We start from the raw sequence: 115,343 nt of genomic DNA, 5'->3' as shown, positions 1-115,343 counted from the left end.
GAACGACGCATCGCCGGCGAGCGCGTCCTCGACCGAGAGGGTGCCGACGACGCGGTCGCGGGTCGCACCCAACGGAAGCGTGACGACCGGGGTCGGACGGGTTTCGACCGTCATCTCGTCGGTATCGCGCTCTCGGCAATCGTCGCACTGCGGCCCCGATTCGTCGGGCGAACAGCGAAATCGGCAGTCGGCCACGACCCGCTGTTCCGGGAGGTGTTCCGCGAGCGTCCGCACGGCGGTCGACTTCGCGGTTCCCTTCTCGCCGGCGATTAGCGCCCCGTCGAGGTCGTCGTTGACCACGACGGCGAGCAACACGCGTTTGAGCGTCTCCTGCCCGACGATCCCCGGAACGGCGAGCGACGATAGTTTTTTACCCACGGAATTTGCAACCATACTTGCGCTAATACAATAGAGATTTAAAAACACGATGACACGGATCGGCATCTACACTGCGACGGAGAACGAGCTCGGATCGATCGGGCGGGCGGCCAAGCGCCTCGACGACATCGAACTGGTCGTTCGCTCGGAGAGCGACTTAGACGACGAGACCGCGATCGAGGAGTTCGTCGAGGAACTGACCGACGCCGCGGCGGCAATTTTCTGGCTGCACGGCGCTGCAGACAGCATGCCCGGCTACGAGTACGCGACGGCTGAACTCGAGGCGGCGAACGTCCCGCTGATCGTCAAATCGACCGGCGACGCGTTCGCGTTCGAGGACACGACGGTTGACGCGGACCGCCGCGACCGGGTCTACGAGTACCTCGAGCGAGGCGGAACGGTCAACGTGGCAAACGTGTGCCGGTTCCTCGACGCCGAGTTCGCCGACGCGGACGACCGCGAGCGCGAGTTCGACGAGCCCACCGCGCTTCCCACGGAGGGGGTCTACCATCCCGATCACCCGGGGATCGAATACGAAGAGCTACTCGAGACGCACGATCCCGAGCGGCCGACGGTCGCGGTCTGGTTCTACGAGTCCCACTGGACCCACGAGAACACCAGGTACGTTGACGCCCAGGTTCGGGCGCTTGAGGCGCAGGGCGCGAACGCCCTGCCCGTTTTCTGTAACCCGGCCACGGATACGGAAGCGCAGGAAGACGCCGAGTGGGTGACGGACACCTGGCTGCTCGATGAGTCGGGCGAGTCGGTCGTCGACGCCGTGCTTTCCTCGTTCATGTTCTCCCTCTCGATGGACGAGCGCGGCCGTAGCGCCAGCGATGAAGGGTCGAGCGCCGAAGACGTCTTCCTCGACCGCCTGGGCGTTCCCGTCCTCCAGACTGTCACCACGATGCGCTCGCGCTCGCGCTACGACTCGAGCGATACGGGCGTGATGGGCTTCGAACTCGCGCTCTCGGTCGCGCTTCCCGAGTTCGACGGCAACGTCATCACTCACCCCATCTCGGGGAAAGAACGCACCGACGACGAGGCCGGCATCGGCTCCGCGCCGAAACACCACTTCCCGATCGAGGACCGGGTCGATCACGCGACTCGACTGGCCGTCAACTGGGCCGACCTCCAGCACACGCCGAACGAAGACAAGCAAATCGCCGTCGTCCTGCACAACTACCCGCCGAGCGACGACGGAATCGGCACCGCATTCGGCCTCGACTCGCCCGAATCGACCGTCAATCTCCTCGCCGAACTCGACGCTCGGGATTACGACCTCGGTGGAGAACTGCCCGACAGCGGGCAGTCGCTCGTCGAAAAGCTGACCGCCCAGCTTACCCTTGACGACCGCTGGGTCGCTCCCGAGGACGTGCGCGACCTGTCGGTCGATGTCGTCTCGCCGGAGACCTACGCGGCGTGGTTCGACTCGGCCGACGAAGGCTTTCAGGAGAACGTGCTCGAAGAGTGGGGCGATGTCCCCGACCGCCCGTTCGCGATTCCCGGCGTCGAGTTCGGAAACGTCCTCGTCACCGTTCAGCCCCCGCGCGGGTTCGGCATGGATCCCTCGAAGGTCTACCACGATTCAAACCTTCAGCCGCCCCACGACTACTACGCCTTCTACGGCTGGCTCCGGACCGCATTCGACGCCGACGCGGTCGTCCACCTCGGCACGCACGGCAGCCTCGAGTGGCTGCCCGGCAAGACCGTCGGTCTCGACGGCGCGAGCGCGCCCGACCAACTGGTCGACGATATTCCGAACGTCTATCCCTACATCATCAACAACCCCGGCGAGGGAACGCAGGCCAAGCGCCGGTCCTACGCCGCCATCGTCGACTACCTGACGCCCGTGATGCGAAATGCGGGCACGTACGACGACCTAGCCGAACTCGAAGAACTCGCGAACCAGTACCGCGAGGCCGGCATGGAGGATGCGCGCGCCGACGACGGCGAGCACCTCGAGACGCTCATCCGCGAAACCGTTGACGAACTCGACCTCGCAGTTGAACTCGGCGTTTCGGGTACGATCGACGAGCGCGCCGACGTGCGCGGCCCGGACGAAGCCGGCTCGACGCTCGCCGAAGGAACCGTCGACGGCGACGCCCTCGATATCGACGACCTCGTTGAGCGCATCCACGAGTACCTCACCGACGTCAAGACGACCCAGATCCGACTGGGGCTGCACACGATGTCCGAACCGCCCGCGGGAGAGCGCCTCGTCGAGTATCTTGTCGCGTTGACCCGACTCGAGAACCCCGGCGCGCCGAGCCTGCGCGAGAGCGTCGCCGGCGTGCTCGGCGTCGATTACGAGACCATGCTCGATTCCCCCGGCGAGTACGACGACGCGCTCGGCATGACCTACGCCGAGGCAGCCGACGCGGTCCACGAGACGAGCGTCGACCTCATCGAAACGCTCGCCGCACACGAGTTCGACGTTCCTGAATCGGAGCGCACCGCGGGCGCGGAAGACGAGGTGAACATGAACCTGCTGGTCGTCGATATCGACACCCTCGGCAACGCGCGGGCGAACTCGGGTGCACACGACGACCTGCGTAAGGTTCTCGCGTACATCTGCGACGAAGCCAAGCCGCGTGTACAGGGGGCCGAAGACGAGATTCCGCGGACGGCCGACGCGCTCTCGGGCGAGTACGTCCCGCCCGGCGGCTCCGGCGCGCCCACGCGGGGCGGCGTCGATCTGCTCCCCACGGCGCGGAACTTCTACACGCTCGATCCGCGAAAGGTGCCGGCGAAGCCGGCCTGGCAGGTCGGGAGCGAGGTCGCCGAAGGTGTGCTCGAGCGCCACTACGACGAAGAGGGCGGGTACCCCGAGGAGATCGGCGTCGTCGCCTGGGGGACCCCAACCGTGCGCACCCGCGGCGAGACGATCGCCCAGGTACTCGCACTGATGGGCGTCGAACCGCAGTGGACCGACGCCGGCCGGATCGACGACGTGGAACCGATTGCGCTGGACGAACTCGACCGGCCTCGGATTGACGTGACGACGCGCGTCTCCGGGCTGTTCCGCGACGCCTTCCCGGCCGCAGCGGGCGTCATCCACGACGCCGTGGACGCCGTCGTCGACCTCGATGAACCCCACGATATGAACTACGTGAAAAAGCACGTCGAGGCAGAGCAAGCTGAACTCGAGGCCGACGGACTCGACGAATCCGACGCCCGAAACGCGGCCAAACACCGCGTCTTCACCACGACGCCCGGCGGCTACGGTGCCGGGACGAACAAGGCCGTCGACGAGGGCAACTGGGACGATCGCGCCGACCTCGCGGACGTTTACGTCCAGTGGGGCGGCTACGCGATGGGCTCGCGCGGCCGCGTCTCGGAGGCACACGACGCCTTCGAGCGGCGACTGTCGAATGTGGATGCAACCGTCAAACTCGAGGACACGATGGAGCAAGACGAGTTCGACTCCTCGGACTGGTACGCCTTCCACGGCGGATTCATCTCCGCAGTCACCGAGATTTCCGGCGCAGAGCCCGCCTCGTACGTCGGCGACTCCTCCGATCCAGACAACGTGGATGTCTACACGAACGAGGAGAAGGTCCGCAAGGCGATGCGCGCTCGCGTCCTGAACCCGGACTGGCTCGAGTCCATGGAAGAACACGGTTACAAGGGAGCTGGCGACCTCTCGACGACAGTCGACGTGACCCTCGGCTGGGACGCGACGGCCGGCGTCGTGAGCGATACGCTCTGGGCGGAGGTCGCCGAGAAGTTTGCCTTCGACGCCGACAGACAGGCGTGGATGCGCGAGGTCAACCCGTGGGCGCTCGAATCCATCACCGACACTCTGCTTGAGGCGATCGACCGCGACCTCTGGGACGCCGACGCGGAGACCGAAGACCGCTTGCGCGATCTGAACCTCTCGGTCGAGGGCGACTTAGAGGAGCGGACGACGAACGAGGCCGTCAGTGCGGAGGTGTCGACCGATGACTGAGACTGACGACCCAGACCAGGCTGACACTGCGGTGGAGACCCGGGAGGGCGAGGAGTACGCCGATCTCGGTGCGACGACCCAGAACGCGATGGACATCGCCGAGACGAGCATGGACATCGTCCGGCAATTCGTCCCCGACGAGACGCTTGCGGATCGCATCAGACAGAAGTCGGTCCACTCGATGGGCGACATCGAGTTCCAGCACCTGCTTCGATTTACCGGCGAGGACGAACGGGGAGACGACGAGGACGCCCCCGTTCGCGCCGGTGCGCAGGCCGTCCTCGCGGAGGCCGACATCGTCACGGACATCACCATGCCGATGGCGGGCATCACGGGCCGCGGCCACGACTGCAAGAAGAGAAAGGCGATCGGCCACGGGGCCGAGTTAGCGGAGCGAACCGGCATGACCCGCACCGCCGCCTCGGTACTCGAACTCGACAACCAGGGCGTCTACGACGACTCGATCGCCGTCGTCGGCAACGCCCCGACGGCCGCGTTCGCACTTGCCGACTGCATCGAGAACGGTACTCGTCCCGCCGCCGTCGTCGCGACACCGGTCGGTTTCGTCAAAGCTGAGGAGAGCCGCCAACGCGTACGCGAGGTCAGCGACGCCGTTGGCGTCCCGGCGATCACGAACGTCGGCCGCCGCGGCGGCAGCGGTCTCGCCGCCGCGCTGACTAACGAACTGATCCACGTCGCAGCCGACGTTCGCGCGGGTGAACTTGAACTCGAGTTCAACAGCTCGGGAGCCGGCGATGAGTGACTACGACCTCGATGCCGGCCCCGATCCGGCCACGTTCGCCGCTGCTGACCCGGAGGCCGACCGCGACGCATCGGCCGCTGATCCGGTCCACATCGTCGGCGTCGGACCCGGAAACCCCGAGTTCATCACTCCTCGCGGTGAACGGGCCGTTCGGGAAGCCGATGTCGTCGTCGGATTCACGACGGTCGTCGAGTTCGTCGCGGATCTGGCGGACGCGGAGACGGAGCTCCTGACCTGCGGGTACGAGGACGAGGCGGCCGCGCTGTCGGCGTTCGGCGAGCGCGTTGCATCTGGCGAGACGGGCGTCGCCGTCGCGATGGGCGACCCCAACCACTCGGGCTACCAGTTCGTCGGAAAGGTACAGGACGCCGTCCACCGCGCCGATTCCGATCGCCCGATCCGAGTCGTTCCGGGAATCTCCTCGCTTCAGGCGGCCGCGAGTCGCGCCCGCACGCCGATGGAGGACACCGAGTTCGTCACGCTGCACAAAAGCGGCGACCTGACCGCCGACATGGACCGCCTCGCCGCGAGCGTCGGCGAGCGACACCTGCTTGTGCTGCCGCGTCCGTTCGATCGGATGCCCGGTGATATCGCTCAATTCCTGCTCGAGAACGGGGCCGAGCCCGAGCTTCAAGCGCTGGTACTCGAACGGCTCACCCACGAAGACGAGCAGTGCCACCGGTTTTCGCTCGCCGAACTCGCTGAACTCGCGGGCGGAACAGGGCGGGACGATACGCCGTTTTCCGACTTGGTCGTGCTCGCGGTTCGACGGCCGGTGTGAGCGGCCGGCCGCAATTCGGTTGCGGTTTGGCGTTTCGTCGGCGGATTTCCGTTTTCCGCTACTCCCGGTCGTCGAAATACAGTTCCGGTATGTAGGATACGGAACGGATTGAAGCTCCCGATTCGGTACGTGTGCGAACCGAACGCGAACCGATGAGAGGTTGATTCCGCCACGGGCGCGTGCTGAGATGTGTTTTTATGAACGCGGCCATGGTAGTGATTGTATGGCTGATACGAAAGTCGCGGTAGTGACAGCGGCAGGAAGCGGTATCGGAGAAGCCTGCGCTCGGCGACTCAACGAGGAGGGATACACGCCGGTTCTGTTGTCGCGGTCGGGGAGTGCCGTTGACGTTGCAAACGACCTCGGCGGCGATGGGTTTGAGGGATCGGTGACTGATCCTGATGATTTGGCGGCCCTCGTCGAGACGACCGACGAGCGGTACGGTCGTATCGACGCGGTCGTGAACAACACGGGTCACCCGGCGTCCGGCGACCTCCTCGAAATCTCCGACGAGGAGTGGCACGAGGGGCTCGATCTCGTTCTCTTGAACACCGTTCGGATGGCGCGACTCGTCACACCGATCATGGAAGAGCAGGGTCACGGGTCGATCGTGAACATTTCCACGTTCTCGGCGTTCGAACCGTCGAGCGAGTTCCCCGTATCATCCGTGCTTCGGGCCGGACTCGGGAGTTTCACCAAACTCTACGCCGACCGATACGCAGCGAGCGGAATCCGGATGAACACGGTCCAGCCCGGATTCGTCGATAGTTACGACGTAGATGAGGAAACGAGAGAGCGAATCCCGATGGGACGACCGGCACAAACTGCAGAGATTGCGGACGCGGTCGCGTACCTGCTCTCACCCGCTTCGAGCTACATCACCGGCCAGAACATCCGCGTCGATGGGGGGCTTACGGCGTCCGTCTAGACGCCGCCAACTCTTCCAAGACCTCGCTTTGTCGTCCTCGTCCGCCGCGTTGACGGTGGCCTCTCTCGGCACGGTTGTCTCGAACGGTAGCTGTGAACTCGATTGCAGAACCGTCTCCTACGTGGTCTGTACTTGCCGAGAGTTCACGAGTCGTTCTGACTAAAAACGAGTTCAGTGCTACTGGTACTGCTGTTACGGCCGGACGTACGCGTAGCCGTCCGATTGCAACCGCGTCACTTCGACGGCACCTTCCGGGACGGTTTCGATTCCCTCGACGAGGTCGGATTCGTTGAGGTCCATCATGTCGAGCGTGTTGCGACACGCCTTCATTGAAACCCCGCTGTCGAGCAGTTCGCGTACTTGCTCTTCGTTATCCTCCCCGGCTTTGACCGCGTTTATCCCCGCCGCCTGGACGACGATCGCAACGTCGTCGATACTGCCCGTCTCGTCGTTGAGCAGGTTCTGTGCGATCGCGAGTGACGTCTCTTGCTCGGAGGTGTCTCCGGAAAGGAGGTGTACGACGGTTTGCATACACGATAGCTGACACCCGGGACGATTGAAGCCTTGCTGCTTGCAAACAGCGTACGGGTGAGTTCTGTCGATAGCGTTCAGGTCATGGTGTGACCGACCGCGGACATATAACTCTCAATTGGCGAGTGATACCATCGGAAACGATTATAATGGATTGAACCGTATACTTGTTCATGAACCGAAAAGCTGTTCGCACGGGAACAGATGGAACACACGTCCATCTTCCAGTCCCTGTTACCGATCCCGATATATTCCGTCACGATGCAACCGCTTCGATTCTCCATTTGTTAACGGATAATCCAGATCGGGCGTTCAGTAATCGGCAACTCCATCGGTTAACTGGCAAGGGGATGGGAAACGTAAACGGTGCTGTAAACTCCTTGGAGAATGTCGGACTAGTTACAATAAATCGCGAAGGCCGATCGAACCAGATCGAAATTAACGCCACAAAGCTATACAAGCCGGACGATCTCATTACGCTGGTTCCACAGACGGAGTTTCAGCAGCCGATTCGAGAGGTCGTCACTCGACTCGTCGAAAACGTTGGGACTGATATCGGGGTGGTTTTGTTCGGGAGCGTCGCTCGAGGTGATGCTGACCGGGCTAGCGATGTCGATCTATTCGTTGTGGTACCGGAGAATCGAATGGAGGCTCAGCGAAAGGCACACACAATTGAGAAAGAGATTGCATCTGACCGCTTCGGCGGTGATCGATACGAGTTCCATATCGTCGTTGAAGCGCAAGAGTCTGCCCCGAAGCACGACCGGATTTCGGACGTTCTTACTGAGGGGATTACGCTGCGCGCATCTGCTGCGCTGGACGCTGTGAAACAGGAGGTGTTTGAGAATGGGGCTTGAGGATGTTGTTGACGCTGTTGATCACGTAGAGGGACTGCTGGCAGACGGCGAGACTGGCCCTGTTCAGGACTCGCTGTCGTGGCAACGGGAGGATGCTGATATTCAGCTGGGGAAAGCGTGCGCGATGTTGGGAACGTGCCGTCAGCTCCGCGAGGGAACGAACAACAACGTGAGCATCGTGGAACTCTCATTCAATGCTATTGAACGGTCGTTCCAGTTCTATCTTGTTGAGATGACTGCTTCTGAATCGTCGGATTACCACGAACATGGGGCTGTCTATCGTGATATTGCGAACAGGGGCGTGTTTTCCGATGAAAATATCGCTGGCCGCGTCGATAGCTTTCGAGCCGAACACCGATCACGAATTTACTACGATATTGACAGACCTGGTCGGGACCTTGCGCTTGGAATGCACGATCTTGCAGAGGAAGTCCACTCGTATATTGTTGCGTTCGCTGACGCCCAGTCGCGATGTAGTTGTGGATAGAATTGACATCCACCTCCGCCGGGCAGTATGCGATCCTATTTTCCCTCTAACTCATTAAAAATAAGACGAGAAATCACTGATGGGTATTTGATGACACGATTTTCGGATCGTGTCTCGGCGCCGCCGCGTCACAGTCGGTCGATACGAACTCACTCTATCTCCGGTTCAGAAACGGATGGGGGCCTGAAGATGCTGTTCTGCCGCCAGTACTTGCTCCATAAAGGATACAAATTAGAGGCGTCTAAATTAGCGTATGCGTGGTACCGTCGATGACCGAGTTCTCTCTTCCGGGCCGTTCCACGGATGACCGGCTGGATCGAAATCTTCATCAGCGCGTTTGTCCTCCAGCTGTCGGTGCTCCCCGGCGAGAAGGGGCAATTCATCATTGCGGGCCTGGCAACCCGCTATAGCCCCTGGGTCGTCGTCGCCGCCGCCGGGAGCGCCTTCGCCGGATGGACGGTGCTCGAAATCCTTCTCGGTGCGACGCTACAGGGGATCCTCGCGCCCGTCTATCTCAACGTCATTACGGCGGCGCTGTTCCTGTTCTTTGCCGTCCTGCTCGTTCGGTCGGCACCCGAACCGAACGCAACAGCCATCACGCCCGACGGTGGTACGACCGAGACCGATGATATCGACATCTCCGTTTTCGGCCACGAGGTTCCCCCGTACCTCCGCGGATTCGTCCCGATTTTCGTCCTGATGGCCGCGGGCGAGTTCGGTGACAAGACCCAGCTCGTCACGATCGGGCTTGCAGTACAGTACGGGGCCCACCCCGCAATCTGGGCCGGAGAGATGCTCGCAATTATCCCCGTGAGCGCCGTGAACGCGCTTCTCTTCCATCGCTTCTCCCACCGGTTCGACGCGCGGCGAGCCCACTTCGCCGGCGCGGCACTCTTCCTCTTTTTCGGTCTCGATACGATTCTCGAACTCGTTACGTCCGTCTCCGTCTGGGAAACGATCATCGAGACGATCACGTCGCTGTTCCTCTCGCTCGTCTGAGCCCAGCGTCGGTCGTCCGTTACTGAACTCGCAATTCCTCCTCCCTTCGGTCGGCGTTGCTGCTTGCTGGCAAGCGTCTGCACTACGCTTTTAGACATCTCTGTGAACCGGATGGGTATGCGCGAACAGCGGGGTGCAATCGGCCAGTCGCCGACCGTTCGAATCAGTAGCGCTGCAACGCCCGCGCCGGAAGCAGTACTCGACGTTGCGCGCGAGACGGCAACGGACACGCACGTCGTCGAAGTCGGCCCTGTCGGCGTCCCGCGGTTCGACCCGCTTGCGGTGACGACCGCCGACGGGACGACCGCGTTCCACACCGCCGTCTCGCCCAGCGACGTCCGGCTGCTCGTCGACACGCTCGAGGAAGGTGAGTCACCGACCGACGGCGCTCACGCGGTCGTCTCGCACGATCCCGAACCGGCGACGCTCCCCCGTCCCGACTCCGGCCCGCTCGCGGTCGGCGAGCGCGTCGCACTCGCCCGATGTGGCTGGGTCGCGCCGGCAAGCGTCACCGATTACGAGTACGAGTTCAGCACTGAACTCGTCTCTCCCATCGGATCGAACGAGGCGTTCGACCGACTCGCCGAGATCGGGCTTCGCGGCCGCGGCCGCGGCGATGGAAGCACGGACGATCCGGTTTCGGAGACGTGGACGACGGTTCGGGAGGCTCCCGGTGATCCGGTAGTCGTCGTTAACGGAAACGAGGCGGATGAGAACGCGCGGATGGACTCGCTGTTGCTTGAGAGCGTCCCGATCGATGTACTGGACGGAGCCAGTGTCGTCGCGTCGGCCCTCGAGACGCCCGATATCGTCGTCTACCTCGATGAATCGGACACGCTAGCGCGCGAGCGAGTCGAGCAGGCTGCAGGGGCGCTCGATCGGGATGTCGACGGTGTCGAGTTGAACGTACAGGTCGCAAGCGGTCCCGACACGTACCGGGCGGGAGAGATGACGATGGCGCTCGAATCGCTTGAGGGAAACGATCGGCTCGAAGCGCGCCGCCGTCCGCCGGGACCCGCGGAGTACGGGCTCTTCGGCCGGCCGACAGCGATTCACACGCCTCGCACGCTCGCCCAGGTTCGGGCAGCCCTCGCGTCACCCGAGGCGATGGAGACCGACGAGACGGATCCCGGGACACGGCTCCTTTCCGTCGCCGGCGACGTGGAATCACCGGCGACAGTCGAACTCCCTACCGACGGCTCGCTGAAAACGGCGTTCGACGCCGTCGTCGGCGACGGGCAGTTCAAAGCCGCCTGCGTCGGCGGCGTCTTCGGCGGGATCACCCGCGATATCCGCGTTTCGCCGAGCGCGGGGGCGCTTCGCTCGTCGAACCTGGGAACCAACGGCATCGTCGAACGACTCAACGACGACCGGTGTATGGTCGCGTTCGCCGGGAAGCGCGCGAAGTTCGCCCGCGAGGGCAATTGCGGGCGCTGCGTTCCCGGCCGTGAGGGAACCAAACAGCTCCTCGAACTCCTCCGCGAGATCTACGACGGCGACTACAACCGCGGCATGATCGAGGAACTCGCCCGCGTGATGCGTCGCTCGTCGATCTGTGACTTCGGACAGACCGCCTCGCGTCCGACGACGACGGCCATGTCGAACTTCGATAGCGAGTTCACCGCCCACACCGAGGGGTACTGTCCGGCCGGCTTTTGCGAGGAACAGGCAGCGACCGAGCGCCGAACCGAACCGCGACGACCCGGCTCTACCGCTCATGAGTAGCTACAACGACCCGCATCCGCACGTACCGAATATCGACGATCCCCAGCCCGAGACGCCGTTGACCGAGGATTTCAACAAGGGGACGGCGAACGATCCGAACGTCGACGTGACAACGACCACGACCGAGATCACTGTCGACGGCGAGCGACTCACGATGCGCCCGGGATCGACCGTCCTCGACGCCATCGAGGGAACCGACGCCCACCAAGACGTGCCCGCGCTCTGTCACTACGAACGCGGGGACGAGGGCGATTCGGGCGATCACGGCCGGTACGAGATCGGGCCGCGGAGCGAGTGCCGGACGTGCATGGTCGAGACGGACGCGTACGGCCTGGTTCCGTCGTGTAGTTTCCCGGCCGAAGACGGCCTGACAGTCGAGACGGACACGGCCGACGCGATGGAGGCTCGCGACGTCAACCTGGATCTCCTCCTCTCGAATCACAATCTCCGGTGTACTACGTGTTCGAAAAACGGCTGGTGCGAACTGCAGGAGGCGTCGATCCAGCAGGGCGTCGAGCACCCGCGCTACGGCGTGTTCGACGACCGCGACGAGTACGAACCGATCGACTCCACGTCGTCGTTCATCCAGATCGACCGGAACAAGTGCATTCTCTGTAATCGCTGCGTCGAGGCCTGTAGCGACGTCCAGGTTGCGGGCGTGCTCCGAATGGAGGGCAACGGACCCGATACCCGCATCGGCTTCCAGAGCGAGGCCGAGACGATGGCCGACTCGAACTGCATCTCCTGTGGCCACTGCGCGACGGTCTGTCCGACCGGGTCGATCGTCGAAGAAGGACTCACCGATATGACGACGCTGCCGTTGCCCGGTTTCGATCAGGAGAACTCGGTCGGCCGGGTGATCCACGGCGAGCGGGCCGAGACGAGCGAGACGAGTTCAGCGCCGAACCGTGCGGTTTCCGGCCGATCGCCGACGGACGTAAACGTCGCCAGAAAGTCCGGCGTCGCGAAGATGATGTCTCGAGCGAAACAACAGGCCGGACGGACGCGAAAACTGGCCAGCGAGAAGGCCCGCGAAACGGCAGAGATGGTACTCGAGGGGACCGAACACACGGCCGAGTTCGTCGCGGCGAACTCGCTCCCCGAGGGCATGCTGTTCGACATCGGCCACGCGGTGGGCGACCAGCGACTCAAGCGGGTGACCAAAGCCGAGACTACCTGCGGGTTCTGTGCGGTCGGCTGTCGATTCGATCTGTACGGCAAGGACGGCGAGGTTCTCGGAACGCGGCCGGCCGATCCGGACGCCACGCCGGCGAACGGTTACTCGACCTGCGTCAAGGGTAAGTTCGGCTACGACTTCGCCAACAGCGACGAGCGCCTCGAGACGCCGTTGATCCGCCGGAAGGACGCCCCCGACGGCCCCGCCGGACCCGACGGGTTCCGCGAGGCATCGTGGGACGAGGCGCTTTCGCGGGTCGTCGAGGAGTTGAGCGAGACGCGCGAGACCTACGGACAGGACTCGCTCGCGGTGTTTTCCTCGTCGAAGGCGACCAACGAGGAGAACTTCCTGATGCAGAAGTTCGCCCGCCAGGTGCTCGGCACGAAGAACATCGACAACTGCACGCGACTCTGTCACTCCTCGACCGTCGCGGCGTTGAAACAGACGATGGGTTATGGCGCGATGTCGAACCGGATCAAGGACGTGGGCAACGCCGACTGCTATCTCATCACCGGATCGAACACGACCGAGAGCCACCCTGTGCTGGCGACGAAGCTCAAGCAGAACGTGCGAGACGGGGCGGACCTGTTCGTCTTCGAGCCGCGGCGGATCGAACTCGCCGAGCACGCGGACCAGTTCACGCGCACGGCGGGCGGCCACGACATCGCGTGGATCAACGGGATGATCCGTCACATAATTGAGAACGATCTGCACGACGAGGCGTTCATCGAGGAGCGCACGAAGGGATTCGAGGACGTACGGGAGAAAGTCCAATCGTTCACCCCCGAGAAGGTCGAGGAACTCGCCGATGTTTCGCCCGAGGAACTGGCGAACGCAGCGGAAACGATCGCCGAAGCCGACTCGTGCGTGTTCGGTTGGGCGATGGGAATCTCCCAGCACACGTACGGCACCCAGACGGTCCTCGCACTCGCGGACCTCGCGCTCGTGACCGGGAACGTCGGCAAGCCGAACGCCGGCGTGTCGCCGTTCCGCGGACAGAACAACGTCCAGGGCGGCGGCGGTGACATGGGGACCATCCCCGACAACCTGCCGGGGTATCAGGACGTTAGCGACGACGACGTACTCGACCAGTTCGAGGAGGAGTGGGGCGTCCGCCCGCCGGACGAACCGGGCCTTCGCGTCACGGAAGTATTCGACGAGGTCGACGAGGGCAACGTCCGCGGGATGTACATCATCGGGGAAAACCCCGCAATCTCGGAACCCGACGTGACGAACGCCCGAGAGAGTCTGGCTGAACTCGACTTCCTCGTCGTCCAGGACATCTTCATGACGGAGACCGCAGAGTACGCCGACGTCATCCTCCCGGCGGCGACGTTCACCGAGAAGTACGGCACCGTCACGAACACCGAGCGGCGCGTGCAACTGGTCCGTCCGGCGGTCGACCCGCCGGGATCGGCGCGTGCGGACTGGAAGATCCTGCAAGAACTCGCCCGGCGAATGGACTTCGATTGGCAGTACGACTCGCCGACCGACATCATGGACGAGGTCAACGAGTTGACGCCGATCTACGGCGGCATCACCCACGAGCGCTTAGAGGAGAAGGGCGACGGGTTGCAGTGGCCCTGTCCGGACGAGGACCACCCCGGAACCCCGTACCTCTACGAGGACGAGTTCAACTTCGAGGATGGAAAGGCGCGGTTCATCCCCGCCGATCTGGGCGATCCCACGGAATTGCCCAACGAGGAGTTCCCCATCGCGCTCACGTCGGGACGCGTGTTGTACCACTGGCACACCGGCCAACTCACCCGGCGCAGCGAGGGGCTGATGGGCCACGTCGGCGAGAGTTATGCAGAGATCCACCCGCAGACGGCGGGTCAGATCGGCGTCGCGGACGGCGAGTACGTCGAGGTCGAATCCAAGCGCGGCTCCATCGTCGTCCGTGCGAAGGTGACTGAGCGCACCGCCCCCGGAAAGATCTTCATCCCGATGCACTTCGCCCAGGGTGCGGTCAACGAACTCACGCAGGAAGAACTCGATCCGGTGAGCCGGATTCCGGACTACAAACTGGCGAGCGTCCGGGTCAGTTCGATGGGCCCCGATCCCGATACCGAACCGATCGGGACGCCGGGACCATACTCGGACGACGACTGACGGGTGAACAGGACGCTGCGGGCCATCGCAGGCAGTAGCTCTATTCGCCCGGCCGATCCGGTTGCGAACGCTATGGACCACGAACTAACGGACGATCTGGTGGGTAGATCCGTCACCACGGACGAGGGTCAGCAGATCGGGACGGTCGCTAAGGTGGACCAGGGGCACGTCTACGTCGATTTGATGGGGGGCGGTGAAACCGAACACAGCGAGGATATCGACGCGGAGACGATCACGGAGATCACCGACGACGAAGTGATCCTCCACGAACCCGAGCGGACGTAGCGCCCGGCGAGGCGAACTCGTCGGCGAATCGCCGGCTAGAGTATAAGGCCGTCGTCGTGGACGATAGTGTATGACGAGAACGAGTTCACAGGCGGCCAGCAGCGAACCCGATACCAGTTCCATCTCATCACCGCGGCTCTGTCGCTGTGCGCTCATCGGATCGGGTCTCGTCGCGGCGGTTGTCGTCGCGAGAGCCGTTCGATCCAGGTCGCGCAACCGAACTCGATTCACTGCACCGTTTTAGAGGGAAGACTGCGCTCGATGACGAAGTATTGATATGTTCCCGACGGAACCTCTCCGTGTGAGACGACCAGCGCACCGCCGAGACGAGTCCGCCCGAGTTCCGTTCACCGCTCGTCAGGGCGTCGGCGGCGGTATCGCGATGGCAGTGACCGCGATTCTGGCTGCGTTCCTGTGGTTTGGCGGCACCTTTCTGCTCGTTGCCACTCGAACTGTTTCTCACACGGTCGGATTCGTCTTCATCTCGGCCCTGTTTTACGTTCCGTTCGCAATTCCCTCCGCGTTCGTCGGTGGTACGCTCTGCTGGCGGTACGCGTACTCGGACGCAAATCCCGCTCGCTCCGGCGCATTCCTCGGCGCGATAACGTCGATCTTCGGTCTCCTCGGGGGCACACTCGGCGCTGCGCTGTTCAATCCGATTTTGACCCTCGCTCAGGGCGAGATGGGGCTCCTGGAGGCAGCAATCGCCGTGATAGTGCGCATCCCCCGGGGCTTCGGTATGGCACTGGTGGCCGCCGGATGGCTGGTGATCCCGCTCGGACTGTTCGGCGGTTGGTATTACGAACGGACAAAACGGACGGCGTAGCGATCGCGCTTTTCTATTCCAATTGATCGGCCGCTTCAAGGCCGATCTCCCGTCCGTCTGCCGTCTCGAGACTGTGTACTGCGCTTTGCCGCTGGTCGATGCTACTACTACCATCTGAACCGAATAGCTGAAATGACCGTTTGTCCTTCCCCAACGGTTTTCCCGGTTTCTTTCCTCTGAATCGGTATGCAACGACGCGACCTCCTCGCCCTGAGTACGCTCGGCGTCATCGGCAGCGCCGGGTGTCTCGCTGAACTCGGGTGGGATCGTGCGTCAGCGCCGAACGAGGACGGAACCGATACTGATATCGATATCGACATCACCGGAGCCGACACTGTCGACGTGCGTTTCACCGGCGTCTACGCGGCTGACCGAGACCGCGAGTTCATCGACGGCGAGTATTTCGTTCTCAGGAACGACGCCGACGACGCCGTCGACGTGTCCGGATACGTTGTCGCCTACTCCGACGATCGGACATACCGGATCGCCGATCTCGTCCTCGAACCGGGCGCACAGTTCGTGCTCGCGAGCCGAGACGGAACCGACGCGACGCTTCTGACCAGCCCTCCGGTGTACCTCCGCTATGCCGGTTTTGACGACGAGTTACCGGTGCTTGGCGACGACGGAACGGTCCGCGTGAGAAACGCGGCGGGCGCTCGCGTTTCAGCTGCGCACTACGAAAACGGTGGTTGCGACGGTGGATCCGTTACCGACGACGCTGGGGACTCGATCGAGTGTCTACACGGACGGCCGTGAAATCAAACGAACTTTTCCTACTCCAAACAAAATTGTTTTAGTACGGGCGACTGTTGCCACAGGTGATGCCATCCATCGCGCTCCCGCACGACGCGAAGGCCGGACCGACCAAATCGGAGGTCCGCGCCGTCGTCCAGTCGAAACTCGAACTCGAGCCGGACGACCACTTCGTCGAGGTCGGCTCCTGTACGGGTGCCGTCACCATCGAGGCCGCCCGCCGAGCCGGCAGCGTCACCGCGCTCGAACGGAAAGCCGAGCGACTCGAGACGACCGAGAAGAACCTCGCGGCAAACGACGCGGCGATACGCGCCGACGTCGAACTTCGGAACGCGGAAGCGCCCGACGGGTTGCCGGCCGACGCCGACGCGCTCTTTCTCGGCGGCAGTCGCAACTTCGAGGCCGTCCTCGATCACGCCGCCGAGACGGGCGTCGACCGTATCGTGATGAACGTCTCCCGACTCGAAGTCGCCGGCCGAGCGGCCGCTGCCTTCCGCGAACGCGACTTGCTCGAGGAAGTCGTCCAGTTCCAGGTGAGCCACGGCTACGAACTCGCCGGGGCGACGAGTTTCAACTCGGACAACCCAGTCTACATGCTGGTCGGAAGTGCGACCCCGTCTTCGGACGAGACCGATACCGAAGCCCGCTCCGGAGGGACGACCCGATGACTCTCTATGGCGTCGGACTCGGCCCCGGTGAAGCCGACCTCGTCACGGTTCGCGGGAAGGAGATTCTGGAGACCGCCGATGTCGTCTACTCTCCGGGTCGCCTCTCTCGGACCGTCGCGCTCGAGCACGTCCCCGAGGAGCGAATCGGCGACCTGGACTTCCCGATGACGAAAGACGAGGAGAAACTCCGCACCGCTTGGAAGGAGGCCGCCGCGGAAGTCGCCCCGAAGGCGACCACGGGCGACGTCGCGTTCGTGACGCTTGGCGACCCGAACGTCTACTCGACGTTCGGCCATCTGCGCCGCACGATCGACGCCTTCCACCCCGATGTCGATCTCGAAATCGTTCCCGGCGTCAGCGCCGTCACTGCCTTCGCGACCGCACTCGGCGTCGAAATCGAAGCCGGTGCCGGCCTCTCGCTCCGCGAGGCCGCTGCCGGCCATAGTCCGACCGGTCCGGACCGCATGATCCTGTTCAAAGTCACCGACGCGCCGGCCACCCACGAGGGCCTCGTCGCGGCCGGCTACGACGTGACCTACGGCCGCCGCCTGTTCATGGAACAGGGCGAGACCGCCATCACGGACGATCCCACCGAACTCGCCGAGCGCGACTACTATACGCTCGCCTACGCCGAGAAGGAATCCCTCGACGTCGAATCGGCGACGGCAGCATTCGATACCAGCGCCGTCTCCGGCGAGACGACCGACGCCGATACACCCAGCGGATCCGATACCGCCGACACGAACGTCCGCTCCGACGGCGGCCGCGAGTTCACGGCCGCGGAACTAGCCGAACTCGCGGCACTCGAACGGGCCGAGGGCTGTGCGGGCGGTGACTGTGATGCCGATCACGGAGACGCCGACCACGGAACCACGGGGGTCGCCGATGAGCGATAACACGGCATCGTCGACCGCGACCGACCCACAGACCGCAATCGACTCGCAGAGCGACCGCCGCCGCGACGACCTCGATGACCGCATCTTCGCACACAGCGCCGGCGACGACCAGGACGGGGTCCCCTTCGTCGGCGCTGGCCCCGGCAACCCGCGACTCTTGACCGTCGCCGGGAAGGAACTGCTCGAGGCGGCCGACCTCGTCGTCCACGCCGGCTCGCTGGTCAACAGCGACCTCCTCGACGCCTACTGCGGCCACGCCGACCTCGTCAATTCGGTCGGGAAGGACCTCGAAGAACTCGTGCCGCTGATGCGGGACGCCTACGAGGAGGGCCGGCAGGTCGTCCGTCTCCACAGCGGCGACCCCGCGATCTACGGGGCCGCACTCGAGCAGATGGACGCGCTGGAGCACGAGGGCGTCCCGACGTACATCGTCCCCGGCGTCACGTCGGCGTTCGCCGCGAGCGCCACGATGCGAACGCAGTTGACGCTCAACGAGGTTTCGAATCACGTCGCGTTCACCCGGCCGCAGGGTAAGACCCTGAGCGAAGACGAGGATCACATCTCCGAGTTCATCTCGATGGGCGACGTCACGACCTGTCTCTACCTCGGCACTCACGCCGTCCGGGACACGATGGATCGCCTGCTCGCGGACGGCCACGATCCCGAGACGCCCGTCGCGGTGATCTACCACGCCTCCTGGCCCGACGAGGACGTGCTTATCGGTTCGATCGACGACATCGCGGACCGGGTTGAGGAGGCCGGCTATCGCGCCTCTGCACTCGTCGTCATCGGCGACGCCGTTACGGGTGCCGGCTACGAACGGTCGTATCTGTACGGCGACTGGGCGAACCGCGGCGCGAACTCGACGGATTGAGGCGGAGGCCGGCGACGACGGTCAGTTTCGGTTCCGGGCAGCTGGTCCGCACCTTCAAAACAGATGCCGCAATAGCCTGGGCTATGATCGCTATTGCCGGCTCGAAAGGCGGCTGTGGAAAGTCCACGATAACGCTCGGTCTCGCCGAGGCGTTCGCCAGAGCCGATACCCCGGTGCTTGCCATCGACGCGGATCGCCAACTGCCGAATCTGCACGTGATGACCGAGACGGACCGCGAGCCGACGCTCGCCACGCTCGTCGATCGTGCCTCCGAGTCCGAAACCACGACCGTTCGCGACGGTGCGCAGCAACACCCTCGTTCGTCCGGTGTCGGTATCGTTCCCGCACCGACGCCCGACCAGACGTTCGAGTTCGATTCGCTCGAGGAACACCTCGATACTGAGAGCGTACAGGTGTTCCTCGACTGTCCGTCCGGAGCCGGCCCGAGCGTCGTTGACCCGCTGCGGCAGGCCGACGGCGTCATCGTCGTCGCCACGGATTCCGAACGGAGTCTCACGGCCGCAGCGACGACGATCGAGATGGCTCGCCGACTCGGCGTCCCCATCTACGGCGCTCTTTTGAACCGGTGTTCGGCGGTGCCGGAACCGGCGACCCGCTGGGAGGGTGTCCCGTTGCTCGGCTGCGTTCCCGACCGCCCGTCACCGCTCGCCAACGATGCGGTCGCGGCGGCGTTCGACGACGCCGTCGCTCGACTGGTGTCACAGTCACCGGCCGACCGCGCACTGCCGACGTACGCCGACGACCGACTCCCGCTCGGCACGGACGCGATCGACCAGCACTTGGGCGGCGGCCTGGAACCCGGTTCGCTCGTCGCGTTCGTCAGCCCGCCCGCCAGCCAGGGCGAACGGCTCCTCCACCGGGCGACCGCCGTCCGCGGAACGTTGTACCTCTCGACGGATCGCTCACGAACGACCGTCCGTCACGAACTCGAGTCGACCCCCGTCGGAACCGGCACCCCGACGATCAGACTCGTCACCGGTACTGATTCCCTCGACGAGGCCACGTCCTTGATCGAAAAACTTCCGAACGCGGCCACGCTGATCATCGATCCGATCGACGAACTCGAACGCCGGGACCGATCGGCCTACGTCACCTTCCTCGATACGCTCACAGACCGACTGGCCGAGACCGACAGCATCGCCATCCTCCACTGTCTCGGCGGGGCGAGCGACGATCGAGCAACCCGGTCCGCGACGTTTCGACTGGCCGATGCCGTGTTCGAACTCGAGTGCAGCGGTTCCGGCTCCGATTCCGACGTCGAGCCCGCCGATTCGTCCGGGACTCTCGCCGCGACCGGCACCGCCAGTACGCACTCCCTCCGAATTCCGAAGTACCGTCCCGACGCCTCCGTCGTCGGCGCGATCGAACTCGAGTTCAGCGATGGGGCTGGGGTTGCACCGATCGAGTCGCCGCCGCGCGCCGAGCAGGCGTCACCGGACGATCCAGCGCAGTCGCCGCAGTCGGATCGTCCACAGCCGGACACACCGCAGGCGGAGACGGAGCAGGGGTGAGCCACGATGGTCGACCTTCCATACGAATCACTGCTTGGCGTCTCGTACGGCCTTCTGGCGGGCACCGCTTCCGCCGTCCTGTTCGGCCTGATTGCAGCAGGCGTCGGTCTCGCTCGAGACCGATCGGTACCCGCCGCGACCGGACTCCTCGCGGCCCCGATCGCGGCTGCGATCGTCGTCTTCGGTGGGGTTCACGGCTCCGGTCCCGTCCTCGCACAGGCGATTCGACTCGCGTTTGTCGGCGTCATCGCCGGCGTGCTCGGCGTCTTTGCGACGAGCCAGGGCGCGCAGATCGCAACTGCACTCCCGCAGGACCGCACGTTTCCCATCGTCCGCGGGCAGGCGCTGTCCGCCGACGCGATCGACGCCGTCGACGCGATGGGGCAAGTCACAATTCGGCCGACTGGCGCGATCCGCGAGTTCGACGGCTATCCACCGCTTTCACCCGCTCTCCGGACCGCCCTCGAAAACGGTGCCTGGCGATTCCCCGCCGACCTTCAACTCGCCGAACTCGAGGACCGTCTCGAGCGCCGCCTCCGAACGGACCACGGACTCGCCACCGTTCGCGTCGCCATCGATGGCCGCGGGCGAGCGACGATCGCTGCCGCCCCACCATCCAAAGGCGTCGCGACGACCCTCGACGACGGTTTCCGGGCGGTAACGGTAACCGGGCTGCTGCCGACCGGTCTCGAACCGGGTGATCGCGTTCTCATTAGCGGCGACGAAACGACAGTCGAGGGAACGGCCCTCGCTATCGACGACGAAACCCAGGACGCGACCGATCACGAGTTCGTCGCGCCTGCCGCCGACACGCAGCGAGCGGCCATCGGTACCGACGGCGGCGACCGCCGGCTGACCGTCGCCGTCGAGACGGCCGCCGCCGACGCGCTCCTCGAGTCGACCCGCCATCGGATCGCGGTGCAGCCGAGCGACGACGCCACACACAATCACGCACTCGAGGCCGCAACGATCCTCGACGACGCCGGGCAGCCGATCACCGTCCGCGAGACCGCGCTCGCTGAACTCGATCCGGCGACGACGATCGGCGTGCGAACGGCTGGAGACTGGCACTGGCAACACAGCGCCGATGATCCGGTTCCCCAGGGTGCAGACCGGGCGTTTGTGGCAGGCTCGCCCCGGTCCGATTGTGAGGAGAGACCGTCACGATCGCAGTCCAACTCACAACCACAGCGACAGTCCACATCACAATCACAACCACAGCCACAACCCAAGGTGACCCGATGATCGACCCCGAACTCGTCGTCTCCCTCGCACGGGAGGCAGCGGTCGGATTCGTCGGAACGGCGTTGCTCGCGGCGACCGCCGGGCTGCTCGTGGCGGGGGGCTACCGCTGGCTGTCGACACGATCGCCGCCGTCCGGTATTCCGGCGCTCCTCGGCCTCACGGCGGTTGCTGGCGTTCTCTCTAGCGGTGCTCTCGCATCCGGTGCGTTTCTCGGAGCCGTTCCGTTCGACCATCGTCTCAGCGCCGGCTACCTGCTCGGAACGATGCTTCTGGGGGGTATCGCTGCGACGGCCGGCGGTCGCCTCGGCGACAGAATTGCCTGTCAGGTCGCCGACCTCGAGCGGATCGATGCGAACGGCGAAGCCGCGGCTGCCGTCCGCTCCGCTCGGCTCGCCGTCGAAATCACGCTGCCGGAACCGATCGCAACGGCAACCGGATACCAGGCAGTCGACCCGGCCGTCCACAGAGCGCTTTCAGGCGCGACGATCAGGCTCCCACACGGACTGACACCGACAGCACGCCGTGAACGCCTCGAACGACACATCGAACGCGATTACGACGTCGGCTATGCGGCCGTGACGCTCGCCGACGACGGTACCGTTGACCGCGTTCTCGTCGGCCGGCAGTCCACCGGACTCGGATCGATGGTCCCCCGCGGAGCCGTCGCCATCGCGATTCGAGCCGATCCCTCTCCGGATGCCAGCCTCGGCGATCCCGTCGCAATCTGGTCGACGGACGGCCACACTGAACCCGAACTCGTCGCGACCGGCACGCTTCGAACGATGACTCGCTCTATCGCGACCGTCATCGTCGACGCGGCCCTCGCCGCCGAACTTCCAGCCGACGACCACTACCGGCTGCTTACCTACCCGGACGAACCGACCGACGGCTACGAGTTCGCCTCGACGCTACGAACCGTCGAGGAAACCGTCACGACGCTCTCGATCGACTCCGACGGCCCGCTCGTCGGCGAGTTCGCCGGCTGGCTTCCCGGACGCGTTCTCGTCATCGAGCGCGGCAACGACCGCTTGCCGCTCCCGGCGGACAACGAGACGCTCGAATCCGAAGATGAACTCTGGGTGCTTGCCTCACCGTCGGACCTGACTGCGTTTGATCCAACACCAACTGACGACTGTCCCCCTCCACGGTCGAGCATTTAAATCGGAACGCGAAATAGCATCGCCATGGTTACGGTCGACGCGAGAGCCGACAGAACGAACGGGGTGACGACAGTCCGAGTCGTCCTCACGAACACGCATTCGACACCACAGACAGTCAGACTCGAACACCGCCTCGACGGACCGATCTGGCCGCCCCGGCCCAACGGCGTCGCCGACCCTCGGTGGACTGGCGACTGCTGGGAAACGACGATCCGGCCCGACCGAAGCGAGGGACTCGGCTTTGCGAGTCCAGCCACCCCAACCGACCCCCTCGTAACCGTCGTCTCGAGTACCCGCTCCACGGACGACCGCATCCGGTCACCCGAAACAGTACTCGCAGGTCTCGATACATGGTGTCCGCCGAGCGATATTCTCGAACGCACTCCCAACACCAATCCCAATCCTACTCCAGACCCATGATCGTCGCCGTCGCCGGCGGCAAAGGTGGCGTCGGCAAATCCACGACCGCACTGAATCTCGCCCGCGAACTCGATGCCGTCGTCGTCGACGCCGATCTCACGACTGCCGACCTCCCGCCAGGGACCGGTCCCGACCTCCACGATGTCCTCGCCGGTCGCGTCGACCCAACCGCGGCCATCGAGACGATCGGACCAGTGACGATCCTCCCCTGTGGGCGCACCCTCGCCGGGGCTCGCGCCGCCGCGCGTGAACTCGAGAATCTGGATGCGATCCTCGAACGCATCGAACGGAAGTGGGGAACGGTCGTTGTCGACTGTCCGGCCGGCCTCGCTCGCGATGTCGGGATCGAACTTCGGAGTGCCGATCTGACGATCCTCGTTACGACACCGTCCAAATCAGCACTGGTCGACGCGTTTCGAACGGCGTCCCTCGCCGATTCCCTCCAGACACCGATTGCTACACTCGTCCTCAACAAGGCCGATCGGGATGCTCACAGCGAAATCGCCGACAGAATCAGCCGAACGCTCGGTGTCGAGGTCACAATTATTGCCACCCAACAGGCGGTCGCCGACGCACAGGTGCGCTGGCTCCCGGTCCGCGATCACGCCGCCGACGCACAGGCCGTCGACGCCTATCACTCGGTTGCCGACCGACTCGAACGGACTGCAGACCGACTCTCCGACCGAGCCACAACCGTCTGAAAAACTGCTTGTTTCTTCTCAGTGCCGCCGCATCACGACCACCGCAAGGACGATCGCAGCCAGCGCGACAACCCCGCCAAAGCCAGGCGAGCCGTCGTCGGATGCCGCCGCCGTACTCTCAACCACCGTCTCGAGTTCGTCGTCGGCCGATGCGATCGTGACTGTGACCTCTCCCTGCTGGTCGAACGCTGGCGTGAACTCGAGCGTCTCCGAACCGCCGCTGTCGAGTGTCACCGACTGCGTGTCGACGAGTTCACCATCGACGAGCAAGTCGAGATCTTGCGTGTCCGGTGCCCCGCCGGTATTCGTTACCGTCACGGATACCGAACCGTTCTCTCCGTTCGTCACCGTCTCGGGCGCATCGAGTTCGTCGAGTGTGAACTCGGCGGGTGCGATGATGGCTACCGTGCCCGTCGCATCGTCGCTGTGGTGGTCGACGACGTGAGTCGCGGTCCCCTGCTCGTCGTGGGCGTACGTGATCGTCTCCGTTGATTCACCTGCACCGATTTCGACCGTTTTCGTCGTTCCGACAGCTCCGTTCACGCGGAGTTCGACCGTGTCCACAACCGGGTGCGACGCCGTGTTGTTGAACTCGAGTTCGATATCGTAGTCGCTGCCCTGTGCTGTTTCATCTGGAAGGGAAATCGACTCGAGCGTTATTGCTTCGGGAGCGACGATGGAGAGGTCTCCGACTGGTTCACCATCGACCGCAACCGTTCCGTTTCGCTGTGCCGTCCACTGGATCGATTCGGTCGTCTCACTATCGGCATCGACGTGAACTGTCTCTGTGGCGACTGTTTCGCCGTCGACCGTGACCGTCGCCGTTTCTGAACCAGGTCCGCCAGTGTTCTCGTAGGTGACAGTTGCATCGACGGTGGTTCCCTCGACGGCCGCTTCCGTGTCGAATTCAGCGTCACTGAACTCGATGTTCGGCGGTTCGAGGACTTCTACTGTCACCGTATCACTTTCGCCAGCGACGGTTGCAGTCAATTCTGTCTGGCCGACAGAGTTCGCCTCGAGCGTTCCATCAGAGACGGAAGCGACGGCTGTTTCAGAGTCGTAGTCGGCGACTTCGGATGCAGTGACAGTCGAGCCATCGTCCAGTATGAGTTCAACGGTCACGCTGGTCGTTTCTCCCTCGCCAATTGAGGACTGTGAGACACGAAGATCGACATCTTGAACCTGCCACTGGAGGACTGGATACTCGTCCGTCGCAGTCCAGAAGTTGTCGAAGTCGAGATCCATATTCGTTCTGGCATCTGCACCGGTCATTTCTTCTTTAGATAGCCCTGTTCCGACATCATCTCCCTCACCAGTTCCGTCGTAATTCGTGGGTTTTTCGTAATAGAAATCGGATACAACAGCATCCAGCCGTTGATGTCCGTCGGATTCTAGGCCGTATACTACCCCTGTCTTACTAGGATTTCCATCGATAGTATTTACTACATAGCCATCACTGATCGGTCCGGCGAGCGCTCCAATCACTCCACCAGTCCGTTCTTCGCCGGAGACATCCCCAGTGGCATACGACTGAATAATATCGTCACCATTCTTCTTCCATCCAACAAGACTGCCAACACTATCAGTACCTTCGACATTACCAGTTGTATATGATTCAACTATCGTTTGCTCATTATTATCACCAACTAAACCTCCAACATTTTCTTCTCCCTTCACGTCAACATCTGCCATTGAACGTTTAATTATCGCCCCTTCGTCGCCACGCGCAACGAGTCCGCCAACCCAGAGATCCTCTCCTTCGACTGTTCCTGTTACAGACACATCTTGGATGGTTCCGAGATTATCTCCTGCTAAACCTGCAATTCGGCGTTCAGTACCATACACTTCAACATCTTCTAAGTGGACATTCTCTACAGTACCTGTGACCACTCCAAATGGCGCAATAAAGTGTTCACCGGGCCTATCAATAACCAGTCCGGAGATCGTATGTCCCTGACCGTTGAACGAGCCACTAAAGGGAGCCTGTGATCGATCTCCAAAATCCCCATCTCCTACAGGTTTGAACCCTGTACCGCTATTCCATGAATCTGTATCACGAGCATTGATATCGTTCCCAAGTATATAGTGTCCCTCAAGATCTTGATTTATCGATTGTAGTTCTTCAACAGTCGTAATGACGTACGGTTCTTCTTCTGTCCCACTTCCATCTAATTCTCTAATATCTACCCCTTCATCTGCAACTGCTGTCCCAGCAATACCAATAACAGATATCGCTAGAGAGGCTACAAGAACTCTTCCTAATGCTTGTAATGTTGATTCTTTCACGCCGTATCATTCTAACCACATATATAATAATATTTCTATGTTGGGATTATGTACAGAGTATGTACGAATATGTATGAACTAATGTTAAGAATATATCTATATGTTTTCTTTCTTATTCTCGAAAACTCATTCGACTACTAATAATTCATTGTTTGGCTCTTCATCAGCCCAGCTAGTCCCTGATGGTGGTTGTATCTCAAATTCAATAGTTCCAGTATCTTGATCCGGTGGAAGCCGAAGATTTTCATCGGCAAAGGTAAATTTCACTTTATTAGAGTCTTCTCCCGTGCTATCAACCATCGTGCCGTCCATTTGTGCATCGCCTGCAGTTGCGATTATTGTTGTATCTGTAACGTCATTCCCATCTTTATCAACAACAGAAATAGTAAAATCGTTCCCATCATCGTTATTACCGAGATTTATAACATCATCTTCAAACTCTACATCTACTTCTGTATCTCCTTCAAACGTATCAATACCACCTAGTATCTGCAGCATTATCCCTAGCGATACAACACCGATAACGAGCGCGATCACGAGCCGAATCGGTAGTCCCTCGATCGCGCGATCGTCATCTGCAAACGAACGACGATCACCCGACGAGACCGAGTTCAGCTGTGGGCGGCGTTTCGAGCCCATACCCCTGTTGGCTCGTGATCTGTCTTAAAGTTTTACTATACGAAGAATGCAACTTAAATAGGAGGGTAAAACTTCAAGTATGAGAGCGAGCGAACGCTCGCTATGAGTTTCGTTATCGGTCGCGGTGCAAACGCTGAGACCGACCAGACGGGCCATCTTGGGCGGTATCGAGCGCTCGATGGAAGCGAGGGGGCGACACTGCACGTCGATCTCGATGGGCCACACGCAATGTTGATCGTCGGGAAACGCGGCTACGGGAAGTCGTTCACGCTGGGTGTCGTTGCGGAGGAACTCGCCCGGGTGCAAGGCGTTGCACCTGTTATCGTCGATCCGATGGGCGTCTTTTCGACGCTCGCTGAATCCGCTGATGGTGAGGACGTTCCCGTGGATATCGTTGCAAAGCCGGCGGTGACAGCGGATGTTCTCGATCCCCGGTCTTGGTGTTCGCTGCTCGGGCTGTCCCCCGAAAGCGGTGCCGGGGGGCTCGTCTGGCAGGCGGCCCAGGAGACGGCGTCACTGGCGGCTATGCAACACCACATCGAGACGGCTGACGCACCGAAGACCGACAGACGGGCGGCGACGAATCATCTCGCGCTCGCGGACTCGTGGGACGTGTTCGACCCCAACGGGCTCGGTGCGGCTGAACTCGCAAGCGCTGCGGTCACAATTCTCGATGTTTCCGGGCTGGATTCGGCTCCGATGAACGCGATCTGCCGCGGCGTTGCCGAGGCGCTCTACCGCGCCCGAATCGACGAGGCGATCGATCGGTTGCCGTGGCTCATGATCGACGAGGCGCACACGTTCTTCGACGGCGTCGCAGAGTCGGCGTTGCACACGATTCTCACCCGTGGGCGCGCCCCCGGTGTCAGCCTCGTCCTCGCAACGCAGCGCCCGAGTTCAGTGACGGAGACCGCGATTTCTCAGTCCGATATCCTGCTCTCCCATCGGCTGACGGCCGAGGCGGATCTGGACGCCTTGAACGCGGCCCAGCCGACGTATATGAACGAATCACTTGCTGATCGGCTGCCGACCGATCCCGGGCAGGTGGTCGTCATCGATGATGCGACGGAGACGATTCATGCGGCGCAGGTCCGGCTTCGGGATACGCCACATGGCGGCGGGAGTCCGCGGGCGCGAGACGTTGTCGCTGCCACTGCGGGTGAGCGCGAGTGATCGCTATGCAGGGACAGTTGTGGGTGTCATCGAGGTCGAGGTTGTGGTCGCGGTCGTTGTCGCGGTCGGGGTTGGCCGTGAGTGTCTGGGTCTGGCTGCGGTTGTGGCTGCAGGCGGTGGGACAGCGCGAGTCTCAGAGACAGTTGCGACCGGCCAGTCCCAGTGAGGTGCAGCGATGACCGACCGGGACCGACTCGAACAGCGACTGGCGGCAGTCGAACGCGTCGTCGTCGACGGCGACGTTGCACTCGATGAGTTGGCGGAACTGGCTTCGTTGGCCGACACCGTTTCGACCCTGGAAACGCGGCTTTCGGAGCACGAACGTCGACTTGCAGAACTCGAGGGGGCCGTGCAGTCGATCGAGGGGTACGTCGGCAACGTCGAGGCGGTCAACGACGAGGTCGAGCGACAGTCGGCGACCGCAGTTGCGACGGTCGATCGGCTCGAACGCCGCGTCGAGGCGCTCGAAGTTGAACTCGACGATCTCGAGGGTGGGCTCCTTGCGGGCGAGGACTCGGCTGTCGATACGGCGGGATCCGTGGCCGGCGACGAGACGGAAACCAGCGGCGAGACAGGGTCCGAGAATCGAGCAGGAGAGGGCGAGGGTCAGGGGTTCGATACCGCTGCCGATGGTGATGGTGGTGGTGATGCTGGCGATGGTGGCGAAAGTGGGAACCAACTCGTCGGAGAATCGCCTCCCGGGTCGCCAGAACGATCAGCAGCCGCGGTTCTCGGCGACGGGAAGCGGTCGCTCGTCGACGACGGTATTGATCGACCGGCGTCATCTGCGAACCAGACCGCAGTCGAACTGGCAGTTGGTGAGGAGACCGATCGGCGTGAGAACCGCGGGAACGCTACGACGGGGACTGCTGATGGTACCACCGGTACTGCTGATACCGCGACCGTTGAGACGGCTGCTGAGTCTGGTACTGCTGCGGCGACTGATACTGCTACTCGCCCGAATTCCGTGACCGACGACTCCCCCGATGACGATCCTAACGGAGACGATACTACCGGGCTGGTCGACTCGATCCGGTCGCGACTCTCATGATTCGATACGTCCTTGCCGTCTTGCTCGCCGTGTCGCTACTCGCGCTCGGGGGTCTGGCGCTCGCCGAGAGTTCAACGGCGGCGACCGAACGGGAGGTACGGACGGCGATGTCGGATATCGAGGCTGCGGCGATCGATCTCGCTGCGAACGAGGAGGTTTCGCCTGCCGGCCATCCTGATCCGCAGCGGGTCGTCGAGGTGTCGATTCCCGAGCGGTCACTGCTGACGACGGGCGTCTCACACGTCGAGATCGAACCGGTTGAGGAGGACGTCGACGCGAGTATGGCCCGGTATGTGCTGGACGACGGGACAACAAATCAGGAGGTTCTCGACGTGCGGCTCGTCGCTCGGAATCGGACGGCGTCGCGAATGACATTCGACGGGGCCGGAACCCACCGGTTACGTCTCCGTCTCGTTTCCGACGAGCAGGGTGATCCACTCGTCGTCACGGAGCGGGTTTAAATCGGAAGCCGAGTCCAGCGTGGGGTATGTCATCTGATTCGTCCGGCGGTTCGGTCGAGACCCTGCTCGCGGGGCTCGGCCTCGACGGACTGTACGGCGGCGAGTCGACCGGGAGTCACTGCGACTGTGAACTCGAGTTCGACGATAGAACGCTGGTGGTCGAGGCCTCGGCCTGCAACGGCAATCTCGCGGCGTCGCCCGCCTGCCGGCACTCCGTCGTTGAGCGCTTGGCGACCCGCGAAGCGTCTTCGATCGTCGTCCACACGGACGGATTGAAACACCGGTACGATCGGGAAGAGACTGCGTTTCTCGGTGCCGCAGGCCGTTTCGTCGAACTGCTCGGCGACCGCGACGATGAACTCGCGCGGGCGGTTGCCCGGGACCCGATCGAGGGAGCGGCAGGTCTCGAGACGCGGGTCGACGAGATCGGCGACGTGGCGATCGAATCCGGTCTGCTAGACGCCGTCGCCGACGCTTCCGACTATACCGACGTGTTCTCGCCGCGTCTCGGACTGGCGGTCGCGTACTATTACGTCGATCAATCGATCCCGGAGACCGCTCGTCTCGACGACGTTCGCGAACTCGAAACCGGAAGTACGGCGCGTGTTTACGACCGTGCGGAGCGAGTGCCGCTGTACTCGCTCGACGCGTTGGATCTGTCGTTGTCGCCGGGGGAACGCGAGCTGGTCGTCGACGGGTACGAGGCGATCGCGGAGGGGTGGGTCGAAGGGGACCGTGCCGCGTCGCGGGCGATCGAGTTCGTCTCAGACGAGCCGGTCGATCCGACGTTGACGGCGGTGTTGGAGAAGCATACCGACGGCTACGGCGTGCTGGAGGATCTGTTCGCAGACCCGGCGGTGACGGATGTCTACGTCACGTCGCCGGTCACGGCGAATCCGCTCCGGATCGAGTTCGATGGGGTCGCGATGGAGACGAACGTGCACCTCACCGAAACGGGGGCGAAGGCGCTCGCCTCGCGGGTCAGGCGGACGAGCGGCCGAGCGTTCTCGCGTGCGAAGCCGACGATCGACGCGACGGCGTCGTTGGCGAACGATCGTGGACTGCGAATTGCGGGGGTGACGGATCCGGTTGCGGACGGGATCGGCTTCGCCTTCCGCGAGCAGTCCGACGACCGGTTCACGTTGCCGGGTCTCGTGGCCAACGGGACGATGCCGGCTCCGGTCGCGGGTTTTCTCTCGACCGCAATCGAGCGGAACGCAGCGGCGCTGATCGCGGGCACCCGCGGGTCGGGCAAGACGACGCTGCTCGGAACGCTGCTCTACGAGGTGACGCCGGATACCCGGACGGTGATTATCGAAGACACGCCGGAACTCCCGGTTAGCCCGCTACAGACGGTCGGCCGAGATGTGCAGGCGCTTCGGACCGGGACCGGAGACGGGCCGGAGATCACGCCGTCCGATGCGTTACACACGGCGCTCCGACTCGGCGACGGCGCGCTGGTCGTCGGCGAGATCCGCGGCGAGGAGGCGCAGGTTCTCTACGAAGCCATGCGCGTCGGTGCGAACGCAAACGCCGTTTTGGGAACGATCCACGGCGACGGCGCGACCGAGGTCTACGAACGCGTCGTCTCCGACCTGAAGGTCGAACCTTCGTCGTTCAGCGCGACCGACCTGGTCGTTACGGTCGACGCCTATCGCACGCCGACCGGACGCAGTCGTCGCGTCGCCCGCATCGAGGAGGTCTGTGGTACCGGGGAGGATCTCTGGTTCGAACCGCTCTACGAACTCGACGGGGACACAGCAGCACCGACTGGCCGCATCGATCGCGGTGAGAGCCGGTTCGTCAATGCGATTGCCGGCCCGACGGAGGCCTACGCCGACGTGCGCGCGGCTATCGCCGACCGGACGGCGTTACTCTCGACGCTCGCCACGGACGGGCGCGTCTCGCCGGCCGAAGTCGCAGCGGCGTACGCTGACCGGAGGTGACAGTCGTGGCACGCTCGAATCGGGCCCGCTTCCCGGCCCTCGCCATTCGCGGCCTCGCCCGGCTGTACCCCTACGATGTCGATGCAAGTGCCGCACTCGTCGATTCGGTCCGGTTCATCGACGCCCCCTACGACGCCGCGACGATCGTTCGGGCCGGCTACGGGGCGGGACTGCTCGGTGCGTTGGTACCACTCCCGCTGGTGCTCGCCGACGTTCCGATCCCCTTCATCGCGGTGTTCGTCATTACCGCCGCGCTCGCGGCGATCCACGGTGTCCACTCCTGGCCGCACCTGGTAGCAGCGTTCCGGCGAACGGAAGCGCTCGGCGATACACCGAACCTCATCGGCCGGGCCGTCTTGCGCATGCAGATCCAGCCGTCGCTCGAGAACTCGATCCGGTTCGCCGCCGACACGGGGACCGGGCCGCTCGCCAGGAGTCTCGAGGCGCACTTCAACCGCTCGAAAGGGACGCCCCACGCCGGCCTGCTCTCGTTCGCCGAGGAGTGGTCGGCGCACTTCCCTGCGCTCCGCCGGTCGTCGACGCTCCTGGCGACGGCACAGGACGCCCCCGAGGGCGAACGCGGCCGCACGCTCGACCGTGCGCTATCCGCGATTCTCGACGGCACGCGGAGCCAGATGGCCGAGTTCACCTCGGCGATTCGGGCACCGACGACGATGCTCTTTGCGTTCGGCATCCTGCTTCCGCTGGCGCTGATCGCCCTCGTTCCGGTCGCACCGATGGCCGGCATCAACCTCAATATCTGGATGTTCGTACTCCTCTATACGATCGTATTGCCGCTCGGATTGCTCGGCGCGTCGCTGTGGCTGCTCGTCCGGCGGCCGGTCGCGTTTCCGCCGCCGACGATCGATCGGGGCCATCCCGATCTTCCGGATCGGCTCTGGTTGCGCACCGGTTGGGGGGTGGCCGTTGGCGGGGTCATCTACGCGCTCGTCGGGGCGTTCGGCCCGGCGTATCTCGCCGAAGTCGTCGGACTCGGGACCGGTCTCGGAACGGCGCTGCTCGCCGTGTACAGTCCCGTTCTCTCGCTTCGAAATCACGTCCGGGCGGTCGAAGAACACCTGACCGACGCTCTGTACATCGTCGGCCGCCAGGTCGCCGAGGGCGAATCCGTCGAGTCCGCGATCGACCTCGCGGCCGACCGCGTTCCCGCCGAGACCGGCGCGGTGTTCGATCACGCCGCCGGCGTCCAGCGTCGCCTCCACACCAGCGTCGAGGAGGCGTTTCTCGGCCCCTACGGCGCACTTCGCGATATTCCGAGCCAGCGCGCACACAGCATGGCCGCCCTCCTCGCCATCGCCGGCGACGAGGGCAAACCCGCCGGCCGCGCCATCGTCTCGATGGCCGACCACCTCGAAGAACTCGAGACGGTCGAAGCCGAGACGAAACGCGAACTCGTGCGCGTCACGAGCACGCTTGACAACACCGCGGCGTACTTCGGCCCGATGGTCGGCGGGGCGACGGTCGGGATGGCGGATATGCTCACCGCCCAGAACTTCGATACCGTCGACGGCTTCGCCGACGCGAGTACGCTGCCGATCGAACAGCTCGGCGTCGTCGTCGCCGTCTACCTGATCCTGCTCGCGTTCATCATGACGCCGCTCTCGTACGCCCTTCGGTACGGCATGGACCGGTCGCTGTTCGGCTATCACGTCGGTCGAACGCTGCTCTCGTCGATGCTGTTGTTCGTCCTGACCGTCGCCCTGATCGACGTCGTCCTCGTCAGCCCGATGTAGCGGGTGCCGGACCTCAACCGACGATTCCGTTCTCCGTTTCACGTCTCGGCCCCACCGCTCCGCGACTGTAGTTTAAATACGAAGCCGAAACAGACGCGGTATGGATCTGGACGCGCCGGCTGACGCGTGGTACGTCTACGTCGCAGTCGCAATCGTCAGCGTCGCGCTTGCGGGGCTCGCACTGGGCGTCTCGACCGGCCCACCGCCCGACGCCGAGCGAGCGGCGACCACGATCGAGGGCGCAACGACCAGCGAGTATCCCGCACGTGCCACTGCCGAGCACGACGCCGAGACCGTCACGATCGACCGCAGGACGATCACGATGGAAAACGACCACGGCACCTCTCACGCGAGCGTCGACTACGGCGTCGTCGTCCCCGTCCGCGGCAACGAACGCCTGGAGAATCTGTCTGCCGGGGCCGCGTTCAAAGACGAGTACGCTGAGGCGCTTGCAGACGGGGACAGACACGCGTTCGACGAATTTCAGCAGGATGTCGAATCGGCGTTCGACGAGAACTCCGGGCGGCCGATCCGAGCCGACGGCGACCTTCGCGCCCGCCAGGTCACGGTCGACGCTGCCGTCGACGAACTCGACCCCGTCGAGGAGCAACTGACGATCGAGGTGACCGAAGACTGGGAGCCGATACTCAGCACCGTTCCCGATCAGATCTGGGATCCGGAACCCTACATCGGCGCGATGCAGGTTACATACACCGGACCCGAAGACAGACGGGCGACCGTCCATATGGACGGGGAGTATCGCCTGTCCGATATCCTCCCCGATGCCGTTCCCACTCCGGCGGTTCCCGACCCGGAACCGCTCGACGAAACAGCAGAGCTAGCTGCCACCGACCACGGCAGCGCGAGTACCGTTATCAGGCCACGATCGGACGGTCAGATTGACATCTCCCTTCCGAGGGATTTCGGCCGTCTCAGATCGTCCCAACCGGCTCGCGATCCCATCGAGTTCACCGTCGAGGCGACCGATCCGAGCGGTGACCTGCCGTCGGCGACGGGGTCCGGCGAACTCGAGTACGCGGACGGATCTGTCGAGTGGACGAACGAGGTCGAACGCGACATGGAGTTCGACCACGAGCACCCGGCGATCGGCCGCAACGACGGAGGGAACTACTATGTTACGCTCGTCGCGGTCTAAGGAGAGAGCCCAGACCGAACCGATCGCCGCGATCGTTGCGGTCTCGGTGGTCGTCATCGGGATCGGCCTCTACGCGATTTCCATGCAGGCTGTGCTCCCCGGAACCAGCCAGTCGGCGACGGCCGACCGGACGATCGACCGCGTGTGGGACGACATCGAGGAGGGCGGCGTGTTCTACGCTCACCACGATGCCACCCCGCTTTCGGATCGCGTTACGTCCGCGGCGCTTCCGGCCGGCGCAACGGTTGCGGTCGAGGTGACCGCGGTCGATGGCGACCGCGAACGAGCGGTCGCGACGGGCGCGTTTCCGACCGGATTTCCCGACGAGACCGACCGCGCGGATGTCGCTGCACTCGAACGTTACGTCGAATCGGAGGGCGTTCCAGACGAGGCGTCCGTCGCAACCCAGTCGATCCCGGTCGCCGTCGAAAACGAGGCCGACGTTCGCGCCGGCACGCTTCGGGTGAGCGTCTGGTGAGCCGAACTCGCGATCCTCCCGCTGAACTCGCGGGCGGCCGGAGCCGCGACCGGGCTATTTCGACGGTGATGGACGTTGCGCTGGCGCTGTTGATCATCAGCGCCTGCGTGGTGATGATCGGGGTCTATCTCCACAGTGACGACGACTCCGTCGACGGGACGCGCGCCGATCGAGCCTCCCAGACGCTCTCCGGGTCGACGATCACGATCACCTACGATATGACGGCCGAGAACGAGTCGGGTCACGCACCGGTCGACAGTGACAACTTCGAGGTCCCGGACGGACTCGATCCTGACGAGAGTCCAGAGTTGTATCGGGTGACGACCTACAACTCGGCCAGTGCGCTGGTAGCTGAGTCGGCGCTCGTCGGCGTCGAATACGACGGGCAACAGCCACTCGCATACGCAGACGATGTCGAATCGTCGGTCGATGCGGCTATCCGCGGCCAACTGGTCGGGAGTGACGATTCGATCTACGTCGTGGCGACGTGGGAACCCTACGCGAACAGTTCGATCAGCGGCACTGCAACTGCCGGAGACCGCCCGCCACGGACGGCAGATGTCTCGAGTACGTCCGTCACGGTATCGACGAGGATGGCCGGTGCCGACCAGGATGACTACGAGGCACTCGCGAGTTCATTTTACGATGCGCGAGCAGCGGGGTCGGCGGGGGTCGACGGTACGGCCGACACGCTCGCGGAACTGATCGTCGAGGCGATGTTTCCGGTCGCGGAGACCCAGTACGCACTCGAATCGACGCGGACCGAGAACGCGGTGACGGTGTATGACTATCGACAACTGGCGCTTGCGTTCGGCGGAGACGATCTCAAGGCGGCTGTTGACGAGGAAATCACCGGCGTCAACCCCGACGCTAGCGCTGCAAACGAACAGCTTGCGGCCGGCGTGGCCGATCCGATTGCCGAGGATATGCGCGACGATCCGATTCGCGATGAACTCGATCGGCTCTTTGCGGCCCACCCCGACGAAGACGAGTTCACAACCGCAGCAGTACCGTATCTCGAGGAGTACGTCTCGATCGAAACAGTCGACCTGACCGTTCACGTTACTGATCAATGACCAGCCGATCCCGTAATCGACGAACCGTATCGATCGCAGACGACGACCGGGCACGGATCCCCTTCGCGATGATCGCAGTCCTGTTGCTCGTCTCGAGTATCGCCATCGTCGCCACCCTCGAGCAGCGTTCGGACCCGGTGATCGAGCAGGATGTCGAGGTCGTCATGGATCGAAGCGAGACGGCGGCCCAGTCCGAGCTTCGATCGGCGGCGATCGACGCTAGCCACAACGTAGTGAGCGCGCCGCTGATCAACGCAAGTAACGCGGACACTGATATTACAGCAATCGGTCCGAACAACGATCAGCCGGTCAATCTCGAGAACTACCTCAAACTCCGCATCTATCTCGAGGCACACGATCGACTTCCCGCCGCGGGGCAGCGGGTCGGCTCCGAGACCGCCTCGACGGTGTCGATTCCACCGGTCACCGCGGACGGCGAGGACGGCGTCTCGCCGGACGAAGCGATCAACGCCGTCGACTTGACGATCGGCGACGACTCTGCAACCGCACTCGAAGCCGGCCTGCTCGAAGTGACGCTTCACGATGTGGAGGTCGACGCCGAAACCGGCGGACGAAACCTTCCAGCCGAAACCAGAGACCTCTCGGTAACCGTCGGCTCACCGGTCATGCAACTGAACGAGCGGACATCGACGTACGAGAGCCGACTCAACGAGGGCTTTCTCGATGCCGGGATCGATACTGAACTCGAGAGTCTCGGCCAGCACATGGCCGCTCGTCTGTATCCGTTCGCCTATTTCAAATCCGGCTGGGATCGGATGCACAAGACGGCGTCACCGGAGAGTCACGATTTCGGCCGGGTGCTCGAGCCGGGACATACGGAAGTTCTCACGAACCACGCGATTTTCGCCATTCAGGAGGACGTTTTCGGAACCCGAGACCCGTACGCACAACGGACGTTACGGCCAGGATACGTCTGCATGGCATACCAGATGGGCGAGTCGATGAGCGGGGACGGTGACGATTCGGGCGAGAGTGGGGACAGTAGCATCATCGATACCGACGAGTTCGGCATGGGCGAGGTTACGAACGAAACTCGGGACAACGAGAGCATCGATATCGAAACCCAACTCTGTGACGGCGGTGCGGTCCAGCAGTGGCTCTTCGGGGATCAGGCAACCGGTGAACTCCCCGACATGCCGCCGCTCTCGGAACTGATTCAGGAGGGACTCGGCGAGATGGACGTGATGAACGAGGCCGAGGAGATTCCAATCGCCGACCTGTCGGAGGCATCCTATCGGTACTACCAGTATCAGGTACTCCACGATAAGACGATGGATGTTACTGAGTTCTTCGAAGACCGCACGGACGCAGTCGTCGATCAGGTTCCGGACGAATACCGGGACGATGTCGAAGAGACCGTCGATCAGGCGGGTACACCCGATATCGAGAACGATGGTCGAAGCATTCAACGACTCATGGAAGAACTCTACGAGATCGACATCGACACGAGCGATGGGAACGCGAGGCTCTCCGGGCGCACGCCGTCAGCGGGTCCACCACCGACGACCAATCACTCGCTCGAGACGTTCTCCGTCGATATTTCCGAGGTACGCGACAGCGACGCGACCCACGAGGCGTTTCCACATCCCGATGGGACGTCGGCCTCGAGTGACCGGACGATTCACGAACTCGACGTAGACGCCGAACTCGAACTCGACGCCATCGAGATGTGGATACACGATGACCCAGCCAACGCGAGCGAGTACGGCGAACGACGATCGGTCACGAGAACCGAAACGGCGAACGTTTCGGCCCGTCTCGGGCTTTCGATCGAGGGCCAGTACGACTTCCGGGAGGAGGGGCTTTACGACGACACGTTCGTTATTCAGGAAGAACCGGCTCTCGAGAGCGATTATCTACATCTTCAGCTGCCTGCACGCGACTCCAATACGAGTTCGACCCAGTCTCAGTCTCAATCTCAATCTCAATCTAGGTCCCAGTCCGAAAACGGGACCGGCACGGCCGGTGGCGCTAGCGCCCTCCAATCGACGGGGTCGCTCAGCAATGAGACGATGTTCAACGCGGCGCTCATCGATTCCGTTCTCGACGTGACGGACGGTGTCAGCTACTACGGCTCGGTCGAGCGCGACCTCGAGCAAAACGTCGATGCACTCCAGTCTCGGACCACCGATTTTGGCAGTGATTCCGGGACGACGAAGACCGGTGCGATCGAGTCCGCATTCGAGGAGGCCGTTATCGACGACGAGTTCGACGAGACCTACGAACTCGACGAGTTGGTCGCTGTGACCGAACAATATGGGTTAGAGACGGATCTCTCCGACGAACTCAATCGCACACACACCGAGTTCAGCACGTGGATCGAGGACGAGGAGAACGCGTACACTGTTGACCGAACCGAGTTGTTGGATACGGACGCCAATCCGGTGTCCGGTGCGATCGATCACGTCAAAGCGGTCGAAGACGAGTTCGTCTACCGGAACCTCTCTGCGTCGGGGCCGAACGACTCGTTCGAGACGCCGGAGGAATTCCTCACGGCGCAGGTGCGCAAGGCGTATTTCGATCGGCTCTACTCGTATCTCGATGTGGTTGCTGCCCAGTACGAAGGGCGAGTCGGCGATATCGAGGACGAAGTCGACGAGATGGGTGAGCCGGCGGTCGGCGTTGGCGATGATCTGCTCGGGTTCGTACAGGACGTGTTGAACGCCGATGTCGAGTACAATCCCGAATCGATCGAGGGCTCGCCGGTGCTCGATGACGCCCAGTACGAAGTCGCGGGGTCGCCGACGTATCTAACCCACGAGAACATCTCCGGAACGCAGGATCCGGCCGTTCGGCCGGCGAATGCGACGATCACCGATGTCGACGCCGAAACTGAACACGCGCCACTGACGATTCAAAGTATGAACCGGAACCGGTGGCCGGGACTGCCGGTGATCCCCACGCCGCCATCGATGTGGTTGCTGCAGGCCAACACCTGGAATACGACGATCCGGGGCGAGTACGCCCGATTCGAGGTCGGTGCCACAATTAGTGATCCAGGCGAGACCGGGCGATTGACTTACGTTCGCGAGCACCGACCGATCACAGTCGAACTCCACGACGGCACTGAACTCGAACTTGGAACGAACGAACCGATCGAGTTCGAGAGTACGACCGAGGTAATCGTCGTGATGCCGGGGGGAGTCGTCTCGAGCGGTGGTATTCCGGCAGTTGCGGATACGGACCCGGAACATGACGGACAAACCGTGTGTTCGCCGACCTGGGATCAGACTGGTCCGGGATTCGATCCCGCCGAGGCGGAGACGACGATCGAACGAGAGTGTGCGTATCCCTCCGCTACCGGTGGGTAGTCTTCAGGGACTGGGGACTGGTTGTCTGTCGTGGTGGGCGGAAGCATCTCTCATCACTCGATCAGGGTTCAGGGCTGAGGTCTCGCCCTTGCGTCGTTCACGCCCTTTCGTCCACGGGGTAGAGCCGAGCGGCTCCGACCGCGACGGCCGAGATGCCGGTGAACGCGGCCGCGGTGGCGAAGACGGCGTGGACCTCGAACGCGCCTGCAACGGGGCTGAGAACCACCGGTGAGAGGAACTGCCCGACGTAGCCGAACATCGCGATGTAGGAGCTGTACTGCCCTTTTCTGTCGGCGGGGGCGAGTTCTTCGACCCAGAGTAACACGGTGGGGAATGCGAGTCCTTGGCCCAGTCCGAAGAGAACGACCGGTACTGCGGCGACGAGGCGGCTGTCCGCGACTGCCGCGACGGTGAACCCCGCTGTCCACAACGCGAGCGCGGCGAGTGTCAGCTGTCGGTAGTCGAACCGCCGCTTCACGCGGTCGTAGAAATAAGCGCTCCCCCCGCCGGCGAGGCCGAGTGCCGCTAGGTAGAGACTGATCGTCAGCGATGACTCGACGCCGAACGTCGCGAGCAGGCCGGGGTAGTAGACCGTGTACGCATACAACAGGAGATTCGCGACGAAGTAGAGACCGTAGACTAACAGCAGAAGCGGCGTTGCGGCGAATACTGCAAGTAGACCGGCGAGGCCACCGTCCTCAACGTCGCCGCCGCGTCCGCCGAGGGCGGTCTCGGGGACTGTAACGAGCGCGAGAAGACCAAGCGGAAGTGCGATCGCGTACACCCCGAACGGAGCGTGCCACGACAGCGACCCGAGCGCGCCGCCTACAAGGGGCCAGATCGCGGCACCGAGGCTGTTGGCGCTCCCGCGTAGCCCCATCGCGCGGTCCTTGCGGTCACCTTCGAAGAGGTTGTAGATAAGCACCGTCACGCCGGTGTAGACGAACGCGACGCCGATACCGAGAACTGCCCGCGAGGCGAGCAACAGCGGGAACGACTCGACGACCAACCCCGCAGCGCCGGCGACGGCGTAGACGAAGAGGCCGGCGATGTACGGCCGACGCGGCCCGACGCGGTCGATAATTGAACCCGCAAACGGGCTGGTAAGGACGATGAACAGCCCGTGGGTCGTGATGATGAGCCCCGCCTGCGACTGAGGGACGCGCAGCCCGGATTGGATCTGGTTGATGACCGGTCCGAGGATGGCACCGGCCATCACCGTCAGCGTGGCCGACGCGATGACGACCCACAGCGCCACCCCCGGCCGCCGGAGCGAGTTCGTGGCGGCGGTGTTAACGGGCTTGGTCATCGATCGTCCTCCGACTCGGCGCCGAGATTTCGGGCTACAGTCCGCAGGCCGGTGACAAGCGCGTCGACCTCCGCGTCGTCGAGGTCCTGGGTGATTTCGGCCTCGACGCTGTCCTTGATCGCCCGGACATCGTCGCGTAACGCCTCGGCTGCAGGGGTGAGAAACAGCCGCTTGCGACGCCCGTCATCCGGGTCCGGACGTCGCTCGACGTATCCTTTCTCTTCGAGTCGGTCGGTGACGCGGGCGACGACCGACTTGTCGAGGTGGTGGCGCGCTACCAGATCGGTCTGGGTCAGTCCCTCTTCATCGTACAGTGCAAACAGGATGCGATACTCGCCGTGCCCGAGCCCGTGCTCGGAGAGCCGATCCTGAATCCGGCTGCTTAGCGCGCGGCCTGCCAGCGAGACGTGCCACGCGAGTTCGTCGTGAGTCACACCCGAAGATAGTTGCTGGCGCAACTTAATTGAGACGACTTCGGGTCGCGCCCGGTCGGCTCGTCGCTTCCGACTCGACGCGGCGCTGATGACTGACCCCTCTCGCGAACGGAGACAACTGTCGTCGCTGCCGGGGACTCTTATCGCTGTGTCTCTCCAGTATCCGCTCCAGAAACGCTGATTTCGATGATATCGCCGGCCTCGATATCGGCCTGTTCCAGGAGATACAGGAGCTGTTCACCGTTTCCATCGGAGAGTACGCGCGCCCGTACCGTCTCCTCGGAGCGATCGAGATCGAGTTTCGTTTCGATCGCCTCGAGACGCGCAAGGAGTTCGGCCTCGATCGAGTCTCCTCCCCCTCGTTGCGGACGATTCTCCTTAGTCTCGACAGCGGTCACATCGTCGTCGGAAGTTGATGTCGAATACGGATCCGTCGACGTTCGTCCAAACGTGGTCTCGAGCGCGTCGAGATCAACACCCTCCGCCTCGAGATCGACTGCATCCCTTCGAACAGGTGAGCGCATTCCATCGGGATCGAACGGCTGGTTCTGTGCCCGCTCCCACTGTCGTGTCCGAATTTGCGTTGCAGCCGTTTCTGCGATCCATTCCGGGGCCTGCCACTCCCCTGCTTCGTAGAGTCGATGGATTTCTTCATCGTTCGTTCCCCAGGTAAAACAGTGATCGAAGCGGCGCTGAAACCGTTTGAGCGTGTCTCCCACCGCGTGTTTGATCACGACCTGTTTGGGTGCCAGCTCGCGAACGACCCGGTCGATCGTCTCGATCGACGGATGGTTCCGGAGTTCGATATACCGTGTCGTACAGCTCACGTTCGCAACCGGCGCGGCGTCGCCCGTTGCGAGCTGGACGAAAACACCGGTCGGATCGTCTTTAACCGCGTTCAACAGTCGAGCCGCGCTTCCTTTCTGTGGCGTCTCCGGCCCGGCGATCGTCACCCGTCCCTGTTCGAGCACCGTCGCAGTCCGCTCGAACACTTCTCGTGTCTCGATCCCGGGATCGTCTAACTCGAGCGCGTTGTACAGTTTGGCGGCCTGTCCGACCATCGTAATCGGGAGCTCGCGATCGAGTGCCGCCGCGGTGTGTCCCAGCAGTATCGCGTAGTGGAGCCCGGTCAGTGAACTCGTCGCAATAACGACCTGCGAGCCGGCGTACGCTCGTTCGAGAACCGTCTGCAGCGACTCGTTGAGCGCGGTCCGATAGGTGTCCTCGGTCGAGGCGTTCAGAAGGACGGCATCAATATCGAACGGATATGTCGTCTGTAGCTCCGGAAAGCCGGCACAGGGACGCATCGTAAAATCTCCCGTCGCGAGGATGTGCTGTTCGCCGTTCAGGAGGTCATCAGCGGCGGTCCGGTCTCGGAAGCGAACGACGAACCCGGCTGCACCGGGTGTATGGCCTGCGGAAACGGGTCGAACATCGAGATTGGCCAGAATCGCCGTCCAGTCGTCGATCGGTTCGACCGCGTCCAACGCCTTCGAAATCTCCCCGAGATCGTTGTCTTTCTGCGCCTCCGAGAGCGTCTGTTCGAGGAGCGTCGCTGTTGCCGGCGAGGTGTAGATCGGCGCATTGTGTCGGACATTTCTCGCGAGCGACCGATAGTGATCGATATGTGCGTGTGTGAGTAAAATTGCGTTCAGATACTCGTCGTCGCCGAGTGCCGAATCGAGATCGACAGCGCCACCGGCATCGACGAGAACGCAGGCGCGTGTCCCATCGGCAGCCGTGAATCGGAGGAGGGTAGATTCGTTCCCGCTCCGAATGTTTGTGTGTTGATAGGAAACGCGTATCTCTCATCGGCACTTCCGGTCGACTGTATTTATATTCATTCATATTAGTTAGATTATAAATTGGACAGAACCAACAAATCGGGCTATTATGGTGAACTCGATCGACCGTCGCTTCGAGTTCGGTTGGCCCTCGCGGGGTGATGTCCGGTATACCGGAACCGTCTCCGCGAACCTCCTCATCCCCTCTCCTCTTTCAGCCGAACGGATCGGGTGCTCCGTCCCGGACAGACGAGAGACTTGATCATTGCTCGCTGCTTCTGCCCCGCCGGTTATCCGTCTCTGGAGTGTCGTCCGGTGTGCTTCTCGGTGAGGCTCTGGTGAACTCTCGTGAGTTCGGTCAGTAACGGGCCGCGACCGATGAGCGCGAATCCGGCGAAGATCACGAGGAACCCAGCGAACGTCCAGGCGGAGATAGTCTCACCGAGGAGAACCCAGCCGCCGAGTGTCGCCACGACCGGTACGACGTAGAAGATCAGATTCCCTCGGATCGCGCCGATATCGTCTAAGAGACTGAAATACGCGATGAAGGCGATCGCACCGGAGAACACGCCGAGGTATCCAAGTGCGATGAGTGCTGTTGGGGTCCATGCGACTGCGGCAGCTTTTTCTCCCGTTACCAGGCTGAGACTGTGACACAACACTGCGCCAACCGGGACGGCCCACGCAGTGCGTACCGTGCTCGGCAGGGATGCATCCGCGGAGCGGATGAGGATACTTCCGAGTGCGCCACTGATTGCGCCGGTGAGCACGATCGCCTTGCCGACGACTGCACCACTGAATATGTTCGTTGGGTCGAGATTGACAACAAGTGTAACGCCGACGAGACCGAGTAGCAATCCGCCGACCCCGTATTTTGAAATCTCTTCATCTGCCAACATCACGGTTGCAAATACCGGGGTCAGGATGGGATTCAGACTGTACATAATCGAACTCACTGCACTGGTCGTGAACTGTTGTCCGATGAAGATGAACGCGTTCGCGAGTCCGATCGCAAACACACCAGCAGCGAGGATTGATGCGATATCAGCCCGCGTTCTCGGTAGTAGTTCGCTTCGAGGAAAGCGATGCAGCACGTAGCCGAGCAGCAGCAACGCCCCGATGTCGAACCGGAACGCGACGAAGAGAAGCGGTGGAAAGTAGCTCAGTCCAGCTTTTGCGGCGACGTACGTGCCGCCGAAACAAAGGCTTGCAATGACGAAACAGACGAGCGTTCGCTTCGTCGACGGTGCCATTCTATGCTTCCCTCCAGACGATCAGCGATTCTAGAGAAACGGAGGCATCCGTTTGCAGTGCGATAGAGTCAGTCATCTGTCTCAGCGTACGTCGGCCGGGATTTTGTATCTATTTAGAATACCATGCAATTATTGAAATAGTGAGCAGGCTCGCCTCGTATTCGCTCGTTGATTATTATTCATACCGTGAAAACAGTTAACCGTAATCGGGACCAAACGCCGCCATGGATTCGGCACTCGACGAGATCGAATTCCTTGCGCTGTCTGCTAACCGGGTTGAAACCCTTCGAGTGCTCAGTCACGATGCGTATACTCGCCGCGAGCTCCAGGCGGAGATCGATGCCTCCCAGCCAACGCTCAGTCGCGTTCTCAACGATCTGCAAAAGCGGCGATGGGTCTCGTACGACGGGGACACGTACACTGCAACGGCCACCGGTGAACTCGTCGCCGAAGCGTTCACGAACCTCTGGGACACACTCGACGCGGAAGCCGACCTGCGCGAGATAATCGAGTGGTTGCCGACGGAGGAGATGGAGTTCGATTTTCGCTGCCTTACTGACGCCACTATCACGACACCCAGCCAAATGCGACCGAACGCGCCGGTTCAGCGGATTCTTTCGTTACTGTCCGGATCAGAACAGGTCTCGATCTTCTCGTATGCGTTTAACGAACAGAGTCTCGATATTATCCGAGAGCACGTGATTGGCGGAGACCAGCACTTCACCGGCGTGTTCTCTCCGACGGCAGTAGATGCGATCGCGCAGGATTCGATGCTCCGACAACCGCTCCAGGAATTAGTCGCGGCTGATGGGGCCGAGATTCGCCTTCACGAGGATCGGATTCCGTATGCCGTGACGATCGCCGACGATGTCGTTCACTTCATGCTACGCGACGAGGCGGGCGTTCTTCAGGGTGCGATAGATACCGACAACGAGGCTGTGGTCTCGTGGGCCCGCGAGAAGCACGCCCAGTACTGGCAGAACGCAGCGCCGCTCAGTTCCGCGGATCTCCTCGAGTGAATCCATATTTGAGACGCCTCATCCCCGATTCGGATTTGCGTCGATTTGAGGAGTGAACGCAAGCAGACACTGTTTAGCTCTCTCTTCCCAGCTATCGTCGTCCGCCGAGAGTTCGTTCTCGGTTGTCTCTTTCCACCTTCGATTGGCCTCTCCGATCGGTACTGTCGAGCGACTCCTTTTTCGACTGAGGCGCTTTGAGGACTTCTAGTTACGCGATTCCAACGTAAAACGCCATTCCATCGAATGTGGTGTGACTACTGTGCCATCGAAGACGTTCACCCGCGTGAGGGGGTGTTGAAGCGGACGAATTTTCGCTGCTCGCGGATTCAGGACCGTTTGAGTCCGTGTCTAGCGTGGGTTTGCAGGTGTACTACCGTTATCGACTCCATGTCTTGCGGATTCCCGTATGACAGGCCGTGAGACCGCTGGTCTCAACTCCGCTGATGAACTCAGCGATAAACCCTATAGAGCGATATAGAGTGCACTGCCGTGAAGCCAAGCGCGTCAAAAATACCGGTGGATCGTGCAGTGTGCGAAAGTAACGAGACCGGGTCAAATCAGTGACCGGTTTGGTGTGTCGATTCGGTGAGTCGGAGCCCTCCGAACCCGAACCGAATCAGGAGGACAATGAATCCGCTGGCGACGACGAGCGCTCCGAGCAGATACGGAACTGTCGTGCCGTACTGCTGGCCGAGATACCCGGCCGTAATCGGTGCGAACGCTCCGCCGATGAACCGAAGACTGTTGAACGCCCCCGAGGCGATGGACCGCCCGTGGGATGAAACCCCCATCGCGAGCGTCGTCAGGTTTGCGTTCAGGAGTCCACAGAAGACGCCGGCAACGATGACGAGTCCGGCGAGCATCTCGGTACCGCCGTTCGTGAGTCCCATTGTGCACAGAATACCCGCGAAGACGACGAGTGCGCCGGCGGAGACTTCGGCCGTCCCGAACCGTCGGTTCAGGCGGGGCGAGAGGACGGCCGAGCCGACGATCACTAACATCCCCCACGCGAAGAACACGATACCGAGTTGGAACGTGGTGAGATCCAGGATGAGCGGCGTGTACGCGAGTAACGTGAAGAAGCCGTACGTGTAGAGGAGGCCGACTACTGCGTTCGTAAGAACATCCGTGTGGTGGAACGTACCGACGACATCACGGACGCCTTGCTTGCGTTCCGCTTTCGGTTCGGTTACCGTGACGATGACGAATCCGAACGCGATAAGCATCAGGATGCTGGTCCCCGCGAACGGCAGTCGCCACGATTGGGCGCCGAGCAGGCCGCCGAGAAGCGGCCCGCAGGCGATGCCGAAGCCAAGCGACGCTTCGTAGAGCGTGATGGCACGCGTACTGTTTCCGGCTGCGACGCCGACGATGATTGCGAGCGCCGTCGTGGTGAACAGCGCGTTCCCCAACCCTCAAAAGCCGCGCAGGACCGCGAGGGCCTCGACTGACGATGCGAGCGCGCACGCCCCCGCGAAAACACCGACGGTCGCGAGTCCGAGGAGCATCGTCTTTTTACTCCCGATTCGGGTAGCGAGCGCGCCCGAGAACAGCATGGCGAGGCCCATTACCAGCAGGTAGCTCGTGAAAAGCAACTCCACCATGAAATGGGATGCTCCCATCTCGTGTGCGATACTGGGTAGAATCGGATCAACAATCCCGACTCCGAGGAAGGAGACGAAGGTTGCAAGCGCCGTTGCAAGAACGGCCGGGTGAATATCTGGTCGAAGACCCATACAAGTCAGGGGACTCGCACGCCTCAATAACCTATCGGTTATTTTATGTGATGTGCCTAGAATACCACGGGAATGTATTCTCATATCCCGCCCGTGAGGGGCTATACTGAAGATGTATCACGCCTCTGTGGATGTAAACGAACCGTGGTGTCCCGTTCTTCGATGAGAGAGACGAGTTCGCACATAGAACATTTTCGTCGCGATTACTAATCGGGTGCAGTTACGCGGTGCTCTCACGACTGAGACGGTTTGCTGTACCGTTTTTCCGGCGAACCCGCAGGATGGTTCGCTGTTGCTCTGGAACTGACTTCCAACAGTCCGTTGGCGGTCGCGGTCTCGTTGAGCACAGGACCACGTACTGAGCGGTGATCGGCAAGNTTCGCTGTTGCTCTGGAACTGACTTCCAACAGTCCGTTGGCGGTCGCGGTCTCGTTGAGCACAGGACCACGTACTGAGCGGTGATCGGCAAGGACCACGTACTGAGCGGTGATCGGCAAGATGGAGCGTCTTGATGAGTACCGGGTGAGCGTGCAACTGTACTCTTCAATGAGCAACAGGACGAACGGTACCTATTCCTCGTCCGAAGCGATGCTCAGGCTGGTTATCGAGTCTCTGTGGTCTTTGATGAACGTGTGCTTGCCTGTGATTCGAGCGGTCCCGGTTACTGTCGGGACCGTCAGGGTGATTCCCTCCCGCTCTTTCGTTTCGATGATTCGGCCCTCGAACCGCGTTCCGATGACGCTCTCGTGGATGTACGGTTCGTCAACAGCGAGTCGTCCACTCTCGTACAAGAGCGTCATCTTCGCACACGTCCCGGTCCCGCACGGAGAGCGATCCACCTGGCCGCCGCCGAAGATAACGATGCTGCGATCGGCATCGTCGGAAGACTCGTATATTTCGGTAATGGACACGCTATCGGGTTCACCGGAGAACGGATGCACGATATCGAGTTCATCGTTGACGGCGTCCCGGATTTCGAGCCCCCAGTTCACGAAGTCGTCTGTTCGGGTGGTATCGACCGAGACGCCGAGTTGTTCACTGTCGACGAGCGCGAAGAAGTTCCCGGCGTAGACGATGTCAACCCGAAGCGGCGAATCCAGAAACGAGACGGGGACTGTCGCCGCATCGTAGACGAACGACGTGACGTTCTGGATCGTGACTCGTTCGACGCCTCCCTCGGCGTACTGGGGCGTCGCTTCGACGACGCCTGCCGGCGTCTCCACATGGATCGTTGGTTCGGCAGACAGGTGTCCGTGCTCGATAAGCGCAGAGACGACGCCGATCGTCCCGTGACCGCACATGTCCAGGTACCCCTTGCTGTCCATGAAGAACACGCCGAGGTCCGCGGTATCATCGCACGGGTCGACGATGACCGCACCGAACATATCGTCGTGGCCCCGTGGTTCTTTCATCAGCAGTTTGCGAACCCAGTCGTACTCCTCGGCGAACGATTTGCGCTTCGCTCGAACGCTCTCGCCGTCGAGCGTTGACCGGTCGAGGCCATCGAGGAGGATGCGCGTCGGTTCGCCCGCCGTGTGTGTATCGATCGTCGTGAACGACGCGTCCACATGCGTGTCGTCGAAATCGTTGTCGGACGTCATTCTTCGATTACCTCCAGTTCCTCGATCTGTTCGTCGGACCAGTCGTAGTACGGGTCGTCGATCTCCCTGAGCGTTCGCACGCACTCGTTGTATCGCTGCCGAGCATCAGCCACGTACGGATTGTTCGGGTTCGTCTGAATCCATTCGCGGAGTTCTCTCAGTGCTTGCGGCGAGTAGCTATCGAGATTCCCCTGTTCTCTGAGCAGCGTCAGTTTTCGCCCTTCGGTGCGGAGTGACCTGACGAGGACGACGCTTGCGACGCCGGGGAGTGCAAGTATTGCGAGGAGCATCGTCACCCATGCGACAGTCGAGAGCGCCATCTCAGTCACCCCCGTCTGAGGCGAGTTCTACAGACCCAGTAGACGCCTCTCCGATGATGCTCATCACAGCAGTACTCACAACGGTGAGTACAACCATGAATGCGATGCCCAGTATCATCAAGGTCTGGTTCTCGGTGCCGATACTCGAGACGACTCCGTATCCGAGGATGAATATCATCACGGCCGGGATGACGTACTTGACGACCGGGTTCCACCATCGACCGACGTAGATGCCCGTATTGCGATTGAGGTCGATAACGCGGGCACATTCAGGACCGATTTTCCACGCGACGAGCACGATGATCGAGAGCGTCGCCAGCGGGAGGCCGAAGGTGCCGAACATGAAGTCCATCTGGTCGAGGAACGACGACGAGTAGGCACTCGGGAGTCCGAGCAGCCAGATGACTCCACAGACCGCGAGCACCGAGCCGGTTCGCGAAAGATCTGTTTCTTCGGAAACAGTCGTTACGCCGACCTCGGTGATACCGAGACCGGACGTGAACGTTGCAAAGAAGAATGAAGCGAAGAACACGATGGCCCACGCCGCTCCGCCGGGCAATTCCGGGAATACCTCGGCCATCGAGATGAACAGCAAGTTAGATCCTGCGCTTGGTTCGAGTCCGAACGCGAAGACGACGGGGAACGTTGCGAATACCGCCAGTAGACCGATACTCGTGTTTCCGACTGCAGTGAATAGACCGCCCCCGAGCGGAACATCGTCGTACCGCCCGAGATAGCTTCCGTAGGTGAGTGCGATACCCCATCCTAATCCCGTCGAGAACAGTGCTTGGCTGAGTGCTGCAACCCATGTGCTTCCGCGAGTGAGGGATCCCCATTCGGGGGTGAAGACGAACGCCAGTCCCTCCATCCCACCGGGGAGGGTGACGCCACGTATCCCGACCGCGATAAGCGCGATGACCAGGAGCGGGATCATCCATTTTACCACGCGCTCAATACCGCGCCGGATTCCGAAGACGAGAACACCGGCGAGCCCGGCCATGGTCAGCGTGTGCATCCCGATGACGAGCGCGGGGTTGGAAATGAATCCCTCCCAGAACGCCTGCGGCTGGAAGCCCGGTTGAGTGAACGTCAAGAGCACCGAGTGGACAGTGTAGTAGAGTGCCCATGCGATAATCGGCGCGTAGTAGGACATCAGCGCCACGTTGACGATGAGGACGACGAGACCGAGTCCCTGACCTCGCTTACTCTGGAGAACTTGTCTGAACGATCCGATAACCCCGGTGTTCGTGTACCGACCGACCATCGTCTCGGCCATCAGACCGGGAACGGCAATGACGTACAACAGAAGAATGTACGCGACGAGGAACGCGCCGCCACCGTTCTGCCCCGTCGTAAACGGCATCCGCCAGATGTTTCCCGCTCCGACCATCGCCCCGACCATCGCCATAAGGAAGCCGAATCGGCTTCCCCACTCTTCTCTCGCTGTTCTCGCCTCTGAATCAGTCATGATAACCCTACCCAACCCGTGGTATAGATGGAAGTTATATTACTCCCCTACTATGGTTGGGTTCTTTGATATACACTCTATCGTCTCTCAGTATGAGGGCTACGATCCACTGGCCCTGTTATCAGTAGTGAATCGTCAACCTGGTCCATAATATATTTATATTCCTACTATTATGAACGCGAATTGTTTGGTAGGTACTGAACTTAGTACCGGTGGGTATCGATATTGCGAAGAATGATACCTCCTATAGCGAGACGTTTTGTTGCCGGCGAATCTGCGAACGAGTCACTCGATCACGTGGCCGACCTCAACCGAAACGGTATCGGCGGCATACTGAACGTACTCGGCGAGCACTACCAAACCCGAGACGCTGCGGACGAGGACGTGAGCAAGTATCTGAATCTCATCGCTCAACTCGAGAAGACGGAACTCACCGCATCCATCTCGGTCAAACCCTCTCAGATTGGACTCGATGCTGGAGATGAGGTGTTCGAGGACAACCTCGTACGGATACTGAGCACGGCCGATGAAAAGAACGTGTTTGTCTGGGTCGATATGGAAGATTACACGACGACCGACGTAACCCTCGACGCGTACACGCAGTCCGCCTCCAGATACGGGGGTGGCGTTGGACTCTGCGTGCAGGCCAACCTCAAACGGACGGCCGACGATCTCGAACGCCTCGCTGAGGTTCCCGGCAAGGTTCGGCTCGTCAAGGGTGCCTACGATGAACCGTCGGATGTCGCATACCAACAGAAAAAGCATGTCAACGAAGCGTATAAGAGCCACCTTGAGTACATGTTCCAGACGTTCAACAGCGGAATCGCCGTTGGGAGCCACGATCCCGAAATGATCGACTACGCGAAAGAACTTCGAGAGCGGTACAAAACCGACTTCGAGATACAAATGCTGATGGGCGTTCGAACGGAGGCCCAACGCGAACTCGCTCGAGAGGGGTACGAGGTCAATCAGTACATCCCGTACGGGAACAAGTGGGCGTCGTACTTCTACAGACGAGTTCGTGAGCGCAAAGAGAACCTGTTGTTTGCGGCCCGAGCCGTCCTTACATCCTGAGATGGGTCGCCTATTCGGTCAGTTGTGACGAACCGTCTCGTCTGGCTGGCCGAACTTTGCAGACACACCGGGTAGTATGGGGAATCTGTCGGCGACGCACCGAGCGGTCGACCCCGCTTTGGCCGCAGACAGATCCGGCTTCATCGCGTGGCACCCGGAAGACGGAGCACCCGCCGATGGAATCAGCAATCTCGTTTCCACCACCGTTCATAGTCGGGGTTGGTTTTATATATCTTCTTTCTAACCCATTTACAGGCTTCGTAATGGCAACTGAATACAGAACGGAAGACACAACCAGTCTCACGCTCGACATTTGGCATCCAAATTGTTGGACGCTTGAGGTAACAGCACAAGCAGATGCGGATTTAATCGCCCACACGGTATACAAGGCACCCTCCGCCGATGAATCCCGATCAGCGGAGTCGCTTGTCCGCGGTCATTTCACCGCCTACGCGGACACCACACAAGAAGTCAAAAAACTAGTTGCGGCTGCCGAGCAATCCGAGCATACGCAGTCAGTGATGGAGTTCGAACGCTGCCACGACTTTACCGGGAGAGCGACAAACTACGGGAACGCGTCGTGCGAACTTTTCGTCGAGTACGATCACCGGAACACGATGAGCGACGCGTTGCTTTCACACGGGTTCATACACGACGCTCCCGTCCGCGTTCGTGACGGCCGTGAATACTGGCCTGTCGTCGCCACGGGGGATCGAGAAGATCTCAATGCGCGTCTCGACTCGCTTCGCGAGGAGAAAGATGCAGATGTCTCCGTCCGCAGAGTGGTATCGTCGAATCGTAGTCACTCTCAGCCGAACCAAGAGACGCTTTCAGAGCGTCAGCGAGAGGTATTTGAACTCGCCTGTACCCACGATTACTACGCCTGGCCCCGGGGAATCACCACGAAAGAACTCGCGAAAAAGACCGACATTTCGAAGACGACACTGTTGGAACATCTCCGAAAAGCAGAGGCGAAGCTGCTGGACCAAGAGTGATGGGCGGTCGGATACTGCCCTGAACTCGATAAGACCTGCTTTCTCGATTGACGCCTCTCGCGTTCGGTCGATCGAGTGGAGTGCATTGCGCAACCACGAGCGGAGCGCCGAGCCAGTCGCGGCTCTGGGAGATGGGGAACAAAGAGTTCACCGACATACAGCGTGAATGCATGCGGACAGCCACCGAGGAACCCCTCAATTTCACCCGTGAACAAGGCATCTCCGCTCCTGACCCTGTGTTCCAACTCGAAGAATGCGACATCTCTTCGAAATGGAGTGAACAGCGCCTCGACGCGGAGAAGACCAACTTTCTAAGTCTTTGGAGTGGAGGTACCTTAGCGCGGTGTGGCGGTCGCCTTGATCTCGTCGTAGCTCTCCGTTGCCCATCGTCGGAGTTCCGATTGCGATGGTGCTGCTATCACCGAATGAGTTCGCATTCGTTCGTCGAATGTCCCGAGTAGGACCATCCCGTCGACAATTCCGAGCGCGTACCCTGGTACCGAATCCGATTCGTAGAGCGTGATGTTTTCAGACGCACCAATCGCGGCGAGCGTCTCATCGTAATCAGGGCTCGCAGATTCGTACCCCGATGGAGGTGCGACGACCTCGAGTGTCAGGTCCTCAGCAATGCACTCGTGAAGTGTGTCGATGTAGAGCGGATTGATGGTCGGCACGAATCCCCTGACGCAGGTCGCTCCCATCACGTTCCGGCGAACGTGGTAGAGCGGCTCGAACGGGGTGTCGGTCGTCGATATCGTTATGTCGCACGACGTGAGCGCGTCCAGACTGATTGGAAGTTCAGCCGGGAACCGCTCGAAGAAGGGGCCGATCGAGGCCCCAAATTCGATCGTCGAGAGCGCGTTTTCGACCGCTTCGGACGCGATTTCTCCGGCTATGGTGACCTCGTATCGATTCTCCGTAACGACTTGGGAGATGTACCCCTGGTTCTCAAGGACAGTGAGGTTCCGTCGAAGCGTTGACCGTGGTATGTCGAGCTCCTCGCCAAGTACGTCAGGCGACGCCGCACTTTCCGAGAGCGACCGTAGTAGTCGGTACCGATTCGGAGATGCGATCAGGAACTCGAGTCGTTCCAGCGCGCTCTCGCCAGAACCATCCATGCTCTGTCATAAGTGGGGCGACACTTTTGCGTTTCGGTACGTCGTATTCACACCGTGAGCATCGCTCACCCTCCGAGCGCATCCCACCAAGTAGCGTTATAGATTCGACGCACCATTCTCCGTTTACGATGAGCTACGACGCGGTATTGTTCGACTGTGACGGTGTCATCGTAGAAATGCCCGACAAGGCGGTCATGACAGAGGCGATGCGCCGCGTCCAACGACGATTCGAACTGTCCGATCCGCCCGAACACATAGTCACCGACTTCCTCCGGGGTAATCTTTCGTCCATCACCGAGCGCTGCCGGTCGGCCGGAGTCGAGCGCGATACCTTCTGTGCCGAGGCCGCCCGCGAAGGAGTTCGGGCACAACTAACCGAGCTCCAGTCGGGGCTCCGCTCTGTGTATGATGATGTCGCCGCTATTCAGAAATTGAATTATCCAATGGGTATAGTTAGTGACAACCACCCGCGCGTGCTCTCGTTCCTCCTGCGACGGTTCAACCTGACCAGCTACTTCGGGACGGTGAGAGGTTGTCGGTTCACGCCGTCAGGGCTGGAACATCAGAAGCCCAACCCGCATAACGTTCAGGCCGCGATGGAGACGTTGGGTGCCGAGACCGCTTTGTACGTCGGTGATCGGCAGATCGATGTCAAGGCGGCTGATAACGCCGATATCGACTCTGTACTGCTACGACGTGAGTGCCTGGCCGAGAGTGAGGTCGACGTTGCGCCGACATATGAGGTGTCCTCGCTCTGGCAACTCCACAACGTACTGTGAGAGTGAACTACCCTGCCCTATTCGCCAGTTAGCACTAGCTGCTTGGGGGCAGGACTTCCTGTTTCTCCGGCGGAACGCAGATACACGGCCGGTGACTGCTCCTTCACTGCGGTCGTCTGGTGGCCGATGACGATGGCTGGAAGCGGCGTCGAAGACGAATTGTCCGAGGCGTAGAGGTACCCCGCAAGCATCATGCCCGTACTCGGGAAACGCACGCTCTCAACCTGTTCATCCCGTTCAGTTCTGTTGGTAACTCACATCACCAGAAACGAAGGTCGAGGGCGGCTTGGGTTCGATGTTATCTGTAAAAGATGTTTAAGTACCCCTGTGGGCCACGTGCAGAGGTGCGGAGTTGGCGCTCAGCTCGGTGGGGTAGTGAGAGTTGCGAAACGGCACTCTTCGCAGCGAGTTCCTCAATCAAGTTCCACGTGGACGCGGACGTTCGTCGCACCCCTGCGCCAGAGCGAAATACAGCCTATCCGAACACGCGGGCCGTGGCTGCCAGAATTTTAAGCGCCCGTAGAGCGTAGCTATGCACAATGAATATCACGACTGGACTCGTTCTCCGTTCGCCCTCGCTCCCTCTCGTCAGTATCACGGAGACACTGCAACCCGATGAAGTAGACTGCGTTCACGCACTCTGTCTTCACTCGGACGTTCACCGTGCAGTTTGACCTCGACGACGACGTCTCTGAAGCGGAACTCTCGGCGCTCGATGAAGTAACGGAGGCAACTCTCCTCGGCAAGACGAACGACAGGATTATCTACCAGCTCACGGTTGAACTCGAGGATTCTGTCTCTGAAGCCTTCACTACTGAACACATCGACAGCACGCAACTGAGATCAGCGACTATCAGTAAGAACCGATGGTACGAAACGAAACTGTTCAAAGACTACGAGGCATTTAACGACTTCCGAGCGAGTTGCGAAGACAACGGTATCTCTCTGGATCTCGTATCCATTACTCCTAATCCGTCGCTATCTGATGATTCGTCACAGGAGGGAGTCACCGAGCGACAGCGGGAGGCGCTCTCCCTCGCACTCTCTCGTGGGTACTACGAGAGCCCGCGTCAAGTCACGGCCGAAGAACTCGCCGCGGAACTCGGCATCTCACAACCCGCTCTATCGAGTCTCCTCCGCCGCGGCGAGCGCCAACTTCTCACCGATTCGTTAGAGACGAGAGGCCGCTTAAACGCGGTTTCTAGATAACATCACGCCAACCGCCGTCGGTGACGTCCTCGTCGTACCAACCCATAGTACGGTGGATGACGACATCGACGCCCTTGTTGAGACAGCAACTGACGAATATGGTCGAATCGATATCCTCGTGGACGGTGCTGGATGCCGCTAGCGTATCTCTGGATACAGATTGTGAGACACTGCCGACAACCATCGATGTCAATATTCGTGGGGCTGATTACACTCACACGCGCTATCATGCCTACGAGGCTGGAGCAGAAGAGCGGACACGTCATCAATCTCTCCTCGATTGTGAGCTAATGCCAAATGGAGAATAGTTCGCATTACTTCTCAGATGGGGACACCCCCTGCACCTGTATTGTCATCGGCCCTTTCAGCGATAAGGACGCCCATTTGATCGTGTATGCGCTTGACTGCCATCACCGAAACGAGTGGTACGCAAATACTGGGCACCTAATTCAGGATTCCCGAGACACGTATGCCAAGGATCGTTCTCCTGAAATAAATTCATAGCTCCCCGATTTCGCCATCTGATAGCAGGACAGGCCGATAGAAAATCCCACTCGATTAGCTCTCTATAGCCCCATTCGAACGGTTTTGATAGCGGAAATACTGTCGAAGAGCGGATTTCGGGTAATTATCTCGCGTCTGTAGAGTTCAGTAAGTGATTCTGGACTTCTACCTGGGTAGTCGACCTGCTCTATCGGTTACCTCGAAATGGCCAAAAAGTGCTCCATCCTCCGAAACTGTGGCAACTCTTTTCTTAGAATCAGTATAGCGATATTGGATTTATTCGGGCCGATCCGCTAGCGGCTATTTATTTGAAGCGTCAGTCTCAAAGGCGATCTCGGGGCCTCGATGACGCTCTGGCCACCGATTTCGAAACCGAGAATCACGTTGACGGATCGATACCTTCTTTCGGCTTAGATAGAAGTCACGGACAGGGAGAGTTCGAGGCCGACGTGATCGGTCAGGTAGTTCGGGACGTCACCCTCGTCGTCGGCGTAGAACTGCTCTGGCGATGCGAGTTCACGCCAGAACACGCGGCGGTCGATGCCGTCGACGCGTGCTTCGAACTCGTGCTCGGCGGTTGGCTCTTCGATGAAGACGTAATCGATCCGCTCGCCCGCATCGTCTTGCGGGCAGTACGCCGGCGGTGCGGTAGTCGGATCGAAGGCGCACCCGTTGCTGATCGCGTCGTCGTTCGTGCCGCCCGGCCCGGTTCCGTGCTCGAGCCACGCGTCGGCGACACCCGCGGTCGCCGCGAAGTCCTCGAGCGCCCCGGCCGCCTCGCCGTCGGGCGCGATATTGAAATCGCCCGCGACGACGGTCACGTTTTCCGGACTAGTCTGTGCGGCGACGAACGCGCTCAGCTCGTCGAGCTGCTGGCGTCGGAGTTCCGGGATGTCTTCGTCGCCGCCGCTGGCCCACGGGAGCAGCGACCCGGTCACGAGGTGGGTCGTAAAGAGGTCTATTTTCCCGGCACCAACGTCCAACTCGACGTAATGGGCTCCTTTGCCGACGTGTGCGTCGACGTACGTGAGGTTCCCGTCCGGTTCCGCATCGTATTCGAGCTTCGCCTGATCGGTCACGGAAACGCCGGATACTAGATCGAGCAGCCCCGCGCCCTTCTCGCCGCCGTCCGGTTCGGGACCCGGAATCGCCGTCCCGGTTCCGGCGGCAGCGGCGTACTCGGTTTCGACCGCCTCCTGTTCGTCGTTGAACACCTCGCAGAGCCCGACGATGTCGTACCCCTCCGCACCGAGCCGGTGGCCGAGTTCGACTGCGCGTTCCTGATATTGGGGTTTCGCCGCGACATTGGACGGTGCCCCCAGAACGCCCTCGATGCCGTCGGTGAGCCACGAGTTCACCCAGAGGAACTGGTACGATTCGGACGCTGCTCGAACGGATTTTGTCGCTTCCGGGACTCCGAGGACGAGACTTCCGAACCCGGCCACACCGGCTTGCAGTGCTGTTCGCCGTCGGACCGTCGACTGTGACTGATCGGTCATGGTCGCGGGTTCGCATACCGAACGGGAACGTATATTAGATGCTATTGGTAATATATTGTAGTAACTACTGATACCTAGGATATGTATCACGCTGTATGTTCCGAAGCGTGAGGTGAGACGCTATCGCTCTGTTCTGATACGGACTGCTGTCAGTCAGTTCTGGAGACCGCAGACCGTTCTGCGGTTGGCCGGGAAATCGGTACAGTGGATCGTATGAAACGATTCGATGGCCGATTTTCGATCGTATTCGGTCCAATGGACGCCCAGACAAGATCAACCTATATTGTATAGGGGAAACGTAGGTTGTATTAGTGTGGAACACTATGGTGGTCTCGTGAACGTTCGAACGAGACGACAGCCGCACGGAGGGAGGCGATGAGTTCCGGGGCGGACGCGGACGATACCGGTACCGGCACCGATACCGACACCGACACTGACGCCGATGCCGACGCTGGCGGCGGACACTGTTCGACGCCGGACAGCGACGGCGAAGTCGCCGAAGAGATCGCGATCATCTCCTTCGAGCGCAAACTCGAGACGGCCGAATCGATCCGGTCTGAACTCGCGGATCGGTACGAGACGATCGAGATCATCGAGTACCACGGCGACGTCTTCGAGGAGCACTGGGGCGAGTTCGATTGTTTCATCGGGCTGATGGCCTCGGGAATCGCGATGCGAAAGACGGCGCACTTGCTCGACGACAAGTGGGACGATCCCGCGATCTGCGTCGTCGACGAGGAGTTGACATGGGCGATTCCGATCACCGGCGGCCACCACGGTGCGAATCAGGTCGCACAGGATCTTGCGTCCATGGGTGCCGTGCCGGCGATGACCACCGCATCAGAGGCTGCCGGCAAGCAGGGCGTCGAGTCCCGTGCGAAGGCAATGGACACCCACGTCGTCAACGGTGATTCGACCGTCCAGACGAACCTCGCGGTGCTCGATGACAACCTCGGTCCAGTCGAGCGACTCGAGGGGCCAAGCGCCGTGCTGGTCGGCGACGACGTGACCGTTCTCAAGCGGAACAAAGACGACGGCGTCGTCCTCGGTACCGGCAGCGTCTCGGGCGCGGATACGGCGGCGTTCCTCGAAGCCTGGGAGGACGCCCTCGATCGGACCGACTACGACCTCGACGACGTCGAGTTCATCGGCACCGCCACGCGGAAGGCGGACGAGGAAGGGCTGCTGGAGGCGGCTCAGGAACTCGATCTTGGCGTCGTCACCTTCGACAAGGAGACGCTGCTCGACCACGAGGGGCCGACCCCCTCGAAATCGAAGGAACTGATCGGCTGGCCGGGAGTGTCTGAAGCGAGCGCGATCGCCGGCGGGGCCGCTCAGGAACTCGTCCTCGAGAAGGTGAGCTACGAGAACGAGGTCACGGTGGCGATCGGTCGATGAGCGTCGAGGACGCTCACAGCTCGGAGGCCGACGGCGAGGCGGGGACGCCCGCCGATCACGGCACCCTCTACGTCGTCGGTATCGGTCCGGGCCTACCGGCGCACATGACGGCGAAGGCAAAGCGGGTTATCGAGTCCGCCGATGTGGTCATCGCGTCGAGTCTCTACCAGGAGTTCCTCCGGGACGACGGGACGCTTCCCCCAGCGGATGCGACGGACGAGGACGGGATCGCCGTGCGCGAGGACGGCACCGAGCAGGAGATCGTCCGCTCGACGATGGGCCGACAGATCGAACTCGCCCGCGCGGCGTTCGATTACGTCCGCGAGGGCAAAGACGTCGCCCACGTTTCGGGCGGCGATCCGTCTGTCTACGGCAAGTCGGACCTGCTTTTCAAGATGGCCGACGAGGACGACGCGACGGACGTTCCCATCGAAATCGTTCCCGGCCTCACCGCGGCACTGGGCGGGGCGGCGAACGTCGGCGCACCCCTGTGTAACGACTTCTGTACGGTCTCGCTCTCGGACAAGTGGCGCGGCTGGGACGAGATCGAGGAGAAGCTGCGGGCGGCCGCGATCAGCGACTTCGTGATCGTCCTCTACAACTGCTGGCGGAACTACGAGCAGGCTGTCGAGATCGTTCGCGAGGAGCGCACCGACGACGCGTTCGTCGCGATCGTCAACGACGCGGGCCGCGCCGATGCCGGCCGAAACGGCGAGAGCGAGTTCATCACGACGCTCGGCGAGGCGACTGACCACGACGAGAAGGTGTCGGGAATGGGGACCTCGCTGATCATCGGCACCCACGAGACCGAAACCTGGCGTAACGACGACCGAACGTATCTTGTCACCCCGCGCGGCGGGCGTGACGTGGAGGATTTCTGATCGATACCAATGAGTTCAGAGACGAACGCGGACGCTGTGGAGGAATCGACATCGAAGTGTGGCGGCGCGACCGAGACGGAGTCTGCCTCGAGTTCGACGAGTTCGGATTCGAAATACGGTGCGTCGAGCGACGAAACGTCATCGAGCGATTCGGCGTGTGGTGCATCGGGTTCGGGTTCGACTTCGAGTTCAGCATCGGAATCGTCGTGCGGTGCCTCGAGCGACGACGGCTCTACCGAACAGGAAGTCGGGGCGACGATCGAGGACTTCGACGCCGAGCCCGGCCAGCTGACGGCCGTCGGCCTCGGTCCCGGTCAGCCGGAGGGGATGACCGAACGCGCGAAGACGGCGCTGCTCGAGGCCGAGCACATCGTCGGGTACACGACCTATATCGACCTCATTCCGGACGAGATCACCGCCGCGGCCGACGAACTCTACGACACGCCGATGTGCGGCGAAGTTTCGCGGACGGAAGAGGCGATCGACCGCGCGCTGGCGGGCAACGACGTGGCGATCGTCGGCAGCGGCGATCCGAACGTCTACGCGTTGGCCGGACTGGCGCTCGAGATCCTGGAGTCGAAGGGCGCGACCGCCTCGATGGTCGAGTTTGACGTGGTTCCGGGCGTTCCCGCGGCCCAGTCCTGTGCGGCCCGACTGGGTGCGCCGCTGGTCAACGACACGGTGTCGGTGTCGCTGTCGGATCACCTCGTGCCGATGCCCGAGATCGAGTCGCGCCTCCACGCGGTCGCGAGCGAGAACTTTACGATCACGATTTACAATCCCTGGAGCCGCAAGCGCCGCGACAACTTCCAGAAATGTTGTGAGATTCTGCTGACTCACCGCGATCCCGAGACGCCGGTTGGCATCGTCCACGGTGCGGGCCGCGAGGACGAGCAGGTGATGATCACCGACCTTGCTGAACTCGAAGACCTGGGCGAAAGCGAGATCATCGATATGACGACGACGATCGTCGTCGGGATCGAAGACACCTACGTCTGGGACGATCGGATGGTCACCCCGCGTGGGTACGAGACGAAGTACGACTACTGAGCGGTGCGGTTCGATTCCACTACCATGCCACGATACGACGTTATGATCGAAAAGGACGCCTGCGACGGCATCTTCGCCTGTCTGACCCGCGATCCGCGGTTCGTCGAGGGCGAGGACGGCCTCGCGACGGTCGATCCCGACGCGGACCCGGTCTACGACTGTGCGGGCGACGTTACCGACACGGCAGACCGCGTCGTCGCGACGTTCGACGACGACCGCATCGACGAGGCCAGACAGGCCGCTGCGGCCTGTCCGACCGATGCCATCGTCGTCGAGGCTGTCGATGCGGCCGAGTCGACCGAGGAGGTGGCCGAATGAGCGACGCGCAAGCCGACTCAGACGCCGCGTTCGACGACGAGTTCGAACTCGAGATATCATCCCCAGCGGACCCGCTCGCGGGCCATCCCGCGACGGCGTACTTCTGGGGGCACGTCGCCGGCAGCGGCGAGGTCGCTTCTGACGGAATCGAGGTCGTCACCTCCGATGAGACATCCGTACAGGTGCTCGCGGCCGTCGCGGGCGGCAATCTCGACCGCGAGACCGCGACACGTGAGTACGCCCACGACGCGTCGATCACCCGGACCGAGGAAGAGTTCACGCTCTCGATTCCCGCCGACGAGGGGACCATCCTCGGACGGGACAGCGTTCGTAGTCTTCCCGTCGACGGCCGGGGCAACTATCGCCTCGGCGCGTTCACGGACGACGATCGAGAACTCCTCCGCGGGCTGCTCGAGGGCTGTGGCACGATCTGTTTCAAGTCCTCGAGCGGGACCGTCGGCATCTCGTTCGTCCACGCGGACCGCGATCTGCTCGCGCTCGTCCGGGAACTGATCGCCGAGTGTCCGGTCGACGCACCCGTCGGCGAACTCGGCGACACGTCCTCGGGCGGCTACTGGTTCGGGGTCGACGACGCCGCTGCGTCCGCCTTCGGCACCTGGCTCTACGAGGACTGCGAGGAAACCGGCCTGTTCGCGCCGAGTCGGCGTCGAAAGCTCGAACGGAGCCTCGAACAGGCCACCGCGATCGACGACTAGGACCGCCACTACTGCTACCGCCACTGTCCGGTATCGAACCACCCGACGCAACGACACCAGCTACGATGAGCACACCCGACGAATCCCACATCGGCACGCCCCCATCCGTCGACGACGAGGCCATCCTCCTGATCGGCCACGGCTCCCGCCGCGAGAAATCGAACGACCAGGTGCGAAACCTGGCCGCCGCCCTCGAATCACGCCTCGATATCCCCGTTGACGCCGCGTTCCTCGAACTCGCCGCACCGGCGATCGACGAGGCGCTTGCCGAACTCGCCACGGTCACCTCGCGAGTGACGGTCGTCCACTGCTCGCTGTTCGCCGCGAGCCACGTCAAAAACGACGTGCCACTCGCGCTCGAGCAGGCCCGCGCTGAACTCGATATCCGGATCGACAACGGTGCACACCTGGGAATTCACCCGGCGATCATCGACCTCCTCGACGACCGGGCTGCGGCCGTCGAAGCTGAACTCGGCGTCGACCGGACGGAAGACGATGTCGCCGTTGTTCTCTGCGGTCGCGGCTCGAGCGATCCGGACGCCAACGGCGACGTGCACAAACTCGCACGATTGCTGTACGAGGGCCGCGAGTTCGCCCGCGTCGAGGCGACGTTCGTCGGCGTGACGGAGCCGACGCTCGAGGAGACCGTACACGGCGTGGCAAAGCACCGTCCCGACGCGGTCGTCGTGTTGCCGTACATGCTCGGCGACGGTGTTCTTACCCAGCGCGTTCGGGACCGGACGGCCGATTTCGACGCGGACTACCCCTACGTCGACGCGCTGGCCGGCGATCCCCTGGGAACGGACTCGCGGTTGCTCGACGTGTTCGCCGACCGGTGGCAGGAAGCCCGGACGGGGAGCGTCGAGATGTCCTGTGATACCTGCAAGTACAAGGTCGATCTCGAGGGCTACGAGGAGGACGTCGGCGGGGCGCGGGCCATGCTCCGCGCGCTGGCCCACCAGGAGGCACACGCCGACCGGGAGTCGGTCGCGGACGAGCCCCACACCCACGACGCGCCGGGGAAGCACGTCGCGGTCTGTACGAACCGGACCTGCGCCGAGATGGGGTCGCCGACGGTTCTCGAACGGCTCCGCCAGATGGCCCGCGATTCCGACCATTGTGACGCACGCATTACCCGCTCGTCCTGTCTGGGGCGGTGCGGCGACGGCCCGATGGTCGCGGTTTATCCGGACGGCATCTGGTACGGCGATGTCGACGCCACCGACGCCGAACGCATCGTTTCGTCCCACCTCGAACGGGACCGCATCGTGAGCGATCTCGTCGATCAGACGCTCTGAACGCGATTATACCATCCCAATACCACACCTATCTATGAGCTGTTACGAAATCGAAGCACTGAAACTCGGATTGATGAACGTCCTCGGTAGCGAGGATCGAAGCGCCCGCGAACACGCGGAGGCGGATCTCGAAGGCCATCTCGAGGGTCCAATCGAAGCGCTCGCGGAGGCGGAGTCCCTCTCGGCGATCGAGCGCCACCTCGACGCGGCCCTGGTCGACCTCGAGGAAGAAATCGCCGCGATGGACCCTGATGACCCCGAATACGACTACACGCGCGGCCGACTGCTCGCCGTCCGAGACGCCGAACGCGCCGTGCATCGGCTGACCGCACAGGGGCAGAGTATCCTCGACGGGCTCGGCGACGCCCACGACCTCCTTCACGAAACGTTTCCGGAGGACTAACGGTGGCAGAGCGCACCCACGGCTCCCGGCGCGTTTCCCTGGGCGAGATCGACAGCGCCCGGAGCCGACACATGTGGACCCGGTCGAGCGTCCACCTGACCGCCGATCTCGTTCTCGCGGGTCAGTGGGATGGCCGGCTCACCGCCTTCGACCGCGATTGCGATTCCCTCGATCCCAGGTGGGAGATTACGCATCCGGGCCACCCCGTCACGCTAGGCTCGCTCGAGGATGAACTCGTCGTCGGCAGCCGCGGCGAGGTCGGAACGATTGCAGCCTACGATCTCGCTACCGGCGAACGCCGATGGGCCTACGAGACTGCAACGGACATCGGTCCCCCGGCAAAGGACGGCATCTTCGCGCTGCCCTACGTCGTGGCTCTCGAAACGGACCCCGATCGAGGTGCGGTCTACGCGGTGGCTCGCCGCTACGAACGCGACGGGGCGGACCGACGGTGGCACAGTACCGTCTTCGCCTTCGACGCCGACGGTCGCGTTCGCTGGCGTTACGAAACCGACGCCTCACCGATTTCGATCGACGTAAACGAGGCAGGCGACCGCCTCGCAGTCGGCTACAATCGGTGCATGGGTTCCCACGATGTCGGTCTCGTCGTCCTCGATACCGGCTCCGGCGAGACGCGGTGGGACTGGGACCCCGGAACCGACGGTGACCGCCGCGTCGGTGACGTGTCCTTCGACGGACCGCATCTCGCGGTGGCGAGCCACGGCGACAAGCGCGGCTACCTGCTCGGCCCGGGCGGCGAGGAGCGCTGGCGACTCGATCTCGCGGTCGAAACTGAACTCGGCGACGAGACGCTGTACGCCTACCCCAACCACGTCTCCGCGATCGACGACCGCATCACATTCGCCACCGGGAATACGTACGCCAAGGAGAGCCGCGACACCGACTCGCTCCACCCGAACGAACACCAACTTACCGTCGTCGACGCGGCGGGCGATCCGCTCTGGAACGCCTCCCTCGATGGCTTCGCACACGAACTCACTACTGCGGACGACACCCTCGTCGTCCCCTGCGCACAGCACTTCCGAACGCGCGATTCGGCGGCCCACGGCGTTCGCCGATTCGACGCGGAAAATGGCCCGATCGAGGGCGTTCCCACTGACGGCATCGCGACTGCGGTCGCGGCTGACGAGCGAACGATTGCCGCCGTCGAGGAACCCGTCGCGTACCACGACGAAACCCAGGTTCGCGGCGAGTACGCGCTCCATACCATCCCACTCGATCGGTAATCACTCCCACTGTTTTTACCACGAACGGAACGCGTGATCGTAGTGTCCGCCGACCGGAACTCGGCGTCACTCCGAGCCGATTTTGATCGGTTCGTACGGCGTCTCAACGGGCGAATCAGCTGCTAGATAGCCGCTGGCATCGGCGGGATCGATCACCCACGACCAGATGGTCGAACGCGGATCACCGTCATCGCCGACGGGCCAACACATACCGGCGTCCGGGTTTCCCATCGCCGTTTGGAGGTCAGCGGGCGAGACGGGCCTCTCTTGGTCGGCGAACCACGCCTCAACTGTCTGCCTGCGCGCGCAGTCGTCGGGCGTCCGATCCGTCGATTGGTACGCCTCGCGCATCGACTCGGTGTGGAACTCCCGCGTTACGGAGACGTGATCGCCGCTCGGCCGGGTCGTTGTCACTCGGTTCGGGCTCGCCTCCACGAGCGCGATGTCCCCGGTCGCGTCGGCGGCGAGGAAATTGACGGTCGTCGCGTGCGGGATCGATTCGAGGAAACTGACAGCCTCCTCGGTGCTTTGGCACGAGTCGAGGACCGCGCGAATGGCGAGTTGCCACGGTATCCCCGGTTCGAACTCGTGCGGCGGTACTTCCGCGAAGCCGATCGCCAGTCCGGCCTCGTTCACGCCGTCACAGCGGCCGACGTACACACAGGAACACCCGATACTAGCGAACCCATCTGCGGGCGCTGTCCGGTATAGCGTCGAGAAGTCCCGAAAGGACGGAAAGAAATCGTGGTTGCGCCCGAAAAGAGGCGTCCCGGTGGCGGTACGCTCGCCCGAAACGGCGACGAGCGAACACCCGGCCTCGGCGTCTAACGCCAACGGGACGGCCGCGACGAGTTCAGCGTCGATACTGGTTGCGTCGGCGATGCCGCGAAGCTCTTCGAGGAGGAACGGGGCATGTTCTTCGACGTGGCTCGCACAGTCGCGTGCGAGCGCACGCCGTTCTTCGGGTGGATTGAGCGTTTCCGTTGCTGCGTCTGCAAGTGACCGGCCATCGTCCGTGAGCTGGGCCGCGTACTGTCGCCCCATCGCTTCGTACGGACCGGATAAGCAGTGGTGATGCATGTTGGGATTGATCCTTCTCGACCATGGTGGATAGTGTCGTCTCTCATGTTTGCGGCCTTTTATAAACTGCCCGCCGCCGGCGTCAACGTCCCACGGCTAGTTGGGCCCGTATGCTGCTGCCCATCTCGAGAACGGGGCGTCTCGACGACCGCACCCTCGCTAGCGCGTTCGAAACCGAACGGTGATGCCATCCGGATCGGCGACTGCGATACCGTCCTCGCCGTCGAGTTCAGTAACCGAGTGGTCGGTCTCGGCGAGTCGACGCCTGACTGAGTCGACTGCAACTTGGTCCGGAAGGCTGAACTCGAACCATGCTACCCCGCGGTGACGGGTGGTTACCGGCTGCGTTCGCGCGTTCCACGTGTTGACGCCAAGGTGGTGGTGATAGTCGCCCGCAGCGAGAAACAGTGCGGATTCCATTGCGGTCTGAACGCGGAGGCCGAGCGTCTCGCCGTAAAACGCTCGGGCTGCCGGCAGCGACGAGACCTCCAGGTGGACGTGGCCGATCGACGTTTCCGGCGGCGCGCTCGCCGCGCCGTTCGACGCGGCGGCAACCTCGTCGAGTTCGAGCGGTATCGTCCCGATGGCTATCGTCTCGTCGTCGTTGCGCGGCCACTCGGTCCGCGGCTTGTCCCAGTATATTTCGACGCCGTTGTCCTCGGGATCGCGGCAGTAGAGCGCCTCGCTCACGTAGTGGTCCGACGCGCCGGTCAGCGTCCATCGATCCCGGAGCCGATCGAGCGCCGCGCCGAGCGCCTCGCGTGTCGGGACCTTGAACGCAGTGTGAAAGAGCCCCGCTTCGTCTCGCTGCCGCGGCGGCGCGTCCTCGTTTTGCTCCAGTACGAGCAGCGCCGCGTCGACGGTTCCGAGAGTTGCTGTTGTCCCCGTTCGCGTGCGAACTGTGAGTCCGACCACGTCGCGATAGAACTCGACCATCGCCTCGAGCTCGGTCACGTCTAGTGCGACGCGGCCGATCCGCGTGGTATCCGGAACGGGTGGGCCGTCTGTCATTGTGTCTGATGGGACCTCCATGATCTTCACGGTTGCCTGCGAGGCGATTCGTCGGTGATCGTCTCGCTGCGATGAGCATTCCTTGCTGACGATTCGACCAAGCGCGTCGGTATTCGTCTACGCCTCTGGGATCGCTCCCGACTCCCGGAGCCGTTCGATTTCGGTCGCGTCGAGCCCAGCCTCGCGAAGGAGGGACGCAGTGTCAGCGCCATGGTCGGCGACGGCTGTTGCCGACTCGTCGTGATCGATATCGCTTCCGCGCGCCGGTAATCCGACGAACGGCGGCCCGTCCGCCGGCCGTCGCACGTACCCGCGAGCCTCGATCTGCGGATGGTCGACCGTTTCGGCCGGCGTGTAGACACCGCCGACGGCCGCGTCGATTCCGTCGAAGAACTCGACCCACTCGTCCCGCGTTCGCTCGGCGAACAGGGTTTCGAGTTCTTCGTGGAGCGCCTTGCGTTCGGCCGGGTCGCTCGTCGCGTGGAGTTCGATCCACTCCTCGCGGCCGACGGCGTCGCAGAAGGCCGTCCAGAAGTGGGGTTCTAACGCGGCGAGCGTCACGTAGCCTTCCTTGGCCGCGTAGATGCCGTACCAGGGGTATCGTCCGGTAAGCGGCGTTTCGCCCGGCCGCGGGTTTGCTTTGCCGAGCGCCCGCGGCGCGACGGCCTGCGAGAAGGACACGGCGGCATCGGTCAGGGAGATGTCGATGTATTCCCCGTTGGTGGCCCCGAGTTCGCGGGAGAGGACGGCGCTGACGATGGCGAGTGCGCCGAACAGCCCGCCGCCGATATCCGCGATCTGATAGCCGGGTATCCGCGGGGCTTCGGCGTCGGAGTCGCGAGTCATATCTAGTAACCCGGCGAGACCGACGTAATTCAGGTCGTGTCCGACGCGGTCGCTGTACGGGCCGTTCTGCCCGTACCCCGACAGCGAGCAGTAGACGATTTCGGGGTTGACCTCGCGAACGTCCTCGTAGCCGATCCCCAGCCGATCGACGACGCCCGGTCGAAACTGTTCGACGACGACGTCGGCGGTCGTTGCGAGTTCGAGGAAGGCGTCGCGACCGCCGTCGCGTTTCAGATCCAGCGCGACGCGTCGTTTGCCGCGGTTGATCGCTTCGAGTTCCGGTCCCGCTTCGTCGTCGTCCCCGGGTCGTTCGATCCGAATGATCTCTGCACCCATGTCTGCAAGCAGCTGCGTTCCGTACGGTCCAGGGAGCAACCGACTCAGATCGAGCACGCGGAGTCCATCGAGGTGCATGCCGAGACCAATACCGCGAACGCGTATAATTGACCGCCTCTGGCCGCTCGTCGCGACCGTATTCCGTTCGGTCGCGATGCCGAGGAATCGCCTTTCGTCGTCACGCTTCGGCTTCGAAACCGCCGGTGGCGAGGATGCGATCGACCCGTGGTGTCGGTGTTCCCGCAGTTCGCGTTCAGGGTGCGAGAATCGCGTCCATGAGCTTTGTCTGCGTGGCGGCGAGGTGTTCGGTGAACGTCGAGCGGGCGATACCGAGTTCGTCGGCGACTTCGGTGGCGTTCGCGCCCTTTGGGTACGCGAAGTATCCCATCTCGTGGGCCGTTTCGATGATTTCTCGCTGTCGAGCCGTCAGAACGTCGCGATCGACGATGGTCGGATTTCCCGACACCTCTCCGTGATCTTGAGCGAGATCTTCGACGAGTACGCCGTCAAATCGAGCCCGCAGTTCGTCGACGATCTCGACGACATCCTCGAGTTCGAGTGTCCGAAACGACAGCAGTAACGAACCATCCTGGGCCCGGACCGACGAGATCGGCGTGCCGGTGTCTTCGATGACTTCGCACGCACAGTTGACCTCCGACTCGCGCTCGAACCGATAGATTGCGGTACAGTCGGTTTCCTGGATCGGCGTTAGCTCGCGGTCCGAACGCAGGTCGTCGTTCTCGATGGTCGTGCCGGCGTCGATTCCGAACTCTTCGGTGACGGTCCCGTCGGTTCGCTTCGAGCGCGTCCGCGTCACCGAACTGATGGGCTCGTCGACGGTTTCGGACACCTCGGCGACCGGGCACCTCGCAGGAGCGTGGACGACGACGGTCGCTCGAAACCCTGGCATATGCGGGACTACATTCTTGGGGTGAATAACCGGTTCCCGCGATTCCCGCCGAGTGAAAACACGCCTCGGTAGTGTCCGGCGGTATTCGACCGCGTTGGTCGATACGTGCCGGGCGTTCGCACTGGTGGGTTTTTCGAGAGTCTTTCGCCGATAAGTGGGTCCACCGCGCCGTGAGACGCTGGTGCAGTTCTCCGTCGGCGCGTTTCGGATTTCGAACTCGGAAGTCGTATTCGACGCTCTGTTCACCGCTATTGCTGTTCGAACGTCGTACTCAAGACCTCGGTTACGATCTTCTTCTCGGCCTTCTGGAGGTGGTCCGATACGGTGTTTGGCGCGCATCCGAGTCGATCGGCTATCTCTCGGTGGGTGGTCTCGCGCGGCCGCTCGTAGTATCCGAGGTCGAACGCCGCGAGCATCGCTTCCCGCTGACGGTCGCTGAGCAGCGAGAGGGGCGTTTCGTACCCCCGATCGAACTCGCCGATTGCGTCGATCTCCACCGTGATATCCTCCGGGAACCGACCGATCGCCCGCTGCAACGCGGCCGAAGTACCGACTATACGCGCCCGAACACGCTCATCGCGGTAGACAATTGGTTTCACGACGACGAGTTGTTCCTGGGTGATCGCCTCGAAGGCTTCCCGTTGCAGGGGGGCCGTTGACGGGGCGAGCGTGACGAGGAGATTGAATCTGCCGTTCGTTACGGGTGCCGTCTCGATCGCGTGGACACCCTCCGAATCAGCCAGCGCAGCGTGAATTCGATCCGCGTTTCCGTCCACCTCGAAGAGTTCAGTCGGTCTCCCGTGTGGGTCGGTATTCAGCGCGACGAGACGTGCTTCGGTCGCGTGTGAAGACCCCGCCAGCACGCGGAAGGATTCGGGGACGGTTTCGGAATCCGGTGTCGCGGTTAGGTGGACGCATTTCACAGACGACGGTGTGCGATACCGTAACTTAAATACCACGACTATACCCGCCAGTAGCGCTTCCCATGTGCGGGTCGAACGCCTTCGTATGGCGATGGCCGAATCGAGGGTCGTTGTGTCGACCGGTGCCGAGAGAATCTCCGAGACGAAATCGAATGCAAACCATGAACGGTCGGGCGGACGAACGCAATCAGCGTTCCCAAGCCAGGTGAGCTGAATGGAGGCGATTCGAACCGACGCGACTACCGCGGCGTACACCGTCTCGTTCGAGGACGACGCCGCGACGGACCCGTCCGTAACTGGGGGTAAAGGAGCAAATCTCGCCCTGCTGGTCGATGTGGACTTCGCCATTCCGTCCGGGTTTTGTGTGACGACGGCTGCGTATCGAGCGCTCGTTGACGATGCCGACGTTCGACGAGCGATCGCGGCGGTAGCGGATCTCGATCTGGCGGACGCAGACGGCATCAGTGATCGGTGTGCCACAGTTAGAGAGCGGATTACGAACGCACAATTCCCCGACCCGGTAAGACGAGCAATCGAAGAAACGCTGGCGGAGCGGTCGACGGATGCGGTTGCGATACGATCGAGCGCAACGGCCGAGGATTTACCGACCGCGTCGTTTGCGGGACAACACGAGACGTTCCTCGGCGTGCACGATCGCAAGGCGATTTTCGACCGGATCCGTGACTGCATGGCGAGCCTGTTTACCGAACGCGCCGTCTCGTACCGGCTCGAGAACGATATCTCTCACACTACCGTCGCGATGGCGGTGGTCGTCCAAGCGGTCGTGGAACCGGAGGCGGCCGGCGTTCTCTTCACCGCCGATCCCGTCTCTGGCAATCGCCGCGTCGCATCGGTCGACGCGAACTACGGTATCGGGGACACGGTCGTTTCCGGCGACGTCTCGCCCGATAACGCCCGCGTTGATCGACGAACCGGTGACATACTCGAGTACGAAATCGGTGACAAGCGCAACACCCTTCATCTGCGCGCGGGTCGAGACGGGACCGAGTCGGTAGCGACCGAACCGGATCGACGGAACTCACGCGTTCTTTCGGACGCGCAACTGCGTGAACTTGTTGAACTCGGGGATCGAGTCACCGACGTGTTCGATAGTCAGCAGGACATCGAATGGGCGATCGTCGACACCGAAATCCTCTTGCTCCAGTCACGCCCGATCACGTCGCTGTACCCGCTGCCGTCGCCGGTTCCGGATGACGACCGAATCCACCTCTATTTCAGCATCGGACACCAGCAAGCGATGGCAGAGGCGCTCCCACCGCTCGTCGTCGACTGGGTACGGGAGATGCTCGAGAACTCCGCAGCCCGTCTTCGCTCCGGGGATTCTACCGCCCCGTTTACGGCGGCGGCCGGACATCGGGTGTACATCGATCTCAATCCCCTGCTCGACAACGGCCTCTCACGACCGGTCGCCGTTCGCCTCCTCGGTGCGATGAGCGAGCCAGCGGCGACGACAGTTGAGGACTGTCTTGCGGAACGGCGAGAACGAGAGACCGCCGAGAAACGAAACCGACTCGACGGCGCGGTATCGGTTGGTCGTGCACTCCGCCGTCTCGTTCCGGTCATCGGTCCGGCCGCACCGACGGTGCTCGGCCGCTTCGTCCGGCCGTTCGTCTGCGGTCCGCCGGACCCCGAACACGTACGCCACCGCGTCGAACTGCAAGGCGAGCGGATGGCGGACCGGATTACGCAACCGTCCTCACAGGCGGCCCGCGTTCGACACGCGTTCGACGCGGTCGACCACGGGACGCTCGTCGCAACCGTCGGCAGCCAGTCGATGCCGCTGCTCCTCGCCGGACTCCTCTCCGGCGCGATTCTCGGGCGGCTCTTTCCGGACGCGGAGGACGAACTCGACGCCCTCGGAAAGGGATTCGACGACGAGATCGCAACCCAGATCAACCAGCGGCTGAACGACGTGACCGATATCGCTCGCACCCATCCCGACGTGGCCGACGCGCTCACCGCCGGAGACTCGCTATCCGAAATAGAACGCGTCGATGGCGGGGACGAGTTCACAGCCGCGTTCACCGCGTTTCTCGACGACTTCGGCTCCCGAGCGAGCAGCGAAATAGACCTCAGCCGCCCCCGCTGGAAGGACGATCCCGAGTTGCTTCGCAAAACGATCCGCAGTTCCCTCTCGGGAAGCGACGACCTCGACCACCGCGAGCACCTTGCGCAGTTGAAAGCGGATGCCGAGCGCGCGGCCGCCGAACTCGAAGCACGCGCTGGACGCGGCCTTCTGGGTCCGCTCCGAAAGCCCGTCGTGTCACGACTGCTCCGAGTCTATCGTGGCGGGATCCAACTTCGGGAACATCACAAGCACGGCGTCACTCGCTTTCTCACCGCCGCTCGCGATGTCTTCACCGAGGCGGGGGACTCGCTCGCCGCAGACGGTCGGATAGACCAGCCTGATGATGTCTGGTTCCTTCGCAAAGACGAACTCCTCGCCGCGCTCGAAGACGATTCCCCAATCGATGTCGATATCGAAAAGCGACGCCGCGCGTACAATCGGGACGCGTCTCTGACTGCTCCGCCGATTCTCACTAGCGACGGGGAAACTCCGGCGGTGACGGCGGCGATCGAACCGACGGGGCACGAACTCGTCGGAACGCCGGTTTCGTCTGGCATCGTCGAGGGTCCCGCTCGAGTGGTGACCGATCCGTCCGAGGAGTCCCTCGAAAACGGCGACATTCTCGTCGCTCCGTCGACCGATGTGGGGTGGACGCCGCTGTTCCAGAACGCGGCCGGGCTCGTGATGGAAGTCGGCGGCCGGATGACACACGGTGCGCTGGTCGCCCGAGAATACGGGATTCCCGCTGTCGTTTCGGTTTCGGACGTAACGGCCGAAATCCAGAGCGGGGAGCGAGTTCGCATTGATGGGAGTCGGGGAACGGTTGAACTCCTCGATCGGACTGATGCCGACGATCCGACGACGGCTGCTCGCTCCAGCGGTCCCGGTGACCCCCGGCGCTAATCTCGGTGTCGGTGTCTGTGTCTGTCACTCGAAAGTCGCGATTACGGGCCGAGTTGCGGCGGCGGTCGCGGTGGTTTGTTCCGACGGTACCGGTGGTCGTGGTGGTCGTCTCGACACTCGCCGGCAACTCGGCTGACCGCCGCGATCCGAGTTCAGTCCGGTGAACTCGTCTCGCAGGGGATCAATTCGGCCCGTCTCGTTCGGTGCGGGTGGCGGTGCCGGTGCCGGGATCGGAATCGGGAGAGGGATCCGGCGGAGCGACGCGACAGCCGCAGGGACCGGCGATGGCTTCGCCGGGGCCGATCATGATTTTCCGCGCGATCGGCGTCCCGCAGCGAGGACAGCGCGGGAGGGTGCACTGGTCGAATCGGTCGGACTGGCCGGGGTCGTCCCCGCCGTCACTACCATCGACGGGGTTGTCAGCGTCGTCGCTCATCCCAACTGACACCTCGTCACTCTCGTAATTCGGCAGGAGATACCTGCTGCTGATCGAATTGAGCGATGCATCAGTCGNGCGTCGTCGCTCATCCCAACTGACACCTCGTCACTCTCGTAATTCGGCAGGAGATACCTGCTGCTGATCGAATTGAGCGATGCATCAGTCGTGCGGGATGTTTATATCCCGTGAGAATGTACGCAATCATGGCTGCAAGCCTACTCGGCTGGAAGCCACGTCTCGGATGTCTCCAGCATCCGGGGCATTTCATGCCCGTTTAATGGCTTCCGTCCTAATTGTTGATTGGTAGTGACTTATATCTACCGCCGAGCGACGGGAAGGAGAGCGCTCTCGAAGCGCTCGGATGTCGTGGAATCGGTACACGGCAGGGAAGACCGCCTCGGGATTTCGATCAGTAGCGGATTGATCCGCTCGTCACTCACCGCATGGGACAGTGCGATACGAGCGGGCGAATGCCCCGTGTCGCGACCGTGGTTGCGACGAGGATACTGAACTTTGCTGAATCCGATAACGTATGCGATGATTTCGCTCGGTAGGGGCCGGCGGTTCGTCAATCCACGGATCCGCCGGCGAACGCATCCCCGGGCGCAATTTCTCCCTCCGTCAGGTAACACTGGGGATCGGGAGCGAAGAGATCGTCTTCGACCGCGAGTGCGCGCAACCGGGACGCCCCGCGACAGATCGATCGATACCGGCACTCGGCACACCGTCCAGTAAGATGGGTCTCGCGCTCGCGAAGCGCTCGCAACAGCGGGTTCGTCTCGTCCTCCCAGAGTTCACCGAACGGCCGATCCCGGACGTTGCCGAGACTGTACCCCTGCCAGAACTGCGTCAGGTGCACGTTGCCACAGTAGTCGACGTCCGCGATCCGCTCGCCGGTGGGGTCGCCGCCGTTGCGTTCGAGATAGTCGCGGACCGTTCGCGCTCGCGCGTCGCCGAAGCGCTCGCTCGCGTACTCGACGAGGAACGCCGCATCCGCGTAGTTACCGACGAGTAGCGTCTCGATCTCTTCGCCGTCGTCGTGGTACTCGAGGGTGAGCTCGCAGAGTCGCTCGATAGCCGCCCGCCGCTCGGTCGGCGTGAGGTCGGCGTCGACGAGTTCAGCGCCGCGGCCGCCGTAGTCGAGGTGATAGAAGCAAAACCGATCGAGGCCCACGTCTACGAGCAAGTCGATGACGGCCTCGAGATCTCCCGCGTTAGCGCTGGTGATCGTGTATCGAAGCCCGGTTTTGAGACCCGCGTCGAGACAGTGCTCGATGCCGCGGACGGCGGCGTCGAACGCCCCTTCCCTTCCGCGAAAGCTATCGTTTCGTTCGGGACGCCCGTCGACCGAGATACCCGCGTACTGCAGGCCCGCGTCTCGAAGCGCAGCCGCGCGTTCGGCCGTGATCAGCGTTCCGTTCGTCGAGAGCACGGGCCGAAGCCCCGCGTCGGCCGCGTACGCGACGAGTTCCTCGAGGTCGTCGCGAACCAGCGGTTCGCCGCCGGAAAACAACACCACCGGGACGCCGTAGTCGGCGAGTTGGTCGAGAAATGCCGTTCCTTCCGCCGTGGTGAACTCGCCGGGTGCGGGTTCGTCTTCGGCCGCCGCATAACAGTGCGAGCAATAGAGGTTGCACTGCCGGGTGGTGTTCCAGACGACGACCGGCCGTCGCTGCTTTCGCTCGGTGATCTGGTGCGTATTCGACTCGTCGGCCGCGTCGTACCGCAGTCCGTCACCCTCGGCGTCGAGGTTACAGAGGAGTTTGCTTATCGAGATCATACGTCGTTCACCGAGGTTCGCCGATGGTTTCCTCGTGACTGCGCGGTTCGACCGCCTGCTCGGAGTCATCCGAACGGTTCTCGACACCGCTCTTCCGGCCGCTCGTTCCCGACTCGCGGCCCGTATCGGTTTCGTCCCTTTCGTCTCTCCCGTCCGTCTCAGGGAATGCACTCGTTGTGAAGCGTTCGACGGCGTCGGCCGGGCAGAGCCACACATCGACGGCGTACCAGCCGAACAAGCGGGTAGCGTGTTCGTGCGCCTCGGCTGCGCTGTGGGCTGCAACGCTCCCGACGTGGCGAAGCGGATCCGTCTCCGAATCGCGGACGAACACCTCCCACTGCGGAACCGGAGATCCACGGTCAGTTCGTTCGACTCGCTCTCGTCTCGCTTTCGCTACCATATGCGATCCTTTCGCAGTTTATCGAAGGCTGTTCTGCTAACTCCCATGCCGTGAGAAATTCGTGAACTCGTTCGGCGATTAGTTCATGTACCCGGCGCGCTCTAGTCGCTAGTTCCGTCCGATTTGGAACCCGTCGAACGCCCATATCCCGTCTGAACCGGACAGCCGAGCGTGAGCGCGATCTCGGCGCACTGCCACCCGACCAGTAGCTAACCAGCAGTCGAGACGGACCGCACTAGCCAGATTGAATAGCGGCGTTCAGCGTAGTCTACATGCTATGACGACGCTCGATGTTAGAGAGTTACCGCCGGCGGACCGCCATCCGAAAATCCACGCGGTGTTCGACGAACTCGATCCGGGAGAGACCCTCACGCTCGTCAACGACCACGAGCCGAAACCGCTGTTTTACGAGTTCAAGGCGGAAGTCGATGCGTTCGATGCCGACGGCTATACCGTCGAACGGGTCGATGCGGAGCAGTTCGTCGCCGAGTTTCCAAAGCGGGCGGATTGCGACTAGCGCCGCCACGGAGACCGGCGGGGAACGTCTTCTTGGTCACGTCCCGAGTCGTGTGAGACGCGTTCGAGCGAGTCGCGCTGAGAAGGCGTCACCGATCAGGTGGAAAACGTTTGCTCGGGGAGGGGGCCATCGTACCCGTCCGGAACGTACGCACAGAGCGGGTCGCTGGCGAGCGCGTCGCCGGTGTACGCGAACGCCCGCGAGCGGCTGCCGCCACAAACGTGGCGGAACTCGCAGCTGCCGCACTTCCCGGTGAGCGCGTCCGGATCTCGGAGCCGTTGGAAGCGGTCTCCTCGCCTGTAGACTTCGACGAGAGACTCGTTTCTGACGTTTCCGGCGGCTGCCGGCAGGAACCCGGAGGGATAGATATCTCCCGTGTGGCTCACGAACGCGAATCCGTCACCAGCGGTAATGCCGGTCCGGCGACCGATTCCGTCGGCCGACGGTTCCGCCGTCGCCGATCGGCGTCGCTGGAGGGCAACGCGTCGATAGTGGGGTGCCTCCGTCGTCTTGACGCCGAACGACGATGCCGATGCGACGTCGACGAGCCACTCCATCACGCGTTCCGCACGCGCCGGCGAAAGCGGATCGAGAACTCGTCCGCGTCCGATCGGGACCAGGAAGAATACCGACCAGAGCACGGCATCGAGTTCGGATACGAGGTCGCGAACGGCCGGGAGCTGGTCGACGGTCTCGGCGCAGACGGTCGTGTTGATCTGGAGCGGGAGATCGGCCCGCCGGGCGGCCTGTGCGGCCGCGAGCGTCCGTTCGAAACTGCCCCGTTCATTCCGAAATCCGTCGTGGGAGACAGCAGATCCGCCGTCGATGCTCAGCGCGATCCGGCGGAGCCCCGTTTCGGCGAGCGTTCGGATGTGCGCTTCCGTCAGGGAGGCTGTCCCGCTGGGCGTCATCGTCATCCTGAGCCCTTTCTCGACCCCGTATTCGACTAACTCGAGCGTATCCGTGCGATACAACGGATCGCCACCCGACAGGACGACGAGCTGTCCCGATCCGAAGCGACGAGCGTCGTCGAGGAGCCGTTTCCCTTCTTCGGTCGTGAGCTCGTCCGGGTGGCGACACGGCGTCGCTTCCGCCCGGCAGTGCTTACAGGCCAACTCGCACGCCTGGGTCACCTCCCAGATGAGAACGAACGGACGCCGGCTCGTGTCTACATCCGCCGGTCGCATCCGTCCTCCCTCGACGAGATTGAATTCCGTCGGAGCGTTGCCGTCGCGTCCGGCGCTCGGACGCGAGATTCCGCTTGCGGCACACGCCGCGATTCCCGGTCGAGTGTGCGTTGCCGCGGCGAGCAGCGATTGCCGCGACTGTCCGCGATACTCCGTCCGTAAACTGTGTCGCCGGCCACCTTACGGTCGCGATACCGGTCGGCCGGACCGCGATGGGTCACGTCTCGTTCGTCCATCACGTACTATCCTGGAGGGTACTCACAAAGACGTATCCGCGAACGTATTCGGAGCGTATGCTCTGCCGTCTGTGTCGTCGATCCGGAAAACGACCGTTCGACGCGCTTCGAGTCGAGTTCAGCCGTACTCCGAATCATCCGTTCTTGCGAATTTCGGACGACCCGATCGAGAAACCGGCCGAAGGAGTCACTCGATCGCTTCGACCGGATCGCCAACGTGAAGCGGTTTCCCTCGATCGACCTCGGGTACCCGAGTGATGATCATCAGCGCGTAGTAGTGCTCGAACGCATCCTCGTCGGCCCATTCCGGAAACTGTTCTCGGCGGTTTCGGACGAATCGCGTCCGAAATTCCTGGATCGATTCGCCGGTGTCGGGATCGCGCCGGGGTACGATGCACCGACCACACGGCTTGACGCCCTCGAAGCGGCTGTCGCCGACCTCGAGCGCCGGAGCGCCGTCGCCGACGAACCGGTCCTCCCAGAACGGCGGAACGCCCGAAACCTCCACATTCGCCCGCATACGGCGTCGTGCTCCCTCGACCGTCATCTCGTCGAACCACGAGGCGACTGTCCGAAGCGTGGCCGTGCTGATAAGCGATGGCCCCATCTCGCGGCGGTCGACGAACCCCAGCGATTCGTCTCGCTCCAGGACGAGTTCCGTCCCGAAATAGTCGCTGAACCACTCCTCAACCCGTTCGCGCTCGCTCTCGAGATCGAACCGTCGTTCGTCGCCGTCGGCCGTTTCGACCGTCATCTTCCTCGCCGCCGGATCGAAATCGGTCTCGAGTTCGTGGACGCGGTCGGTCCGCTTGCCGTTAATCACGTCTCCGTCGGTGTCGACCAAGACGAACTCGCGGTCGTACCGGAGGGTGCCGCCGTCGAGAACGGACGTCGAATCGAGATCGATCCCGTCGAGTCCCTTCACCGGAAATACGGTGAGTCGTTCGAGTGTTGCCATTGGTTGTTGTTTCTCGTTGAGCCCGATATTCGTTTCTGTGGTGGCGAGTAGTGATAATGGTCCAAGGATATGAATACGAGCGCCGCTCCGTTCACGATTGTTGCGAATATATTCGTGCGTTTTTCCAACACGTAGGAATCCGCGGTCCGTTTGACGGCGCGATAGATTCGAGTTCCGGTCGTCATGCAACTATCGAGACGACAACTCGCCGCGTTCCTCGCGACGATTTTCGTCGTAAACCTCGTCGTCATGGGCGGCGGGGCGTGGCTTTCGTACGCGCACGAACCGGAGATACCCGACACGATCGTCGGTCCCGACGGCGACCCGGTCGCGACGAGCGAGGACGTGCAGTCCGGGAAGGCGGTGTTCCAAGAGAACGGTCTGATGAACCAGGGATCGATCCTGGGTCGCGGCAGTTACTACGACACCGACTACACCGCCAATACGCTCGAGTTGAAAACCGAGCACATGCGCGAGTACTACGCGCAGGACCGCCACAACGAATCCTATGCGGCGCTTTCTGCGTCGGTGCAGGCCGGGATCGATCGGGACGTCCGCGATGAACTCCAATCGAGTCGCTACGACGCGGAGACCGTTGAATACTCCGCGGCGGAGGCCTACGCCCACCAGCAAGTCCGCCAGGAGTACGTCGACCGCTACTACGAGGGCGACCGCGACCGCGGCGTTCCGGAGGGTCAGATACAGAGTAAGGCAGCGGCAGAACAGTTCGCCGACTTCGCGCTGTGGACTGCCTGGATTTCGCATACCGACCGTCCCGATTCGACGGTGTCGTTCACCAATGATTGGCCGTACTCCCCGGCGGCGGGTAACGACGCCGGCGGCCCGGTGATGACGTGGAGCGTCATTGCGATGGTGATACTCGTCGGTGGTGCGGGTGCGGCGATTTGGCTCTACCAAGCCGTCGAAATTCCCGAACCCGTTACCGCGGGCGTTTCGATTCCCCAGCCGGCGGATATCGAGTTGACGCCGAGTCAACTGTTGAGCACTGGGTTCATTCTTTTCGGCGCATTCCTGTTTGCCGTCCAGACGTTCCTCGGCGGCTTGCTCGCGCACTACTACGTCGAACGAGACGGGTTCTTCGGCCTTCAGGAAGTGACCGGACTCGACATCCTTCAGTGGCTCCCCTGGTCGATCGTCCGAACCTGGCACGTCGATCTCGGCATCCTCTGGATCACCACGATATGGCTCGGTGCGGGGCTCTTCCTCGCGCCGTTGCTGACCGGCCGTGAACCACCCAAACAGGCGCTGTACGTCAAGGGGCTGATCGGTGCGTTACTCGTCGTCGCCGTCGGTGGCGTGGCCGGTATCTGGTTCGGCATTCACAATTTCTTCGGTGATCGGCTCTGGTGGTTGCTCGGCAACGAGGGTCTCGAATATCTCGAGATCGGACGGGTGTGGCAGTTCGGTCTCCTAGTCGGCTTCCTTGGCTGGACCGTCCTTGTCGCCCGCGGATTCAAGCCGCTCCTCGATCGGGAGCCCCGCTATGGGCTGGCGCACATGATCGTCTACGCCGGCGGCTCGATTGGAGTATTGTTCATCGCCGGGTTCCTCTACACGCCGACGACGAACATCGTGACGACGGAATTCTGGCGCTGGTGGGTCGTTCACATGTGGGTCGAGGGCGTGTTCGAGTTCTTCATCATCGTCGTCATCGCCCTGACGCTGGTCTCGATGAATCTGCTCTCGAAGGCGGCCGCCGAGAAGGCCGTCGTCTTCCAGGCCGCGCTGGTGATGGGCAGCGGCATCATCGGTGTCTCGCACCACTACTGGTGGGCCGGGCTTCCCGAGGTGTGGCTTCCCATCGGGAGCGTCTTTTCCACGCTCGAGTTCGTGCCGCTGCTTTTCATCCTGTACGAAGCACTCGGACAATATCGTGCGATGGACACCGCCGGGACGGACTTTCCCTACCGAACGGCGTTTTACTTCATCGTGGCCTCGTCCGTCTGGAACTTCCTCGGAGCCGGCGTGATCGGCTTCTTCATCAATCTGCCGCTGATCAGCTACTACCAGACCGGCACGTACCTCACCGTCGCACACGCACACGGAGCGATGTTCGGCGCCTTCGGCCTGCTCGCGATGGGAATGGCCGTCTACATCCTCCGGCTGACGACTCGAGACACCGGGTGGACCGGCCGCCGCTTGCGGTGGTCGTTCTGGCTCTGCAACGTCGGACTGGCGCTGATGATCGTGCTGTCCTTGCTTCCCATCGGCTTTCTCCAACTCGAAACCTCGTTCACCCACGGGTACGCTGCTGGACGCAGCCTCGAGTTCTACAACGACGGGCTGATTCAGACGCTGTTTTGGCTCCGCCTCCCGGGTGATACGCTGTTGATCCTCGGTGCGGTGCTTTTCGCCTGGGAGGTGGCTGCGAAATTACTCTTCCGGCGGAAGAAAGCTACCGAGGGGACGACCGATCACGGTATCGCCGATCGAATCGTCGGCGGCCACGAGTCCGCTGATCGGGCCAGTGACGATTAGCTGATCACTCACGCGTGGGAGATCCACCGTTTCTGCCGGCGGCGTTTTCTGCTACCCTCACTTGATACTTGAACGGCGGCGATCAACGTTGAACGTTAGTTCGGAAGTCCCATCGCGCTGATCTGTTCCTGGTATCGGTTCCGAATGGTGACCTCGGTCACCTGGGCAACGTCGGCGACCTCTTTCTGCGTCTTCTTCTCGTTACAAAGCAGCGCGCTCGCATAGATTGCGGCCGCAGCGTATCCCGTTGGGGATTTTCCGGATAGCATTCCCTGCTCGGCCGTCGTATCGATAATTTCGTTGGCTTTCGCCTGTACCTCTTCCGGGAGGTCGAGTTCGGAACAGAACCGCGGCACGTATTTTTTCGGATTCACGGGCTCCATCTCGAGGCCGAGCTCTTGTGAGATATACCGATACGTGCGGCCGATTTCCATGCGATTAACGCGCGACACTGCAGCGACTTCGTCCAGCGATCGCGGTATCCCTTCCATTCGGCAGGCTGCGTACAACGTGCTCGTGGCAACGCCCTCGATCGAACGGCCGCGGATGAGATCCTCGTCGAGTGCGCGTCGGTAAAGAACGCTCGCGACCTCTCGAACGGAGCGCGGGACGCCCAGTGCGGAGGCCATTCGGTCGGTTTCGGAGAGGGCGAACTGCAGGTTTCGTTCGCCGGCATCCTTCGTCCGAATCCGTTCTTGCCATTTTCGCAGCCGGTTCATCTGTGAGCGCTTGTCCGAGGACAGCGAGCGGCCGTAGGCGTCCTTGTTTTTCCAGTCGATCGTGGTCGTCAACCCCTTATCGTGCATCGTCTGGGTCGTCGGGGCACCGACGCGGGATTTACTGTCTCGTTCCGCCGCGTTGAACGCTCGCCATTCCGGCCCGCGGTCGATCACCTCTTCCTCGATAATCAATCCGCAGGCCTCGCAACTGATTTCGCTCTCGTCCGGACTCCTCGTTAGTGAACTCGACTCGCATTCGGGACAGGTCTGAGTTCCCTCTCGCTCAGTAGTCTCTTCTTTCGATTGCGTGTCCTGATCTTTCTGCCGAGTTAGGCGTTTCACTACGCGTACAAAATCCCTCACGAGAGTTAAATACTGGGGGTGATTTACAGACGGGGATCTCACTGCTGAACGTCCGCGTTGAAATCAGCGGCGGGCGGGCCAGCGACTGGATGACGATAATCGACGCTACGACGACCGATTAAACTACGAAGAGAGCCTCGAAAGAGCCAGTCAACTCGACTCTCGCATTCGACTATCCTCCTCGTGACGCCGATACGTGTTCCATGGGGTTCAATGAGTGGTCGAGGGATTTTATCGCACGCTGATTGTCTCCCTCGAACGCCGACGGCTGCCGAGGCAGTCGTAGTATCGATTGGACACGCGGAGACCATCACTCTGCATGAAGTCTCGCCGGATGTTGTTTGAGGCAGTATTCGACTCCCGTCCGCGAAGAATCGCGCCGTCTCATACCGTTACCGAACGACGACCATCACCCACTCATTCGGTGCCCGTCTGCGCACGACGGACCGCTCGAACGCATCGCCCGATGCGTCATCGGCACCGACCGCCGTCGCGAGTTCAGTCTCGAGCGACGACGGGTCGGCGTCGGTGAGTAGATACGTGGTCTCTCCGGGTTCGGTCGCGCGGAACTCTTCGATCGCCTGCTCGCGGCGGATCGGTCGGGAGAGGCCGCGGAGATCAAGGGCGTGGGCGGGCACGGAGAGATCCACAATTTCGTCCAACCGGTCGCGGACGGCGTCGGCCAGGGTAACGATCTCGGCCGGAACGTCGCCGCCGAAGTCCCGAATCCGTTCCTCGAAGGGCAGTTCAGACAGCACCGGTTGCTCGAGCGCTTGCTCGATGTTCGCGTCGGGAAAGAGGTCGTGGTCGCGGCCGCACTCGCACGCGAACTCGCGCATGTTGACCACCGTTCCCAGGAGGGGGATTCCGTTTTCTTCGAACAGCGTCGCGCTCCGGGACGTATCGGCCACGCTCGTCGGGTGGGGAGTAGTGACCAGCACCGCGCCGTCGATCGGCAGCGATTGCAGCGCCGTCAGCACGATGTCGCCGGTTCCCGGCGGGAGGTCGATGACCAACGTCTCGAGTTCACCCCATGCGGTGTCCTCGAAGAGTTCGCTGACGGCTTCGTGGGCCATTGCCCCGCGCCAGGCCAGGGGCTCGTCGTTCGCGATGAGACCGACGCTCATCGTGACGAGCTCGCCGGCGGTGATCGGTTCGGCGCGCCCCTCGGCGGTGGCAGATACGGGCCCGTCGATATTCAGTAGATTGGGAACGTTCGGCCCGTACAGATCGGCGTCGAAGAGACCGACGTCGCGATCGGTCCCGGTCGCCAGCGCCCGAGCGAGTTGCGCCGCAACCGTCGTCTTTCCGACACCACCTTTGGCGCTCGCGACGGCGATTACGGTGTCAACGTTCGCCGGTCCGTCGACGCGCTCAGCCGCAGTCTCGTCGGGGCTCTGGACCTCACCCTCGATCGTCGCCTGTTCGACTCCGGGGGTCGAAAGCGCCGTTCTACGGAGCGCCTCTGCGATGTCATCCGCAATCGGTTCCTCGAGTTCGGCGAGGGAAGCGGATACGTGCACCGTTCGCTCGTCGACCGAAACCTGGGTAACCAGTCCGGATTCGAGCACGCTCCCGCCGGAGACTGGGTTCTCGACGGAACGCAGTCCGTTCCGGACGCGATCTGCGAGCCCGTCGGCCGGTACCTCGTCGGGGACCAGGCTATCCTTCGCCATCTCACATGACCTCGAAGTCGTCGGGTGCCCCGGACTCGGTTTCTATCTCGGTCTCGGTCATCAGCGTCCCACCGTAGGGACGGAACTCGACGTTGTACGCGCTGGAAACGGCGTCTAGCGCGTCCTCGCGCTCGGCGATCGTGGCGGTGTCGAATCCGAACGCCTCGATCGCTGCGACCAGTTCGTCGTCGCTCACCCGACCCTCGGCGTAACCAGCCGCGATCCCGTCCCGGAGGATATCCGCATTCCGCCGCAACCGTTTCGCGTCCGAAACCCGCTCGTAGCGGTCATCGTCTAGCCCGTCTCGATCCAGCGGAATTTCCTCGAGTAACGCGGTCGCCTTGGCGTCGAACTCGTCGGCTAGTGTCAACAGTTCGATGACCTGATCCCGCGTAGAGAGCGACTGCCAGGCGCCGCGAGCGTCGGCAGGGATGGCAGCGTCGACGGCCTCCGTCCACTCGGTCGATCGCTCGACATCCTCGAACGCCTGCGCGACGAACGCACCGACGTGGTCGTCCGGGATTGTGATGCCGAGTGATTCCTCGGAACCCGATCCTGCACTTGCGGCGGCAGCGCGGCTTTCGGCCGTACGGGCATCGTCTGGCTTGTCGTCTTCGCGGTTCGCGTGCGATTCGTCCGTACCGGATGTGTTGTCGCGTTTGTCAGTCATCGTCGATCACGCTGTCCCTGCGTCAATCCGTCGATCGAGCCGGCTGGTCCCCGTCTCGTCTCCCGGCGGTTCCGTTCTCGCTCTCGCCGGGATCCCGGTCCGCTGCCGGGCGCAGCCTCGTCGTTCAGTTCGACGTTGAGCCGTTCCGGGTCGACGCCGCGGGCCGACGCAAGCGCTCGCTTGGCAGATCGGCGTACGTCGTCGCTCCGATCGGTCAGTCCGTGCTGTTCGAGGGCTTCCTCGGCCCGGTCGGTTCCGAGAGTTCCGAGGCTGGTCGCGGCCTTCGCTCGGACGAACGCCTCCGGATCGCGGACCATGACTGCCGCGAGGATTCGGACAGTCTCGTCGATGTCCTCGGAGAACTCGCAAAGATAGGTCGCCGCGTACTCTCGAACGCCGGAGTGCGGATCGTTCGTGAGTCGTTCGACGAGCAACTCCTGAGACGCCGCCCCCGTCTTTGAGAGGGCGATAACGGCGTTACGACGCACCCAGCCGCTGTCGTCCGTGAGGGCCGCCCGAATCGGCTCCTCGGCTTCCGGTGCGATCCGAGACTGCGCGACGACGGCCTCTGCGCGGACCCACTCGTGATCGTCGGTCAGTGCCGTTCGAATCGCCGCGGCAGCCACCGCTTCGCCGTCAGATTCGGGAGCAGTGTCCGTAGCGAGGCCGGACGCTTCGACAGCGAACTGTCGTACGTCCGCGGAGTCGTCGTCGGACACCAACTCGGCGAGCTGTACGATCGTTTCCGATGTTAGCCCGCCGTTGGCAGCTATCTCGACCAGTCCGAGCGCGGCGCGTCGGCGATCGCGTTCGCGAGCGGATCCGAGTCGGGATCGAAGCGTTGCTTCGTCGCCGGTGGGTGCCCGCCCCCGGGCACTTCGATTCGCGTAATCGGTCATTCTCGTATCCTCCAGTAACTGATGAGCCATGCAGCGCCCGTCGCGAGGATAATCGCAGCGGGCCAGTTCGTCGCCGCTCTCGCCGCCCAGCGCGCCGATGTCGTCGCGCTAGCTACGACACCGCTGTCATTGGTGTCTGTCTCGTTGGCGCCCTCATCGTCGGCGGAATCGGTTTCACTGAGCGTTCCGTCGCCGGGATCCAGGGTAAGAAACTGGTACGAGAGCGATTTCTCACCGTTTGCCTCATCTGCGCTCCCGTTCCAGATGGCGTACGTGAGGTACATCTGCTCGCCGTCTTCGAATACGGCGTCGTAGTCGCCGGCGGTCTCATGTTCACGCTGAAACACGACCGCCCACCCGTCGTCGGTCCGCTGACCGTTTGCCGCGACGGGCTGGGTCTCAGCGTTGGTCAGCGAGCCGAAGCCGGTGGCGTAGTAGTTCTGGCCGTACTGGGCGTTCGTCGACTGCGAGACCGGGTTTTCAGCCGCCTCTCCCGGCTTCGTTTCGGCATCCGGGTGCGGGTAGGCGTACATATCGCCACCCGGATCGGCGTCCGAATGCTGCCAGCTTGAGCGCCAGTACCAGATGTTGACCGGCTCGCCGTTCGCTCCCATGGTAACCGGCGGCTTGCTTCCGCTGCGGAGCATGATCGCCGCCGCGTCGCTGTAGGCGTCAGGCTCGTCGATCTCCGTATCCGCCGTCGGATCCTCCCACTCCAGCCGGAAGGCGACGTGCGTATCGTTCGTGACTGCCTGTACCGTCACGTTATCGACGCTCCCGCCGCCGTAGGGGGTCGTCATCTGTTGCCTGTCGAGCGAGAGCGTTTCGCTCGGCGCACCGTCCCACGCTTGGGCGTCCGGCTCGGCTGGCACCTCGGTGACCGATTGCAGCGGATGCGGACCGAGCGTGAAGACGGCGACGATCACCACCTGTACGGCCATTACCAGACATAACACGACCGCGGCCAGTTTCGTCGCGCGGCGCGCAGCGTTCCGATCGATCTCCACCGGTCCGAGGCCCCATCGTTCGGAACTCACGGAGGCCCACCTCCGTTCCCCGCTGACGCGTTCGGATCCGGGTGCTTTCCGTTATCGTACGTCACCAGCGCCTCGACGAGATCGACGGCGGCGACATACGCGTCTTCACCGGTTGCCCGGCGCAGGTCGTGGGCTACGGCCGGCACGAACTCGACGAGGTGCTCTTCGAGCACCGTCGCCTCGGCCCGACCGACGCGCTCGGCGGCCGCGTGATCGCCCGACTCGAGCGCGACAGCTCGTTGGCCGGCCAGCACCTGCATCAGTTCGAGTTCGGCGGCGACGTGATCCTGTCGCTCGTCGAACTCGTCGCTCGGCTCGAGACCGAACTCGTTCATCAGGCCGACGACTGTCGCGATCCGGCGCTGTTCGCTGCTTATCTCGTCGCGAGTCGTGTAGTGGGCCTCGTACGGAACCACGGCGTAGGTTCCGTCGTCGCTTGGGAGTCCGAACAGTTCGTTGTACGCTGATTCGAGGCCCGAAACGGGTGTCTCCACGATGGTTTCGAGTAGCGTGGTCGCCTCCGCAGAGAGGCCGAGTCGCTCGGCGGCGCGTTCGATTCCCTCGCGGGCCTCGGGGTCGAGAAGGTCGCGAACGGTGACCTCGGTGGGATAGGTAAACGCCGCGGCAGTGACACAGTACAACGTAGCCCGCGCGGCGTGATACTCGAAATCGGCTGTGGTAGTATTCGGTGTCATCGATCTGTTAGGGCTGGTTGGTCCACATCTCTCCCTCGCGGATCTCCATTTCCTCCTCGAAGGGGATGTCGACGACCTTGTCCCCCTTGCGGTCCCACCCCTTCACGCGGTGTTCTTTGACCGTGTAGGTCTCGATGAGGCGGGTCGTCGCGCCGAACAATTGGAGGATACCGAGCGTGTGGTGACTCGGATTCCGAACGCGGTCCTGAACGATCTTGATTGATTCTTCGAAGGTGCTTCCGGGCCAGTCGTTTCGCTTCTCGTTGGTGTTCGGCGTGAACATCTGGGTAAGGAACTCCGGTGGCACGTGGTAGGGAGGCATGTAGAACACCTGCGGCTGGGTGCCGAACTGCGGATACAGCGGGAGCGCAGCCTTCTCGTCGCTCTTTGCCAGGTAGTTTACCGGACTGCGGCCGGCCGCCGCCGACGTGTTCCCGTTGGGGTGGCCAGCATCGGGTCCCCGGTTGATGTTGCCGTGCAGTCGCGTCTTCCCGATACAGGAGGAGACACAGCGGGGAACGTTGCCTTCCTCGATGCGCGGGAAGCAACCGACCGGTTTCTCCGAGACGCCGGTCTCGGGATTGTACATCGGCTTGTGGTATGGACACGACTTCACGCACTTGCGGTATCCTCGACAGCGCTCCTGATCGAGGAGAACGATACCGTCCTCCTCGCGCTTGTAGATCGCCTTTCGCGGGCACGCGGCGAGGCAGGCGGGGTTCTTGCAGTGGTTACAGAGCCGCGGCAGGTAGAACTGCCACATGTCGTGGTACTCGTCGTTCTCGAGGTCGCTCTCGACGACATCGCCGGCGGGGTACTCGCCGTGGGCCTGATCGTCGCCGAGTGCGGGGTACTCCCAATCTTCCTTCTGGGCGATGTATCCCGCGGCTTGCTCGCCGTCCTCGGCGGCTTCGAAGATCGTTTCTCCCTCCTCCAGGTCGTCGAGCAGTCGCATGTCCCACCCCATCGGGTAGCCGCCGTAGGGCTCGGTTTCGACGTTCATCCACCACATGTACTCCTCACCTTTCCCGCTCGTCCAGGTGGACTTGCAGGCGAACGAACAGGTGTTGCAGTTGATACACCGGTTGATGTTGATGATCATTCCCCAGTGCCAGTCGCGCTCCTCCTCCCGGTGTTCGTATGGGTAGCTGTGCTCACGACCGAGTTGGGGGTTGTAGGTTTCCGGCATCAGCTGTCACCTTCCTGTATCGAACCGCTTACGTAATCTTGGAATAGCTCGTCCTTCCGGGCGTCACCGGGTCGCCAGTCCGCTTCCTCGTACTTCTCGACTTTCACCAGCGTATCGCGCTCGACACCGGTCGGTGCCCAGACCTGTTCTTCGTAGCCTTGCGCGAACGCCGCTCCGTGCCAGGACACGTCCTCGTCGACGATGTCGCTCACATTCGGGTCGCCGAACGTCGGTTTGTGCACCACGTCGTCAGTCTCGAGCAGCGGGTCGAGCCAAATGTTCGTCGCGACGTTGTAGCCGACGACATCGCTGGTTTCATCCTCGTCCGGGAACTGCTGTTCCCACCAGCCGTGCCAGATTGTTAGCTGGCCGATATCGCCCGCATCGCTCGGTCGCTGACGTTCACTGACGAGCACACGGATCACCAGGTCACCGCGATCACCGGTTATTTTCACGTAATCGCCGTTCTTGACGCCGATATCTTCAGCGTCATTCGGATGCATCTCGACGAACGCCTCACCGAGCGGTGGAACGTCCTCGGTCTCGCCGTCCCCCTGCGGAAACGAGAAGTCGTCGACGAGGCGCTCAGTTCCCTCCGGATCGGCGTTGGTCGATCCGAAGTCTCGCGCCGACCAGATCAAGTTCCAATCTGTCATCCCCCACGATGAGTGGGTCCGATACTTCGGATGAGGCGTGTTGTAGTGGAACCGGTAGCCGTCCTCGTAGAGTTCGTTCGTCTCGTCACCGCCTTCCTTCCACGTTTTCCCGCGGCCGTAGGGCGTTCCCTCGGGGCTCTCAAAGTGCTGGATATCGTCGCGGTTGAGTTCGAGGAAGCGATCCTCTTCCTTGTGAAACTCCATACGACCTGTCTTCGTGTAGAACGGTCGATCTTCGTGAATCTGCGAGTAGAAGGGGATCCGCGGATACGTCTTCAGTTGGAGGCGCTCCGGTCCGTTCTCGAGATCCTCAACATCGATATCTCGTGTGGTGATGCCGGAATCGAACGCTTCCTGAATGTAGGTGCGGACGTCGCCGTCTTCCGCTAAGAACTCAGCGAAGTACTCCCGGTAAGAGTTCACATTTCGCTCCTCCGGCGGAATCTTTTCGTCTAGCTTCTCGGCTACCCGGGCGACAATCTCGCCGTCTTGTTTGGTGTCGTAGATCGGATCCATCACGCCGTGGTCCATCTGGACGAACGGATTCTCCGGGCCGACCGTGATATCCGGATACTCACACTCGAGCCAGGAGTGGACAGGGAAGACGATGTCCGCGTGGCGTGCGGAATAAGTCATGTGCATGTCCGAGACGACGAGCAGTTCGTTCGCAGTCTCGGGGGGTTTCACGAAGTTCTCGATGACGTGCTCCTGATGTTTGGTCTGATTCAGGAGGTTACAGTTCATCGTCCAGAGGATCTCCGGCTTCTTCATCGTGTACGACTCCGTCCCCTCCGGAAGCACCGGTTCGTCACTGTCCTCGTGTGCGACGAGTTCGAGTTCACGGTCGTAGTCGCCGTGAATCGCGTGCGGATCTAACCGTTCGCCGCCGAAGAAGGCCAACGCGTGGCCCGGGTACATTCCGCGGGCGGAGTGGCCGTCCGGGTTGACGTACGTCGGGTAGCCGTCCAGTAACTCGATCTTGTACTGGCCGGAGTAGTTGTAGTAGCCACAGCCGCGTTCACCGATGTTCCCGAGCATCGCCTGAACGAGGAAGATTCCCCGCTGGCACTCACTAGCCCCGTGGAACCAGTGGTTGATCCCCTCACCGGTGAACCACTGGGCCTTCTCCGCGGTCGCGAACTCGCGGGCGGTCTGGCGGAGCTTCTCGGCCGGAATCGTCGTGATCTCTGCGACCTTCGACGGCGAGTAGTCGTTCAGAATCGTCTCCTTCTGCCGGGCGAAGTCTGTCCGGATGCTCACTGCGGAGCCGTCAGTTAGGGTTACCTCCGTCTCGTCCTCGAGGCGAGGTGTAACCGGCGTCTCCTCGCCGACCTCCTCGCGCGAGACGCGATGAAGGTCGCCATCCTCGCCGAGGACGACGAACTCGCCCCAGTCGCCCTCGACGTGGTGGCCGTGTTCCCCGTCGATTCCGTGGTCCGGCGGCTCGGCATCCTCGAACACGTCGTGTGCGCGAAGGTACTTTCCGTCGTCCTCGCGGACGAGTAGCGGCAGGCTGGTGTAGCTCCGCATGAACTCCTCGTCGTAGCGCTCTTCGTCGATGATGACGTGAGCGATTCCGAGCGGCAGTGCCGGATCGCTGCCCGGTCGAATCGGAAGCCAGCGGTCGCACTTCTGGACGGTCGGCGAGTAGTCCGGGTAAACACCGACGATCGTGCCGCCACGTTCGCGACTCTCCTGGAACCAGTGGTTGTCCGCGAGTTTGTTGTGGATCAGGTTCTTTCCCTGGATAATAGTGTAGTCGGCCTGTCGCCAGGCGGACGCGTCCGCGTCGCTCGTCTGGTAGCCGGTCGTCATCACGTGCCCCGGCGGTAGATCGGCGTACCAGTCGTACTCCGTCCACTCGCAGCCGCCGAAGATCGAGGCCAGTCGCCGGGCCGAGCCGTGGCGGGTGAACAGCCCGTCGGCCTTGATGGCATTGAAGACGTGAAAGTGCTGGGTGTCCTCGAGATTCGCCATCTTCTCGGCCAGGAGATCGATCGCCTCTGACCAGGAGACACGCTCGAACTCGTCCTCGCCACGACCTTCGGGGTTTGGATCGTCCGGGCTCCAGCCCTTCCGGACCATAGGGTACTTGATCCGCGTCGGTTCGAACGTCCGCCGGTGGACCGTCAACCCTTTCATGCAACCTCGCGGATTCCAGTGCTGGCTCACACCGGCGTCTTCGTATCCGCTCGGCCCGACGCTCGGCTCCTCGTTGTGATACACCTGCTCGGCGCGGATCGGCACGCCGTCTTTCATGTAGAAGTTCAGCGCGCACGACTGCGTACAATTGGGGTGACAGACCGTCCAGTCGACCTCGTCGTACGCGTAAATGTCGTGATAGACCTGTTCCCAGTCTCGATTGGGATAGGACGTGAGCGGGTTGTCGACCTGCGTGACGGAATCGACCGTCTGCGTCGCACCCCACGTGATACCGATGAGGGCACCGACCGCCCCCGTCCCGGCTGCTGCCATGAAATCGCGCCGCGAGAGGGTCATCGTCGGCCACCTCCCGTGGCGAGGCATTCTGGTGGCATACAGAACGACATTGGTCGTCCACGCTTTAACTAAAACTCCCAATTCCCGTGTTCTGGGGCATCTACCGCCGAAATCCGTCTAATGGTGGGTTTTCATATGGGGGCACGTGTTCGGGAACGGTTCGATCGGCGACTCAGCCATACTCTTCTTCCTGAGTCGACTCCACTGCTGTATCGTCCCTAGATCGTGCGTACGTGTCGGTGGCGAGTTGCTTCGATCTGCCTGTGAACCGTACGTATTGCTCTCCGTCTTCGTCCCATCGACGCAGTTGTTCCGATATGGTCTGAGATCCTGCCGCTCCGTCACCCTGACTGCGAAAGAACGCGCTGGTACGTCTCGAGCGTCCGATCGATGTCGGCAGCGGTGTGAGCGTAACTGATGAACTGGCTCTCGAATTGGTTCGGCGTGAGTAACACGTCCCGTTCGGCCATGGCCGGCCAGAAGGTTCGCTTCCATCGATCGGTCTCGCCGGTTTCGACGTCTGCGCCCGTTTTCGGGCAGCGTTCGAATCGCGGACAGTCCAACTGCTGTTTGCAGCCGGCGGTACAGTTGTCGGTCGTCGCTTCGGACCCGCTCCGCGTAAACAGCACCTTGAACATCGAATCGGTTCCTGCGACGGTGTATTCGGGAGCGTGATCTTCGACGATATCCTGCAACCCCGCCCGGATCCGCTCACCGAGTTCGTTCACGTGCGTGTAGACATCGTGTTTCTTCGCGAATCGAAGCGTCTCGAGACCGGCGGCCATCGTCACCGGATGCCCGTTGAAGGTACCGGATTCGAAGACCTCTCCCGTCGGTGTGAACGCCTGCATGATCCCCGCCCGGCCGCCGATCGCTCCGACTGGGAACCCGCCGCCGATAATCTTCGCGAACGTCGTGAGATCCGGTTCGATGTCGTACTTCCCCTGTGCACACTCCAGGCCGCCGACTCGAAAGCCGGTAATCACCTCGTCGAAGATCAACAGCGATCCGTAGTCGTCACAGAGATTTCGGAGCGATTCGTGATATCCACCGACCGGATGGACGATTCCGTGGTTTCCAAGCAGCGGTTCGGTGAGCACGGCCGCGATGTCGGATCCGTGGCGCTCGAACGCTTCTCTAACGGCCGCTTCGTCGTTGAACGGTACCGGTATCGTCTCGTCGGCGAACGTCTCCGGAACGCCGGCGCTACTCGGTTTTCTATCCGCCGCCGTCCCCTCAACGAGAAACGATTCGTGACCGCCGTGGTACCCGCCTCGCATGACGACGATCTTGTCGCGACCGGTATACCCGCGAGCGAGCCGAACGGCCGCGGCGGTCGCCTCCGTGCCAGAATTGACGAACCGCAGTCGGTCGACGCTCTCGACGTGATCGATAACGAACTCGGCGAGTTCGATCTCGATATCGGTCGGGATACCGTACATCGGGCCATCGGCGACCGCCTTCGTGATCGCCTCGCGAACGCGATCGGGGAGATCGTGACCGAGCAAGAGCGGTCCGTATCCCATGATATAGTCGAGATATCGATTGTCATCTACGTCGACCACGTGGGCGCCGTCACCGTGGTCGACGAACGCCGGCGTCGGCCGTGGATCTGCTCTGACGGGCGAGTTGACGCCGCCGACAAGTGACTTGAGCGCTCGGTCGTATAATCGGTACGAGCAATCGGAGCCAAAGCTGGCAGTCATCCGCCTTATTATTTTTCTTCGAACTATAACTCGTTGATGGTACTGGCGACAGAACCGATAGCATCATCGAACCGATTTGCCGTTCGCTCCCGGGTACGAAGGCGTCCAAGCCGCAATAACAAATACACCTCGGTCAGTCTCTCGACTCGAATCCCCAGGCTTCCAGTCGCTCGACCACGTCCTCGACATTGTACATTGCAGCCTCGTACGCTGCCTCTCGAACGTCGGTCTTCGAGACATCCGTCCCGAGTTCGTCGCTCACCGCGTCGACGAACTCGTCTTCGGCATCGACCACGTAGTCCCGGAGGTAGAACTGGACCATCTCCCGGTCCTGCTTGACGTTATCACGAACGTACACCCAAGGCACGCCCGCATCGGCGGCCCCCGCCTGCGGCGGCTCGTCGACGATCGCGTTTTGGGATCGCGATTGCGTTTGCGCGCCGGTCTCCGTCTCCGACGAGTTCTGCTCCGATTCAACGGCGGCTTCTCTCTCGGACGACTGTTGCTCCGCCGCCGTTGCCTTCGAATCGTCCGTGGACGCCGTTTCGTCGAACGTCGTCTCGAGTTCGGCGCTTTCCGTCTCTGCATCCTCGTCTTCGTCCGGCCGTGCGTTCGAACTCGGTTTAGCGTCGCGTTCTTCGGGTTCGTCGCGGTGGGTCTCTTCGGTCTCACCGTCGGTTTTGCCTTCCTCGGCCTCGTTCTCGTTCGTATCGGGTTCCGGTTCGGACTCTGGTTCGGGCTCAGCAAACGGATCGCTGCCGGACCCTTTCTTCATAGCCCGCCCACCTCCTCGATCCGTCCCGCCAATCGGTCGATTTTTTCGAGCGTTTCCATTTCGTGATCCCGCGTGCGAGATCGGTGCGTCTCGACGTAGTGGGCCGGCGTGCATTGTTGGTCCCAACAGCCTTCGAAGAGCGACGATCGTTCCCGGAGTGCAACGGGCGCGGGATAGCCGCGCTCTCGAACTTCCTCCAGATACCGTTCCTGGTCGGTCGTTCGTCCCACACCGTTTGGAACCGCGGAGAGCACGCCGATCTCGGCTTCGAGTCGTTCCTCGAGCCCGTCGACGAGTTCTTCGAGTCCGATGACGCTTTGCATGCCCTTCCCGGTCGGCTCGACCGGGATGACCAGACTTCGGGTCGCCGAGACGGCGTTGTAGAGGTGTGGGCCGGCGGTCGCCGGCGGGTCGATGACGATCACGTCGTACTCCTGTGGAATCCCGGCGTCCATGAGCACCTGGCGGAGCCGATCGTACGGATCGAACTCGTCGCCTTCGCCGAGATCGTCGGCCATTCGCTGTGCGCGATTGAGCAAGTCCTCGAGATTCTCGAGCATGTTGTGACTCGGCAGGAGGTCGAACCCGTGCTCCGTTTCGAACACGAGGTCCTCTATCGAGCCCTTCGGTCGGTCGATCAGGTGTCGAACGATGTTATCCGCCTGACTGTCGTCCCGGGGGGCATCGACGTCGAGGAGGTAGGTGAGCGAGCCGTTTTGCTGGTCCATGTCGATCGCGAGCACGTCGAGCCCGTGGGCCGCGTGGGCTTCGAGCAGGGCCGCACCCACTGTCGTCTTGCCGACGCCGCCGGCCTCCGAGTAGGTCGTATAGGTGAGCATACGAACCAGTTAGTCTCCCCGACTATAATTCTCTGGTATATGGTTTGGTTAGGTCACTTGGTTAGCATAACTTGTTGGCCTAACTGGGATAGGGGGTAAGAACTGTGGTGCAGCGCAGTTAGTGGACGATCGGGCTGGTCACGTGTTACACACATTAGTGGTTGATTCCGTTAGGCTAACAAGTTAGGCTATCTGGTTGGCTCACTCGACAGCCCTATATGAACACCCTATCGTGCTATTCCTGCCAGTATAGTGTACCGGGTGTCTTCGTGAATGTTCCCACCCTTCAGGAACTATCTAGCTAGGGGCATCGGCTTGGCTAGTGAACCATCCTTCTGAACCGATCCACCAAGTTAGCCTTATTGGTTAGTCTTGTCAATTAGACTATCCTGATATCTCTCTCGAAAAACCATATTGGCCGAAATAGCGGGTACTCCTTGCTAGTTCGACTCGTCGGTCATCTTTCTGGACAACGCACTTTTCTCGTGGCTACCTGGAGAGGGATAGCGGTGTGGCTGACTAATCGATCCTCTCGGCCGATACGATCGGTATTCCTTGTCGGTTAGGCTTTTTGGATAGTCTAGTCAGTGTGTCTTACCGGATCCCTGTGCACAGGCGATGGTGAAACCGGATAGCCGCTTCGGGGAACGCTACCCGGTAACGTTCTTGGCCGGTTGGGGCTCGAATGGTGCTCGCCCGACGGCCGCCTGAATCGTGACCGGTCGAGTTCGATCTTCTCCGTTTCGCCGGCACGTCTGTTGTGACAACCTTCTTTATTGCCCTTTCTAGAGAGGCTTCTCAGTTGGTCTAACTAATCAGTCTAACTAAATATCTTGTCTGGTTGGGCTGTTTTGTGCGTTCTCGTGATGTGCTGGCGACTGTGACTGACGACCGGGATCCTTCCGAGTTCAGCTGGCCGGTCACTATCGGAGCGAAGTCGCACGCTGTGAAACTGTAGTCCATCTGTGACCTGTTCTCTGGCGAGCGGTACATAGTAGTAATATATACACTTAACTACTGGAAATAGTCGTCACTTGTCATGGGAGAAAACCCCACGGAGCGACGGTCCACGATCGGGCGTCGCAACTTCATGGCGGTAACTGGAACGGCGGTTGGCACGGCCCTCGCCGGGATCGGCACTCGGCCTGCTGTCGGGGCGGCCGCCGAACCGGGTATCGAGGCGCTGTCGTTTTACTCCACAGCGAGTCAGATCGCACCGGACGGCGAGAGCGAACTCAGCGACGACGAGACCGTCGTCGTCTGGGCGGAGCCCACCGCGTACAACTTCGAGACGACGGATGATGGCCCGGAGACGGTCGTCTACGAGTCCAACGATATTCCGCTCGTCTCGGAAGACGGCTCCGTCGTCGGACTCGGCACAGTCGAGTTCGTCAGCGACGATCAGGGTGGCTTCGACGTGGGGAACGAGGAGTTCATGCTCAATCTCTTCGACGCCAAAACCGGCGGCAAGGGGACGGTCCTGTGGGATGAGGGCCACGACCAGTTTCACGAACTCGCCCTCGAGTACTACCACTCCTTCGAGCAGTACGCCGCAAACGCGGGCTACGAGTTGCGCTCGACGACCGATATCCTGGGCGGCGCGCAACTGCTGTTTCCCTCGACGGCGAGTCAGGTCGCAGCGGGCGGCGGTCCGCTCACCGATCCCGCTCACGTGCTCGTCTGGGCGGAGCCGACCGCGGAGAACGTCGACGACGCGGGCGATTCGGCATCGTACCTCTACGGGGAGGACGAAGCGATTCCGCTCGTCTCCCGAGATGAGACCGTCGTCGGATTCGGGACGCCGGAACTGCTCCAGGACGGTGATCTCACCGAGTCCAACGAGCAGTTCGTGCGCAACTTGCTGTCCGAGACGATTGGCGAGAGCGGCACGATCCTGTGGGACGACGCCCACGACAGCTACTACGATTCCTCGACGTTCGGCGAGTTCGCGGCCGCCGTCGAGGACGATGGCTATGACTTCGAGGCGACTGAGGACTTGCTCGGAAGCGACGGCGGGGACGGGATCGACGAACTCGAGTTCTTCTCGACGGCGAGCCTGCTCGATGCGGACGGTGAGCCGCTCACCGACGACTCGCTCGTCGCCGTCCGGGCCGAGTCGACCGCGGAGAACGTCGACGAGAACGACGACGGATTCGTCAGCTACGCCGGCATCGATGCGGACATTCCGCTGGTTGCGGTCGACGGGACCGTTGTCGGTATCGGTGCGCCCCTCGCCACCGACGAGAGCGACGTCGACGCCACCCGCGAGTTCCTCGTGACCGCCTGGGAGGATCGACTCGACGGGCCGGGGACCGTCTACTACGACGAGAGTCACGGGCAGGCGCTGGCGCTCGACGACTACGCCGAACTCGAGGCGCTCGCGTCGAACCGCGGCTTCGACGTGGGTGCGACCGACGACCTCGCGGCCGACCTCGACGATGCGGACCTCGTGATGATCACGACGCCCGGGGAGGCGTTTTCGGCGGCCGAACGCGACGCACTCGAGGCGTTCGTCGCCGACGGCGGTGCCGTATTCATCCACGACGAGGCCGATTACGACGGTCACGCGACCGAACCCCTGAACGACCTCGCGGCGGCGCTCGACCTCGACTTTCGGTTCAATTCGGACCAGGTCGTCGACGAAGAACACAGCGATTGGGCCCCGTTCGTTCTCCGGACGACGAACGTCAACGACGCGTTCGATTTCTTCGACGGATCGGCGGACGGCGCGATCATCGACGCCGCCGATGCAGTCGTCGTTCCCTCGCCCGGCGAGGAATACACCGAACCTGAACTCGACGCGCTCTCGGCTCACGTCGCCGGTGGCGGCGCAGTATTCCTCTTGGACGAATCGGAGTTCACCAACGAGGAGACGGCGACGCTCAACACCATCGCCGCAGAACTCGATGTCGCCTTCCGGTTCAACGCCGACCAGGTCGAGGACGAGACGCACAACGATGGTGCCGCGTTCGTTCCCACGACCGCGAACTTCAACGAGGGGTTCGACGTGTTTGACGGCGTGGGCGTACCCGGTCTCGACGAGGCGGACGGACTGGTCGTCTCCTCGCCGTCGACCGCGTTTTCCCAGTCCGAACTCGATGAACTCGAGGCGTTCGTCGCTGACGGCGGCGCGCTCTTCTTGTTCGACGAGTCCGACTTCGGCGGCCAGGGCAATTCCGAGACCGGCTTCGACGAAACGGCAAACCTGAACGCCATCGCGGACGCGCTCGACCTCGATTTCCGGTTCAACTCGGACCAGGTGAACGACGGCGACGGCGAGTTCGACATCACGACGACGAATCTCAACACCGCGTTCGACTACTTCGCGGAGCGCGAGGAGTCGATCGGCATCGAGTTCGATCCGGGCGAGGAGTACTACGGTCGCGTCGTGCGCGTGTTCGACGGCGACACCGTCGAGGTGGAGTTCGACAGCGAGTACGACTACCGGGACGTGGTCCGTCACCTCGGGTTCGATACGGCCGAGACGGGCGATGTTTCCAACGAAATCCACGAGTGGTTCGGCGTCGAAGACATGGCGCACCTGAACGAATGGGGTGAGAACGCGACCGCGTTCGCCCTCGACGTGATGACGCCCGACGGCACTGACACGGGCGACACCGATGTCGAGGGACGGCGGATCAAGCTCACCTTCGACGACGTCGAGCCGATTCGGGGTAACTACGGACGGCTGCTCGGGTACATGCACTACGACCCGGACGATTTCGACGCTGATCCCGGGACGGGCGAGTACTCGGTCGAGTACAACCGGCAGATGGTCGCGGAGGGATACGCCCGCGTCTACTCGTCCGGATTCGGCCGCCACGACGAGTTCGCGGCCGTCGAGGAGGCCGCGCTTGCCGACGGGCGCGGCGTCTGGTCCGCGGCCGACTTCGACGCGGTCCCCGAGCACCGCAACGATCCCGTCGAGGAGGTGTACGTCCCCCGAGCATCCAGCATCACGACCGACTCCGGGCCGCTCGCGGCCGACCGCATTCCCGTCGCAGCCGGTCCGGATGCCGATCAGGAACCGCTTTCCGGCGGCAGCGTCGACGCGTACGACGACGTGCCCCTGATCGGGGTCGATCACGACAATCGCATCGCGATGGTCGGTGGACTGCTGTTCAACGAGGCCTACGAGGAACTGGAGGGATTCCCGATCGACACCGGTGGCTACGGCAACTTCCCGCTGGTCACGAACCTCGCGCGATACCTTTCGCACAACGACGGCGACTTCCTCGTCGAGGGCGGACACGCCCAGTTCGACGTGTCTGGCTCGCTCTCGCTGGAGCGGATGCAGTACTTCCTCCGCTTCGTCGAAGGCATCGATAGTCGGCTCAGGCAGTTCAACGATGTTGCGACCACCCTTCCCGAGGCGGACAAGCCGACCGCCGTGTTCATTACCGCACCGGGACGGGCCTACACCGAGGCTGAACTCGGCGCACTCCGCGAGTTCCGCGACGACGGCGGTGCGGTGATCCTCGTCGGCTCGACGGCGGCGAGCGCCGACCACCGCGCAAACCTTGACGCCGTCGCCGCCGGCCTCGGCTCCGACCTCCGACTCAACGACGACCGAATCGTCGACACCGTGAACAATCTCGCCGGCGAGGGGGCACTGCCGGTGACGAGCACGTTCGATCGCTCGTACCCGCTGTTCTCGCCGGTCGGCGACGACGCCTTCGGCCATCTCGATCCCCAACAGCGGGCGTATCTCGAATTGCTCGCCAATGACGAGGGATTCATCATTCGCCCCGCAGTCGACGGGGCTATCGAGGACTGGTCCGCCGGCCGCATCGACCGCGAGACGCTCGACGCTGCCGTACTTGCGTGGGAACGGGAACGTCGGGTGATCGCACCATGAGCGCGCAACGCCGCTGGACGCTCGCGGCCCTCCTCGTCGTGATCGCCGGAACGATCGCCGTCGCACCCGTCGCTCCGGCAGTTCTCGCTACCGACACGAGTTCACCTGCGCCCGACGACGCCGCGGACCCGACACCCGTCGGATCGTCCGCCGATGCGGATCCCGTCCTCGCCGCAACGGTCCTCGACGACGATGGCGGTGGCGCACTCGCGGAGACGACCGTCGTCGCCGAACTCGACGGCCCGACCGACGCGGTTGAACTCGCGACGACCGACGCCGCGGGCACCGCTTCGGTACCCGTTCCCGAACCGGGAACGTATACCGTCACCGTGACGGCGAAAGACGGCGCGACGGTGACCGAACGCGTGGATATCGCGGCTCGCGAGAGCGAGGCCGAAGCGACGTTCGAAGTCGAGTCGGCGGCGACGGGCGCAATCGATGCGCTCGTCACGGACGACACCGGCGAACCGCTTCCGGACGGAACGTGGGTGACCGTGACCGGCGACGACGCGTTCGGACCCGACCGAACGGGGCTGGTCGGTGCCGATGGCTCGGTCTCGATCGACGGCGTGAAACCGGGCACCTACGATCTCCGCGCGCTCACCGGCAACGGCACCGAAACCGAGACGACGACAGTAACCGTGGCGGCCAACGAGACGGTCGTGACCGAGTTCACGACGAACTCGTCCGATTCCGAGATCCCCGACGACCGCGGCGAGGACGTCGACGAGCTTCGGTTCCGGAGCGAGGCCGTCGACGATGACGTTGTCGTCTACGGCGACGTCGAGGGCGATATCGTCCTCGCCGGCGATACGCGGATCGACGGCGACGTTCTCATCGCGGGCGATGTCGGCGGTGATGTGGTCGTTCGCGGTGCAGCCACCGTCGATCGGATCCTCGTCGGCGGCGACGTTCGCGGTGACATCGCGCTCCGAGGCAGCGGGACCACTGAAGCCGTGGCCGTCGACTCCGCCGAGACGCTCACGGTTCGAGGGAACGCGGCCGTCGACGGCAGCGTCGAGGCGGCCGACATCGGTGACGTAACGGTTGCCGGCTCCGGCTCGATCGGTGAACTCGCCGTCGAGAACACCGCCTCTCGGATCGAACTGACCGGCGGCTCGACCGTCGGCACCGTGACGGGCGGCGCTGAACTCGAAACGTTCGAGGCCCACGGCGGGGCGACCGTTGACGGACCGGTGTCATTCGCGACCGCGGCGACGGTTCAACTCGCCGGCGGTGCGACCGTCGGCGGCGATCTCGTCGGTGACGCCGTTACCCAAACGTTCGCCGTCCCGGACCGCCTGATCGAGGGTGACATTTCGATCGACGACCTGCCTTCCGGTGCGTGATACGGTCTGTTGTAACGATTTACCGGCGCAACCGCAGGACGGGCGCGGTTGCGCCGGAAATGACTTACAGCAGTCCGTATGAGGGGAGCCGAAGCCGAAACCGGAGCCGATTCGAGCGACCCGGCCGGCCCGAGGTCGCTACTAACTCCGGTTTGAGCGCGGCTCGCGGCCGACCCGTTTCCGTTTCGTTTTGGTGTGGTGCACCTGCGATTCAGTTCGCAAATCCGACCGAAATCTCACATGAGATAGAATAACGGGAAGAGGATCACCCAGACGATATCGACGAAGTGCCAGTAGATGCCGAAGTACTCCACCGGCCGGTGATCCTCGAGATAGGCACCGAGCGTCACGATACGGTAGATCATGAACCCCGCGATGAGGAGACCGAGGATCACGTGGAACGCGTGGAGGCCGGTCGTCACGAAGTAAATCGAGTACTGGAGTTCGGAGAACCAATAGATCCCGTGGGCGAACTCTTGTCCCCACTCGTACCCCTTGATACTGAGGAACGTAAGCCCGAGCAGTACCGTCGCTCCCAACGATACCAATAGTCCGCGTTCGTTTTTTCGCCCGGCCATCTCCAGTGCGAGGACGACAGTAAAGCTCGAGGTGAGCAGGATGTAGGTGTTGAGCAGCCCGATAGTTGCGGAGGGCGGGACCGTTTCGAACTCGTTCCAGCCGGCGTGCAGTCGCAAGAAGATGTACGCCCCGATGACAGCGCCGAAGACGAGCACGTCCGACGCGATGAAGAACCAGACGCCGAGTTTCGTCGTCCCGATCCCCTCGACCGGCCATCGTTCGGCAATGGCCATCTCGGGCGCGTTAAAGTGCTCGCGTCCGTATTCGAAGAGCGTATACCCCAAAAGAACGACACCGACAAGGACGAGTATCGGATACACGAGTTCCGGCGAGCCGGTTTCGGAAATATCCGCGCCGCGCGCGGTGGCGAAATCGACGACCCACGGCGTGAGCCCCGAGACTCCGAGGAACGTCACGAACATCCCCGCTCCGATTCCGAACGGCCAAATGCTTCCGTGATCGGCGTGCTCCGACTCGAGCGAGTCGGCCTGTTCGACCGCGCCGCCGTCCGATACTGTGCCGCCGTCCGATGTAGTCGTTGTGTCGTCGACGAACTCGAGGGACCCACTGCTGTAACTGGGTCGGTTCGGCCAATTTTCGAGTGGCGGCGGCGAGGTCGTTGCCCATTCTGCAGTCCGCGAGAACGTCCACGGATTGCCGGGCGCATCCGGACCGGTGAGGAGGCTTTTACCGAGCGTGTAGAAGATGATGAGATAGGACGCACCGAGGATCAATGCCCCCACGGTCGCCACTCGGTGATAGGCCGTAAACGCCGTATTAAATTCGAAGACGCGCCGTGGCGTCTCCCACACGAGAAACATCGGGAAGTAGAGGACGTTAAAGCCGATAAAGTAGACGACAAAGCTAAGCTTTCCCAACGTTTCGTCGTACATCTTTCCGGTGATCTTCGGCCACCAGTAGAAGATTCCGCCGATCAGCGCGGTAATTCCGGCAACCATCACGTAGTGAAAGTGAGCAACAACCCAGTAGGTTCCCCGGAACTGGTAATCGAGTACGACCGCACCGAGGAAGACCCCCGTGATCCCTCCGAGGATGAACAGGACCAGTGCACCGAGATTAAACAGGAACGGTGTCGTAAACCGAACTCGTCCCTTGATCATGGTGTAAATGAGTGAGAAGACGATCAGGTCGAACGGGAGCGAGATCCCAATACTCGTCGCCATGTACAACGTCTTGATTTCGAGATTGATCGTCGTCAGGAACATGTGGTGCATCCAGACTAGGAAGGACTGGACGGCCACCAACACCATCGCGATGATGATCCACTTTCGTCCGACGAGGCGACGCCCGGTGAACGTCTGAAACGTTTCGAGCATGATGCCCAATGCAGGGAAGAAGACGATATACACCTCCGGATGGCCGAAAAACCAGAATAGATGCGCCCATAATAGCCCCGATCCCTGGTTCGTCGCGAAGTACTGGGTGAGAAAAATACGGTCGCTAATCAAGAGCAAGAGTGCAGCGAGCAGCGACGCAAAGGCGAACAGCATCATCCACACGGTCAGTAGTGTCGCCCACGTGAACAGCGGCATATTCCACAATCCCATTCCTTCGGCGCGGCACCGATGAATGGTTGTCAGGAAGTTTACCGACCCTAGCGTGACCGACATAACGAACAGCGTCAGCGCGAGGACCGCTGCGGTCCCGCCCGCAGTCATCTCCTGGGCCGGATTGTAAATCGGTACGTTGAGCGGCGCGTACATATACCAGCCGCTGGACCACGTTGCATCCTGAAAAAACGAGAGGAGAAGCAGCAGCGCCGAAAACGAATAAAACCAGTAACTCAGCGCGTTCAACCGTGGAAACGCAAGGTCCTGAGTGCCGATCTGCAACGGGACGACGTAGTTTGCGAACGCGATGCCGAGGGGGGAGATAACCCAGAAGATCATCACGAGCCCGTGGACAGACACCGCCTGATTGAACTGGGTTGGATCAAGCAGACCGATCCCGCCCGATTCCCACATCTGGATGCGGAATAGTATCGCGAGCACGCCGCCGACGACGATCAAGAATAAGGACGTTATAAGGTAGAGGATCCCGATATCTTTGTGGTTGGTCGTGACCAGCCATCGCTTGATGGTTGTCCGCGGCGGGAGTTCACTCATCGGCACCCCCTCACTCGGCTCTCATACCGGTGCCCCTCCCAGCGGTTCGCTTTGGACCAAACACGAGCACGGGTCATCATCAACATACCCGCGATAGAGAGCCATATAACACCCCGTTGGGCACTCAGGGGTGCACAGTCGGTGCCTCAAAACTGCCCAGAAGCGGATTCTGACGACTTTGTCTCTCATTCAGAATACGAGCGTTGGGAAGCGTATGCGCTCCAGCTCACGGTGAAAGCGGATGATACGAATAACTATAATATCCGCCAGAAGTGTCTACCCACACCTCTCGTCAGATCTTCGAGAGAAAACGAGACACGCTAATCTTCGGCGGGCGACACTACAAAGACTTCCAGATTCTACTATGGATGGCACTCGTTATTGGCAGTATCGTCGAGTCCGTCTGAGACGTGAGCGGGTCGTGCAGTCGCGTTGAAGTGATGCCTGCAGACCTGCCGTGGCATCTCTCACGGATCGTGTCTGTTCACCCGTCGTGAATAGAACGCTTTACCGCTGGTTCGCCATGAAAGACACATGTCATCCACGATCCTCGTCGCGTTCGACGACTCACCACAGGCGACCGCCGCCCTGCGCCACGCGCTCTCGACGTACGACGACGCAGCGATCCGCGTCCTGTACGTGAACGATCCTCGTCAGTGGGCCGGTTCGGACGGTATCGACGGCATCTTCTCCGCGGAAAAGGCCTTCGAACGGTCACAAGAAGCCGCCAACGAGGTTATCGCGGCCGCAACGGAAATCGCCGCCGAATACGATGCGGAAATCACGACAGCGATCGAGGTCGGAACGGTCGCCGAGACGATCATCACCGACGCCGAGGACCACGATGTCGATCACATCGTCCTCGGCAGCCACGGCCGACGCGGGTTCCGGCGGTTCCTGCTCGGAAGCGTCGCGCAACGGGTCGTCCGCCGATCACCCGGCTCAGTGACGGTCATTCGAGAAGGAACGCCGACTGCCGACTAGGCGCACACTGGTCCCGACTGGACGAACTCGTTCCATGTGCCGCCACGACCAATCGAGTTCGAAACGGCAGGTGATCATATCGTTTCCTCTGGTATCGTGGTGCTTGCTCGAGCTATTATAGCACGCTGGGGCGTGAGGCGCGCCGTGTTGTACACCTAGGTCGGGCCAGTATCAGGTGCGTTGCTCACCGAGACACATGTGACGGTTCATTCGCCGGGTGTGGATCTTTGGCACTTGGAGTGGAAGCTATGGCAATGACAACTAGCACGCTGAGAACCGACGAAGACGGCGCTGAGGCAACTGAGATGGGAACGAGGGACGACGAGCACACCGCGGACGCCATTGTCTCGGAGTGAGCGATCGTGCCAACCGCAGCCGACCTCCTCGTCGCGTGCCTCGAAGCGGAGGGCGTCGAGTACGTTTACGGGCTGCCGGGCGAGGAAATCGAGGAGTTGCTGTTTTCGTTGCGGGAATCCTCCATCACGTTCGTGCCGACCCGTCACGAACAGGGAGCGGCGTTCATGGCGGATGTACACGGGCGGCTAACTGGCGAGGCGGGCGTCTGTCTCTCGACGCTCGGACCCGGTGCGACGAACCTCGTTACCGGCGTCGCTGACGCCCAACTCGACAAGAGCCCGGTCGTCGCGATCACCGGTCAGGGCGGCCGCGAGCGCCTCCACAAGGAGAGTCACCAGGCGCTCGACGTGGTCGACATCTTCGAACCGATCGTCGAGTGGAACGCCCAGATTGCCGCGCCCGAGGTCGTCCCCGAGTCGATCCGCAAGGCGTTCAAACTCGCCGAGTACGAGAAGCCAGGGGCAACCCACCTCGAGTTCCCCGAGGACGTCGCCGGTGAGCCGATCGACGCGAGTCCGATCCTCGCACGTCAACAGGTGCGCCGCCCGGACCCGGATACCGAATCGGCGGTCCGAGCGGCGAACGTGATCGAGAACGCCGAGCGCCCGATCCTCCTCGCGGGCAACGGCGCGGTACGAACTCGCGCGTCGGACCGGTTGCGCGCGTTCGTCGATCGGCTGAGTCTCCCGGTCGTCGCCACGTACATGGGAAAGGGGGCGATCTCCGACCGCGAGCCTGCCTCGCTGCTGACCCTCGATTCCGGGTCGGACGATGAAGCAGCGAGCGCGATCGAGGTGGCCGACTGCGTCGTCACCGTAGGCTACGATATCGCCGAACACGATCCAGCGGCGTGGAACCCTAATCTCGAGACGGCGATCGTCCACGTCGACCACGAACCCGCCGAGGTGTACCGCCACTACAATCCCGACGTGGAAATCGTCGCGGATGTCGGCGCATCGCTCGAAGCGATCGGCGAACAGCTCTCGGCGGACGCCTGTTCGCTGTGGTGTGCGGATCGCCACGACCGAATCCTCGAGGACGTTACCGCTCCCCCCGACTCGACCGATCCCGTTACCGTCACGAACGCGCTCCCACTGCTCCGTGAGGCGCTGGCCGACGAGGACGTGCTCATCTCCGACGTGGGCCACCACAAACTCGCGATCGCACAGAACTACCCGACCTACGAACCCAATACGTGCGTGATCTCGAACGGACTGGCCAGCATGGGAATTGCCGTTCCCGGGGCACTCGCCGCCGACCTCGCCGTCGATACGAACGTGGTCGCGGGGACCGGCGATGGCGGCTTCCTGATGAACGCCGCGGAGATCGAGACCGCGACCCGACTCGGCTGCGAGTTCACGATCGTCGTCTTCACTGACGACGACTACGGGCTCATCTCCGCCCAGCAGGTCGATCACCGCGGCGAGTACACGGGAACGTCGCTCACCAACCCCGATTTCGTGGCGTTTGCCGAGAGCTTCGGCATCGAAGCGCGTCGTCCCGAGACGTGGGACGAAGTCGAGCGCGCGTTCGCCGACGCAGTTCCGTCGGACGAATTGACGCTGATCGAGTTGCGCTTGGATGCCTCCCGTTCGGAGCCCGGTGGCTGATCCCCGTCTCGAGCCGCAAAGCGAAGTCTTCGACTCCGTTGTTCGTTCCGGCGTGGGATCATACATACGAAATCTCAGGCAAGAGGGACCGCTTGATCGCGGACCTCTCTGCTACTGTCCGGACGTGTGTCTTCGCTCTGCTATCATAGTGCCAATCGCAATTAGCGATCCTCGAACGCGGAGGGCCGGTCGTCGATTTGCTCGGACAAACTAGGCCCGCGTAATCGAGTCGCCGGAATCCAGTTCACTGAACTCGAATCAGTACTACTCAGCTGTCTCGGATATCACTCACCGCATAGCGAACGTTCTTCGTCGTCGACTGTCCCGATGTGTAGACGCCGTCGGTTACGCGGAACGTCTCATTTTCGTACTCGTAGTTCGGATCGCTGTCTTCGCCTCGGAGCCAATGACCACCGTCGGCGTCGACCGTGACCGAATACGTATTCGAGCCTTCGATTCCGCCAGCGGGTGACAGGACGAACGTCTCTCCAGAACTCAATCCCGAGATATCCGTCTGGGCAACGATATTCGCGCCGCTATCTCGAAGGTAAGCGGTTTGGTGTTCCGCTGTATTCTGTGAGATCTGCGCCTCGATGCCGTCGATATCCTCTTTCAACCAGAACAGCACGCCGCTTTCAGTGTCGGGATTACTCTGGTCGTTGTCCGACCCGAGGTCTAGCCAGTTTGAGCCCGTTCCCTCCTCTCGACCGGCGATTTCGCTCACGGCGTACCGGACATTTTGGGTCGTCGAGTGGCTGGACGTGTAGACGCCAGCAGTCACCTGGAACGTCCCGTTCTCGTAGTCGTAGTTCGGACTACTGTTTTCACCGCGGTCCCAATACTCGCCGTTCGCGTCGACGGTGACTGAGTACGAACTGGCCCCTTCGATCCCGCCGTCCGGCGAGAGTACAAACGTCTCTCCGGGACTCAAATCCGAGATATCTGTTTGCGTGACGATATCCGTGTTCGTATCCCGGAGGTATGCGGTTTGATGCCCTGCCGAGTGCTGTGAGAGTCGTGCCTCGATGGCACCGAGATCCTCTTTCAACCAGAACAGAACGCCGCTTTCGTTGCTCACGCTGCTCTGGTCGTCGTCCGTTCCAAGATCCAACCACTCGGAGCCTCCACCGCCACCGTCGCCGTAGTCGAAGTAGAACTCGGGGAGTCCGTCGTAGTCCGTGCGGGGATCATCGAAGCCCAGTTGACCCGCCGTGTACTCGCCGCTCCCGTACGTCGTTCCGCCGTAAGTGAACGACCCACCGGAGTGGACATTCACTTCGGGATTCGCTTCCGAGAGCGCGCGGAACTGCTCGGTGAATACGTCCGCATCGTTTTGGATCTCGAGTAGTCCGTTGTATCGATCGCTCGGATAGTCGTCGTATAGGTACACGTCCTCGAACTCGGCTTCGACACCATCCGATAATTCGGCATCCGAATTATTCGGCGGATTAGTCCCGGGTCGAATGCTCGCGGGTGGCTGCTTTCCGGACGCCTCGAGGACGAGTTTCTTGTATCGAACGTGTGCCGTGTCTCCCCGGTTGTAGTAGAAGTTTCTGCACACGACCGCCTCGCGGGCGTAGTCGTTCCCGCCGGATCTAAGGCCGATGATCTCGGTCGGGTTGTTCGCATCGCCGGTCGCGTATTCACAGACGACCCCCTGTCCTTGCAGCCCGTCGGGCATATCGGAGAGATCGATGTACCCGCCAACGATTTTGTCGTTGAGACCGATTCGCATGTTCCCTCTGTGGTTATTGATCGCCGTGCAGTTCCACAGGAGGGCCTCCCCGGATCCCCCCCCGCCGGGACCGTCGTGGGGATTACAGCTCATATAATACCCACTGCTCGTCCAGTTTTCCATGTGACAGTCCTTGTAGGCGAGATAGCCTACGTGACCGGGATCGGCGGAAACCGCGATCGCTCGCGTGCCGTCTGGTGGGGTGCCGGATCCAGAATAGTAATCCCCGTCTGCCATCCTGAGGTTCTCGACGAGCCCTTCGGCATTTTCGTTCGTCATGTGGGGTCGCCAGGTGTAGATCCGCCCGGCATCCTCGCCCTTGTTTCGTTCGCCGACGAGTTCGACGTCCTCCGCCCAGAACTCTTCATTGAAGTTGCCTCCCAGGACTGCCGAGGAGGAGTCCGAATGTTCGGAGATATCGAACGTTACGCCCTTGACCACGCCCACGTCGCAGTTGGGCTGTAGCATCCAGGGCGTGTCGTTTCGATTGAAATAGATCGTACAGTTATCGCCGATCACGCCGAAGTGACTTCCGGGAGCGGTCGCCATCGATTCGAGTTCGTACTCGTTATTCGAGCCGAGATTGGCGATCGCTCCGTTCTCCGAGGCGGTTTCGATAGCGTCTGCAAGATCACCGCTTCGTCCTGCGTAGCTTGTGACGTCTTCCGTCGGAAACGCGGCTTGGTAGTCATCGGGTTGGCGATTCCAGAGGTCCATCGCCTGCTGTGGGACCTCCGATGCCAGGTTGAGGTACTCGTCTTTGCGTTGCATTGCGCTCGCACCAGCGGATGGCTGCGCTGCCGTGTTCCCCGCCCCTGCCAGCGGGATGCCGACGGCCGCACCGCTTAGTTTCAGCCAGTCCCGTCGCCCTAAAAGTGTCCGCTCGTGATCGCTGTTCGTCGGCTCGCCCTCCTCATCACCATTGGATCTATCTTTCCGTGACATCACTTGGTGATCAATAAATTGCCATAAAAACATTCCGTAATTTGAATATCCAACTATTCGTCGTATCATCCCCGAAAACCGTCTTAACCGCTCATATACTGCTGGATGTGACGAAATCAGTTGGGTGAACGCTACAGTCGGATATCTCTCGATGATGTCTAGCTTGGCCAGTTTGAGGAATGCGCTCATCTCGATCAGAAGACGATAGTTCTCACCTGCTCAGCAAGCACGCCACAGTGGCCGTGTGAACGCACGTGCCTCACGACGAGCGAGTTCGGGTAGCGAGTTCACGTACCACGTGCGGTTCGATCCGCGAGTCTCGCGACCAACGCTGTGACGACCGAGTTCAGACGCATCTCCGCCGAACTCAATATCCACGCTGTCCGTTCCGTATCGATATATCGTGCTATTGTGGTCACCGTTCCGAACATAGCAAATTGTTACTATTCTCTCGCGAGTGACTGGACCATGTCCGATTCAAACGGGCCAACGCGGCGATCGATCCTTCAGACCGGAGTCGCGATGAGTTCGCTCGCGATGGCGGGGTGTCTGAGCAGTCTCGGCAATACCGGCGGGGAGCAACACACGGTGGGATACGGTGAGTACGAGACGAGCGTCGATTCGGCCGCGTTTCCCGGTGAACTCCAACTGTACTGCGTCCAAACCGGGTGGTCGAACTGGGACGCCGTCATGGAGGCCTTCGAGGACGAATACGGCGTTTCCCTCTACGACGCGCAGGGGTCGTCCGGCGAAGCGCTCGACGATATGCGAGCGAACGCCCAGAACCCGACGCACTCGGCATACAACGGCGGGTATTCGTTCGGTCTCGAAGCCATGAATGACGACTTGACGACGGATTACAAACCGGCGAACTGGGACCAAGTCCCCGACGATCTCAAGACCGACAACGGTCACGTGACCGCGACGCGACAGATGACGACCGCGGTAACCTACCGGACCGACGTGTACGAGGAGCGGGGGTTGGAACCGCCGGAGACGTGGGATGATCTCAAGCATCCCGATATCGCCAAGGATCTCGCGTTCACGCCGCCACATACGGCGAACGGGCAGGCGTCGGCACTGTCGGTCAACAGCGCGTACGGCGGCGACCTGGACGATCTCGACCCGGTGATCGAGTACCACGAGGCGATCGCCGACCACGGGGCCGATTTCCGCCGAAACGTCGAAGGGCCGGTGACCAGCGGCGAAATCTCGACGGTCGTCGAGTACGACTATACCGGCCTGAACCTGACGTACAACAACGTCGAGTTCAACGAGGACCAACTCGACGTCGCGATCCTCACGGGACCGGACGGCGAGCCGGGCGCGATGAACGTTCCGTACGGGTACGCGCTGCTTCGCAACGCCCCCAACCCCGAGGCGGCGAAGCTGTTCATGGACTACGTGTTGACGCTCGACTGCCAGGAACTGTTCTTCGACGCCTACGTTCGGCCGATTCGAGCGGCCGAACTCGACCAGCCCGACGAGTTCCCGTCGCAGTCGGCCTACGAGGCGGCGCAGTTTACGGTCGATCAGGAAGAACTCGTCTCGAAGCAGGACGATATCCAGGCGGAGCTGGTTGATCGAACGCCGCTGCAGGGGGCCCAGTGAGATCGCAGTATGTCCATCCGCGAATCGACGGCGGCGTCGGTGCGTCGAGTTGCAATTTTCGCGTCGACGACCGCCAGACCGACCACGGAGCGCGAGCGAGAGCGGCGGCGAATCGCGATCATGTGCCTGCCGTTTTTCGCGCTCGCGACCGTCGCGGGGTTCGTTCCGCTGGCGATGCTCGTTCGAATGAGCGTCGCAGCGGACGCGATCTGGATCGAGGGCTGGTCGCTCGACGCGTGGCGGACGCTGCTGACGGAGCCGACGTACCGGCGGGTTGCGTGGAACACGGTCTGGTTCGTCGGACTGGCAACGGTCGTCAGCGTCGTCCTCGGCGTCGCGGTCGCACACGCCCTCGAGAAATACGATCTCCCGTTCGAGCGTGTAGTTGTCGCTGCGGTGTCGTTTCCGATCGCACTGCCCGGAATTATCGTCGCGATCTTGGTCATCGCGATGCTCGGCCGACAGGGATTGGTGACGAACGCGATTGCGGCCGTCACCGGAACGAGCGCGATCGACCTCGCGAGTGCAACGGCCATTACGGGGCTGTTCCTCGGTTATGTCTACTCGCTCGTGCCGCGAGCAACGATGGTGTTGCGGGGGACCTATGCCGAGGTCAACACGCAAGCCGAGGAAGCCGCTCGGTCGCTCGGCGCGAGCCGTTGGGAGACGTTTTACCACGTGACGCTGCCCGAAATCCGTCCCGGGATCGCCGCCGCAACGATCCTTACGTTCCGCTCCGGACTGGCGATCTTCGGCACGGTGTTGCTCCTCCAGAGCCATTACGTCGTCACGCTGCAGATTCAGCGCGAGATCAGTGTCGGGACGTACAGACCCGACGTGGCAGCCGCAATCGGCCTCGTCTACGTCGTCTTCATCGTCGCGTTCACGTTCGTCGGGCTCCGGTTCGTCAGGACCGACACGGTGACTCTCTAATATGAGCGACGACTCGGAGCCCCAACGCAGGTCGCGATCCGGCGTCGGCGTCGAGCCGAACTCGCGGACTGATGGCGGAAGCGTCGAGACGACAGTCGAAGCGTGGACACCGTCGCGACCAGCGCTTTCGACCCGAGTCGGTCGCCCGCTCGTTCTCGGGATCGTCACACTCGTCGTCCTCGTTCTCAGCGTCCCGGTCGTCGTGACGTTCGTTTCCTCGTTCGCGGAGACGGCGACGGGAATCCTTCCGCGAGGATTTGTAACCTTCGAGCATTGGCGCGACGTACTCGGATTGGGAGACGATCAAATGGCCGTGATTCCGGGGCTCGCGTTCAGCCTCGTGATCGCGACCGGCGGGATGATACTGAACGTCGTCATCGGCGTTCCGATCGCGTACGCGCTCACGAGATACGAGTTCTACGCTCGAGACTGGCTCAACACGCTCGCGATTGTACCGCTCGTTCCGGGCGTGGTTCTCGGACTCGCCTTCGTGCAGACGTATCCGAACCACGGCCGCTCCGCCCTGGGCCTGATCGCCGGCTACTGCTTGCTCAAATCACCGTACATGGTGCTGACGGTGCAGAGTTCGTTTCAGTCGATGGACCTCGTTCGCTTAGAGGAGAGCGCCCGATCGCTCGGTGCCTCGTGGCCGCGGACGTTTCTCACGGTCATCGTTCCACATGCGAAGCGGGGCATTCTCGCGGGCTGTATCATCACCTGGACGCTCGCGGCCGCGGAGTTCAATTTCACGTTCATGGTGGTAAGCGGTAGTCCGGATCCGTTTGCGGTCTTCCTCTATCGCAACACCTCGAATGCGACGTATATGCAGCAGGCGGCGGCAGTTTCGGTGTACTTCCTGCTCGTCGTCTCCGCAATCGCCGTGCTTCAGCTAATCGGCAATCGAGGATTCACAACTATTCGAGACCAATGAGACACACGAATACCAGTAGCCGATATTTCAACCGAACCGTTCACCGACCGTTTTCGGAACCCGGCCGTGTCGGCGGTGATACCGTATGAGCGAGGTCACGCTCGAGTCGCTGACCAAACGGTACGGCGACGAGCTGGCCGTCGACGGCATCGACCTGACGATTCGCGACGGCGAGATCCTCGGGATCGTCGGCCCGTCGGGCTGTGGGAAGACGACGACGCTACGGACCATCGCGGGCTTCGAGACGCCGACGCGCGGCCGAGTTCGCTTCGACGGCGTCGATGTAACACACGTCCCGCCGGAAGAGCGACACGTCGGCCTCGTGTTCCAGTCGTACGCGCTCTTCGATACCATGACCGTTCGCGAAAACGTCGCGTTCGGACTGAAAATGCGCGATGTTCCCCAGCGCGAGCGCCGCGAAAGAGCGGGCGCGTTGCTTGAGATGCTCGATATTGCCACACTGGCTGATCGCCGGCCGACGACGCTATCAGGCGGGCAACAGCAACGCGTCGGGCTTGCTCGAGCACTCGCGATCGAACCCCACGTCCTCTTGCTCGACGAGCCGATGACCGGGCTCGACGCAGCGCTCAAGACACGGCTTCAAACGGAAATCCGCGACCTCCTCGCCGACCTCGGCGTCACCGCGATCTACGTAACCCACGACCAGGAGGAAGCGATGGCAATGTGCGATCGGATCGCCGTGTTGAACGCGGGGACGGTCGAACAGGTCGGGACACCGTCGGCGATCTACCGCCGCCCCGCAAACGCCTTCGTTGCAAACTTCATCGGGAACTCGACCCTGCTCACTGGGGTTGCCGCAGACGGCCGCGTCGACCTCGGATTCGCCGAACTCGAGGTCGCGGCCGCGACGAACGGTACAGTTACGGTCGCGGTGCGGCCCGAGGCGTTCGAGTTCGAGCGCGAGGGGCCGATCAGTGCGGAGGTGTCGAGCGCGACGTACCTCGGCGATCGAACGCAACTGACGGCAACGCTCCCCGACGAAACAACGGTGGCGTTGCACGCTGATGCCGCCGAAACGTACCGGACCGGAGAGACGGTCTCGCTCTCGATCGACGATACCAGCGTTCACGTTCTCGAGTGACCTCGGGGTCGGTTTCGTGGCTTCCCTTACGCTTCACCCTCGATACCCATCTCGCGCTCGAACTGCGTGAAGAACTCGGTCATAAACTGCCAGCGGGACCGTCCAAGGGACCGGCCGGCCGATGTGTACAATCTATCCAGCCGTTCTCTTGCCCACTCCCGAAGGAGCGTTACGTCCGGACAATCTGGCCTCTCCAGTCCCGAAACCGACGCGTTCTCGATCACCGCGTATTTTTCGCCCGCTCTCCCCGATCTCTCCCCGACGATACAGGCCAACCGCACGAGACCGCGCGCGCCGGTCGCCTCCAACTTGTCCGCATCGAAGAGCAGTTTCGCTTCGATCGTCTCCGGCGTCGGTGAACTCGCTCGGATACTGTGGGTGCGGATACAGTGTGTGATCGCCTCGGTTCGCTCGGCCGAAACCGATTCGGACCCGAGAAGCGTCGCCGCCTCCGTTGCGGCCCACTCGTCGTGATCGTCGATTTCGCCCGTTCGTTCGCGTGGGCGACCGATATCGTGTAACCACGCCGCCGCGGCGAGGACCGCCCTATCGACGGGTTCCTCACACTCGTCTGCTAACCGAAGCGAGAGGGTTCGAACTCGATTCGCGTGGTACCGATCGTGCGCTGGCAGCGCCGATTCGTAGTAGGGCAACGACAACTCGCGAGCGAGCGGGACCAATTCCTGCACCATGGCTTACGCGAATAGTCTCCATCTATATACTATAGTGATTATGGTGGACTCAGGTAACGGGCCGACCCGAACTGAACTCGGTTACGGATCGCCTCCGGAGACCGTCGCGACCGACGAGTTCAGTTCGCTCGAGAGCTCAGGTGTCACGGACGAACGTAACGGGACATGGCGCGTTCAGCAGGACCGTCTGGACCGTACTTCCGAGGATAGCCTTGCTGGACGGCGACCGTCGGTGTCCGCCGACAACGACGCGGTCGGCGTCGACGTCTTCGGCGATCGCGACGATCCCGTCGCCCTTCTTCCGCGTTGCAGCCCGGGTCTCATGCTGAATTTCGTCCGACAGTTGGTCTCTCATATCACGAACCACGGACATTTGGTCGGCCAATTCGTTCGGATCGACACGACCTGTCTCATGATCGAGTACGTGTTCGACCGTCTCCTTGTAGGACTTCATATCGAAAATATGAACAAAGATGACGCGGGCATCGGTCGGACGCGCCAGTTCTTCGACGGCGTCAACGAGCGTCTCGCTTCTGGAACTATCGGCTTCACCAACTCCAAGAACGATAGTATCGAGGGTCGGATTCATCGACGCTGCACCCATTTACCTAGCCAAAGGACAGTGGATGCAAATGCCTTTTCATATATTTACTCTATTTCGAGTAGCTCTATCGTCGGTCGGAGTTGGATGGCGTATCGATACTGCTCTCCCGATACCGATAGTCCGGATCGGCACCACTAATAGCACTGTTCTCATAGATCCGCACGAGAACAAGCCGGACAGTCGGACGCTTTCAGAACTCGATCAGCATGAGGGAATTCATTGTCGCCATCGTTGCCGGTATCGTGCAGGGAATCGTCGAGTGGCTCCCCGTTTCG

Annotated in this window: 91 protein-coding genes and 3 pseudogenes (2 of these 94 only partly in view); 55 read left to right on the top strand and 39 right to left on the bottom strand. The window is 62.0% G+C overall.

The window, feature by feature from the left end; all coding sequences use genetic code 11:
• Positions 1 to 393, bottom strand: the start of a protein-coding gene (locus C484_RS02160; protein WP_006824341.1) for a VWA domain-containing protein. Its footprint begins 1,899 nt before the window's first position; the window shows 393 of its 2,292 coding nt (coding positions 1–393); it begins with the start codon at positions 391 to 393; its stop codon lies beyond the left edge, outside the window.
• A 34-nt stretch (positions 394 to 427) separates the two neighbouring features.
• Between C484_RS02160 and cobN the strand changes: the two genes are divergently transcribed.
• The 4 genes from cobN (at position 428) to C484_RS02140 (ending at position 6,802) form a co-directional block, all read left to right on the top strand.
• Positions 428 to 4,330 (top strand): cobaltochelatase subunit CobN, encoded by a 3,903-nt coding sequence (cobN, locus tag C484_RS02155; protein WP_006824340.1) that lies wholly within the window; start codon positions 428 to 430, stop codon positions 4,328 to 4,330.
• Positions 4,323 to 5,093 (top strand): precorrin-8X methylmutase, encoded by a 771-nt coding sequence (locus C484_RS02150; RefSeq protein ID WP_006824339.1) that lies wholly within the window; start codon positions 4,323 to 4,325, stop codon positions 5,091 to 5,093. The genes cobN and C484_RS02150 overlap by 8 nt, the downstream gene beginning before the upstream one ends.
• Entirely contained in the window at positions 5,086 to 5,874 is a 789-nt protein-coding gene (locus C484_RS02145) for a cobalt-precorrin-7 (C(5))-methyltransferase (RefSeq protein ID WP_006824338.1), read from the top strand. The genes C484_RS02150 and C484_RS02145 overlap by 8 nt, the downstream gene beginning before the upstream one ends.
• Positions 5,875 to 6,097: 223 nt before the next feature.
• On the top strand, positions 6,098 to 6,802 hold the full coding sequence (locus C484_RS02140; protein ID WP_006824337.1) for an SDR family oxidoreductase: 705 nt from the start codon (positions 6,098 to 6,100) through the stop codon (positions 6,800 to 6,802).
• Between the two features lie 192 nt (positions 6,803 to 6,994).
• On the opposite strand, the gene C484_RS02135 is transcribed toward C484_RS02140, so the two are convergent.
• Positions 6,995 to 7,333, bottom strand: a complete 339-nt coding sequence (locus tag C484_RS02135; protein ID WP_006824336.1) for a DsrE family protein — start codon at positions 7,331 to 7,333, stop codon at positions 6,995 to 6,997.
• 173 nt (positions 7,334 to 7,506) lie between these two features.
• On the opposite strand from C484_RS02135, the gene C484_RS02130 reads away from it, so the two are divergent.
• From C484_RS02130 to C484_RS02055, 16 genes are all read left to right on the top strand, one after another.
• Positions 7,507 to 8,190 (top strand): nucleotidyltransferase domain-containing protein, encoded by a 684-nt coding sequence (locus tag C484_RS02130; RefSeq protein ID WP_049914971.1) that lies wholly within the window; start codon positions 7,507 to 7,509, stop codon positions 8,188 to 8,190.
• Positions 8,180 to 8,677 (top strand): hypothetical protein, encoded by a 498-nt coding sequence (locus tag C484_RS02125; protein ID WP_006824334.1) that lies wholly within the window; start codon positions 8,180 to 8,182, stop codon positions 8,675 to 8,677. The genes C484_RS02130 and C484_RS02125 overlap by 11 nt, the downstream gene beginning before the upstream one ends.
• 303 nt (positions 8,678 to 8,980) lie before the next feature.
• The gene (locus C484_RS02120) at positions 8,981 to 9,676 is read left to right on the top strand and encodes a TMEM165/GDT1 family protein (RefSeq protein ID WP_006824333.1); all 696 of its coding nucleotides are present in this window, start codon (positions 8,981 to 8,983) and stop codon (positions 9,674 to 9,676) included.
• Positions 9,677 to 9,793: 117 nt separating this feature from the next.
• Positions 9,794 to 11,401 (top strand): NADH-ubiquinone oxidoreductase-F iron-sulfur binding region domain-containing protein, encoded by a 1,608-nt coding sequence (locus tag C484_RS02115; RefSeq protein ID WP_006824332.1) that lies wholly within the window; start codon positions 9,794 to 9,796, stop codon positions 11,399 to 11,401.
• Positions 11,394 to 14,690 (top strand): formate dehydrogenase subunit alpha, encoded by a 3,297-nt coding sequence (fdhF, locus tag C484_RS02110; protein ID WP_006824331.1) that lies wholly within the window; start codon positions 11,394 to 11,396, stop codon positions 14,688 to 14,690. Before C484_RS02115 ends, fdhF begins: the two co-directional genes overlap by 8 nt.
• A gap of 72 nt (positions 14,691 to 14,762) precedes the next feature.
• Complete coding sequence (locus C484_RS02105) at positions 14,763 to 14,975, top strand: hypothetical protein (RefSeq protein ID WP_006824330.1); 213 nt, start codon at positions 14,763 to 14,765, stop codon at positions 14,973 to 14,975.
• A 301-nt stretch (positions 14,976 to 15,276) separates the two neighbouring features.
• Positions 15,277 to 15,801, top strand: a complete 525-nt coding sequence (locus C484_RS02100; protein WP_152422646.1) for a hypothetical protein — start codon at positions 15,277 to 15,279, stop codon at positions 15,799 to 15,801.
• A gap of 186 nt (positions 15,802 to 15,987) precedes the next feature.
• Complete coding sequence (locus tag C484_RS02095) at positions 15,988 to 16,557, top strand: lamin tail domain-containing protein (RefSeq protein ID WP_006824328.1); 570 nt, start codon at positions 15,988 to 15,990, stop codon at positions 16,555 to 16,557.
• 65 nt (positions 16,558 to 16,622) lie between these two features.
• Positions 16,623 to 17,222, top strand: a complete 600-nt coding sequence (cbiT, locus tag C484_RS02090; RefSeq protein WP_006824327.1) for a precorrin-6Y C5,15-methyltransferase (decarboxylating) subunit CbiT — start codon at positions 16,623 to 16,625, stop codon at positions 17,220 to 17,222.
• Positions 17,219 to 18,118: a cobalt-factor II C(20)-methyltransferase gene (locus C484_RS02085; protein ID WP_006824326.1), complete on the top strand. Its 900-nt coding sequence runs from the start codon at positions 17,219 to 17,221 to the stop codon at positions 18,116 to 18,118. The genes cbiT and C484_RS02085 overlap by 4 nt, the downstream gene beginning before the upstream one ends.
• Positions 18,108 to 18,992 carry a cobalt-precorrin-4/precorrin-4 C(11)-methyltransferase gene (locus tag C484_RS02080; protein ID WP_006824325.1) on the top strand — a complete coding sequence of 295 codons (885 nt, stop codon included), beginning with the start codon at positions 18,108 to 18,110 and terminating at the stop codon, positions 18,990 to 18,992. The genes C484_RS02085 and C484_RS02080 overlap by 11 nt, the downstream gene beginning before the upstream one ends.
• Before the next feature lie 83 nt (positions 18,993 to 19,075).
• Complete coding sequence (locus tag C484_RS02075; protein WP_006824324.1) at positions 19,076 to 20,524, top strand: MinD/ParA family ATP-binding protein; 1,449 nt, start codon at positions 19,076 to 19,078, stop codon at positions 20,522 to 20,524.
• A 6-nt stretch (positions 20,525 to 20,530) separates the two neighbouring features.
• Positions 20,531 to 21,769 (top strand): hypothetical protein, encoded by a 1,239-nt coding sequence (locus tag C484_RS02070; RefSeq protein WP_006824323.1) that lies wholly within the window; start codon positions 20,531 to 20,533, stop codon positions 21,767 to 21,769.
• The gene (locus tag C484_RS02065) at positions 21,766 to 22,929 is read left to right on the top strand and encodes a hypothetical protein (protein ID WP_006824322.1); all 1,164 of its coding nucleotides are present in this window, start codon (positions 21,766 to 21,768) and stop codon (positions 22,927 to 22,929) included. The genes C484_RS02070 and C484_RS02065 overlap by 4 nt, the downstream gene beginning before the upstream one ends.
• A gap of 24 nt (positions 22,930 to 22,953) precedes the next feature.
• Positions 22,954 to 23,349, top strand: a complete 396-nt coding sequence (locus C484_RS02060; protein ID WP_006824321.1) for a DUF7857 domain-containing protein — start codon at positions 22,954 to 22,956, stop codon at positions 23,347 to 23,349.
• The gene (locus tag C484_RS02055; RefSeq protein WP_006824320.1) at positions 23,346 to 24,050 is read left to right on the top strand and encodes a MinD/ParA family ATP-binding protein; all 705 of its coding nucleotides are present in this window, start codon (positions 23,346 to 23,348) and stop codon (positions 24,048 to 24,050) included. The genes C484_RS02060 and C484_RS02055 overlap by 4 nt, the downstream gene beginning before the upstream one ends.
• A gap of 18 nt (positions 24,051 to 24,068) precedes the next feature.
• Here the strand turns inward: C484_RS02055 and C484_RS24125 are convergent, their stop codons facing one another.
• Positions 24,069 to 26,336, bottom strand: a complete 2,268-nt coding sequence (locus C484_RS24125) for a CARDB domain-containing protein (RefSeq protein WP_239640903.1) — start codon at positions 26,334 to 26,336, stop codon at positions 24,069 to 24,071.
• 126 nt (positions 26,337 to 26,462) lie between these two features.
• Positions 26,463 to 26,975, bottom strand: coding sequence for a DUF7382 domain-containing protein (locus tag C484_RS21940; protein WP_083867267.1), 513 nt, complete (start codon positions 26,973 to 26,975; stop codon positions 26,463 to 26,465).
• 102 nt (positions 26,976 to 27,077) lie between these two features.
• Between C484_RS21940 and C484_RS02040 the strand changes: the two genes are divergently transcribed.
• The 9 genes from C484_RS02040 (at position 27,078) to C484_RS02000 (ending at position 39,402) form a co-directional block, all read left to right on the top strand.
• Positions 27,078 to 28,148 (top strand): ATP-binding protein, encoded by a 1,071-nt coding sequence (locus C484_RS02040; RefSeq protein WP_006824317.1) that lies wholly within the window; start codon positions 27,078 to 27,080, stop codon positions 28,146 to 28,148.
• Between the two features lie 175 nt (positions 28,149 to 28,323).
• Positions 28,324 to 29,199: a DUF7310 family coiled-coil domain-containing protein gene (locus C484_RS02035; protein WP_006824316.1), complete on the top strand. Its 876-nt coding sequence runs from the start codon at positions 28,324 to 28,326 to the stop codon at positions 29,197 to 29,199.
• A complete protein-coding gene (locus C484_RS02030) occupies positions 29,196 to 29,660 on the top strand; it encodes a DUF7311 family protein (RefSeq protein ID WP_006824315.1) in 465 nt (154 codons plus the stop codon). The genes C484_RS02035 and C484_RS02030 overlap by 4 nt, the downstream gene beginning before the upstream one ends.
• A 26-nt stretch (positions 29,661 to 29,686) precedes the next feature.
• Positions 29,687 to 31,606, top strand: a complete 1,920-nt coding sequence (locus C484_RS02025; protein WP_006824314.1) for an ATPase, T2SS/T4P/T4SS family — start codon at positions 29,687 to 29,689, stop codon at positions 31,604 to 31,606.
• Entirely contained in the window at positions 31,603 to 33,360 is a 1,758-nt protein-coding gene (locus tag C484_RS02020) for a hypothetical protein (protein WP_006824313.1), read from the top strand. The genes C484_RS02025 and C484_RS02020 overlap by 4 nt, the downstream gene beginning before the upstream one ends.
• Before the next feature lie 100 nt (positions 33,361 to 33,460).
• Positions 33,461 to 34,516, top strand: a complete 1,056-nt coding sequence (locus tag C484_RS02015) for a DUF7283 family protein (protein ID WP_006824312.1) — start codon at positions 33,461 to 33,463, stop codon at positions 34,514 to 34,516.
• The gene (locus tag C484_RS02010; RefSeq protein WP_006824311.1) at positions 34,494 to 34,994 is read left to right on the top strand and encodes a DUF7285 family protein; all 501 of its coding nucleotides are present in this window, start codon (positions 34,494 to 34,496) and stop codon (positions 34,992 to 34,994) included. Before C484_RS02015 ends, C484_RS02010 begins: the two co-directional genes overlap by 23 nt.
• Positions 34,991 to 36,070 (top strand): DUF7284 family protein, encoded by a 1,080-nt coding sequence (locus C484_RS02005; protein WP_006824310.1) that lies wholly within the window; start codon positions 34,991 to 34,993, stop codon positions 36,068 to 36,070. The genes C484_RS02010 and C484_RS02005 overlap by 4 nt, the downstream gene beginning before the upstream one ends.
• A complete protein-coding gene (locus C484_RS02000) occupies positions 36,067 to 39,402 on the top strand; it encodes a DUF7286 family protein (RefSeq protein WP_006824309.1) in 3,336 nt (1,111 codons plus the stop codon). The genes C484_RS02005 and C484_RS02000 overlap by 4 nt, the downstream gene beginning before the upstream one ends.
• 97 nt (positions 39,403 to 39,499) lie before the next feature.
• Here the strand turns inward: C484_RS02000 and C484_RS01995 are convergent, their stop codons facing one another.
• The 4 genes from C484_RS01995 to C484_RS01980 form a co-directional block, all read right to left on the bottom strand.
• Positions 39,500 to 40,711: an MFS transporter gene (locus tag C484_RS01995; RefSeq protein WP_006824308.1), complete on the bottom strand. Its 1,212-nt coding sequence runs from the start codon at positions 40,709 to 40,711 to the stop codon at positions 39,500 to 39,502.
• A complete protein-coding gene (locus tag C484_RS01990; RefSeq protein WP_006824307.1) occupies positions 40,708 to 41,145 on the bottom strand; it encodes a MarR family winged helix-turn-helix transcriptional regulator in 438 nt (145 codons plus the stop codon). Before C484_RS01990 ends, C484_RS01995 begins: the two co-directional genes overlap by 4 nt.
• A gap of 140 nt (positions 41,146 to 41,285) precedes the next feature.
• Positions 41,286 to 42,950, bottom strand: a complete 1,665-nt coding sequence (locus C484_RS01985; protein WP_049914969.1) for an MBL fold metallo-hydrolase — start codon at positions 42,948 to 42,950, stop codon at positions 41,286 to 41,288.
• 269 nt (positions 42,951 to 43,219) lie between these two features.
• The gene (locus C484_RS01980; protein ID WP_006824305.1) at positions 43,220 to 44,182 is read right to left on the bottom strand and encodes a DMT family transporter; all 963 of its coding nucleotides are present in this window, start codon (positions 44,180 to 44,182) and stop codon (positions 43,220 to 43,222) included.
• A gap of 224 nt (positions 44,183 to 44,406) precedes the next feature.
• On the opposite strand from C484_RS01980, the gene C484_RS01975 reads away from it, so the two are divergent.
• Positions 44,407 to 45,201: a helix-turn-helix transcriptional regulator gene (locus C484_RS01975; RefSeq protein ID WP_006824304.1), complete on the top strand. Its 795-nt coding sequence runs from the start codon at positions 44,407 to 44,409 to the stop codon at positions 45,199 to 45,201.
• Positions 45,202 to 45,758: 557 nt separating this feature from the next.
• Here C484_RS01975 and C484_RS01970 read toward each other — a convergent pair.
• From C484_RS01970 to C484_RS01955, 4 genes and pseudogenes are all read right to left on the bottom strand, one after another.
• Positions 45,759 to 46,937, bottom strand: a pseudogene (locus C484_RS01970) (MFS transporter).
• A gap of 569 nt (positions 46,938 to 47,506) precedes the next feature.
• The gene (locus C484_RS01965; RefSeq protein ID WP_006824303.1) at positions 47,507 to 48,538 is read right to left on the bottom strand and encodes a proline racemase family protein; all 1,032 of its coding nucleotides are present in this window, start codon (positions 48,536 to 48,538) and stop codon (positions 47,507 to 47,509) included.
• A complete protein-coding gene (locus C484_RS01960; protein WP_006824302.1) occupies positions 48,535 to 48,858 on the bottom strand; it encodes a hypothetical protein in 324 nt (107 codons plus the stop codon). The genes C484_RS01965 and C484_RS01960 overlap by 4 nt, the downstream gene beginning before the upstream one ends.
• A 1-nt stretch (position 48,859) precedes the next feature.
• On the bottom strand, positions 48,860 to 50,326 hold the full coding sequence (locus C484_RS01955; RefSeq protein WP_083867266.1) for a sodium-dependent transporter: 1,467 nt from the start codon (positions 50,324 to 50,326) through the stop codon (positions 48,860 to 48,862).
• Positions 50,327 to 50,560: 234 nt separating this feature from the next.
• Here C484_RS01955 and C484_RS01950 point away from each other — a divergent pair, with 234 nt between their 5' ends.
• Positions 50,561 to 51,400, top strand: a complete 840-nt coding sequence (locus C484_RS01950) for a proline dehydrogenase family protein (protein ID WP_006824300.1) — start codon at positions 50,561 to 50,563, stop codon at positions 51,398 to 51,400.
• A gap of 263 nt (positions 51,401 to 51,663) precedes the next feature.
• Positions 51,664 to 52,395 (top strand): helix-turn-helix domain-containing protein, encoded by a 732-nt coding sequence (locus C484_RS24120; protein ID WP_394295294.1) that lies wholly within the window; start codon positions 51,664 to 51,666, stop codon positions 52,393 to 52,395.
• Positions 52,396 to 52,730: 335 nt separating this feature from the next.
• Here the strand turns inward: C484_RS24120 and C484_RS01940 are convergent, their stop codons facing one another.
• Positions 52,731 to 53,513, bottom strand: a complete 783-nt coding sequence (locus C484_RS01940; protein WP_006824298.1) for a helix-turn-helix transcriptional regulator — start codon at positions 53,511 to 53,513, stop codon at positions 52,731 to 52,733.
• Between the two features lie 128 nt (positions 53,514 to 53,641).
• Between C484_RS01940 and C484_RS01935 the strand changes: the two genes are divergently transcribed.
• The 3 genes and pseudogenes from C484_RS01935 to C484_RS24860 all read left to right on the top strand — a co-directional run.
• Positions 53,642 to 54,292 (top strand): HAD family hydrolase, encoded by a 651-nt coding sequence (locus C484_RS01935; RefSeq protein ID WP_006824297.1) that lies wholly within the window; start codon positions 53,642 to 53,644, stop codon positions 54,290 to 54,292.
• Positions 54,293 to 54,831: 539 nt separating this feature from the next.
• A pseudogene (locus tag C484_RS01930) lies at positions 54,832 to 55,501 on the top strand (helix-turn-helix domain-containing protein).
• A 19-nt stretch (positions 55,502 to 55,520) separates the two neighbouring features.
• Positions 55,521 to 55,789 (top strand): annotated as a pseudogene (locus tag C484_RS24860) (SDR family oxidoreductase); the annotation flags it as partial.
• 626 nt (positions 55,790 to 56,415) lie between these two features.
• On the opposite strand, the gene C484_RS01920 reads toward C484_RS24860, so the two are convergent.
• Positions 56,416 to 57,504 carry an endonuclease/exonuclease/phosphatase family protein gene (locus tag C484_RS01920; protein ID WP_006824294.1) on the bottom strand — a complete coding sequence of 363 codons (1,089 nt, stop codon included), beginning with the start codon at positions 57,502 to 57,504 and terminating at the stop codon, positions 56,416 to 56,418.
• 375 nt (positions 57,505 to 57,879) lie between these two features.
• Between C484_RS01920 and cbiG the strand changes: the two genes are divergently transcribed.
• The 8 genes from cbiG (at position 57,880) to C484_RS01880 (ending at position 64,815) form a co-directional block, all read left to right on the top strand.
• On the top strand, positions 57,880 to 58,902 hold the full coding sequence (gene cbiG, locus C484_RS01915) for a cobalt-precorrin 5A hydrolase (protein WP_006824293.1): 1,023 nt from the start codon (positions 57,880 to 57,882) through the stop codon (positions 58,900 to 58,902).
• On the top strand, positions 58,899 to 59,783 hold the full coding sequence (locus C484_RS01910) for a precorrin-3B C(17)-methyltransferase (protein ID WP_006824292.1): 885 nt from the start codon (positions 58,899 to 58,901) through the stop codon (positions 59,781 to 59,783). Before cbiG ends, C484_RS01910 begins: the two co-directional genes overlap by 4 nt.
• Before the next feature lie 9 nt (positions 59,784 to 59,792).
• Positions 59,793 to 60,833, top strand: coding sequence for a precorrin-3B C(17)-methyltransferase (gene cobJ / locus C484_RS01905; protein ID WP_006824291.1), 1,041 nt, complete (start codon positions 59,793 to 59,795; stop codon positions 60,831 to 60,833).
• Positions 60,834 to 60,857: 24 nt separating this feature from the next.
• Positions 60,858 to 61,151, top strand: a complete 294-nt coding sequence (locus tag C484_RS01900) for a ferredoxin (RefSeq protein WP_006824290.1) — start codon at positions 60,858 to 60,860, stop codon at positions 61,149 to 61,151.
• Complete coding sequence (locus tag C484_RS01895; RefSeq protein WP_006824289.1) at positions 61,148 to 61,867, top strand: hypothetical protein; 720 nt, start codon at positions 61,148 to 61,150, stop codon at positions 61,865 to 61,867. The genes C484_RS01900 and C484_RS01895 overlap by 4 nt, the downstream gene beginning before the upstream one ends.
• A gap of 65 nt (positions 61,868 to 61,932) precedes the next feature.
• Complete coding sequence (locus C484_RS01890) at positions 61,933 to 63,165, top strand: CbiX/SirB N-terminal domain-containing protein (protein ID WP_006824288.1); 1,233 nt, start codon at positions 61,933 to 61,935, stop codon at positions 63,163 to 63,165.
• 34 nt (positions 63,166 to 63,199) lie between these two features.
• Positions 63,200 to 63,568: a DUF3209 family protein gene (locus tag C484_RS01885; protein WP_006824287.1), complete on the top strand. Its 369-nt coding sequence runs from the start codon at positions 63,200 to 63,202 to the stop codon at positions 63,566 to 63,568.
• Between the two features lie 71 nt (positions 63,569 to 63,639).
• The gene (locus C484_RS01880) at positions 63,640 to 64,815 is read left to right on the top strand and encodes an outer membrane protein assembly factor BamB family protein (RefSeq protein WP_006824286.1); all 1,176 of its coding nucleotides are present in this window, start codon (positions 63,640 to 63,642) and stop codon (positions 64,813 to 64,815) included.
• A gap of 66 nt (positions 64,816 to 64,881) precedes the next feature.
• Here the strand turns inward: C484_RS01880 and C484_RS01875 are convergent, their stop codons facing one another.
• The 5 genes from C484_RS01875 to C484_RS01855 form a co-directional block, all read right to left on the bottom strand.
• Positions 64,882 to 65,895 carry a C45 family autoproteolytic acyltransferase/hydolase gene (locus tag C484_RS01875; RefSeq protein WP_275040103.1) on the bottom strand — a complete coding sequence of 338 codons (1,014 nt, stop codon included), beginning with the start codon at positions 65,893 to 65,895 and terminating at the stop codon, positions 64,882 to 64,884.
• 159 nt (positions 65,896 to 66,054) lie between these two features.
• Entirely contained in the window at positions 66,055 to 66,906 is an 852-nt protein-coding gene (locus tag C484_RS01870; protein WP_006824284.1) for a VOC family protein, read from the bottom strand.
• Between the two features lie 117 nt (positions 66,907 to 67,023).
• Positions 67,024 to 68,166: a CaiB/BaiF CoA transferase family protein gene (locus C484_RS01865; RefSeq protein ID WP_006824283.1), complete on the bottom strand. Its 1,143-nt coding sequence runs from the start codon at positions 68,164 to 68,166 to the stop codon at positions 67,024 to 67,026.
• A gap of 175 nt (positions 68,167 to 68,341) precedes the next feature.
• Positions 68,342 to 68,998, bottom strand: a complete 657-nt coding sequence (locus C484_RS01860; protein WP_006824282.1) for a helix-turn-helix domain-containing protein — start codon at positions 68,996 to 68,998, stop codon at positions 68,342 to 68,344.
• A 248-nt stretch (positions 68,999 to 69,246) separates the two neighbouring features.
• Complete coding sequence (locus tag C484_RS01855) at positions 69,247 to 69,921, bottom strand: helix-turn-helix domain-containing protein (RefSeq protein ID WP_006824281.1); 675 nt, start codon at positions 69,919 to 69,921, stop codon at positions 69,247 to 69,249.
• A 214-nt stretch (positions 69,922 to 70,135) separates the two neighbouring features.
• Between C484_RS01855 and C484_RS01850 the strand changes: the two genes are divergently transcribed.
• Positions 70,136 to 72,913, top strand: coding sequence for a PEP/pyruvate-binding domain-containing protein (locus C484_RS01850; RefSeq protein ID WP_006824280.1), 2,778 nt, complete (start codon positions 70,136 to 70,138; stop codon positions 72,911 to 72,913).
• A 181-nt stretch (positions 72,914 to 73,094) separates the two neighbouring features.
• Here C484_RS01850 and C484_RS01845 read toward each other — a convergent pair whose 3' ends face one another.
• From C484_RS01845 to C484_RS01835, 3 genes are all read right to left on the bottom strand, one after another.
• The gene (locus C484_RS01845; RefSeq protein WP_006824279.1) at positions 73,095 to 73,349 is read right to left on the bottom strand and encodes a hypothetical protein; all 255 of its coding nucleotides are present in this window, start codon (positions 73,347 to 73,349) and stop codon (positions 73,095 to 73,097) included.
• 571 nt (positions 73,350 to 73,920) lie between these two features.
• Positions 73,921 to 75,132: a TIGR04347 family pseudo-SAM/SPASM protein gene (locus tag C484_RS01840; protein ID WP_006824278.1), complete on the bottom strand. Its 1,212-nt coding sequence runs from the start codon at positions 75,130 to 75,132 to the stop codon at positions 73,921 to 73,923.
• Positions 75,133 to 75,139: 7 nt separating this feature from the next.
• Positions 75,140 to 75,532, bottom strand: a complete 393-nt coding sequence (locus C484_RS01835; protein ID WP_006824277.1) for an Htur_1727 family rSAM-partnered candidate RiPP — start codon at positions 75,530 to 75,532, stop codon at positions 75,140 to 75,142.
• A gap of 277 nt (positions 75,533 to 75,809) precedes the next feature.
• On the opposite strand from C484_RS01835, the gene C484_RS01830 reads away from it, so the two are divergent.
• Positions 75,810 to 76,049, top strand: coding sequence for a DUF2249 domain-containing protein (locus tag C484_RS01830; RefSeq protein ID WP_006824276.1), 240 nt, complete (start codon positions 75,810 to 75,812; stop codon positions 76,047 to 76,049).
• Between the two features lie 95 nt (positions 76,050 to 76,144).
• Here the strand turns inward: C484_RS01830 and C484_RS01825 are convergent, their stop codons facing one another.
• Positions 76,145 to 77,236 (bottom strand): TIGR04053 family radical SAM/SPASM domain-containing protein, encoded by a 1,092-nt coding sequence (locus C484_RS01825; RefSeq protein WP_006824275.1) that lies wholly within the window; start codon positions 77,234 to 77,236, stop codon positions 76,145 to 76,147.
• Between the two features lie 423 nt (positions 77,237 to 77,659).
• Positions 77,660 to 78,430 (bottom strand): MOSC domain-containing protein, encoded by a 771-nt coding sequence (locus C484_RS01815; protein WP_006824274.1) that lies wholly within the window; start codon positions 78,428 to 78,430, stop codon positions 77,660 to 77,662.
• A gap of 183 nt (positions 78,431 to 78,613) precedes the next feature.
• On the opposite strand from C484_RS01815, the gene C484_RS01810 reads away from it, so the two are divergent.
• A complete protein-coding gene (locus tag C484_RS01810; protein WP_006824273.1) occupies positions 78,614 to 80,929 on the top strand; it encodes a nitric-oxide reductase large subunit in 2,316 nt (771 codons plus the stop codon).
• A 95-nt stretch (positions 80,930 to 81,024) separates the two neighbouring features.
• Here the strand turns inward: C484_RS01810 and C484_RS01805 are convergent, their stop codons facing one another.
• The 11 genes from C484_RS01805 to C484_RS01755 form a co-directional block, all read right to left on the bottom strand.
• Positions 81,025 to 81,990, bottom strand: coding sequence for a transcription initiation factor IIB (locus C484_RS01805; protein ID WP_049914966.1), 966 nt, complete (start codon positions 81,988 to 81,990; stop codon positions 81,025 to 81,027).
• Between the two features lie 413 nt (positions 81,991 to 82,403).
• Positions 82,404 to 83,687, bottom strand: coding sequence for a P-loop NTPase (locus C484_RS01800; protein ID WP_006824271.1), 1,284 nt, complete (start codon positions 83,685 to 83,687; stop codon positions 82,404 to 82,406).
• A gap of 1 nt (position 83,688) precedes the next feature.
• On the bottom strand, positions 83,689 to 84,357 hold the full coding sequence (locus tag C484_RS01795; RefSeq protein WP_006824270.1) for a hypothetical protein: 669 nt from the start codon (positions 84,355 to 84,357) through the stop codon (positions 83,689 to 83,691).
• A complete protein-coding gene (locus C484_RS01790; RefSeq protein ID WP_006824269.1) occupies positions 84,354 to 85,256 on the bottom strand; it encodes a HEAT repeat domain-containing protein in 903 nt (300 codons plus the stop codon). Before C484_RS01790 ends, C484_RS01795 begins: the two co-directional genes overlap by 4 nt.
• Positions 85,253 to 86,293 carry an ethylbenzene dehydrogenase-related protein gene (locus C484_RS01785; RefSeq protein WP_049914965.1) on the bottom strand — a complete coding sequence of 347 codons (1,041 nt, stop codon included), beginning with the start codon at positions 86,291 to 86,293 and terminating at the stop codon, positions 85,253 to 85,255. The genes C484_RS01790 and C484_RS01785 overlap by 4 nt, the downstream gene beginning before the upstream one ends.
• Positions 86,290 to 86,988 (bottom strand): TorD/DmsD family molecular chaperone, encoded by a 699-nt coding sequence (locus C484_RS01780; RefSeq protein ID WP_006824267.1) that lies wholly within the window; start codon positions 86,986 to 86,988, stop codon positions 86,290 to 86,292. The genes C484_RS01785 and C484_RS01780 overlap by 4 nt, the downstream gene beginning before the upstream one ends.
• A 7-nt stretch (positions 86,989 to 86,995) precedes the next feature.
• Complete coding sequence (locus tag C484_RS01775) at positions 86,996 to 88,177, bottom strand: 4Fe-4S dicluster domain-containing protein (RefSeq protein WP_006666867.1); 1,182 nt, start codon at positions 88,175 to 88,177, stop codon at positions 86,996 to 86,998.
• Positions 88,177 to 91,332 (bottom strand): molybdopterin-containing oxidoreductase family protein, encoded by a 3,156-nt coding sequence (locus C484_RS01770; RefSeq protein ID WP_006824266.1) that lies wholly within the window; start codon positions 91,330 to 91,332, stop codon positions 88,177 to 88,179. Before C484_RS01770 ends, C484_RS01775 begins: the two co-directional genes overlap by 1 nt.
• Positions 91,333 to 91,673: 341 nt before the next feature.
• Entirely contained in the window at positions 91,674 to 93,038 is a 1,365-nt protein-coding gene (gene hemL / locus C484_RS01765) for a glutamate-1-semialdehyde 2,1-aminomutase (RefSeq protein WP_006824265.1), read from the bottom strand.
• Positions 93,039 to 93,171: 133 nt separating this feature from the next.
• Positions 93,172 to 93,813: a hypothetical protein gene (locus tag C484_RS01760; RefSeq protein WP_006824264.1), complete on the bottom strand. Its 642-nt coding sequence runs from the start codon at positions 93,811 to 93,813 to the stop codon at positions 93,172 to 93,174.
• The gene (locus C484_RS01755; RefSeq protein WP_006824263.1) at positions 93,810 to 94,652 is read right to left on the bottom strand and encodes a ParA family protein; all 843 of its coding nucleotides are present in this window, start codon (positions 94,650 to 94,652) and stop codon (positions 93,810 to 93,812) included. Before C484_RS01755 ends, C484_RS01760 begins: the two co-directional genes overlap by 4 nt.
• Before the next feature lie 1,039 nt (positions 94,653 to 95,691).
• On the opposite strand from C484_RS01755, the gene C484_RS01750 reads away from it, so the two are divergent.
• Positions 95,692 to 99,510, top strand: coding sequence for a thermonuclease family protein (locus C484_RS01750; protein WP_239640901.1), 3,819 nt, complete (start codon positions 95,692 to 95,694; stop codon positions 99,508 to 99,510).
• On the top strand, positions 99,507 to 100,859 hold the full coding sequence (locus C484_RS01745; RefSeq protein WP_006824261.1) for a polymer-forming cytoskeletal protein: 1,353 nt from the start codon (positions 99,507 to 99,509) through the stop codon (positions 100,857 to 100,859). Before C484_RS01750 ends, C484_RS01745 begins: the two co-directional genes overlap by 4 nt.
• Before the next feature lie 236 nt (positions 100,860 to 101,095).
• On the opposite strand, the gene C484_RS01740 is transcribed toward C484_RS01745, so the two are convergent.
• Entirely contained in the window at positions 101,096 to 103,564 is a 2,469-nt protein-coding gene (locus tag C484_RS01740) for a cbb3-type cytochrome c oxidase subunit I (protein ID WP_006824260.1), read from the bottom strand.
• 534 nt (positions 103,565 to 104,098) lie between these two features.
• Here C484_RS01740 and C484_RS01735 point away from each other — a divergent pair.
• Entirely contained in the window at positions 104,099 to 104,548 is a 450-nt protein-coding gene (locus C484_RS01735; RefSeq protein WP_006824259.1) for a universal stress protein, read from the top strand.
• Between the two features lie 362 nt (positions 104,549 to 104,910).
• Positions 104,911 to 106,515 (top strand): acetolactate synthase large subunit, encoded by a 1,605-nt coding sequence (locus tag C484_RS01730; RefSeq protein WP_006824258.1) that lies wholly within the window; start codon positions 104,911 to 104,913, stop codon positions 106,513 to 106,515.
• 268 nt (positions 106,516 to 106,783) lie between these two features.
• On the opposite strand, the gene C484_RS01725 is transcribed toward C484_RS01730, so the two are convergent.
• Positions 106,784 to 109,195: a hypothetical protein gene (locus tag C484_RS01725; RefSeq protein WP_152422645.1), complete on the bottom strand. Its 2,412-nt coding sequence runs from the start codon at positions 109,193 to 109,195 to the stop codon at positions 106,784 to 106,786.
• 468 nt (positions 109,196 to 109,663) lie between these two features.
• On the opposite strand from C484_RS01725, the gene C484_RS01720 reads away from it, so the two are divergent.
• The 4 genes from C484_RS01720 to C484_RS01705 all read left to right on the top strand — a co-directional run bounded on the left by C484_RS01720 (position 109,664) and on the right by C484_RS01705 (position 113,772).
• A complete protein-coding gene (locus C484_RS01720; RefSeq protein WP_006824256.1) occupies positions 109,664 to 110,806 on the top strand; it encodes an extracellular solute-binding protein in 1,143 nt (380 codons plus the stop codon).
• A gap of 9 nt (positions 110,807 to 110,815) precedes the next feature.
• The gene (locus C484_RS01715; protein WP_006824255.1) at positions 110,816 to 111,739 is read left to right on the top strand and encodes an ABC transporter permease; all 924 of its coding nucleotides are present in this window, start codon (positions 110,816 to 110,818) and stop codon (positions 111,737 to 111,739) included.
• A 1-nt stretch (position 111,740) separates the two neighbouring features.
• Positions 111,741 to 112,670 (top strand): ABC transporter permease, encoded by a 930-nt coding sequence (locus C484_RS01710; protein WP_006824254.1) that lies wholly within the window; start codon positions 111,741 to 111,743, stop codon positions 112,668 to 112,670.
• Between the two features lie 85 nt (positions 112,671 to 112,755).
• Complete coding sequence (locus C484_RS01705; protein ID WP_006824253.1) at positions 112,756 to 113,772, top strand: ABC transporter ATP-binding protein; 1,017 nt, start codon at positions 112,756 to 112,758, stop codon at positions 113,770 to 113,772.
• A 26-nt stretch (positions 113,773 to 113,798) separates the two neighbouring features.
• Here C484_RS01705 and C484_RS01700 read toward each other — a convergent pair whose 3' ends face one another.
• Complete coding sequence (locus C484_RS01700; protein ID WP_006824252.1) at positions 113,799 to 114,464, bottom strand: HD domain-containing protein; 666 nt, start codon at positions 114,462 to 114,464, stop codon at positions 113,799 to 113,801.
• Between the two features lie 136 nt (positions 114,465 to 114,600).
• Complete coding sequence (locus C484_RS01695) at positions 114,601 to 115,068, bottom strand: universal stress protein (RefSeq protein ID WP_006824251.1); 468 nt, start codon at positions 115,066 to 115,068, stop codon at positions 114,601 to 114,603.
• 206 nt (positions 115,069 to 115,274) lie between these two features.
• Between C484_RS01695 and C484_RS01690 the strand changes: the two genes are divergently transcribed.
• Positions 115,275 to 115,343: the 5' end (the start) of an undecaprenyl-diphosphate phosphatase gene (locus C484_RS01690; RefSeq protein WP_006824250.1), read on the top strand. Its footprint extends 753 nt past the window's final position; only the first 69 of its 822 coding nucleotides appear in the window; the start codon lies at positions 115,275 to 115,277; its stop codon lies beyond the right edge, outside the window.

Origin of the sequence: Natrialba taiwanensis DSM 12281 (assembly GCF_000337595.1) — an archaeon.
GTDB lineage: Archaea > Halobacteriota > Halobacteria > Halobacteriales > Natrialbaceae > Natrialba > Natrialba taiwanensis.
The sequence above is the reverse complement of the archived record's forward strand: the minus strand, read 5'-3'. Positions and strand labels throughout refer to the sequence as shown.

Excerpts from the sequence above, each read along its gene's own strand:
- C484_RS02015 (WP_006824312.1), top strand. The coding sequence starts at position 33,461 with ATGGATCTGGACGCGCCGGCTGACGCGTGGTACGTCTACGTCGCAGTC.
- C484_RS01935 (WP_006824297.1), top strand. The coding sequence starts at position 53,642 with ATGAGCTACGACGCGGTATTGTTCGACTGTGACGGTGTCATCGTAGAA.
- C484_RS01725 (WP_152422645.1), bottom strand. The coding sequence starts at position 109,195 with ATGTCACGGAAAGATAGATCCAATGGTGATGAGGAGGGCGAGCCGACG.
- C484_RS01860 (WP_006824282.1), bottom strand. The coding sequence starts at position 68,998 with ATGCCAGGGTTTCGAGCGACCGTCGTCGTCCACGCTCCTGCGAGGTGC.
- C484_RS21940 (WP_083867267.1), bottom strand. The coding sequence starts at position 26,975 with ATGGGCTCGAAACGCCGCCCACAGCTGAACTCGGTCTCGTCGGGTGAT.
- C484_RS01880 (WP_006824286.1), top strand. The coding sequence starts at position 63,640 with ATGTGGACCCGGTCGAGCGTCCACCTGACCGCCGATCTCGTTCTCGCG.
- C484_RS02075 (WP_006824324.1), top strand. The coding sequence starts at position 19,076 with ATGATCGCTATTGCCGGCTCGAAAGGCGGCTGTGGAAAGTCCACGATA.
- C484_RS01875 (WP_275040103.1), bottom strand. The coding sequence starts at position 65,895 with ATGCATCACCACTGCTTATCCGGTCCGTACGAAGCGATGGGGCGACAG.
- C484_RS02055 (WP_006824320.1), top strand. The coding sequence starts at position 23,346 with ATGATCGTCGCCGTCGCCGGCGGCAAAGGTGGCGTCGGCAAATCCACG.
- C484_RS01790 (WP_006824269.1), bottom strand. The coding sequence starts at position 85,256 with ATGACCGATTACGCGAATCGAAGTGCCCGGGGGCGGGCACCCACCGGC.
- C484_RS01895 (WP_006824289.1), top strand. The coding sequence starts at position 61,148 with ATGAGCGACGCGCAAGCCGACTCAGACGCCGCGTTCGACGACGAGTTC.
- C484_RS01885 (WP_006824287.1), top strand. The coding sequence starts at position 63,200 with ATGAGCTGTTACGAAATCGAAGCACTGAAACTCGGATTGATGAACGTC.
- C484_RS01850 (WP_006824280.1), top strand. The coding sequence starts at position 70,136 with ATGGAGGCGATTCGAACCGACGCGACTACCGCGGCGTACACCGTCTCG.
- C484_RS01705 (WP_006824253.1), top strand. The coding sequence starts at position 112,756 with ATGAGCGAGGTCACGCTCGAGTCGCTGACCAAACGGTACGGCGACGAG.
- C484_RS01750 (WP_239640901.1), top strand. The coding sequence starts at position 95,692 with ATGGGAGAAAACCCCACGGAGCGACGGTCCACGATCGGGCGTCGCAAC.
- C484_RS02010 (WP_006824311.1), top strand. The coding sequence starts at position 34,494 with ATGTTACGCTCGTCGCGGTCTAAGGAGAGAGCCCAGACCGAACCGATC.
- C484_RS02115 (WP_006824332.1), top strand. The coding sequence starts at position 9,794 with ATGCGCGAACAGCGGGGTGCAATCGGCCAGTCGCCGACCGTTCGAATC.
- C484_RS01965 (WP_006824303.1), bottom strand. The coding sequence starts at position 48,538 with ATGACGTCCGACAACGATTTCGACGACACGCATGTGGACGCGTCGTTC.
- C484_RS01720 (WP_006824256.1), top strand. The coding sequence starts at position 109,664 with ATGTCCGATTCAAACGGGCCAACGCGGCGATCGATCCTTCAGACCGGA.
- C484_RS01900 (WP_006824290.1), top strand. The coding sequence starts at position 60,858 with ATGCCACGATACGACGTTATGATCGAAAAGGACGCCTGCGACGGCATC.
- C484_RS01700 (WP_006824252.1), bottom strand. The coding sequence starts at position 114,464 with ATGGTGCAGGAATTGGTCCCGCTCGCTCGCGAGTTGTCGTTGCCCTAC.
- C484_RS02060 (WP_006824321.1), top strand. The coding sequence starts at position 22,954 with ATGGTTACGGTCGACGCGAGAGCCGACAGAACGAACGGGGTGACGACA.
- C484_RS02145 (WP_006824338.1), top strand. The coding sequence starts at position 5,086 with ATGAGTGACTACGACCTCGATGCCGGCCCCGATCCGGCCACGTTCGCC.
- C484_RS01960 (WP_006824302.1), bottom strand. The coding sequence starts at position 48,858 with ATGGCGCTCTCGACTGTCGCATGGGTGACGATGCTCCTCGCAATACTT.
- C484_RS02135 (WP_006824336.1), bottom strand. The coding sequence starts at position 7,333 with ATGCAAACCGTCGTACACCTCCTTTCCGGAGACACCTCCGAGCAAGAG.
- cobN (WP_006824340.1), top strand. The coding sequence starts at position 428 with ATGACACGGATCGGCATCTACACTGCGACGGAGAACGAGCTCGGATCG.
- C484_RS02120 (WP_006824333.1), top strand. The coding sequence starts at position 8,981 with ATGACCGGCTGGATCGAAATCTTCATCAGCGCGTTTGTCCTCCAGCTG.
- C484_RS01755 (WP_006824263.1), bottom strand. The coding sequence starts at position 94,652 with ATGCTCACCTATACGACCTACTCGGAGGCCGGCGGCGTCGGCAAGACG.
- C484_RS01975 (WP_006824304.1), top strand. The coding sequence starts at position 44,407 with ATGGATTCGGCACTCGACGAGATCGAATTCCTTGCGCTGTCTGCTAAC.
- C484_RS02025 (WP_006824314.1), top strand. The coding sequence starts at position 29,687 with ATGTCATCTGATTCGTCCGGCGGTTCGGTCGAGACCCTGCTCGCGGGG.
- C484_RS02150 (WP_006824339.1), top strand. The coding sequence starts at position 4,323 with ATGACTGAGACTGACGACCCAGACCAGGCTGACACTGCGGTGGAGACC.
- cobJ (WP_006824291.1), top strand. The coding sequence starts at position 59,793 with ATGAGTTCAGAGACGAACGCGGACGCTGTGGAGGAATCGACATCGAAG.
- C484_RS01865 (WP_006824283.1), bottom strand. The coding sequence starts at position 68,166 with ATGCACCTCGATGGACTCCGCGTGCTCGATCTGAGTCGGTTGCTCCCT.
- C484_RS01910 (WP_006824292.1), top strand. The coding sequence starts at position 58,899 with ATGAGCGTCGAGGACGCTCACAGCTCGGAGGCCGACGGCGAGGCGGGG.
- C484_RS01735 (WP_006824259.1), top strand. The coding sequence starts at position 104,099 with ATGTCATCCACGATCCTCGTCGCGTTCGACGACTCACCACAGGCGACC.
- C484_RS02070 (WP_006824323.1), top strand. The coding sequence starts at position 20,531 with ATGGTCGACCTTCCATACGAATCACTGCTTGGCGTCTCGTACGGCCTT.
- C484_RS02085 (WP_006824326.1), top strand. The coding sequence starts at position 17,219 with ATGACTCTCTATGGCGTCGGACTCGGCCCCGGTGAAGCCGACCTCGTC.
- C484_RS01715 (WP_006824255.1), top strand. The coding sequence starts at position 110,816 with ATGTCCATCCGCGAATCGACGGCGGCGTCGGTGCGTCGAGTTGCAATT.
- C484_RS01775 (WP_006666867.1), bottom strand. The coding sequence starts at position 88,177 with ATGCCGGAAACCTACAACCCCCAACTCGGTCGTGAGCACAGCTACCCA.
- C484_RS01995 (WP_006824308.1), bottom strand. The coding sequence starts at position 40,711 with ATGACCAAGCCCGTTAACACCGCCGCCACGAACTCGCTCCGGCGGCCG.
- cbiT (WP_006824327.1), top strand. The coding sequence starts at position 16,623 with ATGCCATCCATCGCGCTCCCGCACGACGCGAAGGCCGGACCGACCAAA.
- C484_RS01695 (WP_006824251.1), bottom strand. The coding sequence starts at position 115,068 with ATGGGTGCAGCGTCGATGAATCCGACCCTCGATACTATCGTTCTTGGA.
- C484_RS01890 (WP_006824288.1), top strand. The coding sequence starts at position 61,933 with ATGAGCACACCCGACGAATCCCACATCGGCACGCCCCCATCCGTCGAC.
- C484_RS01780 (WP_006824267.1), bottom strand. The coding sequence starts at position 86,988 with ATGACACCGAATACTACCACAGCCGATTTCGAGTATCACGCCGCGCGG.
- C484_RS01845 (WP_006824279.1), bottom strand. The coding sequence starts at position 73,349 with ATGAGCGACGACGCTGACAACCCCGTCGATGGTAGTGACGGCGGGGAC.
- C484_RS02095 (WP_006824328.1), top strand. The coding sequence starts at position 15,988 with ATGCAACGACGCGACCTCCTCGCCCTGAGTACGCTCGGCGTCATCGGC.
- C484_RS01955 (WP_083867266.1), bottom strand. The coding sequence starts at position 50,326 with ATGACTGATTCAGAGGCGAGAACAGCGAGAGAAGAGTGGGGAAGCCGA.
- C484_RS01840 (WP_006824278.1), bottom strand. The coding sequence starts at position 75,132 with ATGATCTCGATAAGCAAACTCCTCTGTAACCTCGACGCCGAGGGTGAC.
- C484_RS01980 (WP_006824305.1), bottom strand. The coding sequence starts at position 44,182 with ATGGCACCGTCGACGAAGCGAACGCTCGTCTGTTTCGTCATTGCAAGC.
- C484_RS01710 (WP_006824254.1), top strand. The coding sequence starts at position 111,741 with ATGAGCGACGACTCGGAGCCCCAACGCAGGTCGCGATCCGGCGTCGGC.
- C484_RS01740 (WP_006824260.1), bottom strand. The coding sequence starts at position 103,564 with ATGAGTGAACTCCCGCCGCGGACAACCATCAAGCGATGGCTGGTCACG.
- C484_RS01825 (WP_006824275.1), bottom strand. The coding sequence starts at position 77,236 with ATGCGACCGGCGGATGTAGACACGAGCCGGCGTCCGTTCGTTCTCATC.
- C484_RS01745 (WP_006824261.1), top strand. The coding sequence starts at position 99,507 with ATGAGCGCGCAACGCCGCTGGACGCTCGCGGCCCTCCTCGTCGTGATC.
- C484_RS01950 (WP_006824300.1), top strand. The coding sequence starts at position 50,561 with ATGATACCTCCTATAGCGAGACGTTTTGTTGCCGGCGAATCTGCGAAC.
- C484_RS02030 (WP_006824315.1), top strand. The coding sequence starts at position 29,196 with ATGATTCGATACGTCCTTGCCGTCTTGCTCGCCGTGTCGCTACTCGCG.
- C484_RS01815 (WP_006824274.1), bottom strand. The coding sequence starts at position 78,430 with ATGGCAACACTCGAACGACTCACCGTATTTCCGGTGAAGGGACTCGAC.
- C484_RS01920 (WP_006824294.1), bottom strand. The coding sequence starts at position 57,504 with ATGACCGATCAGTCACAGTCGACGGTCCGACGGCGAACAGCACTGCAA.
- C484_RS02035 (WP_006824316.1), top strand. The coding sequence starts at position 28,324 with ATGACCGACCGGGACCGACTCGAACAGCGACTGGCGGCAGTCGAACGC.
- C484_RS01830 (WP_006824276.1), top strand. The coding sequence starts at position 75,810 with ATGACGACGCTCGATGTTAGAGAGTTACCGCCGGCGGACCGCCATCCG.
- C484_RS02065 (WP_006824322.1), top strand. The coding sequence starts at position 21,766 with ATGATCGACCCCGAACTCGTCGTCTCCCTCGCACGGGAGGCAGCGGTC.
- C484_RS24120 (WP_394295294.1), top strand. The coding sequence starts at position 51,664 with ATGGCAACTGAATACAGAACGGAAGACACAACCAGTCTCACGCTCGAC.
- C484_RS01870 (WP_006824284.1), bottom strand. The coding sequence starts at position 66,906 with ATGACAGACGGCCCACCCGTTCCGGATACCACGCGGATCGGCCGCGTC.
- C484_RS01770 (WP_006824266.1), bottom strand. The coding sequence starts at position 91,332 with ATGACCCTCTCGCGGCGCGATTTCATGGCAGCAGCCGGGACGGGGGCG.
- C484_RS01795 (WP_006824270.1), bottom strand. The coding sequence starts at position 84,357 with ATGACTGACAAACGCGACAACACATCCGGTACGGACGAATCGCACGCG.
- C484_RS02125 (WP_006824334.1), top strand. The coding sequence starts at position 8,180 with ATGGGGCTTGAGGATGTTGTTGACGCTGTTGATCACGTAGAGGGACTG.
- C484_RS02130 (WP_049914971.1), top strand. The coding sequence starts at position 7,507 with ATGAACCGAAAAGCTGTTCGCACGGGAACAGATGGAACACACGTCCAT.
- C484_RS02140 (WP_006824337.1), top strand. The coding sequence starts at position 6,098 with ATGGCTGATACGAAAGTCGCGGTAGTGACAGCGGCAGGAAGCGGTATC.
- C484_RS01940 (WP_006824298.1), bottom strand. The coding sequence starts at position 53,513 with ATGGATGGTTCTGGCGAGAGCGCGCTGGAACGACTCGAGTTCCTGATC.
- C484_RS02040 (WP_006824317.1), top strand. The coding sequence starts at position 27,078 with ATGAGTTTCGTTATCGGTCGCGGTGCAAACGCTGAGACCGACCAGACG.
- C484_RS02000 (WP_006824309.1), top strand. The coding sequence starts at position 36,067 with ATGACCAGCCGATCCCGTAATCGACGAACCGTATCGATCGCAGACGAC.
- cbiG (WP_006824293.1), top strand. The coding sequence starts at position 57,880 with ATGAGTTCCGGGGCGGACGCGGACGATACCGGTACCGGCACCGATACC.
- C484_RS01800 (WP_006824271.1), bottom strand. The coding sequence starts at position 83,687 with ATGGCGAAGGATAGCCTGGTCCCCGACGAGGTACCGGCCGACGGGCTC.
- fdhF (WP_006824331.1), top strand. The coding sequence starts at position 11,394 with ATGAGTAGCTACAACGACCCGCATCCGCACGTACCGAATATCGACGAT.
- C484_RS01810 (WP_006824273.1), top strand. The coding sequence starts at position 78,614 with ATGCAACTATCGAGACGACAACTCGCCGCGTTCCTCGCGACGATTTTC.
- C484_RS02080 (WP_006824325.1), top strand. The coding sequence starts at position 18,108 with ATGAGCGATAACACGGCATCGTCGACCGCGACCGACCCACAGACCGCA.
- C484_RS01835 (WP_006824277.1), bottom strand. The coding sequence starts at position 75,532 with ATGGTAGCGAAAGCGAGACGAGAGCGAGTCGAACGAACTGACCGTGGA.
- hemL (WP_006824265.1), bottom strand. The coding sequence starts at position 93,038 with ATGACTGCCAGCTTTGGCTCCGATTGCTCGTACCGATTATACGACCGA.
- C484_RS01760 (WP_006824264.1), bottom strand. The coding sequence starts at position 93,813 with ATGAAGAAAGGGTCCGGCAGCGATCCGTTTGCTGAGCCCGAACCAGAG.
- C484_RS02105 (WP_006824330.1), top strand. The coding sequence starts at position 14,763 with ATGGACCACGAACTAACGGACGATCTGGTGGGTAGATCCGTCACCACG.